Here is a 115,343-nt window from a genome sequence, read left to right on the forward strand (position 1 = left end):
GGATCACGATTGTCCCAGTTGCTGGTTTCAAGCGACGGGAGTTCCGCCATCGCTTCAGGCGTCTGATCCTCATCCTGATCCTGATCCTGATCCTGATCCTGATCCTCAATATGCTCGACAAGGTCGGGCTCTGCAGCCGCAGCCGCAGCCGCTGCGCTAGCGTCTTCTATAGTTTCAGGCTCGAGGATGAACGCGTCATCGGCTGAGACTGCGATCTCAGCTTGATCGATGTCCGCACTTGGTAACGCCTCTGCCTGGTCAGGCTCCGACTGGCCATCGCTGTAAGCTTCGTCCCTGTGCTCTGTTGGTGCGGACAAGAGTGTTTCATCGTCGGCCGCCATCGAGCCATGTTCATCATCGCCCGAGCCCATCGCGTGGTCGAACGTTAGGGCATGGCTTTGAAAAGTTGGAGTGACACCCTGTCGATAAGCTCGAATAAGCTCAATGAGGCCCGGCGCGGCATCCATTGGCTTGTGCGCCTGGAGCTGCTCCAGCTGAACGGCGAGTTGATCATGGCTACGCAACAGCAGTGCGGCAAGATCATCAGTGTGCACGTAGCGGCCGTCGGAAAGCCCTTCGTAAAGAGTCTCGAGCTCGTGTGCTAGATCGCCGATCGGCCGAACTTCGGCCATTCGCGCGCCACCCTTGAGGGTGTGCAAGTCACGCAGCAGGGCTGAGAGCGCCAATTGGTTGGAGGGGTCGCCAAGCCAGCGGTCGAGTGCGCCACCGGCACTTTCAAGCAGGTCGACAGCCTCGTCGAGAAATATCTCGACCATTTCTTCATCCAGATCGTCCGAGACTGAGTGAGCCTCAGCGGGCCAGGCTTCTGCGTCGGGTATCTCATGGGCGCGACTGTCAGCCACCGGAGCGTCCGCAACCGTTTCTGCTGGTCCTTCCTCAGCAGGCAGCTCATAAGCGTGTGGGTCAATTGCCTCCGCTAATAAGTCTTCGAGGCGCGCAACCAACTCTGGCTGTCCGGTGACCTGCAGACCGGCTGCGACCTGATCCATCATGCCGACCAGGGCCTCGTGACCTTGCTCCACGTCGTCGAAGAACCGCGCACTTACTGCGAGGCGGCCGTCTTGTACAACCGCGTACAAATCAAGCAGTACCTGGCAAAGCGCGTCGATCTGAGGAAGCTCTGCCATTTGTGCACCAAGGCCCAGCGTCGTCAGCTCTTCAAGCAGTGCCGTCAGCTCTTGGCGTTCTGCAGGATGCTCGCGCCAGCTCTGCAACAGGTCCTCGGCGTCGAGCAGAATGTTCATGCCCTCGGAGAGAAAGAGCGCAATCATCCCTGGATCGCGAGGCTCACCCTTTTCGTTTTCGCCTCGCTCGCCAGCATCGGTCAGTCGCTTCTGATGCAACGCCTGAACCTGTACGACGAACTCGTCCGCGCCTTCGATGGGCGCCAGTGGATCATGCTCGAGATTTTCCAGCCCGCGACGCAGCAGCTGCTCCGCTGTATGCAGAAGCTCCGCCTCTGCCAGAGCCATTGGGATGAGGTTAGCCTTGAACTCCTTGACCATTTTTTCCAGCGGGGTAGCAATTTCCGCCACCGGGAGGATCCCCGCCATGTGAGCGCTGCCCTTGAGCGTGTGCAATGCTCGCTGCAGGGCGTCGGTCACCGGTTGCGGAAGGCGCTGCGCGCAATCGGCTAGAAAGTCCACCAGCGTACTGATGTGCGACTCTGCCTCATTGCGGAAAATCTCAAGCAGTTGGGGGTCTAGCGCATCTTCAACAATCAGCTCCTGAGCCGGCTTATCGAGAGAGGCACCACCTTGGGGACCAGGATCGGTCGGCTGCCCTTTGGCAAGGGCATGGGCATAGGCGGCCAGACGATCGACGTCGTCGCGTTGGCGCTGCGCTTTTGCAGCAAACTCATCGACCAGGGCAGGCATCAGCGCAACGACGTCGCCCACTATGCTTTTTACCGAGCCGCTTGCCTCCACGCTCCGGTCGAGGACGCGGTTGAGCAAGTTTTCCACAGACCAGGCCAATTCACCGATCACCAGTGCGCGCACCATACGCCCACTACCCTTGAGCGTATGAAAGGCCCGCCGCACCTCGCCGAGCGCATTCTTGTCCGCTGTGTCGGCGCACCATCGTGGTAAGTATTCGCCGATGGCTTCGAGCACCTCAGCGGCCTCCTCGACAAACACCTCAAGCAGGTCCTCATCGACAGGCTCCTCCCCTTCAGGCGGGGGCAGCAAGCTCGGAGGCACATGCTGGGCTGGCGGGTTGATCGAAACAACCGGCGCAGCCATGACATCTTCCAGACTCATCGCTGGCTCTGCAGGGGGTGCTTGCTCCATCAACTCCGGAAGCACGACCTCAGGCATATTGAGCTCAGCCATTTCGGCTTCGCTCCACTCCAACGTGTATTCAACTGAATCGTCTGCGGTCAGCTCATCCGGGCCCTCCAATAGGCCCTCGCCTTCCGTGACGATCATCTGCTCAGGTTCAGGCTCGGTAAGTTCGACATGCTCAGTCGACCAAGTATCGAACTCGAATTCCCCAGCATCGTCCACGTCAACGGTTTCGTGGCCTGCGCTCCCCTCGATGATCTGCTCTGAATCAACCAGCATCGAGACTTCAGCAGGCGTATCGAGGAACGGCACCTCGGCGTGATCCTGCTGCTCCGTATCCAAGGCATCGACACTTGGCTCCGGCAACAGCACCTCGATCTCGTCCAACGGGTCGGTCCCAGCAAACTCTATCTCCGAACTGACCTGCTCGTGCTCTATCGCTGGCGGTTGTTCGCGCAAGGAATAGCCAAGCGCCTGCAAACTTTCTTCAGCGACATCGAGGATCAAATCGCCCTGGGAGCCACAGTCTTCGCTAAGGCGCTCAAGGTAGTACTCAACGCTGGTTATCGCATCAGCGAGGGTGTCCAGACTTTGCCAGTCTGGGATTGCTTGTGGCTCGAGCAGCTGCTCCTGGATATAGCGGTTGCATGCATCCAGAAGGGCGGCAGCTCGCGTGAGCGGGACCATGGCCAGCCCACCGCGCGACTGAGTGAGCAGCTCCGGCACGCGAGCCAGATGCTGATGGTTCCACTGAGAAGCAATGAACTCGATGATCGCGTCTTTGGCCTGCTCGAGCCCCGTACGTGCTTCTCGGATCACCAGTTGATGTATCTGGGCGACATCGGTGGTCGGCAGGTGACTTTCTTCGCTTCGCTCGTCAGAGGTGCCGCCGACCATACCGGCCAGCGTCGCCTCGACATACAGCAGCGCACCTGCGACATCCATCAATGCAGCATCGTCGGGCTGCTGATGCCCTTGCGCCAACGCATCGACCAGCCCGATCTGATCGAGAATGATCCGGCGTGGCTGCCCAAAACCCAGCACTGCGAGCGTGTCTGCTATTTGCTTGAGGGGTGGCTGCAGCGCACCGAGCTCAGCGAGCCCCATGCGGTCGCTGCGTACGAAGAGATCCAAGCTGTCCTTGACCCTGACCAGCTCTTCGCAAAGGGCGGACACAACCGAGCGCATAGCACCGCGATCCGGACCGGACAGCTGGGCACGCTCTTCGTCGACCACAGCGCTATCTGGCAGCGCATCATCCAGGCTGTACTCAACCTTCAGGGCCTGAATACGCGGCGAGAGGGTAGGCGCCTTAGCCACATAGAAGAGCAGATTTTTCGTCAGCTCATCAGGTGCGGCCTGATTGATTCCGTCAGCACCCTGGGCGACTAAACGCTTTAGCTCCTTATCGACCTGGCGAAGCAGATTCCGAATAGTGGTGCCATTGTCGACTGCGCCGCTGGCCATTCCTTCGACCACACCCGATGCGATCTGCCACAGCGCTCCCAGCGGCGCGTCCTTGCAAAGCATTTCCAGCCGCGCGAAAACACGCGCCATGTAACCCAGATTGGTCGGTAGATCTTGATTACGAATCACGCCAACGAGCGCAACCTGCAACATCTGCCGAAGTTTACGAAGCAAGCCAGGAAGATCCGACGTTTGTCGCTGAGCGAGGAATTCGCCCGATAGCGCTGGCGTTCGGGCAGACATATTCGGCGAAAACAGGCTGGTTTCAGATAGCAGCTTTTCGCCACGCGCGGCACGTAAATCGTTGAGCAAAGGCAAGACGACCATTGGCAGGTCGCGACGGGCACTCTGTATGCGGTCCAGATAAACCGGCATTTGCAGAATGGCCTGCATTAACACTTCAAGCGCTTCGTTCTGGTTGGCAACGCGTTCGTCCAGCAACGCGCGGGCAAGCTGCTCCATCTCCTCAGCAAGCAGTGCAGCGCCGTAGAACTCAACCATCTGCAACGTTCCATGCACCTGATGTACATAGGTCATGCAGAAGCGCATCCGCGTCGAGTCTTGCGGGTTTTCGACGAACGCTTCCAAGGCCTGCCGCGCCTGCTTCAGCGTTTCGGCAATCTCGCCTTTCACCCACTCCAGGGCGACATAATCGTGCCGATCACCCATAGCGACTCCGCTCATAAACATTTCCGGGTAAAGGCCAGAACCTGGCTGTCGGCAACCGGAACGAGCTCCGGATGCTGCCAGCCAACCACCTCGCCAACGCCTATAACCAACAATCCTCCCGGCGCCAGGCGTTCAGCCAGACGATTGAGGATTTCGCGGCGGCGCCAGCGGCGGAAGTAAATCAACAGGTTCTGACAAAAAATGACGTCCATATCGGACATTGGCGCACCGGCAAGCTCCAGCACGTTAAGCCGGGCAAAGCACACACGCGCCGCCAGGCTGGGAATCACTTGAAATCGGTCATCCGGGATCGCTTGGAAATACCGCTCGCGTAATCCGGGGTCGAGTTGGTCTAGCCGGCGGCTACTGTAGAGGCCATCTCGCGACCGGCTCAGCGCGCTGAGGCTGATATCGGTCCCGATCACACCGAACTGTGCGCCCTCACCGTCATGCTTCAACGCCTCGGAGGCACAGATCGCCAATGAGTATGTTTCCTCACCACTTGCGCAACCCACACTCCACAACGACCACGGCTGGGCGGTGCTACGTGATCCTCGTTGCTGCATGTAGTCAGTTAGCAACGTAAACGACGGTAGGTGGCGAAAGAATCGGGTTTCCTGAACGGTTAACCGATCCATCAGCGTCGACCATTCCACCGCTCCTTTTGGACCGTTAGTCACCTGACGGTAATAGGTAGCGTAATCTGACACGCCGACCTCACGCATTCGGCTGGTCAGGTTGGTTTGAAGAAACGTTCGACGTTGCTCGGTGACGACCATGCCGGAGCGTTCTTCGAGCAAGGCGCGCCAAGCGTTAAACTCGCCTGATGACATATCAGCCAAGGGTCTCAATGACCAGTCAACGCTTGGCTGCATGCCCTGCCCCTTGCTCATGAACTCTCTCGGCAGCCATCTCTGGCTACCGTACTCTCAATCAGACTTGGTCCTGCGTTTCCGGCAAGGTAAAGCCGGATACCGAGTGGCGCATCTCACTGGCCATCTTCGCGAGATTACCAATGCTCTTCGCTGTAGCAGTGGTACCGGAAGATGTCTGCGAGGTGATTTCCTGGATAACGTTCATGGTGTTAGAGATATGGCCGGCCGAGGAAGCCTGCTGACGCGCCGCGTTAGAAATGTTCTGAATCAACGCTGCAAGGCTCTTCGATACCTTCTCAATCTCCTCCAGCGCAACCCCTGCGTCTTGGGCAAGGCGAGCGCCTCGCACCACTTCGGAGGTGGTCTGCTCCATGGAGATAACCGCTTCGTTGGTGTCCGTCTGGATCGTCTTGACCAGCGCCTCGATCTGCTTGGTCGCTGCAGACGAACGCTCCGCAAGACGCTGTACCTCGTCCGCTACCACGGCGAATCCGCGGCCCGCGTCTCCGGCCATGGAGGCCTGGATGGCTGCGTTCAATGCGAGGATGTTCGTCTGGTCTGCGATGTCGTTGATCAGGCTAACAATGTCACCAATCTCTTGAGACGATTCGCCGAGTCGCTTGATTCGCTTCGACGTGTCCTGGATCTGCTCACGGATGTTATCCATGCCGGTGATGGTGTTATGCACCACCTCGTTACCTTTGTTCGCAATTGCTACAGAACGCTCAGCTACCGCCGAGGATTCAGCGGCGTTAGCCGATACCTGGTCGATCGATACAGCCATTTCGTTGATCGCGGCCGAAGCGCCAGCAATCTCTTGGGCCTGATGTTCGGAAGCCTCTGCCAGATGCATGGCGGTCGCCTGGGTTTCCTGAGCCGCACCCGACACCTGAACAGCCGTCTGGTTGATCGTTTCGACCAAGTCTCGAAGCTGGTCAATGGAGTAGTTGATCGAGTCAGCAATCGCGCCAGTGAAGTCCTCGGTAACCGTGGCGGCTACGGTTAAGTCACCGTCAGCCAGGTCACCGATCTCGTCGAGCAATCGCAGAATTGCCGTCTGGTTGCGCTCGTTCTTTTCCGCAGTCTCGCTCAGACGCCGGCGCGTTTCTTGAACCATAACCAAACCGATCAGCAAGATCGAAGCAAGCGCCAACGCACCGAGAACATAGCCAGCGAGGGTGTTGATATAACGGGCATCAGCACGACCTTGAAGCCCTTGGGTCAGAACAGAGGTCTTGTCGAGAAGGGTTTGCGACACCTCGAAAATGCTGTTGGATGATTCCCGCACCTGGAACAGTTCAGGTGACGTTTCAAGAATCTCGTCCACCGAGCCGGACACGAATTGGAACAGCTCTGAAATTGCGGCAAGGCGATCCAGAGCCTCGACATCGCTTACTCGGCTGATGCCCATGGCCTCGTTGCCTTCGAGCATCGCGTTAAGAACGCGGCCGAACAGACTTGCATCGCGACCAAACATGTCCGCCGCTTGGACCGAGTCCTGATCACCCGAAAGCACCTTGTTCACCGAGCCGAGAATACGCTCGGCGAGCAACGATTGGCGCTGTGCAACTGAAACCTGAGCGGCAGGTGCTCCACTTTCCAGAAGAATGTCTACGACTTCTTCGTACTCTACCTGCAACTGCGGAATGGTTTCGGCGAGGGTTGCAGCTACCTGATGCAAGGACAGCACGGTCTGTTCGCTGGCAAGAATCGCGTCAGTGTTCTGCCGCAACGTATCCCAGTCCTGCTGCACTGCGGCAACCTCAGCGTGTAGTGACTGCGGCACCGCAGGCAAACCAATGCGATCATCGCCTACGGACAGATAGCCCCAGCGTTCACTGAAGTCGTTTCGCGCGTCTTTCAGCGAGTCGAAAGCTTCAGGCGTGCCGGCGGCAGCTTCTACCGCGTTCTTCGCGATACGCTGAGACAGAACTCTCAGCTCGCCTGCGTGTCCTATGTACTCGTTGTCATAGTCGGCTTGAGTATTGATGTACGCGAAGTTCACGAACAACAGCACCATCGAGACGATGAGAAGGATAAACAGCCCGGCGATCAACGTATTGCTACGTATTCCTGCCAGCAATGCATTCGCGTTCAATTTTTTCATTTTTTCCGGCCCCCGCCTGGACCACCCGTACGTTTCCTTCCAAGAACCAAAAGGCCGGCATCAGCCGACCTCACCTAAATCAATACGCCACATCCAAGAATGTCTGGTGGGCGGCAAGCGCGTGCGGGCTAAAAACCAGCCACGGCTGCTCACGCTGAAAAACCCCATGGATAAATGGTTGAATCGATGCCTCAACCGGCGGCAGCTGTTCGGAGAAAGCATCGACAGCAAAGTGCTGCATGCCAAACACCTCATCGACCGTCAGCCCTGCGAACACCTCTTGGTGATCGACTACCAGCACCCGTCGCTGCTTGCGCAACGGCGACAGTTCGAGGCCGAAGTAGCCACATAGGTCCATGACCGGCAACAGCCTGCCGCGAACATTGGCAACGCCCTTTACCCAGGCTTTCACTCCCGGCAGCAGCGTGTAGCGCGGCTCGTGGAGGATCTCTCCAACCTCCCCCATTGGGGCCACGAACAAACGCCCCCCCATTCTGAAACCGATGCCAGCCCAAGTCTGAATAGCTTCTTGCTGCGAAGGCAGGCCAGCAGCCAGCGCCCTGCAACGGGCATCGATCTCAAGGAGACGCTGAAACGGCGTAGGCATATCCGACATGCTGACAACATCCCTTGTCTGAACTACGAAACCACCCTTAACCGGCAAGCACGGCGTTCAGAGTTTTTAGCAGTGTCGCTTCGTCTACTGGCTTAGTCAGGTAATCCTTCGCGCCCTGGCGCTTGCCCCAGACCTTATCGGTTTCCTGATCCTTGGTCGTCACAATGATTACCGGAATGTGACTGGTTTCAGCATCTTTGGTCAGTTGACGGGTGGCCTGAAAACCATTGAGCCCAGGCATAACGATATCCATCAGGACAGCATCAGGTTTTTCCTGGCGCGCGAGCGCCACACCATCAGCACCGTTTTCAGCTTTAAGAACGACGTGACCATGCTTTTCAAGCATGGCCGTCAACTTGTACATCTCGGTCGGCGAGTCATCAACAATCAGAACGCGAGCCATGGTTTCTCCGTAGGGAAGGCTTCAGCGGCACACAGGGCCGAACTTCAGGATACTTGCTCTACAGGTGCGAAGTCAGGCACATGCGCCTTGATTGCACCGAGCAACTCTTCTTTGCTGAATGGCTTGGTGAGGTATTGGTCCGACCCCACGATCCGCCCCTTGGCTTTATCAAACAAGCCATCCTTGGACGACAGCATGATTACCGGGGTGGATTTGAAAGAACTGTTGTTCTTGATCAGCGCGCAGGTCTGATACCCATCAAGCCGGGGCATCATGATATCGACGAAAATGATACGCGGGTGACTATCTGCGATCTTGGCGAGCGCGTCGAAGCCATCCACCGCCGTAATCACATCACAACCTACTTTTTTCAGCAGCGTTTCGGCGGTGCGACGAATCGTTTTCGAATCGTCGATCACCATGACCTTCAAGCCCTCGGAGTGCTGTTCCATTTCGCCCTACCATCGCCTCGGTGAGTCGTAGTTTATCGTTATGTCAGTGCGCCAGAGGCCCTGTCATCGATGGGCTGCACCCAATCGCGGGACCTTTTTAGCACACTCCTCAAGTGCAAGCTATCTGCCGCCAGGGCAGCGGGATTTTCCTTGACCCAGCGCACAACCACCGCCAATCTGCGTCGAAATTTCAGACCCTCAGGCAGCGCCGCCCTGCCCTTTCGCTGGAGAACACCACATGACTGTTCGCATCGGGATAATCATGGATCCAATCGCGCAGATTGCCTTCAAAAAGGACAGCTCTCTTGCCATGCTGCTGGCAGCCCAGGCGCGCGGCTGGACGCTCTACTACATGGAACAGCGGGACCTTTATCAGCTTGAAGGCGAAGCGCGCGCCCGCATGCGTCCTCTCCGCGTTTTCAACGACGCTCAGCGCTGGTACGAGACAGAGGACGAGGTCGATAGCGCACTGGCGGAACTCGACGTCATCCTGATGCGCAAGGACCCACCCTTCAACAGCGAGTATGTGTACGCCACCTATCTTCTCGAACTGGCTGAGCAAGCCGGCACGCTTGTGGTCAATCGCCCACAAAGCCTGCGTGATTGCAACGAAAAATTCTTCGCGACCCGTTTCCCGCAGTGCACGCCACCAACGCTTGTCAGTCGACGGTCCGACATTCTGCGGGACTTTGCGCGCTCGCAGCGTGACATCATTCTCAAACCCCTCGATGAAATGGGCGGCGCTTCGATATTTCGCCATCGGGAAGGCGACCCGAACCTGTCGGTGATATTGGAAATACTGACCGATCATGGCAGCCGCCAGATCATGGCGCAGCGCTACATTCCGGCTATCGCCGAAGGGGATAAACGAATTCTCATGATTGACGGTGAGCCGGTACCCTACTGTTTGGCCCGAATCCCTGCAGCTGGCGAAACCCGAGGCAATCTCGCCGCTGGTGGACGCGGTGTCGCCCAACCGCTTTCTGACCGTGACAGGGAGATCGCCGCCATCGTCGGTCCGGAGCTGCGCAGACGCGGACTGCTGTTCGTCGGACTGGACGTCATTGGCGATTTTCTTACCGAAATCAACATCACCAGTCCGACGTGCATCCGTGAAATCGACAATGCGTTTGACACTCGCATCGGCGAGCGGCTGATGGATGCTATCGCCGAGAAGCTCCGAGACCGATCCGTCGCCTGAAAACGGGCGTGCGGCTTTCCCGGTTCATCTTTTTAAGATGCGCACGAACCCGGCCGCGCCGCAGCGACCCAACCGCACTATTTTAGTGAGGCGGCAACACGTGCACCGCCTCGTCTCGACGACTCACTAAAGCTGCCGCCTGGTTCATAGACTTTTATAGTCACGCTGGGCAGACTGCGCGCACTTCGAGCCGACTGTGATGCGATGAACGCTGTTACACGACAACCCACTTCTGTTACAGATGTCCGCCCAGCGGATCGTCTCGGCTTTACGATATTTCTCGCGGCCGCGCTGCACGGCGCCTTGATCCTCGGGCTCGGCTTCTCGTTGTCGGAGCCAAAGCAGATTAGCAAAACCCTGGAAATCACCCTGTCTACCTTCAAGAGCGAAGACAAACCGAAGGACGCCGACTTCCTGGCCCAGGACAACCAGCAGGGCAGCGGCACGCTGGAACACAAAGCATCGCCGAAAACCACCGAGCAAGCGCCGTTTCAGGACACTCAGGTGCGCAAGGTCACGCCCGCTTCGTCGCCTCCGCCTAGCGCTCGAAGCGAGGCGCCAAAGACAGCCGTTGCAACCCGTGCGCCGCAGCGGGAAAAGACGCCGGAAAAGTCCCAGAAGAACAAGCCTCAGCCACAGGCGCAGCCCGCACCCGTCTATGACAGCTCGCAGCTCAGCGCCGAAATTGCCAGCCTCGAGGCCGAACTTGCCCAGCAAGTTGAGCAATACGCCAAGCGACCTCGTGTCAGCCGGCAGAACAGTGCGGCGACCATGCGAGACATCAGCGCCTGGTATCGCGATGAGTGGCGAAAGAAGGTCGAACGCATCGGCAACCTTAATTACCCCGACGAGGCGCGTCGCCAACGGATCTACGGAAGCCTGCGTATGCTCGTGATCATTGATCGCAACGGTACCGTCCAAGAGCTGCGCGTGCTCGAATCCTCCGGACAGGCTGTGCTCGACGAAGCAGCCATGCGTATCGTCAGGCTAGCGGCACCGTTCGCTCCGTTTTCCGGCGAGCTGGCGCAAAAGTTCGACCAAGTTGAGATCATCAGAACCTGGCGCTTTGAGCGCGGTGACCGATTGTCGAGTCGCTAAACAGCGGATCTGAAGAGTCCGCAGCCCGGACCAGCCCGGAAAGCCTGCCCGTGCGGCTTCACGCCCTCGCCCGCAACGCTTAAGCTAGCGCCCATGAACGCGACCTCGCCCAGCTACCTTAAACATCATTTCCTGATCGCCATGCCGCACATGGCGGATCCCAATTTTGCCCACACGTTGATCTACCTGGTGGAGCACAACCGGGACGGCGCCATGGGACTGATCATCAATCGTCCCAGCGGGCTCAGCCTCGCGGATGTGCTGGAGCAACTGCGCCCGGATGGAGCTATCGCCCCGGCCAATCATGGGGTGCCGATCTTTTCAGGCGGCCCAGTGCAGACCGATAGGGGGTTCGTGCTGCATCCGGCCGAGAGCCAGTTTCAAGCAACGCTGGGGCTTGGTGAACTCGGCGTGACCACCTCCCAAGACGTACTTTTCGCGATCGCCGACGGTCATGGGCCACGGCAACATTTCATTGCGCTCGGTTACGCGGGCTGGGAGCCAGGCCAACTTGAGACAGAGCTGATCGACAACGCCTGGCTGAGCTGCCCGATGCAGCCGCAGATTCTCTTCGATTTACCCCACGATCAGCGCTTGGCCGCTGCGGCGGCTTCGCTAGGCGTTGACCTCAGGTTGCTTAGCACCCAGGTCGGTCACGCATGACCGCACTGCGCCTGCTGCTTGGCTTCGATTACGGCACTAAACAAATCGGCGTCGCAGTCGGTCAGGTGATTACCGGCCAGGCGCGCGAGTTATGCGTGCTGAAAGCGCAAAACGGCGTTCCGAACTGGACGCAGATCGAGGCGCTGCTGCGTGAGTGGCAGCCAGATGCGCTGGTGGTCGGTCTTCCGCTGAACATGGATGGCACCCCTAGCGAGATGAGCGCCCGGGCGGAAAAATTTGCCCGACGCCTTCACGGCCGCTTCAACGTGCCGGTGCATACCCACGACGAGCGGCTGACCACCTACGAAGCCAAGGGCGAGCGCCTTCGCGGAGGGCAGCAAGGCGGCTATCGTGAGCGGCCTGTCGATGCCCTCGCTGCGGCACTTCTGCTCGAAGGCTGGCTGCTCGCGCAGAATGGCTGACGCGCACCAAGGAGAAAGAAATGACCCTGCCGAACCCCGACCAGTTGTTGCCCGAAATGGCTGCTGCGCTGGATCAGCATCTCAGCAGCCGTGGCATATCAGAGCCTCGCTTCATTGGCATCCACACCGGCGGTGTCTGGGTCGCGCAAGCATTGCTGCTTCTGCGCGACAAGCAGGAGGCTCTCGGTGTTTTGGACGTCTCGTTCTACCGTGATGACTTCACCCAGAACGGTCTGCATCCGCAGGTGAGACCCTCAGCGTTGCCATTCGAGATCGACGGTCAACATCTCGTACTGATAGACGACGTGCTGATGAGTGGGCGAACTGTACGCGCCGCGCTCAACGAGCTATTCGATTACGGCCGCCCCGCCAGCGTTACGTTGCTTTGCCTGCTCGACCTCAACGCTCGAGAGCTGCCAATCCGACCGGACGTAGTTGGCGCTGCGCTATCGCTGCCATCAGACCAACGGGTCAAGCTGCTTGGCCCCGCACCGCTCACGCTCGAGTACCAGACTCTCGCCTCCGCCAACTGAGACCTTTTGTGATGACGCCTACCGACGCCAAGCGCCCGCTACAGCTGAATGACAACGGTCAGCTGCGCCACTTTCTGTCCCTGGATGGCCTGCCGCGCGAACTGCTTACCGAGATACTCGATACCGCCGACTCTTTTCTTGAAGTGGGTGCCAGAGCCGTGAAGAAGGTCCCGCTGCTGCGGGGCAAGACGGTGTGCAACGTATTCTTTGAAAACTCCACGCGCACCCGAACCACATTCGAGTTGGCGGCTCAGCGGTTATCGGCAGACGTGATTACGCTCAATGTCTCAACCTCGTCCACCAGCAAGGGCGAAACACTCACCGACACGCTGCGGAACCTTGAGGCGATGGCCGCCGACATGTTCGTCGTCCGTCACGCAGACTCCGGCGCCGCTCACTTCATCGCCGAACACGTCTGTCCCGACGTCGCCGTCATCAATGGCGGCGACGGGCGCCATGCGCATCCCACCCAGGGCATGCTCGACATGCTCACCATCCGACGACACAAAGGTGATTTTGAGAAACTCTCGGTGGCCATCGTCGGCGATATCCTGCACTCGCGGGTCGCTCGTTCCAACATGCTCGCGCTGAAAACCCTCGGCTGTCCGGACATCCGCGTAATCGGTCCGAAAACGCTTCTGCCAATCGGGGTCGAGCAGTACGGCGTTAGCGTTTACCACGACATGAACGAAGGGCTTCGCGACGTCGATGTCGTGATCATGCTGCGCCTGCAGCGTGAGCGGATGCAAGGCGGCCTGCTACCCAGTGAGGGCGAGTTTTATCGCCTCTATGGCCTTACGACCCAGCGCATGAGCCTGGCTAAACCGGATGCGATTGTCATGCACCCGGGGCCAATCAACCGCGGTGTCGAGATCGAGTCGGCAGTGGCGGACGGCAGCCAGTCGGTCATTCTCAATCAGGTCACTTACGGCATCGCCATTCGCATGGCCGTGCTTTCGATGGCCATGAGCGGGCAGACCGCGCAGCGGCAACTTGAAAATGAATACACAGCCGAGGAGCAGAACTGATGCCAACCGAGATCCTCGGTGCGCGCTTGGTCGACCCCGCAAGCGGGCGCGATGAAATCACAGATATCTACTGCCAAGACGGCAAGATCGTCGCCATCGGCCAGGCGCCTGTCGGCTTTAGCGCAGCGCACTCAATCGATGCCAGAGGACTGGTAGCTGCTCCGGGCCTGGTCGATCTCTCGGTCGCCTTGCGCGAGCCAGGCTACAGCCGCAAGGGCAATATCGCCAGCGAGACCCTGGCCGCCACGGCTGGCGGCATCACCAGTCTGTGCTGCCCGCCTGGAACAAAGCCTGTCCTTGATACCGCCGCGGTCGCCGAGTTGATTCTCGATCGGGCCCGTGAATCGGGTCATGCCAAGGTGTTTCCGATCGGCGCGCTCACCCGCAACCTGGAGGGCGAACAGCTCTCAGAATTAGTGGCGCTGCGCGAAGCTGGCTGTGTCGCGTTCGGCAACGGCCTGTCCAACTTCACCAGCAATCGCAACTTGAGCCGAGCGTTGGAATACGCAGCGACGTTCGACCTTACTGTGATCATCCACTCCCAAGACGCCGACCTGGCGGCCGGTGGCCTGGCCCATGAAGGCCCTTCAGCAGCGTTTCTCGGATTGGCCGGTATTCCGGAAACAGCCGAAACCGTTGCGCTGGCGCGCAACTTGCTGCTGGTGGAACAGACAGGCGTCCGAGCCCATTTCAGCCAGCTCACTACCGCCCGAGGCGCCCAGATGATCGCTGACGCCCAAGCGCGGGGACTGCCCGTGACGGCCGATGTGGCGATGTATCAGCTGATTCTTACCGACGACGCACTACACGGCTTTTCCAGCCTGTACCACGTGCAGCCTCCGCTGCGCAGTGCAGCCGATCGCGATGGTTTGCGCGAAGCCGTCAGATCCGGCGTCATCTCTGCGATATCGAGCCACCATCAGCCCCATGAAGCGGATGCCAAGCAGGCGCCTTTCGGCGAGACCGAGCCCGGGATCAGCAGTGCGGAGATCCTCCTACCGCTGGCATTGACGCTGGTGGATGACGGCCTGCTGGACCTTCCAACGCTACTGGCTCGTCTGAGCAACGGCCCGGCCGCTGCCTTGCGTCTTCCGGTCGGGCGTTTGGCCGTCGGCGAGGCTGCGGACATGGTCCTGTTCGACTTACGCCGCTCGACCGTCGCAGGCGAAACCTGGCACTCGAAAGGCCGCAACTGCCCCTTTCTGGGCCATTGCCTGCCGGGTGCGGTGCGCCAGACAATCGTGGATGGCAGAGTCGCCTTCCAGCGTTAACTCACGGGAAAGTGAGCGGCCGGCGCTGAACGGCCGCTTTTGGACATCCCGTTATTGGCGCTTTTCGATGTTGCGCATAGAGACCTGATCGTTCAGCGTCCAGAAATCATAAAGCACGCCCAAGAAAAACAGCCCGCCGGTACACAAATAAATCAGACCCGTGATCCATTTGCCCTGATACATCCGGTGCACGCCAAACACGCCGAGAAACGTCAGCAGGATCCAAGCCACGGTGTAGTCGATCGGTCCCGGCTGGAAACGCATGTCAGCCTCTCGGTCCATCGACGGAATCAGGAACAGGTCGATGATCCACCCGACGAAAAACAAGCCAAGGGTGAAGAACCAGATGGTCCCGGTAATCGGCTTGCCGTAATAGAAGCGATGAGAGCCGAGGAAGCCGAAGATCCACAAGAGATAGCCGATCAAGGTGCTATGGGTGTTCTGCCGCATCTGAGCCTCGCTGTCTGGTTGGAGTTACTTGTCGCCGAGCTTATCCGATTCACAAGCCGATGAAGCGTCTGCCGAGCGGACATTGCCCGTCCAGCCCGCCGTGATACTGTATATACCAACAGTATTAGGCGGATCACCATGCAGTTAATCGAGAAGCTCAGCGTCCTGGCTGACGCCGCAAAGTACGACGTGTCATGCGCCAGCAGCGGTGCGCCAAAACGCAGCTCGAGAGGCAAGAGTGGGTTGGGCGCTACCGATGGAATGGGCATCTGCCATAGTTTTACGCCGGATGGCCGTTGCGTGGCGCTGCTGAAGATTCTGCTGACTAACTTTTGCCTGTATGACTGCCAGTACTGTGTGAACCGCCGCTCCAGCGATGTGCCGCGTGCCCGCTTCACGCCGGAAGAAGTGGTGACGCTGACGCTAGATTTCTACCGCCGCAATTGCATCAGCGGTTTATTTCTCAGTTCCGGAATCATTCGCTCGGCGGATTACACGATGGAGCAGCTCAACCGGGTGGCCAAACTGCTACGCGAAGAGCACGAATTCCGCGGCTACATCCATCTCAAGACCATTCCGGATGCAGACCCACAGCTCATCGCCGAGGCCGGCCGTTACGCCGATAGACTAAGCGTCAACATTGAACTGCCCACCGAGTCCAGCCTTGTCCGCCTTGCTCCCGAAAAACAGGTCGTGACGATCAAGCAGGCGATGCATGCGATCCATGAGGGTGAAACCGAAGCGCAGGCGGAGAAGAGCAAGAACGCACCGCGCTTTGCGCCAGCCGGCCAGAGCACCCAAATGATTGTTGGTGCCGACACCACGGACGACAGCACTATTCTCCACACTGCTCAATCACTGTATGGCGATTACCGCTTACGCCGCGTGTACTACTCGGCGTTCAGCCCCATTCCGCACAGCCCTAAAACCGTGCCCTTCGAAGCGCCACCCCTGCTACGCGAACACCGCCTGTATCAGGCAGACTTTTTAATGCGCGGTTACGGCTTCAAGGCGCATGAACTACTCGCTGGCCCTGGAAACCTGCCGCTGGATATTGATCCCAAGCTTGCCTGGGCACTGTCCAACCGTGAGCATTTTCCAGTCGACCTGAATCGCGCCGAGCCATCCCTCATCGCGCGCATCCCAGGCATCGGCATACTCAGCGCCAAGCGCCTGGTCGCCCTTCGCCGGCAGAAACGCATTCGCTTCGAAGACCTGACCCGCCTTCGCTGCTCACTGGAAAAAGCCAAGCCGTTCGTCATCACCCAGGACTACCGGCCCAGTCTGGCCTACCGCGACTCTGGCACCTTACGCCAGCAGCACAGCGAAGGCCCCGCTCAGCTGGCGTTGTGGTGATGCGTCAGGTGCGCATCGATGGCACTTTCGATGGATGGCGCGATGCCGCCCGCGATCTGCTACTCGGCGGAAGCGCGCCGCATCAGGTGGAGTGGTTAACCGGCGATGCGCAAGGCTCCCTATTCGATGAAGCAGAGGTATATGCGCCGAATTACCCTAACGCGCACCGGCCACCTTTACGGATCCCGCGGCAATTGCTGACGGAGCTGGAGACCGCTGCACGCTTTCGAACGCAGGATCGCTGGAGCCTGCTGTACCGCATTCTCTGGCGGGTCGCTGAAGGTGATCAAACGGCGCGACTGGTGGGTGACCTCGATGGCAGCGAGTTGCATGCGCGGATCAAAGCAGTACGCCGCGAAGCCCATCACCTGCATGCATTTCTACGGTTCAGCCCTGCTAGCGCACAAAACGCGCCGGACTATGTGGCCTGGTTCGAGCCCGCGCACGACATCCTGCCCAGCGCGGCGCCGCACTTCGCTGAACGCATGGGACTGCACTCCTGGCTGATCGCGACACCGGGTGATGCGGCGCTATGGGATGGTCAGGTTATGCACTACATCAAGCCCTGCCCACCCGAGTGGCAACAGCTGGCGCAAACCGCGCGGGATCCCGGCGCGGAGCTATGGAAAACCTATTACGAAAGTACCTTTAATCCTGCGCGACTGAATCGCGAGATCATGCAGAACAATCTGCCGGTGCGCTTTTGGAAGAATTTGCCGGAAGGGCCGTTGATCCCGCAGCTAATGAGCCGCGCCCGAGCCGGCGCCCAGCGTGATGGTCAGGCCGAGCGCGTGGCCAGTCGTCCAGGCAAACGCATCGGTCTGCCCGGACAGCCCTGATCAGCGGAAGCTGCGGCCCGGATCATCGTCGCTGACTTCCAGCGTCAGACCCTGGGAGACGCTCGTCAGGTGCTCGCCATCGGTTTCCGACCCCAACTTGATCATCAGTCGCAGGTCGTTGGACGAATCGGCATGTAGTAGCGCGTCTTCGTAAGTGATTTCGCCTTGCACATAGAGGTTGTAAAGCGCCTGGTCGAAGGTCTGCATACCCAGATCAGTCGAGCGCTTCATCAGCGACTTCAGCTCGTGCACTTCGCCCTTGCGAATAAGGTCTGCCGCGAGCGGCGTGTTGATCAGCACCTCGATGACGGCGCGACGGCCTTTACCGTCGGGCGTCGGAATCAGCTGCTGAGCGACAATCGCCTTGAGGTTGAGCGACAAGTCCATCCACACCTGCTGCTGTCGGTCGGCCGGGAAGAAGTTGATGATCCGGTCCAGCGCCTGGTTGGCGTTGTTGGCGTGCAAAGTTGCCAGGCAAAGATGGCCGGTTTCAGCGAACGCGACCGCGTAATCCATGGTTTCACGAGTCCGAACTTCGCCGATGAGAATCACGTCGGGTGCCTGACGAAGCGTGTTTTTCAGGGCGACATCGAAGGAATCGGTGTCGATGCCGACCTCACGCTGGGTCACGATGCAGCTCTGATGCTGATGGATGAACTCGATCGGGTCTTCGATGGAAATGATATGGCCGCTGGAGTTCTTGTTGCGATAACCGATCATTGCCGCCAGCGAGGTGGACTTGCCGGTACCGGTGGCACCGACGAACAGCACCAGGCCGCGCTTGGTCATCGCCAGCTTTTTCAGAACATCGGGCAGTTTCAGGTCTTCGAGCGTTGGTATGTTGGTTTCGATCCGGCGCAGTACCATGCCGGCAAGATTGCGCTGGTAGAAGGCGCTGACACGAAAGCGGCCTATACCGCGTGCGCTAATGGCGAAGTTACATTCGTGATTTTCAGCGAACTCACGGCGCTGTTGCTCGTTCATCACCGCATGCACGGTCTCACGAGTCATCTCCGGCGACATTGGCGTCTTGTTCACCGGGAGGATTTTGCCGTTAACCTTCATCGAAGGCGGCACACCCGCGGTAATGAACAGATCGGAGCCGCCCTTTTCCACCATCAGGCGCAACAGTTTCTCGAATTCCATTGTCGTTCTCGTAGTCCCGCGTAGCCGCGTCGTAGCGAAGCGGAAGACTCGGCAACAGCGCCAAGCCTTCCTTAAGATTTAGAAGTTTTCTGGCTGTTTGGCTTTTTCTTTTGCGCTATCGCGTGAAATCAGGCCCTTGGCAAGCAGGCCTTTCAGGCAGGAATCGAGCGTTTGCATGCCTAACGAACCACCGGTCTGGATCGACGAGTACATCTGCGCGACTTTGTCTTCACGAATCAGGTTCCGGATCGCCGGCGTGCCAATCATGATCTCGTGTGCCGCAACGCGGCCACCGCCGACCTTCTTGAGCAACGTCTGGGAAATCACCGCCTGCAGCGACTCGGAAAGCATCGAGCGGACCATGGATTTTTCTTCCGCCGGGAATACGTCAACCACGCGGTCGATGGTCTTGGCCGCCGAGGTGGTGTGCAGGGTGCCAAACACCAGATGGCCTGTTTCTGCAGCAGTCAGCGCCAAACGGATGGTCTCCAGGTCACGCATTTCGCCGACGAGGATGATGTCCGGGTCTTCCCGCAGAGCCGAGCGCAAGGCCTCAGAGAAGCCGAGCGTGTCACGGTGCACTTCGCGTTGGTTGACCAGACACTTTTTCGATTCATGGACGAATTCGATCGGGTCTTCGATGGTGAGAATGTGGTGATACTTGGTGCTGTTGAGGTAGTCGAGCATGGCCGCCAGGGTAGTCGACTTGCCCGAGCCGGTTGGACCGGTCACCAGCACCAGGCCGCGCGGCACATCGGTGATCTTGCGGAAGACCTCCCCCATCCCGAGGTCTTCCATGGTCAGGACCTTCGACGGAATGGTCCGGAACACCGCGCCAGCGCCGCGGTTCTGGTTGAACGCGTTGACCCGGAAACGCGCGACACCGGGAACTTCGAACGAGAAGTCGGTCTCGAGAAATTCCTCGAAATCCTTACGCTGCTTGTCGTTCATGATGTCGTAGATCAGCGCGTGCACCTGCTTGTGGTCCATCGCGGGGAGGTTGATCCGGCGTACATCGCCATCGACGCGGATCATCGGCGGCAAGCCGGAAGACAGGTGCAAATCCGATGCACCCTGCTTGGCACTGAAGGCCAGCAGCTCTGTGATATCCATGGGACTCCCCAATTACAAGCAAGCAGGTAGAATGCCGCGCAGACCCTAAGGTGGCAGGCGCAGGTAATGTCCACGATAGCGACGAATATTGCAAAGGTCGGAGCGCGCATCCGTGAGGCGGCGCAAGCTGTAACGCGCGATCCCGATGAGGTGCGCCTACTGGCGGTAAGCAAGACGCAGCCAGCCGACGCCATTCGGCAGGCCAGCAGTGCTGGACTGCGCGATTTCGGTGAGAACTATCTTCAAGAGGCGCTGGAGAAACAGAGCGAACTCGCCGACCTTCCGCTAACGTGGCATTTCATCGGCCCCATCCAGTCGAACAAGACCAAAGCGATCGCCGAACACTTTGACTGGGTCCACTCCGTCGATCGTCTGAAGATTGCTCAGCGCTTGTCGGATCAGCGCCCCGCGTCCTCGGCGCCTCTGAATATCTGCCTGCAGGTCAATGTCAGTGGCGAAGCCAGCAAATCCGGCTGCAGCCCACACGACGTACCGGAACTGGCGCGTGCGATGGCTGCGCTCCCTCGCCTACGTCTGCGGGGACTGATGACAATTCCAGAGCCGACCGACGACCCCGCAGAACAACGCGCTGCGTTTGCCCGTCTGCGGTCGTTGCAAGACGAGCTCGACCTCCATCTCGACACGCTTTCCATGGGCATGAGCCAGGACCTGGAAGCCGCCATCGCTGAAGGCGCCACCTGGGTCCGCATCGGCACCGCTTTGTTCGGCGCCCGCGCTTATCCGTCCCAGGTAGCTACAGTCGACCCTTCGCATGAATAAAGGAACGCTCGCATGACCTCACCCCGTATCGCCTTCATCGGCGGCGGCAACATGGCCGCCAGCCTGATCGGCGGTCTTCGTGCCCAAGGCCTTCCCGCCACGTTCATCTGCGCCAGCGACCCGGGCGCCGACAAACGCGCAGCGCTCAAGGGCACGCACGGCATCGAGACCTATGCTGACAATGGTCAGGCACTGGCCGGCGCCGATGTCGTCGTATTGGCCGTAAAGCCTCAAGTCATGCAGGCGGTCTGCCGTGACCTGGCGGGACACCTGCAACCAAACCAGCTAGTTGTGTCCATTGCCGCCGGTATCAATTGTGCGAGCTTGCAACACTGGCTAGGCGCAGAGACGCCACGGTCGATCGTGCGCTGCATGCCGAACACACCGTCGCTATTGCGTCAGGGTGTCAGCGGGCTGTTTGCCAACGCCCAGGTCAGCGAGGGGCAAAAACAACAGGCCGAACAATTACTCTCCGCGGTCGGCCTGGCGCTCTGGCTGGAAAACGAAGCCCTGATTGACGCCGTGACCGCGGTATCGGGTAGCGGCCCGGCGTATTTCTTCCTCATGATCGAAGCCATGACGGCAGCCGGGGAGCAACTCGGCCTGCCGCGCGACACTGCATCGCAGCTGACATTACACACCGCACTGGGCGCCGCACGCATGGTCTGTGAAAGCGATGTCGAGGCCGCCGAACTGCGCCGCCGGGTCACCTCGCCGAACGGAACCACCGAAGCGGCGATCAAAGCCTTCCAGGCGGGCGGCTTCGAAAACCTGGTACGCCAGGCGATGAACGCAGCCGCACAACGGTCGGCTGAACTCGCCGAACAACTGGGCAAGTAGGGTCTGTTGACGTTTCGTTCACGGCCGCGCCGGAGCCTGTTTTTTGCGCGGAGCAAGGCATGAGGAGAGAAGTTTGGTCATTCCAAATGAACGACGAATAACGCCGCACCGCGCAAAAACAGGCCCGGCCCTTCGGGTTGCGCGGCAAATGACGCCAGGCGGCGTTGCGGGACTTGGCAAGGGAACAACCATTACCTGCGTCCCGCGCCTTGCCTGGCGTCATTTGACGCAGCAACGCGGCTCGCGACGAAACATCAATAGACCCTAAGGAGCCTTCATGTCGCAACTCTCGCAAGCCCTGATCCTGATCATCCAGACGCTCGGCAGCCTCTATCTGCTGATCGTTCTGTTGCGCTTTATCCTGCAGTTGGTCCGGGCCGATTTCTACAACCCGCTGAGCCAATTCATCGTACGCGCCACGCATCCCTTATTGCGGCCACTGCGGCGAGTGATACCAAGCATCGGCGGGCTGGACTTGTCATCGCTGGTCTTGGCGATCATCGTTCAGATATTGCTGATGGCGGCTATTCTGATGATCGCCTACGGCACGATCGGCAACCCGCTGCAGCTGTTGGTCTGGGCGATGATCGGCGTGACCGGGCTGTTCCTGAATATCTTTTTCTATGCGCTGATCATCAGTGTGATCCTCTCGTGGGTCGCACCCGGCAGTCACAACCCCGGCGCTCAGCTGGTCAGTCAGATCTGCGAGCCGGCGCTTGCGCCCTTTCGCCGCCTGCTGCCCAACCTGGGGGGGCTGGATATCTCGCCGATATTCGCGTTCCTTGCCATCAAGCTGCTGGATATGTTGGTGATCAACAATTTGGCGATGATGACGCACATGCCCAACATTCTCCGCTCGCTGATCTGACCGCTTGTGACCGCCCACTCGCCTGATACGGCCTTTGGGCGGCAGTTCACAATCGCTCGATTGACCCGCACCGGGCGACGGGGATAATCGCCCGATTCGCCTTTCAGGAAGCACGACGATCATGGAACGACTCGACCGGCAGGTGGATGCCTACGTCACCTGGAAGCGCGACCTGGTTCGCGAGATCACGCGTTATCGCAGCTGGCTGGCCCACAACCGTCTCAACTCGGACGCGGTCGAGGCGAGACTGGATCGCGCGTTGAAGTTGCTGCGCACCGATCACATCACCTTGGCGTTCGTCGGTGAGTTTTCACGTGGCAAGACGGAACTGATCAACAGCCTGTTTTTTTCAGACTATGGGCAACGCATCCTGCCCTCGCGAGCCGGCCGCACCACCATGTGCCCGACTGAACTCTTCTTTGATCCGCGCGCTGAGCGTTCCTATATCCGTCTGCTGCCTATCGAGTCACGCCTGGAAGAGACAAGCATCGCCCAGCTCAAGCGCACCCCGCATGTCTGGACGAATATCGCTCTGGACGCGACCAACCCGGACGCCATGGTCGAGGCGTTCACCCAGGTTGCGTCCACCAAGTCGGTAGCGCTGGAGCATGCTATTCAGCTTGGCTTCCACCCCGGCGCCCTGGAACGGTCCGAAACAGACGGTGAGGTCATGGTGCCGGCCTGGCGTCATGCCATGGTGAATTTTGACCACCCTCTTTTGCGCCAAGGCTTACGGATTCTCGACACGCCAGGCCTCAATGCCCTAGGCAGTGAGCCGGAACTGACCTTGTCGATGCTGCCCAGTGCCCAAGCAGTGATTTTCCTGTTGTCGGCCGATGCCGGCGTGACTGCCAGCGACATGGGTATCTGGCAGCAGCATATCCGTCAGCTGGACGACGGCAACCGTAACCGCTTATTCGCCGTATTGAACAAAATCGATGTTCTCTGGGACGACGTCTCTGGCGAGGCTTTCGTCAATGAAGCCATTCAACGGATGCAGGCCGGCACGGCACAGCAACTGGGCATTGCGGTAGATGACGTGTTGCCGCTTTCCGCCAAACAGGCTCTGCTGGCCAAGATCCGCGGCGACCAGTCGCTGCTGGAGCGCAGCCGGTTGTTGGCGTTGGAGCATCTGCTTTGCGAACGTATCCTTGCCCAGAAGGAGCGCCTTCTCGAAGAACAAGTGGTGCGTCAAGTGCTCGCGCTGCTACAGAACAGCCAGCACATACTCACCCAGCGCCTGGTGAAAGTACGCGAACAGAGCGAGCTGCTCGATAGCCATCGTCAGGACAGTGGACAGTTGCTATTAGAGCTGACGGCTCGTACCCGCCACGATCACAACCAGCACCACAAACGCCTTTTGCAGCTGAAAACCAACCAACGCTTACTGCAACGCCAAGGCGAACTGTTACGCAACATGATCCGCCCCGAACGCCTGGAAGAACATCTGGCACGCCTGCGGCGGAGCCTGACGGGCAGTTTGACTACGCTCGGCATCAACCTCAGCATTCTGCACTTCTTCCGCTCGGTCGAGCAGGACCTTGGCGCACTGGAACACGAAGCGGCCTTGGCGAACAAGATGGTCTCGGCGATCTACCGCCGCCACAACGAGGCTAACCCTCTGCATGGCGTCGATGCCCCGCTGTATCTCATCGCACCCTACCAGCGTGAGCTCAAAGGCCTGCAGAACGAGGCGGACCAGTTCCGCCTGCAACTCAAGACATTGCTCACCGAGCAGCGCACCCTGACCCGCCGCTTCTTCGCCACCCTGGTGCAGGAAGTTATCGGACTGCATCAGCGCTTGCGCCAGGAAGCCGAACAGTGGGCCAGCGAAGCGCTGATGCCACTGATGCAGCACTCACTCGAGCACAAGCAGCAGCTCGAAGCACATATGCTTCAGCTCAAGAGCCTGGCGCAGGACAGCCAGCAGAGCAGCCAACGAGGCCGACTACTGGCACGCTACAGCGTCGAGCTGGAACACCAGCTGACCCAGGCAGGGGAAATGCTGCGGCTGCTACGTCGCCCCGCGCCGATTCGTCGTCAAGGCAAGGTGGTCAGCTTGACGGGCGCCGTGGTCGGCTGATGGAGGCGTTGCGATTGAGGATGAATTGAGGCGCGCTAACCTTTAGACTTTGCCGCCTTCTTCCAGCACGAGCCAGGGTCGATGCCCACAGCTATTCCAGCCGATTCCGTTGGTCTGGTGAGTCCGAAGGTCGAGCATTTTGCCGAGCCGCTGGCACTTGCCTGCGGCCGCACCCTTGACGCCTACCAGCTGATCTATGAGACCTACGGTGAACTGAACGCCGCGCGTAGCAATGCTGTGCTGATTTGCCATGCCCTGTCGGGCCACCACCATGCCGCGGGTTTTCATGGGATGGACGAACGCAAGCCGGGCTGGTGGGACAGTTGCATCGGACCGGGCAAGGCCATCGATACCAATCGTTTTTTCGTAGTCAGCCTGAACAACCTCGGTGGCTGCAACGGCTCGACCGGCCCCAGCAGCGTCAACCCGCTGACAGGCAAGCCTTACGGGGCAGATTTTCCAGTAGTGACGGTGGAGGATTGGGTCAACAGCCAGGCGCGTCTAGCCGATGTGCTGGGAATTGAACAATGGGCTGCAGTGGTCGGCGGCAGCCTTGGCGGCATGCAGGCCCTGCAATGGACCATGAGCTATCCCGAGCGCGTCCGCCACTGCGTGGCGATTGCCTCGGCGCCCAAGCTATCGGCACAGAACATTGCCTTCAACGAGGTAGCACGCCAAGCAATCCTGTCCGATCCTGAATTCCACGGTGGCCATTTCCAGGAACAGAACGTCATCCCCAAGCGCGGCCTCATGCTGGCGCGCATGGTCGGGCACATAACCTATCTGTCTGATGACGCCATGGGCACCAAGTTTGGCCGTGGCCTGAAGAGCGAGAAACTCAACTATGACTTCAACAGCGTCGAGTTTCAGGTGGAAAGTTACCTTCGCTACCAGGGCGAGGAGTTTTCCAGCCGCTTCGATGCCAATACCTATTTGCTGATGACCAAAGCACTGGATTACTTCGATCCGGCCGCGGTCCATGGCGACGATCTGGCCAAGGCACTGTCGACCGCCAAGGCTGATTTCTGCGTAATCTCCTTCACGACCGACTGGCGCTTCTCACCTGAGCGCTCGCATGAAATCGTCGATGCACTGATGGCGGCACGCAAGAATGTCTGCTACCTGGAGATCGACGCGCCGCAGGGTCACGATGCCTTCCTGATACCCATCCCCCGTTATTTGCAGGCGTTTCGCGGCTACATGAACCGCATCGCCCTATAAGGAACTCACATGCGCGCCGACCTGGACATTATCCAAGACTGGATCCCGGCGGGCAGCCGAGTGCTCGACCTCGGTTGCGGCAACGGCGAGCTGCTGGCCTGGCTGCAAGACAACAAGCAGGTCAGCGGTTACGGCTTGGAGATCGACCCGGACAACATCGCCGCCTGCATCGAGAAAGGTGTCAATGTCATTGAACAGGACCTCGACAAGGGGCTGGGCAACTTCGCCAGCGACAGCTTCGACATGGTCGTCATGACCCAGGCGTTGCAGGCGGTCCATTACCCCGACAAGCTGCTCAAAGAAATGCTGCGAGTCGGCCGCGAGTGCATCATCACCTTTCCTAACTTCGGCCACTGGCGCTGCCGCTGGTACCTGGCCAGCAAGGGCCGCATGCCGGTCTCGGAGTTCCTGCCGTACACGTGGTACAACACGCCGAACATCCATTTCTGCACCTTCGAAGATTTCGAAAGGCTAAGCCACGAGCTGGGCGCACGGGTGCTTGAACGCCTGGCCGTGGATCGCCATCACAAACACGGGATGGCGAGCCGCCTGTGGCCCAACCTGATCGGGGAAATCGGCATCTATCGCGTCACCGGCTCAGCCCGTTAACCGTTCATCGCTGGAGGAAAACCATGAGATCTAGCCTGATATGCCTGCTTGCCCTAGTGCTTTCATTGCCTGTGATGGCTGAGCGCAAACACAGCGTCGGTGAGCTCGACGTGCATTACATCGCCTTCAACTCCGGCTTTCTGCAGCCTGACATCGCCGCTGCCGCGGGCCTCGTACGCAGCAAGACCCAAGGCGTCGTCAACGTCTCGGTGCTCAAAACCGGCAAGCCGGTGGCGGCGCAGGTCAGCGGAGCGGTGAAAAACCTTCTCGGCCAGGATTACCCGCTGACCTTCAAGCAGCTTAAAGAAGGTGACGATGCGATCTACTATCTCGCTCAGTTTCCCTTCGAGTCGCGTGAAACGCTGCGTTTCAATCTGAACGTGCAACCCACCGGCACCGCACCGATCACCTTCGACTTCACGCAAGAATTCTTCCCGGACGAATGATGCCTATCAATGAACTGGTGCTGGCCAGCCATAACGCCGGCAAGCTCAAGGAACTTCAGGCCATGCTGGGCGACGCGGTGCGTGTGCGCTCAGTGGGCGAATTCAGCGACGTGGAACCTGAGGAAACGGGGCTGTCATTCATCGAGAATGCGATCCTCAAGGCCCGCAACGCAGCCAGGGTTTCCGGCCTGCCGGCGCTGGCAGACGATTCGGGACTGGCAGTGGACCATCTCGGCGGCGCCCCAGGCATCTACTCGGCACGGTACGCTGACGGTCAGGGCGATGCGGCGAACAACATCAAGCTGCTGGAGGCGCTGCAAGACGTTCCCGATACCGACCGTGGCGCCCAGTTTGTCTGCGCGTTGGCGTTGGTACGGCACGCCAACGATCCGCTGCCAATCATCTGCGAGGGGCTATGGCACGGGCGCATCCTGCACGCCCCGCAGGGCGCACATGGTTTCGGTTATGACCCGTTGTTCTGGGTCCCGGAGCGAAACTGCTCGAGTGCCGAGATGGCTCCGGCAGATAAGAATCAGCTCAGCCACCGCGCGCGCGCCATGGCCCTGCTCAAGCAGCGGCTAGGAATCACATGAGCGAAACGGGAAGCCGCACGCTAGACATTGGCGGCGAAAGCGGCACTGCGGCGTTTCAACTGCCCCCACTGGCAGCCTACGTTCATATCCCATGGTGCGTGCGCAAATGCCCCTATTGTGATTTCAACTCCCACGCCGCCGGTCCGACGCTGCCTGAAGACGTCTATGTGGCGGCGTTGCTCTCGGACCTGAATGGCGACCTGGATCAGGTACAAGGCCGACCACTGACCTCTATTTTCTTCGGAGGCGGTACGCCTAGTCTGTTTTCTGCGCGCGCACTCGAAGCCATTCTTGTCGGCCTGGAGCAGCGGATCGGCTTCTCTGATGCCATCGAAATTACCCTTGAAGCCAACCCCGGCACCTTCGAACAGGCCAAGTTCAGCGACTACCGGCGCCTTGGAATCAATCGCCTGTCAATTGGCGTACAGAGTTTTCAACCCGACAAGCTGAAAGCTCTGGGGCGCATCCACAACGGCGACGAAGCGATTCGCGCCGCGGATATGGCGCGCGCGGCCGGCTTCGACAATTTCAACCTGGACTTGATGCATGGGCTCCCTGACCAAAGCCTGGACGACGCATTGAGCGACCTGCGCGTTGCGATTGCTCAGCAACCGACGCACCTGTCCTGGTACCAGCTCACCGTCGAACCCAACACCGAGTTCTGGAGCAGGCCGCCTCAGTTACCCGAGGACGAGACGCTGTGGGATATCCAGGAGGCTGGCCAGGCGCTGCTCGCCGAACACGGCTACGGCCAGTACGAAACATCGGCCTATGCCCAGCCGGGACGTCAGGCGCAGCACAACCTCAATTACTGGACGTTCGGAGACTTCCTGGGGCTTGGCGCTGGCGCCCATGGCAAAGTCACCAGCCGGGATGGGGGCATTCGTCGAACCTGGAAAACCCGCCTGCCGAAAGACTATATGGATCCTGAAAAGCGCTTTCGCGCGGGTGAGAAACAGCTTCAGCCAGAGGAACTGCCGTTCGAATTCCTGATGAACGTGCTGCGCCTCACCGACGGCGTGCCCTCGATGCTGTTCACTCAGCGCACCGGACTTTCAACGCAGGCATTGGCTGATAGCCGCCGCGAAGCCGAAACGCGCGGCTTGCTCGAACGCGATCCAAACCGATTGGTCGCCACAGCCAAAGGCCAGCTGTTTCTCAACGACCTGCTGCAGCTTTTCCTGCCCTAAGGACACCGCATGGATCTCGTACTCGACCTCATCGCCACACTGTCGCGTTGGAGCCGTCACCATCTGTTTGATATTTCGCTGGCTATCATGGCCACCTTGTTCGTACTGTTCGGCCCCGCGCTCAACGCCTGGGTACAAAAGAACATCGGCGGGCTGAACTTCGTCTTGCGTACGCTCGCTTTCGTCGTGTTCTGCGCGCTGGTTTACGGCCTCGGCATCATCTACCTTAGCCCGTGGTTGGCGAAGGGGCTGGCTCAGTTCAACAACTACACCCTGGCGCCCGTCTTGTTGTTGGTCCTGTTTATCATTGGCGTCGTCGCCGACCGCAACTGAGCGGCTCGTATCACTCACTCGTCGCCGCCAGAAGCCCGGTTAACCCAGCACCAGTGCATCGCCCCGGCACGGAGCTTCCCCATCGCGGCACTCTGGTCTGCCGGTCATGCGGCGAGGGCGCATGGGCCGCCCTTAAGGGTCGTATCCAGGCCAGGGCCCGCACGAATGACACCTATCTAAAAACACGAAACCCGCCACAGGGGCGGGTTTCGTTGTATCCAGACCGATCAGTTCCCGCCGCGGCGAAGCGCAGCCGGTGAGAAATCTCGCGGTCCCATCTGGGCATTGAAATCGTACATCGGCTCGTTGTTGTCGAGCCCATCGACGAAGTAGTTGCCTTCTTTGAGGTGGTACAGCGTCTCCAGCGTGCTACCGAACATCGGGACCTCGTAATAGCTGATCGGATGGCTTTCCTGCAGGCCAATCAGCTCGGCATCTTCATCGAACAAGTCGACTGCAAGTATCTGCCAGCTGTCTTCGTCAATGTAGAACCGGCGCATGTCGTATGGATGGCTGAAGCCTTTGCGCAGCTGGGCCTCGACGATCCAAACCCGATGCTGCTCGTAGCGCAGCAGTTCGGGATTCAACGTGCGTGCGCCGATGATGGTGTCGTAGGGTATGCCCTTCTGGTGCACGGCGTAGCTGTTATAGGGCACCAGCATTTCCCGCTTGCCGATCAGCTTCCATTCATAACGATCCGGGGCGCCGTTGAACGAGTCGACCACGTCTGCCGTGGCCAGTCCGCTGGTGTCCGGCTGTAGCGAATCATAGGCTAGCGAAGGCAGGCGGCGAACGCGACGGTCGCTCGGGGTGTACCGCCAGGCCTTACGGATCGCTAGAACCTGGTCAATCGGATCCTGCAGCAACAGCGCTGTACCGGACAACTTCGCCGGCGCGGTTACACGGTACTTGTAATACAGCAGCGTGTTGTCCAGCGTCGCCTTGTCCATGCCCTCACGGTTGTAAACGTAATAAATGTGCCGATCACGCTTGATCAAGTTCGCCCTGCCGTTGATGACAACGGCCTGGTTATTGATCATGTGGGTCTGCTCACCCTTGTAGTGCAGCACGTGGTTCCAGATGGCTTCCATGCCGTCCTGCGGCAGTGGGAACGGGATGCCCGCAACAGCGCCTTTGATGCCGTTACCGTTGGCAATCAGCTCAGCGGATACGGCGTTGGCGCGCGTCTCGTCATAGATACGTTGCGGAGCGGCGGCGCTGCGGCGCGTCGGAAACACGCGCATATAAAAGTCCGGATAGCGCTCGACCAATGCTCGCAGTCCCTCGGGCAGAAGGCCGGCGTATTGCGCAACATTGCTGCGGTCGACCCGGTAGAGCACGGGATCGGCCGCGTAAGGGTCGGGGTGGTGCATGCCGACGGAATAGTTGGCCGGCGGCTGAACACCGCCGGTCCATGCCGGGATGCTGCCACTGGCATTGGCGGCACGCTCGGCGCCGAGCGGAGTCAGGTCCTGCCCCAGTCGCGCGGCCTGCGCGTTGTCCACCTTGGCCTGGGCATGACTGGCGCAAACCGCCAGTAGCAGAATTCCAAATTTTCTGTACATCTCGTTGCTCCTTGCTGCGCAAACGGCGCGCGGCAGATGACGGCCGCTACCGACAGGCAGGGCGCTAATTAGGCGTTGGGGATCGTGCCGTCCTGGCATTGCGTTCTCTCTTCAGATCTTCCTTGGGCCGCTGGTACGGCTCTAATGGGCGCAGCACACGCTCTTTCGTTTCAGTCGATACGCTCGAACTTGAGGTCCCAGACCCCGTGCCCCAAGCGCTCGCCACGGCGTTCGAACTTGGTCGTAGGACGCTCTTGGGGGCGATCAACGTATTGCCCATTTATCGCCTGGTTGCGAAAGCCAGGCGCGACGCTCATGACGTCGAGCATATGTTCCGCGTAAGCTTCCCAGTCGGTCGCCATGTGCAATACACCGCCGACCCTGAGTTTCTGTCGCACCAGTTCGGCAAATCCCGGCTGGACGATGCGCCGCTTGTGGTGGCGACTTTTGTGCCACGGATCGGGGAAATACAGCAGAACCCGGTCCAGGCTGGCATCGGGGACGCATTCACGCAGCACTTCAAGCGCATCGCAACTGTAGATCCGGACATTTTTCAGGTTTTGTGACAAAAGCCCGTTTAACAGTGCGCCAACACCAGGCGAGTGCACTTCTACTGCGATGAAATCCTGATCCGGTGCCGCCGCAGCCATTTCGAGCGTGGAGTGGCCCATGCCAAAGCCGATTTCAAAGGTTCGCGGTGCTTGACGGCCGAAGACCTGATCAAAATCACGCACGCCGTCGGCCAGCTCAAGCCCGAACCGCGGCCAGCCCTGGTCGAGGCCCCGCTGTTGACCTTCGGTCATCCGGCCAGCACGCATCACGAAGCTTTTGATGGTGCGCATGCGCCGTTGACCCTCGGGCGGGGGGGTAGTGTCACTCATGAACGAAACCTGCAGATAAACAAGACCCGGCCGCGAACTCGCAGCCGGAGACGGGCGGAAAATTCAGCGAATCAGGCCTTCCAGAGGCGACGAGGCGCTGGCGTATAGCTTCTTCGGCATGCGCCCGGCCAAGTAGGCCAAGCGACCCGCTTCAATTGCGTATTTCATCGCTTCGGCCATTAACACGGGGTTTTGGGCGTGGGCAATAGCGCTGTTCATCAGCACCGCCTCACAGCCTAGCTCCATGGCGATGGTGGCGTCCGATGCGGTACCCACGCCCGCATCGACCAGCACCGGGACCTTTGCTTCTTCAAGAATGATGCGCAGGTTGTACGGGTTGCAGATGCCCAGGCCGGTACCGATCAGGCCGGCCAGCGGCATGACGGCGATGCAACCCATGTCGGCCAGCTGTCGAGCAATGATCGGATCATCGCTGGTGTACACCATCACGTCGAAGCCATCCTTGATCAGCACGTCGGCTGCCTTGAGGGTTTCAATGACGTTGGGGAACAGCGTTTTCTGGTCGGCCAGCACTTCAAGCTTGACCAGCTTATGGCCGTCAAGCAGCTCGCGGGCCAGACGGCAGGTCCGCACCGCCTCGTCGGCGTCGAAGCAACCGGCTGTATTGGGCAGGATGGTGTAGCGGTCCGGCGAGATCACGTCGAGCAGATTCGGCTCTCCCGGGTTCTGGCCGATGTTGGTGCGACGCACCGCAACCGTGACGATTTCCGCGCCTGATGCTTCGATCGCAGCGCGGGTCTCGTCGAGATCCTTGTACTTGCCGGTGCCCACCAACAGGCGCGACTGATAGGTCCGGCCAGCAAGCGTGAAGGGTTTGTCGTGCGGAACTGGGCTCATGGAACCATCCTGTTCAGACGTAATGAAACGAGAAATTCGCCGCGACAGAGAGGCGACGTCCAGAAAACAAGGGCGGCCGAAACGTCAGCCTCCGCCAATCGCGTGCACGACTTCCACCTGATCGCCTTCAACCAACACCGTTGCCGCATGCTGGCTACGCGGCACGATGTCGCGATTGAGCTCGACCGCCAGGCGACGCCCGGTCAGCTCCAGGCGCTGCAGCAAGTCGGCGACCGACTGACCGTCTGGTAGCTCGTAGCGCTCGCCGTTCAGCTGAATGTGCATAGGGGTCGCCACCATTGCCAAGGGGCCCGCATTCTAGCCCGATCGGGTCGGACGACCAAGGCGCCGAGCATCGCCGCTCATCCTCTCGGGGGCGTACTCCCAGTCAGCTGCGAAGATTCCATGCTGCAACCATCAAACACATCCAGCCAGCCAGAAATGCGGTACCGCCGATGGGCGTTATGATCCCAAGCTTAGTGATGCCCGTAAGGCTGAGCAGGTAAAGACTGCCGGAAAACAACAGCACACCTAGCGCGAAGAGCCACCCTGCAGCCGTTAACGCGCGGCCTGGCGCATGCACGGCCAGCAAAGCGACCCCGAACAGCGCCAGTGCGTGGATCAGCTGATAATGCACCCCAGTCTGGAACACAGCCAGATAATCGGCGCTGAGGCGGCTTCTCAGCCCATGCGCGGCGAAGGCGCCCAACGCCACGCCAGTCAGTCCGAAGAATCCAGCAAGCATAAGAAAAGTACGAATCATCGGGCGCTTCCAGTCAGGGGGTATCGACGCCGTTATAATGCCCGTTCCCCCTGGTCGCGACCACGCTCATGCTCCGAACGCTGCTGCGCCGCTTAATCAAATTGCTGTTCTGGCTCACCGCATTGTCCGTACTGCTGGTTGCGGTGTTTCGCTGGGTCCCGCCACCAATCACCGGACTTATGGTTGAACGCAAGGTCGAATCCTGGGCCAGCGGTGAACCGATCGATCTGCAACGCAGCTGGCGTCCGTGGCAAACGCTGCCGGATGACTTGAAGATGGCAGTGATCGCAGCGGAGGACCAGAAATTCGCCGATCACTGGGGCTTCGATATCGCCGCCATCCGCGCCGCGTTCGCGCACAACGAGCGGGGCGGTTCACTACGCGGCGCAAGCACACTGAGCCAACAAGTCGCTAAAAACTTGTTTCTCTGGTCTGGACGCAGCTGGATACGCAAGGGCCTGGAAGTCTGGTTCACCGGTTGGATCGAGCTGCTGTGGCCGAAACAGCGCATTCTCGAGGTGTATCTGAACAGCGTTGAATGGGGGGACGGGATATTCGGCGCGCAAGCTGCTGCTCAGCACCATTTCGGCATCGGTGCCTCTTATCTTTCGACGACTCAGGCCAGCCAGCTTGCGGCCGTGCTGCCTAATCCACGCGAGTGGAATGCAGGGCGGCCCGGCCCGCATGTTCGGCAACGCGCCAGCTGGATTCGTCAGCAGATGCGTCAACTTGGCGGCAGCCACTACTTGAATCAGCTGCGAATCGCCGAGAAGCGCTGATAGCCGCGGCTAGGGTTTGCGGTGTAGCCCAGCATCAGTTCAGCAACGCCTCGTACCATCGAGCCGCATTCCACAAGACAAAGCGCATACGCTCATAACAGCCGAGCACGGCCAGACGGACCGTTATGGCAGTGCGCCATCGCAACGAGTAAGCTGCAGTTGAGCTGTTGCGAGATGCCGGGCCGAGCCCCGGATGCAGGACGGTACGTCAACAGACCAGACCTGCGACCACCTTCTCGCTCACTCGCCACTGAACGCATGGCATCGATAGCATGAGCGAAACTGCAATCCACTCACCTCTAAACAAGGTGCAGCAATCCTTCCACTGGCGTAGCAGCATTGCGTGGCTCGTCTTGGTATTCACCCTGCTCGTTCAATTGGCGATCCTGCAGCACCTGAAGCTGAAAGAAGATCGCGCGGCCCGTCAACAGTTCGACTTTCTCGTTGAGACCACGGTTGAAGCCATCGGCAAACGCATGGTTGACCATGAGCAGATCTTGCTCGGCGCGGCCGGTCTGTTCGATGTCAGCGGTGAGGTCTCGCGTGCTCAATGGCGGTCTTATAACGAACGCCTACAGCTGGCCGAGCGCTACCCCGGCATACAAGGCGTGGGATTCGCCAAGGCAGTGCGGCCAGAGGCGCTGGAGGCGCATATACAGAGCATTCGTAATGAAGGTTTCGCCAACTACGAGGTGTATCCCCCAGCTGGCAACTCATCTCTACGCACCCCCATCGTTTACCTTGAGCCTTTCAACGACCGCAACCTTGCGGCGTTCGGCTATGACATGTTCGCCGAACCGGTGCGCCAACAGGCCATGCAGCAGGCGGCCGAAACCGGACAACCACACATCACCGGTAGAGTCCGGTTACGCCAGGAAACCCACGGCAAGATCCAGGCTGGCGTTCTGATGTACGTACCGCTGTACGAGCCAGGCAGACCGGTCGCCTCCATTGAAGAGCGTATGCAGGCGCTTCAGGGGTTTGTCTACAGCCCGTATCGGATGGATGACCTGATGCGCGGCATCCTGGGCGCAGCCGATCCGAACCTCAGCCTGCATATCTATGCCGGCGATACCGAGGACCCGGACAGCCTGATCTTCGCCAGCCGAGACGTGCCCCACGCCGAACCTAGCCAATACCGTGAAGTCATCCGACTCGACCTTTATGGCCAAACCTGGACGCTGCGGTTGGAAAGCCTGCCGGCATTCGATGCTTTTTTTCATACCAATAACGAGCTGGTAATCGGTCTGGGAATCGGCCTGAGCCTGCTGCTTTTCTTCCTGACGTCGTCACTCTCGCTCAGACGCAGCCGTGCCGAGGCGCTAGCGGAGGAGATGACGGAGCACATCCGGGAGAACAAGCGTGCCCTCCAGCTCAGCGAAGAGCGACTCAGCCTCGCACTAAAGGGCAGCAACGATGGGCTCTGGGACATGAATCTTGACGCCGGAACGTTCTACGCATCGCCGCGCGCTTGGCACATGCTCGGCTATCGCCCCGGCGAACTGCAATCAGATCTGACGCTATGGGAGCGGCTAATGCCGCCTGCGGACGTGCGCCAGGCGAAGGCACAGCTGGCACAGACCATGCTCTCAGCTGTCGATCACTTCACCACCGAGCTGCGTTTTCAGCACAAAAGCGGCACGGTGGTCCCGGTGTTGATCCGCGGCTATATCCAGCGAGACCGGAACGGTCAGCCGCTACGCATCAGCGGGACCAGCATGGACCTGACCGAGCACAAGCGCATTGAACAGATGAAGGATCAATTCGTCTCGACCGTCAGCCACGAACTGCGCACACCCTTGACCTCCATCAGCGGCGCGCTCGGCCTGGTGAACGGCGGCGCATTGGGCGAGGTGCCGGGCTCCATGCGGGAGATGCTCGAAATCGCCCATCGCAACAGCCTGCGCCTGGGCTACCTCATCGACGACTTGCTGGATATGGAAAAGATTGCGGCCGGCAAGATGGCGTTCGACATGCGCGAGCACTCGCTTGGCCGGTTGTTGGAAGAAGCACTTGCCAGCAACCAGGCTTTCGCCGCGCATTACGGTGTGAACTGCGTGTTGCGCAACCCGGCGCCGGTGAACGTCTGGATCGATGGCCTGCGCCTGCAGCAAGTGCTGGCCAACTTCTTATCGAATGCCATCAAATACACGCCCGAAGGCGGCGAAGTGACCCTGCACTGCACCCTCACCGACGCCGGCCATGTACGCATCAACGTCACCGATCAAGGCCCGGGCATCGCGCCAAGCTTTCAAACCCGAGTATTTGAGAAATTCGCCCAAGCCGACGGCTCCGACAGCCGTCAAAAAGGTGGTACCGGACTGGGCCTCGCCATCACCAAGGAATTTATCGAGCGCATGGGCGGCCGGGTCGGTTTCGACACTTCAGAAGGCCACGGTACAACCTTCTGGTGCGAGCTGCCGGTGCTTGAAGCCAGCACCTCGTCCGCCGATCAGGGTCAGCCGCGCCTGCTGGTCATCGAAGACGAACCGGACACGGGACGCCTGTTGCACCTGATGCTGCGTGATGCCGGTTACGCCGTTGATCGCGTGCAGAGCCTGCATGCTGCACGTAGCAAGCTCGCCACTACACGCTATGAGGCGTTGACGCTCGACCTGCATCTACCCGATGGCAGCGGACGCGAATTGATCGACGAGGTACGCAGCAACCCAGTGACGCGGGACGTGCCAATCATCGTGATCTCGGCGGCGAGCCAGTTCGACCAGCATGATGGGGATACCGGCATCATCTGGTTGCACAAACCCATCAGCGCGGCGCAACTATTAATCGCCCTCACCGACTCGCTGGAACACGCCAGGCCATTCCCCTGACCTAAGCGCTAACTCAGGGCCACCAATCGACAGGCATAAAAAAAGGCGCTGCAATCGCAGCGCCTCGGCACGTCTGAACCACTCGAATCAGGCCTGAATCGACCCCTTGAGCTTGTTCATCGCGTTCTTTTCGAGCTGTCGAATCCGCTCTGCAGATACTCCGTATTTCGCGGCGAGATCATGCAGGGTCGCCTTGTTATCGCTCAACCACCGTTGCTGGAGAATATCCCGACTACGCTCGTCCAGCGTCTCCAGCGCCTCGTGAAGGCTGGAGTTGGAGCTATCACTCCAATCGGCGTCCTCAAGTTGCCGCGCCGGATCGTAACGATGGTCTTCCAGGTAATGCGCCGGTGACTGGTAAGCGCTGTCGTCATCCGCATCGGCCGACGGATCGAACGCCATGTCGTGCCCCGTCAAACGGCTTTCCATCTCGCGGACTTCGCGGGCCTCGACGCCGAGGCTGTCGGCAACGCGTTCGACCTCTTCGTTATTCAACCAGGCCAAGCGCTTTTTCTGGCTGCGCAGATTAAAGAACAGCTTGCGCTGCGCCTTGGTGGTAGCGACTTTGACGATGCGCCAGTTGCGCAGAATGAATTCGTGTATTTCCGCCTTGATCCAATGCACGGCAAAGGACACCAGACGTACACCCATTTCAGGGTTGAAACGCTTGACCGCCTTCATCAGGCCGACGTTGCCTTCCTGGATCAGGTCGGCCTGAGCCAGCCCATAACCCGAATAACTGCGAGCGATGTGCACGACGAAGCGCAGGTGGGCAAGCACCATCTGGCGAGCGGCCTCGAGGTCCTGATGATAAAACAGACGCCCGGCCAGATCGCGTTCCTGCTCGACCGTAAGCAGCGGAATGCTGTTGACCGTCTGCACGTAGGCCTCGAGATTCGCTCCCGGGACTAGGGCTTGAACAGGTTGCAGATTTGTAGTCATGCAGATCCTCCAATAATGAAGCTGCAGCAGTTTAGCACTGCCGCGTGAGACCGCAAGCCTGTGGAAAAGTTTCCTTACAGCCTCATAAAAGCGATTTAAATCAGCGGGTTATCAGCGCGGTGCAAGTTCGTTTAGATGCCTTGCGACAGCCAACCATGCGCCGATATAACCCAGCAACACGGCGCCAAGCACCAAAGACACGGCATCATCGGCCGGCACACCGGCCAAACTAAAGTCGCTGCCATACAGTCCGGCCAACCCGACAACCGCCTCGTTCAGCCAGCCCAAGCCATAAGCCAGCAGCAACCAGGCAATCAACCCGGCACCCAATCCATACAAAGCGCCCATGTACAGAAAGGGACGCCGAACGTAACCATCGGTTCCGCCGACCAGCTTGACCACCTCGATCTCGGTGCGTCGGTTTTCGATGTGCAGACGAATGGTGTTTCCGATCACCAGCAGCAGCGTCGCGATGAGCAACAGGCTGAGGCCGAAGACAAACCGATCGCCCAGCTTCAGGATTGCCGTGAGCCGCTCAACCCAGAGCAGATCCAGCTGAGCCTGCTCGACACCTGGCAGCTCCGCCAGACGCTGACGCAACGTTTCAAGATTGTCGCGATCGATCTCGCTGGGCGTCACCACGATCACACCAGGCAACGGATTGTCGGGCAATTCGCGCAATGCTTCACCGAGCCCGGACAGTTGCTGAAACTCCTCAAGTGCCTGTTCGCGACTGATCCAGTTGGCCTCGGATACATCCGGCATCTGGATAATCTGTTCGCGAAGCGCCTGGCCCTGCTGCGCATTCACCTCCAACTGCATGTACAGCGAAATCTGCGCCGCACGCTGCCAGGACCCACCGAGGCGCTCGACATTATCGAGCAACAGCGCCAACCCCATGGGCAGGCTCAACGCAACCGCCATGACCAGACAGGTAAAGAAGCTGCCGATGGGTTGCTTGATCAACCGGCCGACACTGTCGACGACGCTGGCGCGATGACTTTCCACCCAGGCATGGAACAGTGTCTTGAAATCCGGCTCGTCGCTTCTAGGCTGTTCCGGCTTGTTACGCACACCACCGGCACGTTCGGCTGGATTGGGGTTCTGTTCGGACGAGCTCATCGTGCGGCCTCCCCGTCACCGATTAGACGCCCACGCTGCAGGGTCAGCATGCGATGGCGCATGCGAGCAATCAGCGCCAGATCGTGGCTGGCGATCAGCACGGTGGTGCCGAGGCGATTGATGTCTTCGAATACACCCATGATTTCTGCTGCCAGACGCGGGTCAAGGTTGCCGGTCGGTTCATCGGCGAGCAGCAGCGCCGGACGGTGGACCACGGCGCGGGCGATGCCTACACGCTGCTGTTGCCCAGTCGAAAGGTCCGATGGGTATTGCAACGCCTTGTCTTTGAGACTGACGCGCTCCAGCGCGGTCATGACGCGCTGGCCGATTTCGCGCTTGTTCAAACCAAGGATCTGCAGCGGCAGCGCCGCGTTATCAAAAACGGTGCGATCGAACAGCAGCTGGTGATTCTGGAACACCACGCCGATCTGCCGGCGGAGGAAGGGAATCTGAGCGTTGCTGATTCGCGACAGGTCCTGGCCCGCCAGCAGCAGCTTGCCGCTGGTGGGCCGCTCCATCGCTAGCAGCAGACGCAACAAGGTGCTCTTGCCGGCGCCAGAGTGGCCCGTGACGAACAGGAACTCACCGCGCTGCACATGGAATGACAGCTCATGTAGCCCGGTATGGCCGTTGGGATAGCGCTTGCCGACCTGCTCGAATCGGATCATGACGAGGCTCCGCCAGCCCCTTTCTCGGCGAACAACGCGTCAACGAAAGCATCGGCTTCAAAGGTGCGGAGGTCGTCGATGCCTTCACCCACGCCAATGTAGCGAATCGGTGTGCCGAACTGCTTGGCCAGCGCGAAGATCACGCCCCCTTTGGCGGTACCGTCGAGCTTGGTCAGCGCCAGACCTGTCAGTTCTACCGACTGGTTGAATTGTTTGGTCTGGTTGATGGCGTTCTGGCCGGTGCCGGCGTCGAGCACCAGCAACACCTCATGCGGGGCGCTTTCGTCGAGCTTGCCCATCACCCGACGGACCTTTTTCAGCTCTTCCATCAAGTTGTCCTTGGTGTGCAGACGTCCCGCCGTATCAGCGATCAGCACATCGATCCCGCGGGCTTTGGCGGCCTGCACGGCGTCGAAAATCACCGAAGCGGAATCGGCACCGGTGTGCTGGGCGATCACGGCGATCTTGTTGCGCTCACCCCAGATCTGCAACTGCTCAACGGCCGCCGCACGGAAGGTGTCGCCAGCCGCGAGCATGACCTTCTTGCCTTCAAGCTGTAGCTTCTTCGCCAACTTGCCGATCGTGGTGGTTTTGCCGACACCATTAACCCCGACCACCAAGATCACAAACGGCTGTTTGCTGCTATCGATCACCAATGGCTGCTCGACGGGCTTGAGCAGGCTGGCCAGCTCCTCCTGCAACGCCTTGTACAAGGCGCCGCTGTCAGCGAGCTCCTTGCGTGACACCCGTCGCGCGAGGTTCTGCATGATTGCCGTCGTGGCTTCAACGCCAACATCCGCTGTCAACAAGCGGGTTTCCAGCTCGTCCAGCAGGTCATCATCGATGGCCTTTTTGCCCAGGAACAAACTGGCCATGCCCTCGCCGATGCTGGCGCTGGTCTTCGACAGGCCCTGTTTGAGGCGAGCAAAAAATCCAAGCTTGGCCGGCGGCTCTGTCGTTGCGGGGACTGGCGCCGGTTCGACCGCGATCTCGGCCAGGGTCGGCGCTTCAGGCTCTTCATCGGGCTGAACGAGCTCCGGGATCGGCTCAGGCTCAGGCTCGGCATGCAGGACGGCTTCCGGCTTGATCTCTGGCGCAACCGGCTCGGGCTGCGCGATCGCAGCTTCGTCGCCGGCAGGATCAGCGGTCGGCTGCTGTTCGGTTAAAGCGGTATCGGGCTCGTCAGCGAACGGCTGGCTGTCTTCCAGCGGCTCGGCAGGCGGCGGCTCGGCGGCCGGCGTTTGCGGCTTCTTGCGCAACCAGCCAAACAAGCCTTTCTTCTCGCCAGCCGCGGCCGGCGCCTTCTTATCGTCGTTGGAACCAAACATGGAGAAGATTTTCTCAAGAGGGCGATACGCCGGCGGCCACGCCACCGGCCAGACGGAGGCTATCCTAGCACTGCGCAACCGCCGGCGCTAAGCACGGCCATCCAGCCACCACACGGCGCGATACACATAGGGCGCTGCGCCGCTTTGCCCTGGCCCCGACGCCCCAGTACCATGCCCTGCGTGTTTCCGCCTGCCGGCGCCGTCGCGGCGGGATTCATCATTAAACGAGCCCTGAATATGTCACTGACGCTACGCCGCGCCGCAGCTTTATTACTCGGCGCCCTGTACCTGCCATGGGTCATCGCGGCCGAGAGCCAACCCACCCATGAATTCGTTCTGAACAACGGCCTCAAGGTCATCGTACGTGAGGATCACCGGGCCCCGGTCGTGGTGTCTCAGCTCTGGTACAAGGTCGGCTCCAGCTACGAATCACCGGGGCAGACAGGGCTCTCCCATGCCCTTGAGCACATGATGTTCAAGGGCAGCCGCAAGCTCGAGGCGGGGGAAGCCTCGCGCATCCTTCGAGAGCTTGGCGCGGAAGAGAATGCTTTCACCAGCGACGATTACACAGCTTATTACCAGGTTCTGGCGCGTGACCGTCTGGCCGTCGCTTTCGAGCTGGAAGCGGACCGCCTCGCCAGCTTGCAAATACCGAAAGATGAGTTCGCGCGGGAAATCGAGGTCATCAAGGAGGAACGCCGTCTTCGCACCGACGACAAGCCGAGCGCTCTCGCCTTCGAGCGTTTCAAAGCCATGGCCTACCCGGCCAGCGGCTACCACGTCCCGACCATCGGCTGGATGGCCGATCTTCAGCGCATGACCGTGGCAGACCTGCGCGCCTGGTACTTGGCGTGGTATGCGCCCAACAACGCTACGCTGGTAGTCGTGGGCGACGTCACGCCAGCGGAAGTGCGCACCCTGGCGGAGCGCTATTTCGGCCCTATCGAGAGTCGGCCGATCCCCAGCGCCAAGCGCCCCCTGGAGCTGGACGAGCCAGGCGAACGTCGCCTGACCTTGCATGTGAAAACCCAGGTGCCCAGCCTGATCATGGCGTTCAACACACCCGGACTAGCCACCGCAGAGGACTCTCGTCAGATCCATGCGTTGCGACTGATCAGCGCGCTGCTCGATGGCGGCTATAGCGCACGCCTGCCGCAGCAGCTCGAACGCGGCGAGGAACTAGTGACCAGCGCCTCTGCCTGGTACAACGCCTACGCCCGCGGCGACAGCCTGTTCGCACTCAGCGCCGCACCGAACATGCAGAAGGGACGGACGCTTGAAGAGGTCGAAGCCGGTCTTTGGCAGCAACTCGAACGGCTGAAGGAAACCGCGCCCTCGGAGGACGAGCTGGAGCGCGTGCGTGCCCAGGTTATTGCCGGGCTGGTGTACGAGCGCGACTCCATTACCCAGCAGGCCACCACCATCGGCCAACTGGAAACTGTTGGATTGTCCTGGCGCCTGATGGACGAAGAACTCAGCGCGCTTGAGGCGGTAACGCCTGCCGATATCCAGCAGGCTGCCCGCACCTACTTCACCCGCTCACGCCTGAGCGTTGCCTACGTCCTGCCAGAGGAGTCCAGCGATGAGTGATCGCAATCTATTGCGTCGCGGCCTGCTCGGGCTGGCACTGGCGTCTTGCCTTGCTTTGACCGCCTGCGAGGGCGACGCGGGCGACACCACAACGCCATTGCCCACCCCGCCAGCCGGGACGGTCGCCACACCGGCTGAATCCGGGCAAGCCATCGCCAATGCCAACGCCAAAAAACCGCGCGTGGAATCGCTCGACGAGCTCGGCGATCAGCCGCTGGCGCGACGCGAGCTGGAGATCCAGAGCTGGCAGACCGAAGGCGGCGCCAGGGTGTTGTTCGTCGAGGCCCACCAATTACCGATGTTCGACCTGCGTCTGACGTTTGCCGCCGGCAGCAGCCAGGACGACGGTATTCCGGGACTGGCCATGCTGACCAACGCCATGCTCAATGAAGGCATCGAGGGCATGGATGTCACGGCCATCGCTGAAGGTTTCGAGGGACTCGGCGCGGAGTTTGGCAACGGCTCGTACCGCGACATGGCGGTCGCCAGCCTGCGTAGCCTGAGCGAGCAGGACAAACGCGACCCTGCGCTGCAACTGTTCAGCCAGGTGATTGGGCAGCCGACCTTCCCCGAGGACTCCCTGCAGCGAATCAAGAATCAGGTGCTCGCCAGCTTCGAATTCCAGAAGCAGAACCCCGGCAAGCTGGCCAGCCTCGCGCTGTTCGAGCAGCTTTACCAGGACCATCCTTACGCACACCCGAGCGAGGGCACACCCGAGTCGATCCCTGGCATCACAGCGGCGCAGCTACGCGCCTTCCATGCCAAGGGTTATGCCGCCGGGAATGCCGTGATTGCCCTGGTTGGTGATCTCGACCGGAGCCAAGCCGAGGCGATTGCCGAGCAGGTGTCCAGCGCGTTGCCCCAGGGCGACGCACTGCCCGCGCCGCAACCTCCAAGCGAGCCCACGGCAGTCCAGCAGCACATCGACTTCCCTTCCAACCAGACGCATCTGATGCTGTCACAGCTCGGTATTCCGCGAGGGCACCCCGATTACGCCGCGCTGTATCTGGGTAATCAAATCCTTGGCGGGGGTGGCTTCGGCACGCGCTTGATGGAGGAAGTTCGAGAAAAACGTGGGCTGACCTATGGCGTTTATTCCGGCTTCAGCCCGATGCAGGTCGCCGGACCCTTCATGATCAACCTGCAAACCCGAGCCGAACTGGCCGATGGCACCCTGGAACTGGTGCAACGGCTGGTCGCGGAATTCCTTCAGAATGGCCCAACCCAAGCCGAACTCGAGCGCAGCAAACGCGAGGTCGCCGGAAGCTTTCCGCTGTCCACCGCCAGCAACGCGGACATCGTCGGTCAGCTGGGCAGCATTGGGTTTTACAACCTGCCGCTGACGTACCTGGAAGATTTCATGCAACAGGTTCAGGCCCTGTCGGTCGAAGAGGTCAAGCGGGCGATGAACGAACATCTCAGCGTTGATGGCTTCGTCATCGTCACGGCCGGCCCGGACGTCGAGCAAAAACCATTACCGGCCCCGAGCGACAAGCCCGTCGAGCAACCCAGCAGCGTTCCGGAGCATTAATGGCCAACCCACCCCTTCGCCCTTCTGCCCAGCGTGGCCAGGGCCAGCTGCGCATCATTGGCGGTGAATGGCGCAGCCGGCGCTTCAGCTTTCCCGATGCCGAAGGTTTGCGACCGACACCCGATCGTGTGCGCGAAACACTGTTCAACTGGATCGCGCCCTATATGTCCGGCGCCCGCGTGCTCGACCCCTTTACCGGAAGTGGCGCCCTCTATCTCGAGGCGCTGTCACGTGGCGCCAGCATGGCATTGGCGCTGGACGTCAACGCCAATGCCATTGCCAGTCTGCGCAAGCATCTGGACACGCTGAGCTGCGGCCAGGGCCAGTTGTTGCAGAGCGACGCGTTGCGGTATCTGGAAACCCAAACACCCACACCGTTCGACTTGGTATTTCTCGACCCGCCGTTCAATAAGAACCTGCTGCAGCCTGCTTGCGCACTGCTGGAAAGTAAGGGCTGGCTGGCCAAGCATGCCTGGGTGTACACCGAGAGCGAGGCCGTGCCGTCGAGCCTCGGCCTGCCAGGCAACTGGCGCCTGCACCGTGAAAAACAAGCGGGCAAAGTGCATTACGCATTGTGGGAGCGCAGCGGCGAGGCCTGAACACGGCGGCAACCAGCCCACCTGCCCGTGAAACGAACAGCGACACCGTAACCAGCAACAGGACCCGCCCGTGTCCGTAACCTTCCCTGACGCCACTGAACCCGCCCCAAGCGCGACCTTCGCGCCCGCTTGGTGGCTCCCGGGCGGCCATCTGCAAACCCTGTGGAATCCATTCTGCAGGCGTGCGTCCTCACTCCAGCGGCGCCGCGAACGGCTGTGGCTAGCAGACGGAGACTTCATCGACCTGGATTGGCACGGCCCGCATGACCCTGCGACGCCATTGGTGGTGGTGTTGCACGGACTCACCGGCTCTTCCAGCTCACATTACGTACTGGGGCTGCAACAACAACTGGCCGACAGAGACTGGGCCAGCGTCGCCATCAATTGGCGGGGCTGCTCCGGCGAGCCGAATCTGCTGCCGCGCGCCTACCATTCCGGTGCCAGTGATGACCTGGCCGAAGTCATCGCCCATCTGCAGGCCGCACGCCCGTTGGCGCCGCTCTACGCGGTGGGATACTCGCTGGGCGGCAACGTCCTGCTGAAGTATCTCGGCGAATGTGGCGCGACGGCACCGCTGCAGCGAGCCGTGGCGGTCTCGGTGCCGTTTCGACTGGATCAGTGCGCCGATCGCATCGGCCTAGGCTTTTCGCGGGTTTATCAGGCGCACTTCATGCGCGAGATGGTGGCCTATGTGAAAGACAAGCAGCGGCTGTTCGCTGACCAAGGCAACACCGAGCACCTGTCGGCCCTCCAACGCCTCGGTTCGCTGAAAGGTATGCGCACCTTTTGGGATTTCGATGGCCGCTTCACTGCCCCGCTACACGGTTATGCGGATGCCAACGATTACTACCGTCGCGCTTCAAGCCGCTATTTTCTGTCAGATATCCGTATCCCGACGCTGTTGATCCAGGCTGAAGACGATCCCTTCGTCTTCCGTCACAGCGTGCCGGAGCCGGACGAGCTCTCGGCATCGACAACCCTGGAGCTGCATCGCCGAGGGGGGCATGTCGGCTTCGTAGAGGGCTCGCCGATCAAGCCGCAGTATTACCTAGAGCGGCGAATTCCGCAGTGGCTGAGGGAGCGTTAGCCTGAGTCTTAGTTTTCTCGGCGGCGAGACACCATGCGCCCTTTCGTACCCCAGCTCTGCTCGACAATGGCTCAACCTGCAGTAAACGGACCATGGAGCTGCGCCAGTAACCCGGACACGGCAGAACGTGCCGCTTCTGTCACGAACCCCTCCTCGAGTGCCACCAGCTGGTAAATGCCTCGGCGCAGCGTGTCCCGGTCCAATGCCTCATCCGGCGCGCCGTTCAGCGTACAGAGGAATCGGATCCATGACGTCATGATGATCCACGCGTTGAGCGCCAGTGCCTCCACCTGCGGCGTCGTCATCTGGAGAATGCCGGCATCTACGAAGCCCTGATAGATGCGTTGCGCGCTCAGCAGATGGCGTTTGGCGAAGCTCCGATAGCGCTCGGCCAGGCCTTCGTCACTGGCCAGGAGATGCTCGAGATCCTGATGCAGAAACCGGTAGTCCCACATCGCCGAGAGCAGCGCTTCAAGGTAGTGCGTCTTGTCGTCGATGGTCAGCGAGCGGCCTTCCGGCAACTGCATAAAAGCGTCCACCTCTGCCTCATAGCGGCCAAAAAGCTCGGCAATGATCATCTGCTTATTGCGGAAGTGGTAATACAGGTTGCCCGGCGAGATACCCAAGTGCGCAGCAACGTGGTTGGTCGTGACGCTTCGCTCACCCTGCGCGTTGAACAACTGCAGGCTGGCTTGAAGGATACGGTCACGGGTTTTCGATCTCGAAGACATTGCGGGGAGGTTCATCCGTCTCACTAAACCGGGAGGCAAAGGTAACCCGGCAGCCGTAGCCGTGCACCCGATTGACAGACTAGAGCATTTACTCTAGAAACACAGCACCTGCCCGCCGCTCCGGAGCATCGCCCGTGCTTGCCGATGTTACTTACATGAATCAATCCGCCCTTGAGATTGAACGTCTGCAGTCGCTGTTCGAGCGCCAACGCAGTGCTTTCCAGGCCCATCCGAGCCCAACAGTCGAGGATCGCCTGCAAGCGTTGGAGGCGCTGCATGATCTGCTTGCCAGCCATCAGCAGCCGCTGATCGAGGTTATTAGTGAGGACTTCGGCAATCGCTCGGCAGACGAAACGCGCCTGGCCGAGATCATGCCCAGCCTGCATGGCATCCAGCACGCCAAGCGTCATCTGCGCCAATGGATGAAGCCATCCCGGAGACGCGTCGGCATGGCGTTTCAGCCGGCCAGCGCAAAAGTGGTGTACCAGCCGCTCGGCGTTGTCGGCATCATCGTCCCGTGGAACTATCCGCTGTACCTGGCCATCGGGCCGTTGATCGGCGCGCTCGCGGCGGGCAATCGGGTATTGCTGAAAATGAGCGAATCCACTCCGGCCACCGGGCGGCTGCTGAAGGAACTGCTCGTGCAGATCTTTCCCGAGGATCAGGTGGCAGTGGTACTCGGCGAAGCCGATGTGGGCATCGCCTTCTCGCGCTTGCCGCTCGATCATCTCCTGTTTACCGGCAGCACCAGTATCGGCCGGCAGGTCATGCGCGCCGCGGCGGAGAGCCTGACCCCGGTGACGCTGGAACTGGGCGGCAAGTCGCCAGCCATTGTCTCGGCTGACGTGCCGCTCGCAGACGCGGCAGAGCGCATCGCCTTCGGCAAAACGCTGAATGCGGGCCAGACCTGTGTTGCCCCCGATTACGTACTGGTCCCGAGGCAGCGCGTGGATGGCTTCGTCGAGGCGTATCGTCAGGTGGTGCGACGTTTCTACCCACAGCTGACAGACAACCCGGACTACACCGCGATCGTCAATGGGCGTCAGCACACCCGACTGCAAGGCTACCTCGACGACGCCCAGAGCAAAGGCGCCCGAATCCTGCCGCTGTTCGAACAGGGCCAGGGGCGACGTATGCCGCACCATCTGTTACTGGACGTCACGGACGATATGCAGGTGATGCAGGACGAGATCTTCGGCCCGCTGCTACCCATCGTGCCCTACGAGGGTCTCGACCAGGCGCTCGCGTACGTCAACGCCCGCCCGCGCCCGCTGGCGCTCTATTACTTTGGCTACGACAAGGCGGAGCAGGCCCGTGTACTGCGCGACACCCATTCCGGTGGCGTCTGTCTCAACGACACCCTGCTGCACGTCGCACAGGATGACCTGCCCTTCGGTGGCATCGGACCCTCTGGGATGGGCCATTACCACGGGCACGAAGGATTCCTGACCTTCAGCAAGGCCAAGGGCGTGTTCATTAAACAGCGCTTCAATGCCGCGCGAATGATCTACCCCCCATATGGCAAGGCGCTGCAGCGGCTGGTCTACAAGCTGTTCGTACGCTGAGCCGCCACCGGTGACAATAACAATGACACGCACCGATCACCTCCTCAGCCGACGCCGCCTGCTCCGGGTTGGCGTGTTTGGCAGCGCGGCCCTGGCGGGCGCCGGCCTGCTGGGTAGCCTTTCCGGCTGCAGCGCCGAGCAATCTGCCGCTGGCTTCCTGCACCTGCGCAACAGCGACCTTCCCACGCTTCGTCGGTTGGCGCCGGTACTCCTGGAAGGCGCGCTACCTTCGACGAGCATGCCGCGCGCGGTTCGAGGCACGCTGGAGAACCTCGACCTGGGTCTCGCTCATCTGCCGCCCGCCGTCTCTAAACAGATCCAGCAGCTGTTCGACCTCCTCAGCCTCCCGCTGACCCGTGGCCCTGTCACCGGCATCTGGGGCAGCTGGGAGCAGGCGCAGGACGCCGACATACAAGCGTTTCTACAGCGCTGGGAGAACAGCTCGATCGCGCTGCTGCGACAGGGCAATGTCGCGCTTCAACAGATGATTCTGATGGCCTGGTACGGCCGCCAGGAATCCTGGGCGCATTGCGGATACCCGGGGCCGCCGGTGATCTAGCGGTGCCCACGACACGACGAGGGAACACGATGCCCGTTTCAGACCCGATAGCCGATGGCCTGGCCCGCGGCTGGAAAACCTATGATGGGTCGCGCCTCGAGCTCGACATGACCCTGGACGCTGACATTGCCATCGTCGGCAGTGGTGCGGGCGGTGCCACCAGTGCGGAAATTCTCAGCGCAGCCGGATTCAAGGTGCTCTTGATCGAGGAAGGGCCGCTGCGCAGCAGCCGAGATTTCGACATGCAGGAGCCTGCTGCCTACGCCTCGCTCTATCAGGAAGCGCTCGGCCGGACTAGCCAAGACGGCGCCATCACGATCTTGCAAGGGCGCGCCGTTGGTGGCTCGACATTGGTCAATTGGACATCAAGCTTTCGCACCCCAGCCCCGACACTTGAACATTGGGCCCAAGAGCACGCCGTGAAAGGGTTGACCCCTGACACCCTGACGCCCTGGTTCGAGCGTATGGAAGATCGTTTGGGGATCGAGCCCTGGCATCTTCCACCCAACGCCAACAATCAAGTGATCCGTAACGGCTGCAAGGCCCTGGGCTACAGCTGGGCAGTGATTCCACGAAACGTGAAAAATTGCTGGAACCTCGGCTACTGCGGCATGGGTTGCCCGACCAACGCCAAGCAATCAATGCTGGTGACAACGATTCCCGCCACCTTGGACAAAGGTGGTGAACTGCTCTATCTCGCCCGCGCTGAGCGCCTCCTCATCAAAGACGACCGCATCATGGCGCTGGAGTGTTCCGCCATGGACTCGCGCGCTGTCGCACCGACGGGCCGCAAGATTCGCGTCCAAGCACGTCACTACCTACTCGCAGGTGGCGGCATCAACACTCCGGCGATCTTGCTGCGCTCGGGTGCACCGGATCCGCACCAGCGCTTAGGCAAACGTACCTTCCTGCATCTTGTGAATTTCTCCGCCGCGCAGTTCGATGCGGTTATCAACCCCTTCTATGGCGCGCCGCAGTCAGTCTATTCCGATCAATTCCAATGGGACGACGGCACGCGCGGGCGCATGTCTTACAAACTGGAGGTGCCGCCCGTTCATCCCGCCCTGGCCGCCACGCTGCTGGGCCGCTTCGGTACCGAAAACGCGCTGCGCATGGAACAACTGCCGCACACCAACGCGATGATTGCGCTGATGCGCGACGGGTTTCATCCGGACAGCGCCGAAGGCCAGGTGCAGTTGCGCAGTGACGGCTCACCCACACTCGATTATCAGATGACGGGCTATACCTGGGACGGCATCCGACGCGCCTACCACAGCATGGCGGAGATTCAGTTCGCGGCGGGCGCCAAGGCCGTGTTGCCGCTGCACAGCGATGCGACCTATGCCACCAACCTGAAACAGGCCCGGGAAATGATCGATGAACTGAACCTCGAGCTGTATCGCACGCGCCTCGGCAGCGCCCATGTCATGGGCGGCTGCGCCATGGGTGAGGACCCGCGCCAGGCGGTCACCGACAGCCTAGGCCGGCACCATCAGCTGGAGAACCTGTCTATCCACGACGGCTCACTTTTCCCGACGAGCATTGGCGCCAATCCGCAATTATCGATTTATGCGCTGGCCGCAAAGCTGTCCAGCCACCTCGCCGAACGATTGAACCGGGCCTGACCACGACAAAGGTGCCTTCAGCCTTGATGCTTTACGCTGCCGTTACCGAGCCGCTACCATCCACCCCCCACGCATGCGTCAGGACGCCGCGATGAATCGAGTGTTGTATCCGGGAACCTTCGACCCGATCACCATGGGCCACACCGACCTGGTCGAACGCGCCTCCCGTCTGTTCGACGAGGTGATCATTGCGGTCGCTGCCAGCCCGAACAAGAATCCGTTGTTTCCGCTGGAACAACGCGTAGCGCTGGCTCAGGAAGTCACCGCGCATCTGCCCAACGTCAAAGTGCTGGGTTTCTCGACGCTGCTGGCGCACTTCGTCACGGAGCAGAAGGCCAACGTCCTGCTACGTGGTCTGCGAGCCGTATCCGATTTCGAGTACGAGTTCCAGCTGGCCAATATGAATCGGCAACTCGTTCCGGACGTGGAAAGCCTGTTTCTGACCCCCTCGGAAAAGTTTTCCTACATCTCCTCGACCCTGGTTCGCGAAATTGCGCGACTGGGTGGTGATGTCACAAAGTTCGTTCACCCATCCGTCATGAAGGCGCTGACCGAGCGCTACGCCTCGCGCTAGAGCGTCGCAGCTCCAGACTCGGTGAATAATGCCGACACATGGGGCATCGCCGCACGTGCACAGGGCGAGCCGATGCGGCAAAATTGCCGCGTCGTTTTTACTGCGCTGCGGTGCTTACCGCAGCTGGAGTTAGCTGGATGTCCCTGATAATCACCGATGACTGCATCAACTGCGACGTGTGCGAGCCCGAGTGCCCGAACAGCGCGATTTCTCAAGGCGAGGAAATCTACGTCATCGACCCCAACCTCTGCACCGAGTGCGTCGGCCACTATGACGAACCGCAGTGTCAGCAGGTCTGCCCGGTAGACTGCATCCCGCTCGACGAAAGCAACGTCGAGAGCAAGGACGAGTTGATGCAGAAGTACATGATCATCACCGGCAAGGCCTGATATCCCGACCTCGGCTCGAAACCGAGGTCAGCTTCACCCGCCCGAGGGCGGAGCCGTCTTTTCTTCCACGTCTCAACACACATCTACTGCGGCCGCGCAGCCGTGGCCCGCGCGTGCGTGAACGAAACGTGGAGCCTAGACCGAAAACGACACGGCCCCGCACGCGATGAAGCGGCGAGGCCGTGAGGGTGGACCGCTTGACTACCCGATCCAGCGAAGTTGAACCGCTGTATCAGTCCTGGCGGTTGTAACCGACGCGGGTGCAACCCAGGCAACGGGCAAAAGCGGCGGCGCCCGGCTCGACGACCAGCGCACGGCCGGTTTCCTTGATGCCGCCACCCATGGCGCTGAAGGGCAGGCTGACGACGAACAGCCCAGCACCGACGACAGTGGCTGCGATCAGCAGCGGACGGGCGATCAGCAGGTCGCCAACTATGGAAAAGGCTTTGGGGGCTTCAACGGTGTACATCGGATCGCCACTGGCGTTCTGCTGTACCGATTGCGCCTGCGCAGGCATCGTCAGCAGACCGGTGGTCAGGGCCAAGACAACAGCAGTGGAGCGAAACAGATTCATGGTGTGGTCCTTCAGCTGGGCGAAACGAGGCAGATGATTGTAGTGAGCGTCACTATAGCAGTGGCCGCCGGTTGTTGATCGTGAACACCGTCAATGCCTGCGCAGTGCATGGCAGATCGGTTTTTCATCGCTGACAGCGTCCGCAATAGACGCTGGCCCGCTGGCCGAGACGAATTTCGCGCAGGGTTGAACCGCAGGTTTTGCAAAAATCCCCGCCTCGGCCGTAGACGAAAAGCTCTTGCTGGAAATAGCCCGGCTTGCCGTCGCCACCCACGAAATCGCGCAGCGTGGTGCCGCCGCGCTCGATGGCATAGGCCAGTATTCGTTTAATCTCCTCGGCCAGCCTCATATAGCGCGCCCGTGACACCGCTCCGGCGGCACGCCGTGGATCGATCCCGGCGGCAAACAACGCCTCGCTCGCATAGATGTTGCCGACGCCCACCACCACCGCGTTATCCATGATGAAGGGCTTGATCGCCATGCTGCGACCGCGCGACATCTGGTACAGCCGCTCACCGTCGAACGCATCGCTGAGCGGCTCCGGCCCAAGGCTGGCAAGCAGCACGTGGCTCAACGGATCATCGCTCCACAGCAGCGCGCCGAAGCGACGCGGGTCCGTGTAGCGCAGCGCCATGCCGGACTCGAGCACGATGTCGACGTGCTCGTGCTTGCCCACCGGCAGATCCGCCGGCACCAGCCGCAGGCTACCTGACATGCCCAAGTGTGCAATCAGGGTGCCGACTTCAGCCTTGATCAGCAGGTATTTGGCGCGCCGCTCCACCGCCTCGATCCGCTGGCCTGACAGCCGCACGTCGAGGTCATCTGGAATGAGCCAGCGCAGCCGACGCTCGCGCACGACGACCTGACTGACACGTTGACCGACAAGATGCGGAGCGATGCCGCGGCGGGTGGTTTCGACTTCTGGAAGTTCGGGCATACAGGCAAATCGAGAAGGGAACGGCAGGCGACCTTAGCAGCTAACGCACGGCCCGGTCAGCCGACACCCAGCTCGCGGATGATGTCGCGCTGGCATTCGAAATCGTATTCCGAGAGGCCGACATATTCGAGCACCAGCTGGGCCACCGCATCCCATTCATGGTCCTCCGGCTGGTCGCCGAGCACGCGATGGCAGGCGCAGATGTGCTCGGCCATCTTCAGAATCGCCAGCAGCGTCTTGACCTGCGGATCGCTCCACTCATCGTTGAACAGGGCCAGCGCGTTGTGGTGATTGGCGATGGCCTCGCACAAGTGCTGCGGCAGCTTCCACGAGCGTGCCACGAAATACCCGACCACCGCATGATTGGTGTTCAGCACCCGGTTCTCAATGTCGGTAATGCGCGTCGCGGCATCGACGCTGGCGTAGGCCTCCTCCAGCACCGTCATATAGCCAGGGAAGCGCGTCAGCATCAGCGGGATGCCGCAGTTGTGAAACAGACCAAGCGTGTAGGCCTCGTCCGGGGCTGGGTGTCCGATGCGCTTGGCCAGCGCCAGGCAGGTGCTGGCCACGTCCTGCGCCGAATCCCAGAAGCGGTTGAGCGTAACGATGGCCGCATCGGTCAGCTCGCCGCGGATCGATTGCGCGTTGATTAGGTTGATCACCGAACGGCAGCCCAGCAAATTGACGGCCTGCTGGATCGACGCGATGCGGTTGGCGAGGCCGAAAAATGGCGAGTTGACTGTTTTCAACAAAGCGCCGGACAGCCCTGGATCCTGACTGATCAGCCGTGCGATGGCACGCAGGTCAGGATCAGGCATGACCTGCTCCATCTGCAGGTCAACCATGATCTGCGGCTGCGGAGGAACGCTGATCCCCTGCAGCACGCTGCGGATCTGCTCGTCGGTGAGTTCGATGGACATTGGACTGGCCTGACCTGGCGACTGGCACAAGGCCATCAAAGGGAGAATGCGAACTTTGGCCGAGTTCATGGTCGGATTTCAAGTAGACCATCTGCAAACCGACGAGGAGGACAACGAAATGGCCGAATCCCTGAAAGGCAAACGTGTAGCGATCTTGGTAACCGACGGTTTCGAGCAGGTCGAGCTGACCGGCCCGAAGGAAGCGCTGGAAAAAGCCGGCGCGTTCGCCGAGATCATCTCATCCTCGAACGGTGAAGTGACCGGCTGGAACCACATCACTCCGGACACCAAGTTCCATGTCGACAACACCTTCGAAGGCATCAAAATGAGTGACTACGATGCCGTGGTGCTGCCAGGCGGCGTGGTGAACTCCGACACCATTCGTACCGATGAAAAAGCGCAGCAGCTGGTGCGCGAAGCAGCCCAGGCAAACAAGCCGATAGCGGTCATTTGCCATGGTGGGTGGCTATTGATTTCAGCCAAACTCGTGCAAGGGAAGCGGATGACAAGCTACCCATCGCTCACCGACGACCTGAAAAACGCGGGCGCCAATTGGGTCGACGAACAGGTGGTGGTCGATGGAAATCTGATCAGCAGCCGCAACCCTGACGATATCCCGGCCTTTAGCCAGGCCCTGGTCAAAGCCCTCGCGGCTTGACGGAAAGCTGGTGGCCGAACGTAGGGTGGATCCCGCTTCATCGATCCACTGAAACACGGATTCGGAGCTCGTTGAAGCCGAGGGTGCAACGAATCGCCAGCGACCCTCTGCACAGGTACCCGTTCCAACGCCCTTCCGTCCAGCCTCGGCCGTCGCCCAGCGCTCAACCAGCCAGCGCTTTTGTCCGCCCGCTCCCCTATAATCCCGCCCTTTTCCCGGAGCCCTCCCGATGAGCCTGCCCAGCCTGCGCCTCAAAGCCAACGCCGATCGCCGCCTGCGCGCCGGCCATCTGTGGGTCTACAGCAACGAAGTGGATACCGCCGCCACGCCGCTGAGCGGCTTTGCTGCCGGTGATCAGGCGATCCTCGAAGCGGCTGGCGGCAAACCGCTGGGCATCGTCGGCGTCTCGCCGAACAACCTGATCTGCGCGCGCCTGCTGTCTCGCGACCTCAAGCACAGCCTGGACAAGTCGCTGCTGGTGCATCGCATCCAGGTCGCCCTGTCGCTGCGCGATCGCCTGTTCGATCAACCCTGCTACCGCCTGATCTATGGCGACGCGGATCTGCTGCCGGGCCTGGTGGTGGACCGCTTCCATGACCATCTGGTGGTTCAGCTGGCGTCGGCGACCATGGAGCGCAACAAGGATGCCGTGCTCGAAGCGCTGGTGCAGGTGCTCAAGCCGCGCGGCGTGCTATGGAAAAACGACTCCAGCGCCCGCGATGCTGAGGGTCTGGAGCGTTACGTCGATACCGCGTTCGGCGTAGTGCCGGAGTGGGTCGCGCTGGAAGAGAACGGCGTGAAGTTTGAAGCGCCCGTGTTGCAGGGCCAGAAGACTGGCTGGTTCTACGATCACCGCATGAACCGCGCGCGCCTGGCACCCTACGTCAAGGGCAAGCGCGTGCTGGACCTGTTCAGCTACATTGGCGGCTGGGGCGTGCAGGCGGCGGCCTTCGGTGCCAGCGAAGTGTTCTGCGTCGATGCGTCGGCGTTCGCGCTGGATGGTGTCGAGCGTAACGCCGCGCTCAATGGCGTGGCCGAGAAGATGACCTGCGTCGAGGGTGATGCCTTCGAGGCGATGAAGGAACTGAAGAACGCCGAAGAGCGTTTCGACGTGGTCATCACCGACCCGCCCGCCTTCATCAAGCGCAAGAAGGACATCAAGAACGGCGAGGCCGCCTACCGCCGCCTCAACGAGGCCGCGATGCGCCTGCTGAACAAGGACGGCATCCTGGTCAGCGCCAGCTGCTCGATGCACCTGGAAGAAGACAACTTGCAGAACATCCTGCTCGGCAGCGCGCGTCATCTGGACCGCAACATCCAGCTGCTCGAGCGTGGATCACAGGGCCCGGATCACCCGGTACATCCGGCGATCCCCGAGACCCGCTATATCAAGAGCATCACCTGTCGCATCCTGCCTAACAGCTGATAGCTGCCGCCAGACGAACGAAGCCCCACACCAAGACGCGCGTGGGGCTCGTTAACCGCCTTACTCGATACCCTTGCGCTCCTCGGTCCAAAGATAGCTGGTGCACAACCCGCAGAAGCGACCATAGAAGGTGCTGCGCGCCGTTTCATCCTCCATCAGGTGATAGCGGAACCACGCCGTTGAGGGCCCGCGGTAGGCGCCACCGTCGCCGACCGGCTCGAAGTGACTGACATAGCGCCGCTCACCCCAGAACACCGGCACGTTGGCGCGTGTATAGACCGGCTGCGCGTTGAGATACGGAAACGCAATGGTGTCGCCGCCGCCGGACATCAGAAACATCGGCCCCTTCTGATTTCGCTGGGACGCCGAATTGTGGCCCAGCCCGATGGTGTAGGGCTGGATCGGCGCGGTCACGCTCACCCGATCATCCTGCCCAGCCATAATCGACCCACCGCCGCCCTGGGAATGTCCGGATGTGCCGACCCGGCCAGTGTTGAGCACACCCACATAGGTGCCGAAGGTGCGGTTGCTCTCTTGTACCAGGTAGTCCAGGCAGGCCAGCATGTCCTGTCCGGTGCCGGCGTTGGACGTCTCTGCCGCCGCAACGACAAACCCATGACTGGCCCAGTGCGACAACAGACCCGAATACGTGGAGGGCCCTGCCCCGGTCCCGTTACCCCAGAGAATGACCGGATGCCGGACACCATTCTGGCCCAAGTTACTCGGTCGATAAACGCGGCAGTTCGGGCCTTCGCTGCGACTGGTCGTGGCGTAGGGACCGGAGCGTTCGAAGTTGGACACGCCTGGAAATGGCGTGCCGGGTGTATCCGGCAGTGGTGCAGCCATGGCAGATCCGCAAATCGCCAAGCTCAGCGCAGCGGCAATGCCGCCAAGTTTGATGTCCAGCATGTGCATTCCTCTTGTTGTTCTATTTATGTGTATGGACGTTCGCGCCAGCCCGCCATGCGAGTCGAGCGCACTGCACCTCCTATATCGCCCGCCCGTCAGTAACGCGGGTGGCCAGTCGGCCCGAATCAACCCTAGCCAGCGAAAATCGCCGCGCCACTTGAAGCGCCCGTGCAGCGGACGAACAGCCGCGCTTCGCCCCGGCTGAATAATTCATCATTAGCTTCAGTGTTGATGCGCTTGGCTCAACGTAGGATGAGCGCCGGTAATCGTGCCGTTTGGCTCGCCAGAGGGAACGGGCGTAGAATCGGCGCATTCCTCGCCACCATCCCCCGGCGGGCCATGAGCCCAGGCCGCCCGAGCGATACCCCGCCTCGAGCCGGCCCCACCGCACGCACGGTCACCTGCCGTTGCATGCGGCACAGGTGGCGCTCACCATTAAGCACTCTTCGAACCGCTGATTAGCCGCAGGAACCGTCATGCCCGATTACCGCTCGAAAACCTCCACGCACGGCCGCAACATGGCTGGTGCCCGCGCGCTGTGGCGCGCCACCGGCATGAAGGACGAAGACTTCAAGAAGCCGATCATCGCCGTTTCCAACTCCTTCACCCAGTTCGTACCCGGCCACGTCCACCTGAAGGACATGGGCCAGCTGGTCGCCCGTGAAATCGAAAAGCACGGCGGCGTGGCCAAGGAATTCAACACCATCGCGGTCGACGACGGCATCGCCATGGGCCACGACGGCATGCTCTATTCGCTGCCTTCGCGCGAGATCATCGCCGACTCCGTGGAATACATGGTCAACGCGCATTGCGCCGACGCCATTGTCTGCATCTCCAACTGCGACAAGATCACCCCCGGCATGCTGATGGCCGCCCTGCGCCTGAATATCCCGGTGGTGTTCGTTTCCGGCGGGCCGATGGAAGCCGGCAAGACCAAGCTGGCCAGCCACGGCCTGGACCTGGTCGACGCCATGGTCATCGCGGCCGATGAAAGCGCCTCCGATGAGAAGGTCGCCGAATACGAGCGCAGCGCCTGCCCGACCTGCGGCAGCTGCTCCGGCATGTTCACCGCCAACTCGATGAACTGCCTGGCCGAAGCCTTAGGGTTAGCCCTGCCCGGCAACGGTTCGACCCTGGCCACCCACAGCGACCGCGAGCAGCTGTTCCTGCGCGCCGGCCGCACCATTGTCGAGCTGTGCCAGCGCTACTACGGCGAAGGCGACGAATCGGTACTGCCGCGCAACATCGCCAGCCGCCGCGCCTTCGAAAATGCCATGACCCTGGATATCGCCATGGGCGGCTCGACCAACACCATCCTGCACCTGCTGGCCGCCGCCCAGGAAGCCGAGGTCGACTTCGACCTGCGCGCCATTGATGCCCTGTCACGCAAGGTGCCGCAGCTGTGCAAGGTCGCGCCGAACATTCAGAAGTACCACATGGAAGACGTGCACCGCGCCGGCGGCATTTTCTCCATTCTGGGTGAGCTGGCCCGTGGCGGCCTGCTGCACACCGACGTACCCACCGTGCACAGCCGAACGCTGGCTGAAGGCATCGCCCAGTGGGACATCACCCAGACCCAGGACGAAGCGGTACACACCTTCTTCAAGGCCGGCCCGGCCGGTATCCCTACGCAGACTGCGTTCAGCCAGTCGACCCGTTGGGACACCCTCGACCTGGACCGCGCCGAAGGCTGCATCCGCAGCGTCGAGCATGCCTACTCACAGGAAGGCGGCCTGGCCGTGCTCTACGGCAACATCGCGCTCGATGGCTGCGTTGTGAAAACCGCAGGCGTGGACGAATCCATCCATGTCTTCGAGGGCACCGCGAAGATCTTCGAAAGCCAGGACAGCGCTGTTAAGGGCATCCTCAATGACGAAGTGAAAGCCGGCGACATCGTCATCATCCGCTACGAAGGCCCGAAAGGCGGCCCGGGCATGCAGGAAATGCTCTACCCGACGTCATATTTGAAGTCCAAGGGACTGGGCAAGGATTGCGCCCTGCTCACCGACGGTCGATTCTCCGGCGGCACTTCGGGCCTTTCCATCGGCCATGCCTCGCCAGAAGCGGCCGCGGGCGGTGCCATTGGCCTGGTGCAGGACGGCGACAAGGTGCTGATCGACATCCCCAACCGCAGCATTCAGCTGCAGGTCAGCGATGAAGAGTTGTCCCACCGGCGCATCGAGCAGGACAAGAAAGGCTGGAAGCCGGCCGCCCCGCGCGCGCGCAAGGTGACCACCGCGCTCAAGGCCTACGCCCTGCTCGCCACCAGCGCCGACAAGGGCGCGGTGCGCAACAAGGCGATGCTGGACGGCTGATCGTTCCGGCTAATAGCTGCACACGGAAGCCCGACCATCGTGTCGGGCTTTTTCATGGTTCGCCGATGGCGGGTTCCAGCCGAACTCCGCCAATCTCAATCGCCTTGAAGCGGGGCGCGACCAGCTCAAATTCACCCCGTTCCAGAAGCTCGCCAAGCGCAGCGCCGTCCGGAAGCGCGCCTCCAGTGACGCGCAGCTGGCCAAGCCATCGCCAGCCTCCTGCCGCAACACGTCCCATCACCGGCACCACCTTGGGCTCGCCGCGGAGCAGCAAGACTTCGGATTGGCCGTCCCGATCCAGATCCGCCGCAAACAACCGGCACTCATCCACGCACCCCTGATTGCTGACGGTACGCGCCAGCGAGCCATCCTCATCCACTATAGCCTCCCCAATCCAGAGCACTGGCGGCGCGGCTGCAACCTCCTGCTCCCGCTTCCAGGCCCAGTAGTGGTCCGCGCGATCCAGTCGCTGCAGATCGCCCTTCAGCCGCGTGCGCAGCGCTTCGTCCTCCCAAGGCTCGTCCAGCGCATCACGCAGTGCTTGCAAATATCGACGCCCAGGTTCGCCCAGCTGAAAGCGCAGCGCACCGAGATCGGTTTGCTCGGTTGGCAATTTGGCATCTAGCAGCCGCTGATACTGATTGGCCGCGCTCAGTTGCAGCGGGCTCAGTGCCGGCACATGCACCAACACCAGCAGGCAGGCCGCTAGCAGCGCCAGAGGCGGGTTGCTTTGCCGGAGCCCGCTTAGCCAGGCGGGACCACGTCGGATCACTGCTCTCACCAGTGCCAGGCCATGCACCATCGCGACCAGCGCCAGGAGCGCAGCCAATACACGATCCGGCGTCAGCCCGTACTGATCGATACGCAACCACAGCGCATGTATCGCGAGCCCGGCCAGCAGTGGCAGGCACAGCGAACTGGCATCGGCCAGCAGCCGCAAGGGCCGGGGATAATGCGCGGTCTGCAAGCCGTCCTGCACGACCCCGTTGAGCAAAGCGATATGCGCGAACACCAGCGTCAGCAGGATCGGCGTTGCATGGCGTGTCGCCCACAGCGGAGCCAGGCCGGTGAACGGCAGGAACACCACGAACAGCAGCAGGATCACCACCGTCAGTGGCAACAGAAACCGGCACATCGCCTGCAGCACGTTGCGCAGCGCATCGATGACCTGACCGCGCTCGCGCCCAATGTGCAACCCGACGGCGACAACCGTAGCGCTGGCAACCCAGATGAAGCCGGACGAATCGAAGAACCGTTTGAACTGATCGACCCCGAGCATGCTGAACAGGCCCGACCAGAGCCAGATCAGCAGCCAGAAAACCCCGAGCATGACCAGCGCCATGAACAACAGCAGCCCGTTGTTCCAAGCGTTCCGATAAAGCGCGCTGTAGTCGAAGCGCCAGCGATGCGCAGCGTCCCGCGCCTGGATAAACGGCGCGAGGATGTAGGCTAATGCCAGCTGGCTCCACAGCAACAGCGTGCCGGTCGTTTCATCGAAGTAATACCAGCGGGGCTGATCGAACTGAGCCCCAAGCCACGCCGCCAACACGGCGGGCAACAGAACAGCCGGCAGCAGCAGCTTCCAGCGCTCAGCCTCGCGCAGTTGGCCCCAGAGCATCTGCAGCTGCCAGCCACCCACCACGACGAGGACGATCAGCGCGGAAAACAGAGTGCGCCAGAGCGCCCCGTGCGGCCAGCTTTCACTGGCCAGCCATAGCGTCAGTCCTTGCAGGAGCCCCAACGACATGAAGACCGCCAGGGTTCGCTGTTCAATTACTTTTTGCATGATGTCCTTCAGTTGTCGTTGCCAGCCGTTTGGTAGCAAGGCGGCGTCCATTGAATCGCAAGGCAGACGAGTATGTGAGCCGCCCCAGGGCACCGCAACGCAAGGCCCGCCGGGCTGTGACTGGATCGGTGGTTGCGTTCAGATGTGCCGGCACCGTCTCGCCGCCTACGCTTACTGCCAATCGTTGATCATTGAATGGGTGGCCGCCTCGCCAGCCGACCGGTTCAGCTGTGCGTTATCGTCGACGCGACGTAGAATCGCGCTCTTTTTTCTGGAGCCTGCCATGAGCGCGGTGAAGTCTTCCCCTGACGAGTTGCGTAACGATCTGGTCTACGGCCTCGACGACCGGCCCCGCCCCTGGATCGCCTTTCTTGCTGCCCTGCAGCATCTGCTGGCGATCATCGTGCCGATCGTCACGCCCGGGTTGCTGATTTGCCAGGCAATCGGCGTCTCGCCACGCGACACCAACATCATTGTCTCGATGTCCCTCGTGATTTCCGGCATCGCCACCTTCGTTCAGTGCAAGCGCTTCGGCCCATTCGGCGCCGGGTTGCTGATCGTGCAGGGCACCAGCTTCAACTTCGTCGGCCCGCTGATCGCCGGCGGCGTGTTGATGGTCAAGCAGGGCACGCCGGTCGAGGGCGTGATGGCGGCCATCTTCGGCGTGGTGATTGCCGGGTCCTTTATCGAGATGGGCGTCTCACGTGTGCTGCCGTTTATCAAGCAGCTAATCACCCCGCTGGTGACCGGCATCGTGGTGCTGATGATTGGCCTGACGCTGATCAAGGTCGGCCTGATCAGCATGGGCGGCGGCTACGCAGCCATGGGCGACGGGACCTTTGCCAGCCGCGAAAACCTGCTGCTGTCGGGTGTGGTGCTGGGCGCCATCGTCGTACTGAACCGCCTGCCGATGCAGTGGATGCGCAGCTGCGCCATCATCATTGCGCTGGCCATCGGTTATGCGCTGTCCGCCTATCTGGGCCGACTGGATTTCACCGGCATGCGCGAAGCCGAACTGTTCGAAGTGCCGATGCCGCTGCATTTTGGCCTCGGCTTTTCCTGGAGTCTGTTCATTCCGATGGTGGTGATCTACCTGGTCACCTCGCTCGAAGCCATCGGCGACATCACCGCCACCAGCAAGCTCTCACGCCAACCTGTGGAAGGCCCGCTGTGGATGCAGCGGATCAAGGGCGGCGTGCTGGTCAATGGCGCCAACTCGCTGCTGGCGGGCTTCTTCAATACCTTCCCCAGCTCGGTGTTCGCGCAGAACAACGGCATCATTCAGCTCACCGGGATCGCCAGCCGCTACGTCGGCATGTGGATCGCGGTGATGCTGGTGATTCTCGGGCTGTTCCCGGCGGTTGCCGGCGTGCTTCAGGCGGTGCCCGAGCCGGTGCTGGGCGGTGCTGCAATTGTGATGTTCGGTGCGGTGGCGGCCGCGGGCATCAACATTCTCGCGGGCATCAAGCTGGACCGCCGCGCGCTCCTGATCATCTCGGTCTCGCTGGCGCTGGGCCTGGGCTTTTCTCAGGTGCCGGAGTTTCTTGCCAATCTGCCGGTAGCGCTGCGCAACGTGCTGGAGTCGGGCGTAGCCACCGGCGGTATCTGCGCATTGGTAATGAACTGGTTCCTGCCCGAGTCGCCCGCAGGCTCGAAGCAGGATCCAGCCTGATTAGCCGATTCGAGCGCCCTGGGCGAGCCGCCGGCAGACCTCATCGGCAATCGCCAGGGCCGCGGTCAGCCCGGGCGACTCGATGCCGAACAGATTCACCAACCCGGCGATACCGTGCTCGGCAGGCCCGTCGATGCGAAAGTCCGCTGCCGGTTCGCCGGGCCCGCTGATTTTAGGGCGAATGCCGGTGTAGGCCGGTTGCAGCGCACCATCCGGCAACGCCGGCCAGTAACGGCGAATCGCCGCGTAGAACCCATTCGCGCGGCGTTCATCCATCGTGTAATCCAGGCTGTCGACCCACTCCACGTCCGGGCCGAACCGCGCCTGACCGCCCAGGTCCAGCGTCAGGTGCACGCCCAGCCCGCCGGGTTCCGGGAGGGGATAAACCAGATGCTGGAATGGCGTCGGGGTCGCCAGGCTGAAATAGCTGCCCTTGGCGAAATAGCGTGGTGGCACCGACTCAGCGGATAGCCCCGCCGTGCGCGCGGCGATTTCTGGTGCCGCGTGTCCCGCACAGTTGATGACGCTAGTGGCCAGCAGCGTCATCGGCGTTTCACCGCCCACCTCGACACACAACCCCGCGTCGGTCACCTCAATGGACGCTACCGGCGCATGCAACGCCAGCAGCGCACCCGCGGCCTCGGCATCCCCTTGCAGCGCCAGCATCAAGGCATGACTGTCGACGATTCCAGTGCTCGGTGAGAGCAATCCAGCCACGGCATTGAGCTGCGGCTCCAGCGTCTTCACCTCATCCGCGTCGAATCTGCGCAAATCGTCGACGCCGTTGGCCAGGGCATGAGTCTGTAGCGCATCGAGCCCCGCCAATTGGGATTCATCGGTGGCGACGATCAGCTTGCCGCAACGCCGGTAAGGCACGCCGTGACTGTCGCAGAACGCATAGAGCGCATCGCGCCCGGCCACGCACAGCCGCGCCTTCAACGAGCCTTGCGGATAATAGATGCCGGCATGAATGACCTCACTGTTGCGCGAGCTGGTGCCCGTGCCAATGGCCGCTTCGGCTTCCAGTATCACCACCTCGCGTCCGGCCCGAGCCAGTGCCCGCGCGACCGCGAGCCCCACCACACCGGCGCCGATGACCACGCAATCGACCTGCTCCATTCCCGTTCCCCTGCAATTAGGCGAGCGCCAGACTGCCGCAAGATCGAACCGCGGCCAAGCCTCGCTTGCCCAACATCCATACACTCATGAAAAAGGGAGCCACCATGCGCATCGGCGTCATATCCGACACCCACGGCCTGCTGCGCCCTGAAGCCATCGCTGCGCTGCAGGGTTGCGAGCGCATCATCCACGCTGGCGACATCGGTAAACCACAGGTACTGGACGCGTTAAGAGCACTGGCGCCGCTCGAGGTGATATGTGGAAATGTCGACAGCGGCGACTGGGCTGCTGCGATTCCGGAGCATCTCGACCTGCATATCGACGGGCTGCGCATCCACGTCACCCATGACGTCAAGACGATGGTGATCGACCCGGTTGCCGAGCAGGTCGACGTGGTGATCGCCGGCCATTCGCATCAGCCAAAGATCGAAGAGGTCGAGGGCGTGCTCTACATCAACCCCGGCAGTGCCGGCCGTCGACGCTTCAAGTTGCCGATCAGCTTGGCTTTACTGGACATTGAAGACGGGCAGCCGCGGGCGCAACTGGTCACGCTGGGTTAAGCGCTCAGCTCACGCCCATATAGCGATCGCTGCGGTGATTGATCGCCAGTACCAGATTTAGCGCGACAGCACCGAGCACGGAGAGGGCGACTTTTTCCGGCGGCACAATGAACACCGCCGCCAGCACAATCAGCGCATCGATGCCCATCTGAAAGGTTCCGGCGCGCAGGCCGATGCGCTCCTGCAGGAACAGCGCAAGGATGTTCACACCCCCGAGGCTGGCACGGTGCCGGAACAGCATCAACAGCCCGACGCCCATGGCGAAGCCGCCGAAGAGCGCGGCGTAATAGATGTTCAGCTCGGCGAAGCGAATCCAGTTCGGTGTCAGTTCGGCCAGCAGCGACACCAGACCGACGGCGATGATCGTGCGCAGCGTAAAGCTCCAGCCCATGCGCCAGATGGCCAACAGGTAGAACGGAATATTCAGGGTGAAGAACACCAGACCGAAAGGCCAGCCGGCGAAATACTTGAGCAGAAACGCGAGGCCCACGGTGCCGCCGGTCAGCAGTCCCGCGTGGCTGTAGAAGGCGATCCCCAGCGCCACCATGGCGGTGCCCAGCAGCAGCGCCAGCGCATCCTCCCAGAGTGGATGGCGGACGAAGATCGCGGCGATGGTTTCGGGCTGCTCGGCGTCCGAACGTTCAGCGTCATGCTGCATGGCGTCTGTTTGATCTGCGCCACGTTGCACTACGCCACGTTGCACTGCGCTCGGCTTGTCATTCGACATGAGAGGTGTCTCGTGGGAAGCGGAGTGAAAGCATAGGAGCTGGCGCCAGGTGAGAACTTGGCGCCGGTCAAGGAAAGCCGAGGGACGGGAGTCAGCGGCGCTGCCAGGTCTCGAAACGGTATGCCGGCGCTTCACGCTCAGCTGGATGGGCCTGGCTGTCTACAAGCGCCCATTCAGCTTCATCAAAGGCAGGGAAGAAGGCGTCCCCTTCAGGGGCCGCATCGATTCGGGTGAGATACAGGCGCTGCGTCTGCGGCAATGCCTGGGCGTAGAGCTGCGCGCCGCCGATCAGCATCAACTCCTCGACGCCCTGCTCTCGGGCCCACTGCTCAGCGCGAACCAGCGCAGCGTCGAGCGTTGTAAAGGTTTCGCCACCGTCGAGCTGGAGCTCCTGCTGACGGCTGACCACCAGATTCAGCCGGCCCGGCAGCGGGCGGCCCAGCGAATCCCAGGTCTTGCGACCCATGATGATCGGCTTGCCCAGGGTCATCGCCTTGAAGTGTTTGAGGTCAGCTGGCAGGTGCCAGGGCATCGTGTTATCGAGTCCGATCACGCGGTTATCGGCGAGCGCCGCGATCATGGCGAGGGGAAGGGTGGTCTGATTCATGGCGGCGAGAATAACAGAGCGCCCGCGGGGGAGTCAGCGCCGCCAGAGACACGTCAGCATCATCAAACGGTCATCGTTGCTTTACTAAAGCGTCAAGCTGACGTCATTGATAGGCTTCAGGCTAACTGCTCCCCTTCCATGGAGACGCCCGCAATGGCCCGCCACAGCCGCCCTACCCTGCGCCACCTGTTGACCGCCTGCAGCTTGCTGCTGCCAATCGCTGCGTTTGCCGCCACGCCCGACGCCTCGGTCGCCGCCAAGAACGGCCGTGAAGAGCCTCATCCGCTGGTCATCGCCCACCGCGGCGCCAGTGGCTACGTGCCAGAGCACACCCTTGCCTCTTACGCGCTGGCCATTCTGCAGGGCGCCGACTATGTCGAGCCGGATCTCGTCATGACCCGTGACGGCGAGCTGGTTGCCCGTCACGACAACGAGCTGGGGCTGACCACCGATGTGTCGCAGCACCCCGAGTTCGCCGACCGCAAGCGCACGCAGATGGTCGACGGTGTAGAGCTCACCGGCTGGTTCAGCGAGGACTTCACGCTGGCCGAACTGAAAACGCTGCGTGCCATCGAGCGCATCCCAACGATCCGTCCCGGTAACGCGCGGCTCGACGGCAGCCTGGAAATCCCGACGCTGCAGGAGATCATCGATCTGGTGAAAACCATGCAGCTGAGCGAGCGCCGCCGCATCGGGCTGTACCCCGAAACCAAGCATCCGACGCACTTCCAGCAGCTCGGCCTGGCCATGGAAAAGCCTCTAGTGCGCGTCCTTCACCGCAACGGCTACGCCGGTCGTAACGCGCCGGTGTACATCCAGTCGTTCGAAGTCGAGAACCTGAAAACCCTGAGCCGCATGACGCAGCTGCGCCTGGTGCAGTTGTTCAGCAGCGGTCAGCCATACGATCAACAGGTACGCGGCGGCAAACTGACCTACGCACAGATGGCGACCGCCGAAGGCCTAAAGGCGATCTCGCGCTACGCCGCGGGTGTCGGTCCGGAAAAGAGCTACATCATTCCGCGTGACGCCAACGGCAATCTCGGCCAGCCCACCGACTTTGTGCCGAACGCTCACGCCGCGGGCCTGAAAGTGCATCCGTACACCTTCCGCGCCGAAAACGCCTTTCTGCCGACCAACCTGCGCAAGGGTGATTCGCCGGCCGATCGCGGCGACATCGAAGCCGACATCCGCGCCTATCTCAACGCGGGCATCGACGGGCTCTTCATCGACCAGCCCGACATCGCCGTGCGCGTGCGCGCCGAGTAAGGCTCGAGGCCGCCGGGCCTCGTATTGAAACATCGTTCGGGCGGTTGGGGTTCCGCTGGCGAAAACTGCCTACACTTCAGGGGCACGCCGTGCGGCCCGACCGCAACCGATCGTCGTCGAACACGGTGATTCCTAGAACAACCATAAAAAGGAATACCCCATGAAACCCCCTCCTCGAACGCCTTCTTCCGCTCCTGTTGGGCACCACACTCCCGCTTGCAGCGGCGTCCAGCCAAGCCGCTGAGTGGCCGACCGATACCGTTCGCCTGGTGGTGCCCTACGCACCGGGCGGCACAACCGACGTGCTTTCGCGCAAGGTTGCCGATCTGCTGCAAAAGGAGATCGGTACCGTGGTGGTGGAAAATCGCCCAGGCGCCGGCTCGACCATGGCCACCGGGCAGCTGGCCCGTGGCGGCCGCGGCGCCGACCACACCATCGCCATGGCGTCGCCGGGCCATACCATCGGTCCGGTGATCTACAAGAACCTGCCGTACGACCCGGTCGAAGATTTCAGATTTATCCGCAACGTCATCGAAATACCCAACGTCATGGTGGTTCCTGCAAACAGCCCCTACAGCAACGTCAGAGAATTCATTGAGGCGGCCAAGAACAAGGAGATGACCTTCAGCTCCGCCGGCGTCGGCAGCTCCATTCATATGTCCGGCGAGCTGTTCAAAGCCATGACCGGCGCCAACATGACCCACGTGCCCTTCCGCGGCAGCGGTGAGGCCTTGCCCGCACTGCTGAGCGGCGATGTCGACGTGTCGTTCGAGAACATGCCGGCGGTGCTCTCGCACATCAAATCCGGAAAGCTCAGGGCGCTGGCAGTGACCTCCGCCAAGCCCTCACCTTACCTGCCGGGCGTCGAGCCGCTGTCCAAGCTTGGCCCTGACATGGGCCTCGCCGACTTCGTGACCACCGCGTGGTTCGGCCTGGTTGCCGATGACAGCATGCCCGACGAGGCCGTGCAGGTGCTGCAAGACGCGCTCAACAAGCAGCTGGACAGCGAAGGCTTCAAGAGCTTTGTCGCCCAGCTCGGTGGCGAGCTGGCGACTGAAGAAGGCGATGCCTTCCGGGATTACGTCGCGCAAGACATCGAATGTTGGCAGCGCGTCGCCGGCCAGGCGGAGCTCGGCCAGTAACACACGCCGGTCTCGGCCAAGGTGGTGGGCTAGAGCCCACCCTACGGCTTTCCGTTAGCCTGTTGGACGCGGTCCGCGTGCAACGTCGCGCGAATCTTTCCTCCCGCACGACCTGAACTCGTGGCTGTAAATCGCACAAGCGGGCGATTATCGAACACTTTCCATTTATCCACGGCCTCGCCAGGGCGCCATCCTTTATGGTGACGACGTCTGATTTCCAGCGTTGACGTTGACCGATAACGTCGCATGCGCTTTCGTTCGTTGATCGGGCACCACAACAATTAGAAAAGGGGAAGCACCTATGTCACCGACCCTCATGCGCGCCCTACGCCTGCTTCTGCTGAGCAGCGCGCTGCCGCTCGCCACCACCCACGCCGCCGAGTGGCCGACCGACACCGTTCGCCTGGTGGTGCCCTACGCACCGGGCGGCACCACTGACGTGCTATCGCGCAAGGTTGCCGACCTGCTACAGAAGGAAATCGGCACCGTGGTGGTGGAAAACCGCCCAGGCGCCGGCTCGACCATGGCCACCGGGCAGCTGGCGCGAGGTGGGCGCGGCAGTGATCACACCATCCTCATGGCCTCGCCCGGCCATACCATCGGTCCGGTGATCTACAACAAACTGCCGTACGACCCGGTAACGGATTTCCGCTTCATTCGTAACGTGATCGAGATTCCCAACGTGATGGTGGTCCCGGCGAACAGCCCCTACAACAGCGTCGAAGACTTCATCGCGACCGCCAAGAACAAGGAGATGACCTTCAGCTCTTCGGGCGTAGGCAGCTCCATCCACATGTCCGGCGAACTGTTCAAGACCATGACCGGCACCCAGATGACTCACGTTCCGTTCCGCGGCAGCGGCGAAGCCCTGCCCGCCCTCCTCAGTGGCGACGTCGATGTGTCGTTCGAGAACATGCCAACCGTCCTTTCGCACATCCAGTCCGGCAAGCTCCGGGCGCTGGCAGTGACCTCCGCCGAGCCTTCTCCCTACCTGCCCGGCGTCGAGCCGCTGTCCACGCTCGGTGCCGGTTTGGGCCTCGGTGACTTCGTCACCACCGCCTGGTTCGGCCTGATTGCCGATGACGGCATGCCGGACGGCGCCGTGCAGACGCTCCAGAGCGCCTTGGACAAGGTCATGCAGGACCCGAGCTTCAAGGACTTCGTCGCGCAGATCGGTGGCGAAGCCGCAAGCCAGAAGGGTGACGCCTTCCAGGCGTATGTCGCCGACGACGTCCAGCGCTGGCAGAAGGTTGCCGGCCAGGCCGAGCTCCAGTAGGAGGCCCACGATGACGCGTGCCGACGGCCTTCCGCGCTGGGCGAACATCAATACGCTGCTGGGTGCGATATGGCTGGTCGCCGCGTTGGTGTTTCTGTTCTTCCTGGTGCCGAACTACATCGAAGAGGCGCCGATGGTTCAGAACCCGATGCAATCGCCGCGCTGGCTGCCCAGCGCCACCGGCTGGCTGGTGGCGCTGCTGTCGCTGGCGCTGATCATCGAAGGCTGCCTGCGACCGCCAGCTCAACCGTCGAAATCCGAGGCCGGTGCGCCGCCGTGGCGCTGGCTGCTGATGCTTGCCGGGCTGGCCGCGTACTGGCTCCTGTTCGAGCCGCTGAGCGCCATCGCTGCCGGCATCCTCGGTACGCTGCTGCTCTTCGCCGCCCACCCGGTACGCACGCCGTGGCTGTATCTGCTGGCTATCGCCTTGCCATGGCTGGTGAGCCTGCTGTTCATCCAGGTTCTAAACGTCCCGCTGCCTTCGGGCACGCTCTGGGAATGACCACCGCCCGCTGCCACGAGTGACCGAATGGAAGGTATTTCTGAAGTCCTGAGCCTGTTCCTGAGCGTCGACAACTTCGTGGCGATCGGCATCGGCGTGCTGATTGGCGTGGTCATCGGCGCGATACCTGGGCTGACGGCGACCATGGCCGTGGCACTGGCGCTGCCCTTCACCTTCAGCCTCGAGCCGGTAACCGCCATCCTGTTGCTGGTGGGGATCTACAAAGGGGGCATGTACGGCGGCTCGATCACGGCCATTCTGATCCACACACCCGGGTCACCCGCTGCGGCATGCACGCTGCTCGATGGCTATCCGCTGACGCAGCAGGGCAAGGCCAAGAAAGCACTGCAGATGGCGCTGTATTCGTCCTGCATCGCTGATGTGCTGTCGAATCTGGCGCTGATCCTGTTCGCCTCCTACCTGGCCAAGATCGCGCTGAATTTCGGGCCGCCGGAGTTCTTCTGGCTGATCTGTTTCTCGCTGACCATCATCATCTCGATCGCCGGCGAATCACCGGTTAAGGGGCTGATCGCCGCCTGCCTTGGCGTGATCGTTTCGTCGATCGGTATGGACATGGTCTATGGCAGCCAGCGCCTGACCTTTGACAACTACAACCTGATGGACCGGGTCTCGTTCGTGCCGTTGCTGATCGGGTTGTTCGCCGTGCCCGAGGTCATCGACTTCTATCTGAAGAAGGCGGGGCCGCATATCCGCGCCGCCACCAGCGGTGCCGGCCTGACGATGAAGGAGCTGAAGGGCAGTTTGAAGACCATCGTCCGCGGCTCGGCAATCGGCGTGATCATCGGCGCCATTCCGGGCGCCGGCGCGACTGCTGCCTCCTTTATTTCCTACAGCGAAGCCAAGCGCCGCTCCAAGAATTCATCGAATTTCGGCAAAGGTGAGCTGGAAGGGGTGGCTGCCGCTGAGTCGGGAAACAACGGGGTGGCGGGCGCGACGCTGATCCCACTCCTGTCTCTCGGCATTCCGGGCGACGTAATCACCGCGATTATCCTCGGGGCTTTCATGATCCACGGGCTGACCCCCGGGCCATTGCTGTTCCAGGAAAACCTCACGCTGATCTACGCGCTGTTCTGCGGGATCATGCTGAGCTCGGCGGTACTGCTGTTCGTCGGCCAGGGTGTGATCAAGTACTTTTCGCTGGTCGCCGACATTCCCAAGGCGATCCTGCTGCCCATCGTGCTGATGTTCTGTGTGTATGGCTCTTTTGCGGTGAACAACAGCGTGTTCGATATCGGCCTGATGTTGCTGTTCGGGGTGGTCGGCTACGTGTTCAACCGCACCGGATTCGCCACCGCGCCTTTTTTGCTCGGATTCATTCTCGGGCCCATGTTCGAGGACAACCTGCGGCGCACGCTGCTGATCGGCCGGGGCGATCCGATGATCTTCTTCCGTGGCCCGATCACCTGGATCTTCATCGTACTCACCGCGCTGTCGCTGTTCTTTGCCGTACGGCGGTATTGGCAGGAGCGGATAAAGGTGGGCTGAGTGTGGCGCTTAGACAAAGGGCGGGACGGGGGACGTGACAGGTGTCGGGCTGAATAGCCTAGGCGGGAACAGGGGCGACTGTGACGCCACCCCTGGCGAGTCACTGCCGAGCGGCGACAGTCTTCAGATTTTCGTTGATCTTGAACATGACGATCAGCAGTTCGCACCAGAGGCGGATACCGATCGAGCCGCCGATCAGGATAGCGAGGCCAGACCAAAAGCCCATACCGAATACACCGAACATGGCGGCGACTCCATATACGATCACGCCGATCAGACCCGCCCAGTAAAGCAGCGTGATGATCTTGGGCGTCAGCATGGCGTCGAAGAAAAAGATGTCTTTCATAACAAAGTCCTTTTGTACAAGCGGGCATGCAAGCAGTGCTTTGCGAACCGGCCTATCCGTGGCGGTTGATGCGGCGAAGCCGCAGGGCGATCGGCGGCGGATCGTACAGGACGCCCAGGCCGCAGGGCATGACCGATTTCACCCTTTCAACTAGCAACGGGTATTCTCAGGACCGAACCCTATTACGAGAAACCGCGTGCCCCAACCTCCCCTGCCGCAGACGAACCCTCTCGACCGCCTCTGGCTGACCGAAGCCGTGCGCCTGCGCGAAGAACATGCCGGCCCACTCGAAGATGCCGAAGCCAATCGCCAAGCCCGCGCTCAAGGCGGGCCGCTCACGGAGCTGATCGAGCATCGTGCATTGTGGCTGGCACGCCGTGATGGGCTGATCGAGGCGCTGAGGCACTGGCGCCAGGGGGCACGTCTGGCCGGGTTCATGCTCATTCTGGTCGCGTTGCTGACCGGTGCGGGGTTGGCAATGGCAGCGCTGGGCGACGGCGTGCGCCCCGTGAATGTTTTCTGGGCACTGGGCAGCCTGCTCGGGTTGAACCTGCTGACGCTGCTGGGCTGGCTGCTGGGCTTTCTTTTCGCGGGCGATGCCGGCGGCGCGCTGGGTCGGCTGTGGCTCTGGCTCAGCGAAAAACTTGCCCGTGATGCGCGCGCCGTGCAGTTGGCGCCTGCACTGTTGGCGGTGCTGGAGCAACGCCGCCTCGGTCGCTGGCTGCTGGGCCTTGGCGTGCACGGCTTATGGCTGGTGGCGATGAGCAGCGCGCTGTTGACCCTGTTGGCGCTGCTCGCCACACGGCGTTACGGCTTCGTCTGGGAAACCACCATTCTTGGTGAAAGCACCTTCATCAGCCTGACCCAGGCGCTTGGCGTACTGCCGTCGCTGCTGGGCTTCAGCGTGCCGGCCATCGAGCAGATCCGCGCCAGCGGCGATCTGGCAAACGGCGTAGAAAGCGCACGGCAAAGCTGGGCTGGCTGGTTGGTTGGCGTGGTGCTGATCTACGGTCTGCTGCCGCGCCTGTTGCTGGCGTTGTTCTGCCTGTGGCGCTGGCGGCGCGGACGGGCACAGCTACGGCTCGATCTGCAATGGCCTGCCTACCGCCTATTACGCGAACGTCTGCAACCATCGAGCGAGCGCCTCGGTGTCAGCGACGCAGCGCCGGCCCAACTGCATGCGCCAAGCGCCGGCGCCCAACTGGACGGCAGCGAGGGCGCCGTGCTGGTCGCCATCGAACTGGACCAGAGCCAATCCTGGCCGCCACCACTGCCAACGTCCGCCGCCGATGCGGGCGTGCTGGATGATCGCGAACAGCGCCGCCGTTTGCTGGAACAGCTGACCCGCTTCCCACCGCAACGTCTGGCCATCGCCTGCGACCCGCGTCGTTCGCCAGACCGCGGGACCCTGGCGCTGATCGGCGAGCTGAGCCGTTGCGCCACCGCAACACGCGTCTGGCTACTGCAACCACCGGCCGGCGAAGCGCTGGACAGCGACCGATTGCAGGACTGGAAGCAGGCGCTGGACAGCCTCGGCCTGCCCCATTCCACCAGCGCACCCATGACTTGGCTGGAGACTGGCCATGATTGAGTACGCGAGCAACACGCTCCAGACCGTGAGCTGCATGGGAATTATCCGTAGGGTGGATGACGCTCTTTTCATCCACCGAAATAGCGGCCTGCCCGAAGGTGGATGGGTAAAGCGCCATCCACCCTACGCGACCGGAGCGACCCCTGCGGAGCAAATCCGCTCACCCATCGCAGGGCGGGTGAAATTCGCTGATTGGGAGCTTTCGCTAGACAATCCTGGCGAGGAGCACTCGCTCCACTGCCGTGCAAACCATTACGCAGGTTGCAACCGCAGGGTGGCGGAAAGCCAGACGAGACTCATCAAAACACCCGGAAGACCACGCCCATGAGCGCACCTCTAAAACTCGCGCTGGTCGGCCACACCAACGTCGGCAAAACGTCGCTGCTGCGCACCCTGACCCGTGATGTCAGCTTTGGCGAGGTCTCGCATCGGCCGAGCACCACCCGCCACGTCGAGGGCGCGCGGCTTTCGGTGGACGGCGAGCCGCTACTGGAACTCTACGACACGCCCGGACTGGAAGACGCCATCGCCCTGCTCGACCATCTTGAGCGGATCGAACGGCCCGGCGAGCGTCTCGACGGCCCAGCCCGCACCGCCCGCTTTCTCGATGGCAGCGAGGCGCGACAGCGCTTTGAGCAGGAGGCCAAAGCATTGCGTCAGCTGCTCGCCAGCGACGCCGGGCTTTATGTAATCGACGCCCGCGAACCGGTGCTGGCGAAGTACAAGGACGAGCTGGCGGTGCTGGCCGGCTGTGGCAAACCGCTGCTGCCGGTACTCAACTTTGTTGCCCAGACCGGCCACCGTGAAGAGCAATGGCGTGAAGCGCTGGCGCGCCTGGGCCTTCACGCACTGGTACGTTTTGACAGCGTGGCCCCGCCGATCGATGGCGAGCGTCGCCTGTATGAAAGCCTCGCGCTGTTGCTGGAGCAGTCGCGCCCCAAACTGCAACGCCTGATCGACGATCATGAAGCCCAGGCCCTGGCCCGGCTGAGCGAGGGTCATCGGCTGATCGCCGAATTGCTGGTGGATGTGGCGGCCTGTCGGCGCAGCGTCGCCGCCCAACCGGAGCTGGAACGCGGCGCCATCCGTGAGCTGCACGATGCCGTGCGCGCCCGCGAACAGCGCTGCGTCGAATCCCTGCTTCGCCTCTACGGCTTCCGCTTGCAGGATGCGGCAGCGGCCGACTTGCCGCTGCTCGGCGGTCGTTGGGGCGATGACCTGTTCAATCCGGAAACCCTGAAGCAGCTCGGCGTGAAAATTGGTAGCGGGATGGCAGCGGGCGCAGCAGCTGGTGCTGGGGTGGACCTGATGGTCGGCGGCATCACGCTCGGCGCAGCGGCGTTACTCGGCGCTATCGCCGGTGGCGGAACGCAGACCGCTCGCCACTACGGCAACCGCCTGCTGGGCAAGCTCAAGGGTCAGCGCGAACTCACGGTCGATGATGCCGTACTGCGCCTGCTCGCCGTGCGCCAACGGCAGTTATTGGCGGCCCTTGCCGCTCGCGGTCACGCAGCGATGGAGGCCATCCGCCTCGATACCCCGGACGACAAGGCCTGGCGTGAGGGCAAACTGCCCGAGGCCTTGCACCGTTGCCGCGCGCATCCACGATGGTCGTCGCTGAATCCCGATGCCCGACCGCAGGACAACGAGCGCCAAGCCGCGCTCGATGCGCTACAAGCCGACCTGCGTAAGGGCTGATCCATTTCGCCTGACCATTGGAGCGCCTCGACCCACCGACGACAAACTGGCTGACCGGCGGGGTTTCTGATGGATTTTGGTGGGCTGAAGCCCACCCTACATGGATGGTCCATTTCGCCTGACCATTGGTGCGCTGCGGTTCGCCGACGACAAACTGGCTGACCGACGCGCGGCTTCTGTTGGGTTCTGGTGGGCTGAAGCCCACCCTACAAGGCTGATCCGTTTCGCCGGACCATGGGTGCGCTGCGGTTCGCCCAACGAATGAACTGGCTGATCGGCGCGGCTTCTGTTGGGTTCTGGTGGGCTGAAGCCCACCCTACGAGGCTGATCCATTTCGCCTGACTATCGGTGCGCTTCGGTCCACCGACGACGAACCGGCTGACCGACGCGGTTTCCGATGGGCTCTGGTGGGCTGAAGCCCACCCTACAGGGCTGGTCCATTTGGCCTGTTCATTGGTGGGCTGCGGTTCGCCGACGACGAACTGGCTGACCGGCGGAGTTTCTGGTGGGTTCTGGTGGGCTGAAGCCACCCTACATGCACCACCTTACGCTCGGCCGTAGGGTGGGCTTCAGCCCACCGTAGTGCTACCGCGCAATGGCCAATCTCCCCTAAAGCACGGGCGCGCCTGGACAGGCGGCCGGCACCCTGCCCTCGCCCTCGACGAGTGCCTCCGCGCGACCACGACGCAAGGTGCCCAGCGTCGCCACCACGATCAGCAATCCACCGATCCAACCCTGCAGACCCAGCCGCTCACCGAGCCAGAGCCCGGCGATAAGCGCACCGAACAGCGGCTCGGAGCCCATCAGCACCGACACCCGCGTCGCGCTGGTTCGGCCCAGCGCCAGGTTCTGCACGTATAGCGCGAACAGCGTGGCGAAGCCCACCAAATACAGGGTCGCCGCCCAGAATGCCGGGCTCTGCGGCAAGACCGGCAAGCCACCCGGCAGCGACAAGCCGAGCACCAGGCAACCCGCCGCCACGACCCCGCTTTGCACCGCTGTCAACGCCAGCGGCGGCACCTGCAGATCGGCCGTCAGCCGCCGTGTCCAACAGACCAGCACGGCGCGCAGTACCGCGGCTGCAAGCATCAACCCGTCACCCAGATTGAGCGATATCGCCGTGCCTCCCGTCAGCAACCAAACGCCGGCGAGCGAGAGCGCACAGGCAGCAAAGAGTTGGTTATTCGGACGTTGGCGCAACATCGCCCACTCCACGAAGGGTGTGAACACCACGCAGAGGCTGATCAGAAAGGCGGCGTTGCTGGCCGTCGTGAGCTTCACGCCCCAGGTCTCACAGAGAAAGATGCCCAACATCACCAGGCCCAGCGGCAAACCCGGACGAATCGCGCGCCGCCCTTCGCCGCGCAGCTGCGGTATGAGAACAACGAAGGTCAGCCCGAAGCGAATCGCCAGAAAGCGGCTCCTACCAGGGCGCTGCTTGGTTGCTGTGGCGGCAGAACCTGCATCTGCCGCCAAAGCAGCGGGCGCTGATCGATTACCTGAGTGAGACAGTGACGCCGCGCTGAGCACACGACAGCGGGCATGCCCTCGGTGGGCTGAAGCCCACCCTACCGCCGGGGCGGGCGGACTAACGGATAGGATGAAGCCGAGCGCCGCGCCCCACCTTTCTTACTGCAGTCGATACACAACCAGCCACTGGCTCGAACTCCATGTAGGGTGGGCTTCAGCCCACCAGCCAGAGCCGTCGAGCAATCGAATCAGCTGCGCTTGTTAGCGACCTCTTCGGCCATGCGCTTCAGGCCCAAGTGACGGACGTCAGTGCCTAGGGTGGGCTGAAAGCCAACCCTAGGCGGGACGATGTGCACAGCGAGTGGGATGACGCAGAGCGCGGCCTTCACCCATTCAAACGCAGCCAGCCACTGGCTCGAACTCCATGTAGGGTGGGCTTCAGCCCACCAGCCAGGGCCATCGAGCAATCAATTCAGCTGCGCTTGTTAGCAACCTCTTCAGCCATGCGCTTGAGGCCCAGGTGGCGCACGTCGGTGCCGCGCACCAGGTAGATCACCATTTCGGCGATGTTGCGTGCGTGGTCGCCGATACGCTCCAGTGAACGCAGCACCCAGATTACGCTCAGCACGCGGGAGATTGAGCGTGGATCTTCCATCATGTAGGTGACCAGTTCACGCAGCGCGGTCTTGTACTCGCGGTCGACGGTCTTGTCGTACTGCGCGACAGACAACGCCAGGTCGGCGTCGAAGCGGGCAAAAGCATCAAGCGCTTCCTGCACCATCCGGCGCACCTGATCGCCGATATGGCGCACCTCGACATAGCCACGCGGCGACTCGCCGTCTTCGCACAGCTCGATGGCGCGGCGGGCGATCTTGGTTGCTTCGTCACCGATGCGCTCCAGGTCGATGACCGACTTGGAGATGCTGATGATCAAGCGCAGGTCGGAGGCGGCCGGTTGGCGGCGAGCGAGAATGCGGATGCACTCTTCGTCGATGTCGCGCTCCATGTGATTGATCTGGTCATCGACGTCACGCACCTGCTGCGCCAGCCCGGAATCGGCCTCGATCAGCGCGGTGACCGCGTCATTGACCTGCTTCTCCACCAGCCCGCCCATGGCCAGGAGGTGACTGCGCACCTCTTCCAGCTCGGCGTTGAACTGTTGGGAGATGTGTTGCGTGTGGCTGTCTTTGCTGATCATGTGCGAACCCTTCCGAAACGGTTGTTCTCTCGCCGGACGGTCCGGCCTTTGGCAAATCGTGCTGCGCTAGAAGGCGGCGCGCAGACACTGAGTTCGGTGGGCTGAAGCCCACCCTACGCCGCTGATCATTGCTCTCGCTCCGAGGAGGCTGCCGCTAGGCGGCGGCTCTGATGCGCAGCGCACCTGGAAATAGTCGAGCTAACGTTGAGGCCCTTGGGAAATCTTCACTGGCGCAGAGGGCGTGCGCTGACAGTACGAGTAGTACGGCAAGCGCGCCCGACAAAGCCAGAGGAGATTTCCCATGGCATCAACCGTAGCGGCCGGTGATGTAGTCTTCGGTCTGCTTCTTTTCGGGATTGGTGAACAACGTATCGGTGTCGCCGTATTCGATCAGCTTGCCCATGTACATGAAGGCGGTGTAATCCGACACCCGCGCGGCCTGCTGCATGTTGTGGGTGACGATGACGATGGTGTACTTGGCCTTCAGCTCGTAGATCAGCTCTTCGACCTTCAGCGAGGAAATCGGGTCGAGGGCCGAGCTTGGCTCGTCGAGCAGCAAGACTTCGGGCTGCACGGCGATGGTCCGGGCGATGACCAGTCGCTGTTGCTGACCACCTGAGAGGCCGAGGGCCGATTCGTGCAGGCGATCCTTCACTTCCTCCCACAGCGCCGCGCCCTTGAGGGCCCACTCGACGGTCTCGTCAAGCACGCGCTTCTGCTTGATGCCCTGAATGCGCAGGCCGTAGACGACGTTCTCGTAGATGCTCTTGGGGAACGGGTTGGGCTTCTGGAACACCATGCCGACGCGGCGGCGCAGGTCGGCGACGTCCTCACCCTTGCGGTAGATGTTGTGGCCATCGAGGTTGATGGCGCCGTCGATGCGGCAGCCATCGACCAGATCGTTCATGCGATTGAAGCAGCGCAGCAGCGTCGACTTGCCGCAGCCGGACGGGCCGATGAAGGCGGTCACGCGCTGGCGCGGGATGTTCATGCTGACGTTGAACAGCGCCTGTTTCTCGCCGTAGTACAGGCTCAGGTCCGGCACTTCGATGGCGACGGGTTCGTTGGCCAGGCTCAGCGCGCGCTTATCGCGACCCAGCGCCGAAATGTCGATGGTGTGCGTCTTTGCTTGTGACATGGATGTCTCCGTATCGCTGGAGGCTAGAAGCGCGGGCTGCTGATGTCTGCAGCGCCGGGCCTCCAGCGGGTCTGTCGGCTATTAGTGGTCGAGCGCTTTGTATTTTTCGCGCAGGTGGTTACGAATCACGACGGCGCTGAGGTTCAGCGTCGCGATCACCAGCACCAGCAACAGCGCGGTGGCGTAAACCAGCGGCCGTGCCGCTTCGACGTTGGGGCTCTGGAAGCCGACGTCGTAGATGTGAAAGCCCAGGTGCATGATCTTCTGATCGAGATGCAGGTAGGGGTAATTGCCGTTGAGCGGCAGGCTCGGCGCCAGCTTGACCACACCAACCAGCATCAGCGGCGCCACTTCACCGGCGGCACGGGCCACGGCGAGAATCAGGCCGGTCATCATCGCCGGGCTGGCCATGGGCAGCACCACTTTCCATAGCGTTTCTGACTTGGTCGCACCCAGTGCCAGTGAGCCTTCGCGCAGGATTCGCGGAATACGCGCCAGGCCTTCCTCGGTGGCGACGATCACCACCGGCAGGGTCAGAATTGCCAGGGTCAGCGAGGCCCACATCAGGCCGGGCGTACCGAATACCGGCGCCGGTGCCGCTTCGGGGTAGAAGATGCGATCGAGCGAACCGCCCAGAACATACACAAAGAATCCCAGACCAAACACGCCGTAGACGATCGAGGGCACGCCAGCGAGGTTGTTGACCGCGATGCGGATGATGCGGGTCAGCAGGCCCTGCTTGGCGTATTCGCGCAGGTAGACCGCGGCGATCACGCCGAACGGGGTGACGATCACCGCCATGATGATGGTCATCAGCACGGTGCCGAAGATCGCCGGGAAGATGCCGCCTTCGGTATTCGCTTCGCGGGGTTCATCGCTGACGAATTCCCAGACCTTGGCGAAATAGAAGCCGAGCTTCTCGGGCGTCGACATGGCGTTGGGGCGATAGGCGCGGACGATCTTGCCGAGGGTGATTTCCTTTTCCTGGCCGTCCATGGTGCGCATGGTGATGCTGTCGCGGTTGAAGCCCTGATAGAGCGCCGTCAGCTCGCCCTCGAGTGACTGGTATTCGGCGTCCCACTCTGCGCGCTCGGCGTCCAGTTCAGCCTGAGCCGCGGCGTCGAGCTGGTCGTCCAGCTCGAGCTTGCGGGTCTTCAAGCGAAGGCGTTCGAGGCCATGGTTGATGCGCCCGATATCGACTTTTTCCAGCTGGGCGATCTGCGCATGCAGCTCGTCGATGCGCTCGATTCGTTGCAGCAGCTCGCGCCAGGCCGCATCGCCCTCGGCGACGAGCTGCCCGTTCTCCTTGACGTTCAGCAGTTCGCCATAGAAGTTGCCCCACTCGCGGCGCTCCAGCGCAACCAGATCGTCCGGTGTGCGCGGGTTACTCAGCCACTCGCCGACGATCCAGGAGAAGTCAGCACCGTAGACCTCGCGGTTACCGACCTTGAGCAATTCGCGGGTCATGAACTCGCCGCCCTCGACATCAACCGGCAACCCACTGGCCGCCAGGCGCGCGCGTGGCACTTCTTCCGCCTGCACCACTTCCCCGGCCATCACCCGCGGCTGCTCACCGGGGATGTGGTAGTCGGCGACGATCACGTCAGCGGGCCAGAAGTGCTCCAGGCCGCGCACGGCGATCACTGCCAGCAGACCGAGGGTCATGATGACGGCGATGGACACGGCGCCGGCGTTCATCCAGACCCAGGGGGTGCCGCTCTTGATCCAGGTTTTCAGCGAATCCTTTTTCACGGATCGATACCTTTAGCGAAATCGTGTCGTAGCCACAGCGGGCTGCGTCGGTGCCCGAAGGCGTGGTTCTTGTTACAGGCTGGCGTACTTGCTGCGCAGACGCTGGCGGATCAGTTCGGCCAGGGTGTTCATCACGAAGGTGAACATCAGCAGCACCATGGCGGCGAGGAACAGCACGCGGTAGTGCGTACTGCCCACTTCCGACTCGGGCATTTCCACCGCCACGTTGGCCGCCAGCGTGCGCATGCCTTCGAAGATATTGGCTTCCATGATCGGCGTGTTACCCGTGGCCATCAGCACGATCATGGTTTCACCCACGGCGCGGCCCATGCCGATCATCAACGCGGAGAAGATGCCCGGGCTGGCCGTCAACAGCACCACGCGGGTCAGTGTCTGCCAGGGGGTTGCGCCGAGGGCCAGCGACCCCAGGGTCAGGCTGCGCGGCACGCTGAATACGGCGTCTTCGGCAATCGAGTAGATGGTCGGGATTACCGCAAAGCCCATGGCCAGGCCGATCACCAAGGCGTTGCGCTGATCGAAGGGAATGCCCATTTCATTGGACAGCCACAGGCGCATGTCACCACCGAAGAACCAGTTCTCCAGATAGCCGCTGACCGCCAACGAGCCCCAGCCCACGAACAGGATCACCGGGATCAGCAGCACGGCTTCCCAGCCATCCGGAACGCTCAGGCGGACGTTCTCCGGCAACCGGCTCCAGAGCCAGCTGGCCAACAGGATGCCCACGGGCATCAGCAGCAGCAGGCTGAAGATGCCGGGCAGGTGATTTTCCAGATAGGGCGCGAGGAACAGGCCGGCGAAGAAGCCCAGAATTACCGTCGGCAGCGCCTCCATCAGCTCGATCACTGGCTTGACCTTGCGGCGCAACGCCGGGGCCATGAAGTACGCGGTGTAGAACGCCGCGCAGATAGCCAGCGGTGCAGCCAGCAGCATCGCGTAGAACGCCGCCTTGAGGGTGCCGAACGCCAGCGGAGAGAGGCTCAGCTTGGGCTCGAAGTCGCCGGTAGCGGAAGTCGACTGCCAGACGTAATCGGGCTCCGGATAGCTTTCGTACCAGACCTTGCCCCACAGCGCGCTCCAGGATATTTCCGGATGCGGATTGTCGATCACGAAGCGCTGCAGCTGATCACCCGACTCCACCAGCAACCGCGTGGCGCGCGGTGACATGGCGGCAACCGCGGCGCCGTCAGCCACCTGATCGGTCAGCAGCGTGCGATGGGCCGTGCTGTGGAAAATGCCCAAGGTGCCGTCGCTGTCGAGGGCGAGGAAGCCCTTGCGACGCTCTTCCGGCAGAATCTGAGTGATGGGCTGGCCGTCCAGCTGAAAATTGCGCACGTTCTTCAATTCGGATTGGCCGTCGTCACCGCGCACCATGAACCACTGGCCAATGCCGCCCGTAGAGTCACCCACCATCAGGGAGATGCCGCCCAGCAGCGACGCGACCGTGGTGATCTCGCCTTTGCCACCGATCAGCTTGTAGCGGCCGTTGAGTTGCTTGCGGCGCAGATCGAAGACATCGACGTTCGAGCGACCGCTCACGGCGAACAACCACATGTGCCGCGGATCGACGCGCAAGGCTTTGATCGGATCGGCGAGCTGGGGAAGCGCCATGCGCTCCTCTTCCAGGCTGACTTCGCCCGTCATCAGGTTTTCGGTGGAAGCGATTTTCAGCGCATGCAGTGCGCCATCGGTTGCACCCGCCACCATGAGGGTCGAACCGTTGAGGCTGATCGCCGCGTGCTCGATCGGTCGGCCCTGCGGGTCCAGGTTCAGCGGCGCTTCGCCGAAGGGATAGTCCAGCTGCGGCGTGATGGTTTTCTGGCCGTCCGGATAAGTGACGTTGTAATTGTGCTCGGCCACCAACACCTTACCGTCGCTCAACCCCAGCACGATGCGACGGTTGCCCGGCGTATCCTGGCCCACCGAGACGATCCGGCTCTCGGCGGGCAATGGCAGCTCGACCGTGCGCAGCAATTCGCCGGTAGGAACGCTGAAGAAACGCACGGCGCCATCATTGCCCAAGCGCATCGCGACCTGGTTCTGCTCTTCCATCGCCAGCAGCAAGGGCTCGCCGGCGTCAGCCAACCAGGCCGGCTGCTGCGCGTCGCGTGCTTCGAGTTCGGCACCCTGGAACATGGGTGCAACGACTTGGGCGAGATAGAAGAAGATCAGGCAGATGGCGCCAAGTACGGCGAGGCCACCAATGGAGACGTACCAGCGCGCCAGATTGTCTTTCAGCGCACGGATGCGGCGCTTGCGTTGCAGAGCCGGGGTGTTGAAGTCCAGCCGTTGCACATCGGAATTCGCGCTCATGGTCTCGATATCGTTCATGCGAAGGTCCTGGCCGCTCAGGCCGCTAAAACTGCTGCGCCGCCTGGCGCGAGTCGTTTCCTGGCTTGGTGGGCCGGTCGGGCGCCTAATTTAATGCAGCCGTGTGACAGAAAAATTACAGCGCGATGACGCGACGACGCCCACCAGCGCGCAAAGGCGTGGCGGGCGTCTGCTCAGCTCGCGGCAAGCGCCGCGAGGCCAGCTTCAGGTCTTAGTTCAGACCCAGTTCGTTGAGCGTCTTGTCGACGACTTTCTTAGGCAGCGGGATGTAGCCGTCCTTGACCACGACTTCCTGGCCCTGCTTGGAAAGCACCAGCTTGAGGAATTCAGCGTCGATTGGGCTCAGCGGCTTGTTCGGCGCCTTGTTGACGTAGACGTAGAAGAAGCGAGCCAGCGGGAACTTGCCAGCCAGAGCGTTCTCTTCGTTGGCTTCGAAAGCCTCGCCACCCTTGGACAGGGGAACGGCGCGGACGCTGGAAGTCTTGTAGCCGATGCCCGAGTAACCGATGGCGTTCAGGGTGCTGGAGATCGACTGCACCACCGAAGCGGAACCCGGCTGCTCGTTCACGTTGGGCTTGAAGTCACCCTTACACAGGGCTTCTTCCTTGAAGTAACCGTAGGTGCCGGATACCGAGTTACGACCGAACAGCTGGATGGGCTTGCTCGCCCACTCGCCGGTCAGGCCGACGTCGCCCCAGGTCTTGATGTCCTGCTCGCCACCGCACAGGCGGGTGCTGGAGAAGATCGCATCGACCTGCTCGATGTCGAGGCTCTTGATCGGGTTGTCCTTGTGAACGAATACCGCCAGGGCGTCGATAGCAACCGGTACGGCGGTCGGCTTGTAGCCGTACTTCTCTTCGAAGGCCTGAATTTCGTTGTCCTTCATCGGGCGGCTCATCGGGCCGAGGTTGGCAGTGCCCTCGGTCAGCGCGGGCGGTGCGGTCGAGGAGCCGGCCGCCTGAATCTGGATGTTGACGTTCGGGTAGCTGCGCTTGAAGTCTTCGGCCCAGAGGGTCATCAGGTTGGCCAGCGAGTCGGAACCGACGCTGGACAGGTTGCCCGAGACACCAGAGGTCTTCTCATAGGCCGGCAGCGCCGGATCAACAGCGGCAACTGCGTTGGCAGCGCCTACACCAGCGGCAACAAAGGTCAGGGCCGCCATCAAACGATTCAGTGTCATACCTTGCTCCTAGCAGGGGTGTGCTCGAGTGTGTTGGAACGGGGGCCATTGTCTGCAGGCCGTGTGAACACTCTATGAAGGGAATATGACAATCTGGTGACGACCGGGAAGTTCATCGGTCTCGGTCGCTGCCGCAGCACTCAGCCGCTATACTCGGCCGCGCTCGCACTGATGCGGGCTTCCGCGCCAGAACAACAAACGCGCCGCGAGTCCTACCGATGAAAGACTACGAACAGGAAGATCCCATTCCACAGGGCGATCTCGCTCTTCAACTGACTGCCCTGCCACGGGAAACCAACGGTTTTGGGGACATTTACGGCGGTTGGCTGGTTTCCCAGATGGATCTGGCTGGAACGGCAATGGCCAGCCGGGCGGCGGGCGGGCGTGTCGCGACCGTCTCAATCGATCGCATGGCCTTCATGGTGCCCGTGGCCGTGGGCGCGCAGCTGTCCTTCTATACGCAGACGCTAGAAGTTGGCCGCAGCTCGATCCGCATGCTGGTCGAAGTCTGGAGCGACGATCCGCTGTCCAGTGAATGGCGTAAGGTCACCGAAGCGGTATTTGTCTTTGTCGCCATTGACGGCAGCGGCCGCACCCGGCCGGTCACGCCACGCCGTTAAGCGTAAAACTGCCGGTCGTGTCGGCAGCCGAACTGCCTGCCGCGTAGCAGTTTTTTCCCGCCTGCTTGGCCCGGTACAGTGCAGCATCAGCGGCCTGATACAACTGTTCCGGCGTCTGTCCTGGCTGCAACATCGCAACCCCGATGCTCGAGGTGACGACACCGTCGCCCCGCACCGAAGACGGGTGCGGGAGAGCCCGCTCGGCAAGCCGCGCCAGGATCTGACTGGCGATCGTCTTTGCCGCCGCACCATCACAGTGATAGAGCAGCAGCGCAAATTCTTCCCCGCCAACCCTCGCCGCAAGGTCAAGCGGCCGGCGCGCGAACTGGCCCAGAAGGGTCGCGAATTCCTTGATCAACGCATCGCCCGCCGGATGGCCCAGGCTGTCGTTATAGCTTTTGAAATCGTCTAGATCGAGCAGCAGCAACGCCAGGGGCTGACGCTCGCGCCGTGCCTGCAAAAGCGCTTGCTGCAGCGCGGCATCGAAGCTGCGTCGGTTGGCCAGCCCGGTCAGTGCGTCGTGCTGTGCAACCCAGCCCAGCAGCTTGCGCACCAGAAACTGCTCGCGCTGGGAGTACTCGTGTACGTAGCGACCTATCGCGCCGAGCACCAGCAAAATCAGGTAGTAGCTGACCGATATCCAATGCACTCGCATCTCGCTGGAAGGCAGAATCACTGCCGCAGCCAGCACGTCGAACAGAACGATCACCGCAGCACAGCTCAATGCGCGCCAGAACGTGATACCGAGAAAGAAGAACGAGCACACGATCAGCAGACCGGCGCCATAGCGGAGCGCCAGTTCAGGCTGCATCAGCTCGTATTGAATATCGATGCGCGCCGCAACCAAGCCAATCAGCACGATAAACATCGGAAAGAGCCGGTTGGCGAGAACCCGCACGCGCCTGTAAAACAGGCTCATCACCAAAACTGCCATCCCTGGCACCATCTGCAACAGGCGTAGCAACGTCAGTTCGCGCAACCAGGCCGGGTCCGAACCCATGAAAATCTGCCGCTCGGCATAGAGATAGCCTCCCACGACCAACAGCAACAGACAGGCACCGAGCTGCTGAGCCAAGCGCGCCTGATGATTCAGATACCGCCGGAAGTCCTGCTCCAGGTCGGGCGCGAACGAGAGATGGCGAAACCCTTTGAGCAGTTGCCTGCCATAGGGCGTATCCCGAAAATCTTCAGCGGATGGATGTTCCAGGGTTCGCATGGGCGTCGCTCGTGTGCAGGCCGCGCCATGATATCACTTAGACATCATCGCGCCGGTTTTCCCGATGAACGCGCAGCGAAGCGGCCTGCCGGTGGCCCTAGGCCGCGTTCAGCGCTTGCCGAGGCCGGCGCGACGCTCCACTATCGAGTCACCTGCACTGTTGGATGTATACGCGTGACTGCCCTTCTGCTCGCCCTCTGGCCTTTGTTCGCCCTGATCGTCGCCGGCTATTTCCTGCGCCTGCGTGCCTTTCCCAGCGAGGAGTTCTGGCCGGGTGCTGAACGCATCAACTATTTCGTGCTCTTCCCCGCCCTGCTGTTCAGCAGTTTGGCCACCGCCCCCCTGGATAATTCTGCACTGCCGCGCCTGGCCGCTGCCGTGATGCTGGGCCTGGGTGCTGCGTGGCTTGTATTGCTGATCATGAGAAGGGTCCGCGGCTGGCCCGCGGCGCGCTTTGGCGCGTTTGCGCAGGGAGGGCTGCGTTTCAACACCTACCTTGGTCTCGCGGCCGTGGGCAGTCTGTTTGGCAAGGAAGGCTTAGCACTGGCAGCGCTGATGCTGGCGCTGATGGTTCCCACGGTAAATGTCATGTCGGTGTGGGCGCTGACAGCCGAGCGCGGCGTCAGTGTCCGCTCGTTGCTGCTGCCGATCGCAAAGAACCCGTTGATCCTCGCTTGCGTCGCCGGCGCCCTGATCAACTTCTCGGGCCTGGGCTTGCCCGGCGGAACCGATCGGCTGCTGAGCCTTCTCGCGGCGGCCAGCCTGCCCCTGGGTCTGTTGTGTGTGGGTGCTGCGCTGAAACCGAGGGAGCTTGGCGGCGAAATCCCCGCGCTTGGCTGGAACAGCGTCCTGCGCCTGTTGGCTGTCCCATTGCTGGCATACGCGGTAGCCCGGCTGCTCAACCTGCCAGCAATGGAGACGACCATCATCGTCTTGTTCTTCGCGCTGCCTACTGCACCCACTGCCTATGTGCTGACGCGTCAGCTTGGCGGCGACAGCCATCTCATGGCTGGCATCATTACCCTGCAGACACTTCTGGCGGCGGCCAGTCTGCCGCTCGTGCTGACGCTGCTCAATGGCTGATTAGCGCACGACCTGTCCACGGAGCAGGTGCAGCAGCATCAGCGCCGCGCCGAGCCCCAGCGCACAGAGTGCAAGCAGCGGACCGAGATAACCCAATGCGTCTTGCAACCAGCCGAGCAACTGGTGGACCCACACCCGCCGTGACGCCTCGGCCGCTACGTAGCCCCCCTGCTGCCAGACCTTAAAGGCAGCATGCAGCGGGATCAGCGCCAGCGGCAGCAGAATCAGACACAGCCAATAGCCGCTCCGTCGATACGCACCCAGCAAACCCCAGGGCAGGAAGGCGGCACGGATGAGGCAAAAAAAGCAGACGATGTAATAACCAACCAGCAGCAGAAAAAAGCCATTGGCCACTGACGGATCGAGCCAGAGCTCGCGCAGCGCGGCCGCCGTAAGCGACACGCTGAGCAGGGCCCAAATCACAAGGAATAATTTTTTCATCACGCGTTCCGTTGATCGGCTTTCGACGAACTGGCATCGGAACAGAATTCTGCGGCCCAAACGCACAACCGTTTCACGAAACTGGCGGGGATGCGCAGCGATCATGCTGGCTTCGAGCAGCTGCGCACGCCGTCAGAACAAGCTGAGTTGGTCGCCTTCAGGCTCGACAGGCGACGGACGAGCTCGCTGCTCGGCGATTGCGGTCGGCCTCGCTTGCAGTGCTAGCCGCTCGGCTAGCCCCGCGGCCCGTTCGGCACGGGTGTTTACCGCCTCAGCGAGGCGTGCCGGCAAAGCCCAGATCTCCACCTTGCGTTTGGCCCGAGTGATGCCGGTATAGAACAGCGAGCGCGTCAGCAGCGGGCTGGGCTGTTCCGGCAACGCCAGCAGCACTTCGGCGAACTCCGAGCCCTGACTTTTGTGCACAGTCATGGCGAAGGCGCTGTCGTGGCTCGGCAACCGTGCCGGGGCGAAGCCGCGATAGCCCTCGTCGCCCTCGAAGAACACCCGCAGGCCCTGCTCGGTTTTCAGGCACAGGCCGATATCGCCGTTGAACAGGCCCAGGGCGTAGTCGTTCTGCCGGACCATCACTGCGCGGCCGGGATACCAGCGTTCGCGTGCCGGGACGCCGAGGCGGCGTTTGAAACGCGCCTCCAACGCCTCGTTGATGCCGGTAACGCCGAAAGCGCCTTCGCGCTGGGCTGTCAGTGCACGGAAGCCATTGAAGGCATCGAATGCCCCGCTCGGATCAGCGTGGCGTGCGGCCTGTAGATACGGCGTGTAGCCCTGCTCCAGGCGCTCAATCAACGTATTAGGGCTCGGCATCGCATTCCACGCCAAATCCGCGCGCCCCTCTTGCAGCAACGCGATGGTGCCTTTGCCATCCCCGGCATTGATTCGCCGCGCCAGCTCGCCGATCCCGCTGTCGCCGGCGAAGCGGTGGCTGTGGGTGAGCAGCACCACCGCATCGCCGAGGCGCGAGCGCGGCGTCTCGACCGGTACGGCCTGCCCGGTAATGCGTTGCAGATCAGCCGCGGCCTGGCTATCGAAACCGCGCCCTTCACAGAGTTCGGCGAACACCGCGCCTGCCTCTACGGCGGCCAGCTGATCCTTGTCGCCGAGCAGGATCAACCTTGCCTTCGGCGGCAGCGCAGCGACCAGCTTGGCCATCAACGCCAGATCGACCATCGATGCCTCGTCCACCACCAGCACGTCCAGCGCCAGTGGATGGGCCGCGTCATGCCGCACCTTCGGGCTGTCACCGCGGCTGCCGAGCAGGCGATGCAGCGTGCGCGCCTCGTCCGGCAGCGCCTCCTTCACCGCGTCACTGACCGGCAGCTCGGCCTTGGCGTTGCGGATCGCTTCGGCCATGCGCGCCGCCGCTTTGCCGGTGGGCGCCGCGAGGCCGATGGCCAGGCGTTCGCCGCCGGGTTGTTCCAGCAACGCCGCCAGCAGGCGCACCACGGTGGTGGTTTTGCCGGTACCGGGACCACCGGAGATCACAGCCAGTCGCCGGCGTACCGCCTGTGCTGCCGCGAGGCGCTGCCAATCGGGGCTTTGCTGGTTGAAAGCGAACAACCGCGCCAGGCTGTCGCTCAGCTGAATTTCATCGACATCTGGTGCGTCCACTGCGCGAGTCAGCAGCTGTTCGGCCAACTGCTGTTCATAAGCCTGGTACCGGGCCAGGTAAAGCCGGTTGCCGACCAGGGTAAGCGGCGCGTAATCGTCAGGCGCACCAATCAGCGAGGAGGCTTCGAGCTGTGCGCGCCAAACGGCTAGCGAGGGCATGCTGAGATCGACATCGGGCCAGGGCCGCCTGCCGGCCAGGCGCTGGAGCGGCAGACAGACATCCCCAGATGCCAGCGCTTCACAGCAGAGCGCGGCGGCGAGCAGCACCGGCTCGGAAGCCTCCGGCTCCAGGCGTTGCAAACTGGCGACGAAGGCGCGCTCCAGGGGGCCGAGGGGTAACTCTGAACGAAGCGTCATCGGGTAGGCCTCGATACAGAAGGTGCCAGACCCAGACGGCGGTCCCAACGGTGGGCTGAAGCGGAACGCCGCCCGGCCCACCCTACGGAGATATCCGGGCGCACCGCTCGTAGGGTGGGCTTCAGCCCACCGATATGCCCGGCAGGATAAGCGTAATGAACTGGCGCAAACTGCAATCCGACGGTTTCTACAAACCCCACGCGCACCACCGCCCCTCCTCGAACAGCGCATCGGGCAGATCGTAGGGCGGGTGCAACCCGCCAAGCGTGCGGGAAGGCAACGCCAGGTATTGGCATAGCCGCAAACATCACTTGCCCTCCTCGAACAATCGATCCAGCGCATCGAGCAGCGCATCGTCCGGCCGCGCGAAGTAGACGCCGGCATCGGGCATGCCACGCAGGAACAGGTAGAAGGCGCCGCCCAGCTGTTCGTCGCGAAAATCCGCAAGGCGCTGGCGCAGGAAGCGGCGCAGCGCTACCAGATAGATCAGGTATTGCAAGTAGTAATGCTCGCCGGCCAGCGCCTGCAGCAGCCGTTCGCCGCCGTAGTAATTGGCGTCCGGGCCGAGCCAGTTGGATTTGTAGTCGGCGATGTACCAGCGGCCGTCGTGCTCGAAGGTCAGGTCGATGAAGCCCTTGAGAAACCCCTTGAGACTGTCGAACTCCAGCCGCGCCGCCGCTTCGCGCAAGGGTTCGGCGAGGCCGTTGGCCGGATCGACCAATAGGCTGCGCAGCCGCGTCACGTCGAGGTCCCGTACCGGAAAAGTGAAGCCGAGTTCGGGCAGGCGTCTGGCCGACTGCAACGCGGCGAGGGTCAGGCCGCCGCCATCCATATCGGTGTCGAGCACCTTTTGCAGATGGCTGATGGCGATTTCCTTCCACTCCAGCGGCAGACCGTAGGCCTGCAAAGCGGGTTCGACCAGCGCGTCCAGCTCGCCTTTGCCTCGCGCCCAGTCTTCGAGGATCGCGTGCAGGCAGGTACCGGCACGGGCTCCGCGGGGAAAGGCGAAGAAGCCACTGCCCGGCTCGCCGGCATCGGGGATGGCCAAGGCGTCGCGGTCGGGCGCTTCCATATGCATGCCGGCCGCAAGGCCGGAAAAGCTGCCGATCCGCCAGGCGCTGTGCAGGCTGCGATTGAGCTGCGACAACTGCTGAGGCGGCGCCGCACGGCCGGGCCCTTCGGCACTGGCTTCACGCAGCTCCAGCGGCACGCAGGCCATATGGCCTTCGCTTCCCTGCACCAGTCGCTCGATGGCCAGGCGCAGGCTTCCACCGTTGAGATCGGCCAGATGATTGCCCAGCTCGGTCAACGGTTGCTCGCCAGGCAGTTCGCGGCCGTGTAGCAGCCAGGCCAGGGCGCTGCTGTGCAGACCTTCGTCGGCCAGGCTGCCGTCCTTCTTCGGCTTGCACAGGTTGACCGGTCCCCAATGCAGCCAGAGCCGATCACGGGCGCGAGTCAGTGCGACGTAGGCCAGCCGTAGCTGCTCGGCGAAGACTTCCTGGCGGGCGCGTTCGAGGTTGTCCTCCAGCTCGTCGCTGCCCAAGTCCAGCAGCGGCTGGCCGCTGGCATCGTGGCAACGGGCGCTGTCGCGGTTCTTGCCGAGCAGCTTGCCGTCCCACAGGAAGGGGCAGAACACCAGCGGATATTCCAGGCCCTTGCTGGTGTGGATGGTGACGATCTGCACCCGCTCGGCATCGCTTTCCAGGCGCAGCAGGGCTTCTTCGCCGGCGCCTTCGCTGCCGCGCTGCAGGTTGAACCAGGCGAGCAGCGGCTCAAGACCCGGGCGCAGCAGGCTTTCGGCTTGCAACAGTTCGCCCAGATGCAGGAGGTTGGTCAGCCGACGTTCGCCATCGACACGCGCCAGCAGCCGTTCGGCCACCGCCTGCTCGTCGAGCCAGGCACGGAACACGCGCATAAAGCCCTGCTGCTGCCAGAGCTGGTGATATCGCTCGGCGGCTTCGCGCTCGGCGTCCCACTGCTGCTGATCGTCCTGGCAGCGGGCAAGGTCGGCGGCGCTGCGACCCAGCAGGCGCGTGGCCAGCGCATAGCGCAGCAGCCCTTCGCGACCGGGCTCGGCGTAGGCGGCGAGCACCGCGGCAAGCTCAGCCGCCTCCTCGCTGCGCCAGACGCTGTCACGCCCGCGGCGCACGCTGGGCACACCGCGGGCCGCCAGCTCGTCGGCAATCAACCCTGCCTGGCGGTGGTTGGCCACCAGCACGGCGATGTCGCCACCTTTCAGCGAAGTAAACACACCTTCCTTGTCGAAGCCGGCGCGCCCTTCCGCGGCGCCCGCCAGTTGCAGGGCGATACGCCGAGCCGTGTCGCTTGCGGCCAGCTGCGCGGCCTCGCCCTTGCCCAGCGGATCGTCGCCCAGCCAGACCAACGCCAGCGGCGCGGCTTCGCCCTCGCCTACCAAATGCAGGCTGGCCCGCGGCTTGTCGGCCGCGCCTACCGCTGGATAGCGCAGATCAGGCTGGGCGAACGGCTGCGGATGGTCGAACAGCTGGTTCAACGCGGCGATCAAATCGGGCGTCGAGCGGTAATTGGTCGGCAGGTTGAAGGGCTCGCGATCGGCCTGCTGCTTGGCCGTCATATAGGTTGCAAGGTCCGCCCCGCGGAAGGCGTAGATCGCCTGTTTGGGATCGCCGACAAAACACAGCGACGCCTCGCCCGCCTTGGCATAGATGCGGTTGAAGATGGCGTACTGGATCGGGTCGGTGTCCTGGAATTCGTCGATCAGCGCCAGCGGATAGGTGGCGCGCAGCGAGGCCGCCAGGTCTTCGCCGACCGGCCCTTGCAGCGCCTCGTCAAGACGATTCAGCAGGTCGTCAAAGGCCAACAGCCGCTGCGCCGCCTTGCGCTCCGGCAGCTCGCGGTTGAGCCTTTCCAGCAGCGCGACCTGCAGGGCGATCAGCCGTTGCTTGCCCGCTGGCAATGCCTCGGCCACCTGATCGGCCAGCTCGTCCAGCGCATGGGCCAACTCGCACACCGGCGCGTCGAAGCCCTTCTTGCAGGCCTTGCTCAAGGCGCGCACGCCGAACTTGGCCGCGCCATCGGGTAGATCGAACATCACGGCCGGGTCGGCAAAATAGGCGTCAAGCTCGCTCCGCCAGGGCTCGAACTTGATGCCTTTGTGTGTACTTTGGCTAAGCCCACCGTGTGCCCGGAGCTCAGCGATCCAGGCAGTGCCCGCTTCTATCCACAGATCGGCGGCGCGTTGCCAAGCGGCCTCGACCGGACGCAGGTCGGCGGCGACCGGCGCACCCTGCGGTTCCACGCGCAAGTAAGGCTTGCCCAGGTGACTGCGCAACCGTTGGCGCAGCCACTGCGGGGCGATCCGGCTCTTGGCCAGGAAGCGCGCCCAGGCCGGATCGGCATCGGCCAGCTCGCTGCGCCAGGCATCGGCGAGCAGGGCATCGATGATCTCGCGGTCGTCGGCGGTCAGCTCGCTGTCGAAATCTCCACCGGCCTCGAACGCGGCATCCTGCAGCGCGCGCTGGCAAAAGCCGTGAATGGTGAAGATCGCCGCTTCGTCGAAGCCATGCACGGCCAGCAACAGGCGGCGGCGCGAGGCTTCATCCGGGTAGCGCGCGTGCAAGCGGTTGAGGAAATCGTCGCTGCTCGGCGTGCCTTCATACACGGCAAGCAGATCGGCCAGCCGCGCACGGATGCGTTCGCGCAGCTCGGCGGTGGCGGCGGTGGTGTAGGTGACCACCAGGATCTGCCCCACCGACAGCTGCCGCTCCAGCAACAGGCGCGCATAGAGCGCGGTCAGCGTCCAGGTCTTGCCGGTGCCGGCGCTGGCCTCGATCAGCGAGCGGCCATCGAAGGGCGAATCGAGCAGGTCGAGTTTCATGCTTCATCTTCCTCGTCGGCCAGGGCATCCAGAGCCGGACCAATCAACTGTTCGGCCAGGTTCTCGAAACGCTCATCCAGCGGATCGCGGTCACGGAAGGCCAGCGCGTTCCAGGGGTCTTCGGCCTCGGCGGCGATGGGGCTGAACTCGGCACCCAGCCAGGCTTCACGGGCGCGCTTGCGGGCGCAGTCGAGTGGTTCGCTGCCACGGGTCGGCTTGCGGTAGCCCTTGGCAAAGGCGTGACTGCTGCGCGGCAACAACGGCAACGGCTCACGAATCGCACAGCGATAGGCGGCCAGCCAGGGTTCGAGCAGCTCGGCGGCATTGGCCAGCGGTCCCAGTTGCCAGTCACCAGCAGGCGACAGCATCAGGCTGTGACGTTCGATACCCGGCGTGGCGGACAGGTTGAGCAGCAGATGGCGCAGCCAGAACGGCGGCAAGTCCCATTCGCCCAACTTGCCCAGCTTCCAACCGAACAGTCCGGCCGGGGTCACGCCATCGAGCCAGCCATGGATACGCACGCCGGCCAGGGTGATGTCCACCGGCAGCGGCTCGGGCACCGCTTCCGGGCGCAGTTCGAACAGGCGCGGCGCAAAGGCACGCACCGGCCCGCGCAGCTTGCCCCACAGCGCCTGGCCCAACTCGCCCGTCGGCAGCCAGCCGGCCGCACAAGCCATGCGCCGTTCGTCTTCGTCACTCCAGCCGTGTTCCATCGCCTGCAGCGACAGCCGACGCAGGCCGTTCCAGGCTGGCATCTCCAAATCGAACGGCTCGTCGCTGGCGAGCGATTCCTGGTCATCGGCCAGACGCAGACCAAGGCGTTGCTCGAGCAGGAAGCGCGCCGGGTGGCGGAAGCACTGCAGCAGCTGGGAGGGTTCGATGGTCAGCCAGGCCTCGTCGGGCTCTGCGAGCAGGCTGGCGAACGGCTGCGGCTGGGTTTGAGGTGGCTCGGCCAAGCGCTGGGCGGCGCGGAACCAGGGCAGCGAGAAACCGGCGCAGGGCACTTGGCCGAAGTTGCGTGGTGAGAACGGCTGCAGCGGATGCGCGATAAGGATCTTTTCGCTGGCTTTGGGTGGTGTCGACTGCGCGGCAGTGGTGCTGGCCGGTTCGCGAGCAAGCTCGCTCCTACAAACGGCGGTCATGTCGACCGCTTCCAGCACTTCGCTGAGCAGCACCGACGGTGGCAGTACGGCATTGTCCCGCGGGTCGCGGCCGACATAGGACAGGTACAGCGCCTCTCGCGCCGAGAGCAGGGTTTCCAGCAGCAGATAGCGGTCATCGAGACGTCGTGCACGATCCCCGCGCCGTGGATGGCGGCCGATCAAATCGAAGCCCGACGGCGGTGTGCGCCGCGGGAAGGCGCCGTCGTCCAGGCCGAGCAGGCAGACCACGCGGAACGGCAAGCTGCGCATCGGCACCATCGTGCAGAAGGTCACCGCACCGGTAAGAAAGCCCGAGGCGCCGCCGCCCTGCTGCAAGGCAGCGCTGAGCTGCTGGTGCACCAGTTCCAGTTCGATGGGTCGGGTGAGATCAGCGGCCTGGGCCTGATCGCGCAACGCCGCGCAGGCCTGGGATAGCAAGAGCAACGTGTCGCCGGCTTCACGCTCGTCAAACAGGGTGTCGATCAGGACTTGCAAGTCATCCGCCCACTCGGCCAACGGACGAGGCCGCGCCAGCTGGTCGGCCAGCGTGCCGAGCCGATCGACGAATTCCACCAGCCGCCCCAGCAACTGCCCGCGGGCGCCTTCCAGCGCATCCAGCGGCCAGTGCTCGCCGAGCAGCGGCGCGTGGTCGCCAGCCAGTTGCGGCGGCGCGGCGAAGCCCAGCAGCAGTCGGTCCAGCCCCTGGCGCCAGGTAAAGGCTGATTCGTCGGGCAAGCCCAGGCGAACACGCTGGCTGCCGTCACGCCCCCAGCGCACACCGGCTTCCCGCAACCAGTCGCGCAACAGCGGCAGGTCTTCGCTTTCGATTCCGGCGCGACGGGCGATGGCGGGCTGCTCCAGCCAGGCGAGGATTTCCTCGGCGGCAAAACGACTCTGCGCCAGCATCAGCAATTCAAGGAAGGCCTCGATCAGCGGCATTTCGGCGCGCAGGCTGCGGTCGGCGAGGCTGTAGGGAATCCGCGGGCTGCCCTCGCGTGGGGCGAATACGGCTTCGATAAAGGGTGCGTAGCGCTCGATATCCGGGGTCAGCACCACCACCTGATCGGGCGTCAGCGCCGGGTTGGCGGCGAAGCGCGCCAGCAGCTGGTCATGCAGGATTTCCACCTCGCGCAGCGGCGAGTGGGCGATATGCACTTCCAGCGAGCGGTCGTCCTCGGCCAGGGTGATGCGCTCATCGGGCAAGCGGGTGCGCAGGCGAAGGATGTCGTTCTGCAAGGCGTGCAGCAGGCTGTCATCGCGCAGGTCTTCGTCTTCGGAATACAGGCCGAACTCCTGGCTGCCCTCGCTGGCGGTCAGGCTGAACAGGGAATCGAAGAAGTCCCGGCCCTGCTTGCCGAGACTGGCCAGCAGCGGATGGCCGACATCGAGATACCAATCATCAGCGCCGCTCTCGGGCTGGCGTGCCAACTCGCGGATATCACGGATCTCGCCCCAGGCTTCGCGGCTCGGGTTAAGCGCGCAGACCACCACGTCGATATGCCGCGCCAGACCATCGAGCACGCGCAGGTGGTGCGGCGGCAGGCTGCTGATGCCGAACACCAGCAGGCGCTCGGGCAAGCCGGGCAAGGGTTCGTCCCTGTAGAGCCGCTGCAGCAGATCATCGAGCAGCCGCGCACGGTGCGGATGCCCGTCCTTGGTCAGCTCGCGCCAGAGCAGCGCCTGCCAGCCTTCGTCCGGGCCGAGATCGAAGGTATCGCCACGCTCCCAGGCGGCCAGCCAGTCGTCGCGATAAAGCAGGTATTGGTCGAAGACGTCGGCGATCTTGGCCGCCAGCGACAACCGCCGGCGCTCATCGCCGCCGTCGAGGTACTGCGCCAGGCGCGGCGCCAGCTCGAGATTGGCCGCCTCGCAGAGCCAGCCGTAGAGGCGCCAGGTCAGGGTCGTCGGAGAGAACGCCGATTGTTCGGGCAGGCTGCCAAGCACCGTGCGGCTCAGGTCCCAGACGAACTTGGCCGGCAACTGCATCTCCAGCTGCATGGCGATTCCCTGCTTGCGCGCCAGTTCCAGCGTCAGCCAGCGGCCCATACCCTGGCTCGGTACCACCACCAGCGCCGGGGCGAAGGGATCGGCGAGCGGCTGGGCGAGCAGGCGCGTGGCCAGTTCGCCGAGGGTTTCGAGGTCAGGGGCGTGGTAGAGGCTGAGCATTGGGGGCGGCTTCGACTGGATCAGCGGGCAAGGGTAGCAAGTTCCGGTTGCGCAGCGGTGCCGCAACGGCATACGCAGATGGCCGGTGCGACGTTCTTGACGAGCTTTCGCAGCAACCCAACGAACCCTGTGATCAGAACGCCTCAATAGCCATACGCCCAGCGGGAAATTCCATGTACGTCGGCAGCCTGTCGCCTGCCTCAGACTAGGCGCCAACCGGAGCGTGCTGATGCTCTTGGGTGTTGCGCTCGGCATAGGCGCCCTCGCCCATGCTGCGACTGACAAAACGTCTGCGAAAGCATTCCGATGCCCCGGCACGCCCTGTTCAAAACAGTTGATCGCGATGGCCAAGGACATTGGAGCTGACGACGAGGTCTGGCGAAACTCGCCGACCAACGCAGTCGAAAAGAAGCATTTATTAATTCGTTGGGTCGAGGATGTGCCGCTCGGTGTGGGCTGCCACACGCCGAACTGAAACAGGCGCAGCGGTTCATGACGATTTTATGAACGGCCGGGCTACGGCAATGGTCAACCGGGTATACCCACCGTTATCCCGTGTCGTTTCCGACGCGGGGTCACCGTGCCCGTTGTTCATACCGCCGACGGAGGCCGTGCCTGATGTTGACGCTGTTGCACCTGCTGTCCTCCATCGCCCTGCTGGTTTGGGGTGCGCACATCGTGCGCACCGGGATCATGCGGGTGTATGGCTCGCATTTGCGGCGGTTACTCGGGCACAGCATGGCCAATGCGCCGGCGGCTTTTGGCGCTGGCATCGGCGTCACCGCGCTGGTGCAGAGCAGCAACGCCACCGCCCTGCTGGCGATATCCTTCGTCGCGCAGGGGCTGATGGCGCTGCCGACAGCGCTGGCGATCATGCTCGGCGCCGATGTCGGTACGGCTCTGATGGCGCGCGTTCTAACGCTTGATCTCTCGTGGCTTTCGCCATTGTTCACCCTGATCGGTGTCTGTCTGTTTCTGTCACGCAAGCAAACCCGCGCCGGTCAGCTGGGTCGCGTCATGATCGGGCTTGGCCTGATCATTCTGGCGCTGCAACTGATCGTGTCCGCCGCCGAGCCCATCACCGAAGCGCGTGGCATGCGCGTGCTGTTTTCGTCACTGGCTGGCGATACGCTGCTGGCGGTGGTTGTGGGTGCGCTGTTTGCCGTGCTGTCGTACTCGAGCCTTGCCGCGGTGCTGCTCACCGCGACGCTGGCCAGTGCTGGGTTGATCAGCTTGCCGGTGGCGCTTGGCGTGATCATCGGTGCGAACGTTGGCAGCGGCGTGCTGGCGTGGTTCAACGCGGCGCCGCAACCGGTGCCCGCCCGCCGGGTGGCGCTGGGCAATTTGTTGTACAAGCTCGCCGGTCTGGTTGTGCTGCCTTTTATGCCGGTGCTCGTCGAGTGGATGGCGACATGGGGGTTCAGCGCACAAACGCAGGTCATCGCCTTTCACTTGGCTTACAACTCGTTGCGCTGCCTGCTGTTGCTGCCCACCGTGAATGTGATGGCCAAGCTCTGTGAGCGCCTGCTGCCGGAACGCGCACTGGACAACGGCATCGCGCAGCCGCGCCATCTCGACCCGGCCGCTCTCGATACCCCGACCCTCGCACTGGCCAATGCCACACGCGAAACCCTGCGCATCGGTGATCTGGTCGAAACCATGCTTGCGCGGCTGCTGGAAGTGTTGCGCGAAGACCGGCCGGAGCCAGGCGAGGAGATCCGACGGCTGGACGATGACGTCGATGCGCTCTACAGCGGGGTCAAGCTTTACCTCGCGCGCATGCCACGTGAAGACCTGGCCGAGCAGGAGAGCCGGCGCTGGGCAGAGATCATCGAACTGGCGATCAACCTGGAGCAGGCCGGCGACATCATCGAGCACATGCTGGGCAAAGTGCAGAACATCAAGACGTCCAAGCGTCGCTCGTTCTCTGATACTGGGCTGGATGAGCTCAGCCAGCTGCACGGGCTGCTCAGCGCTAATCTCAGCCTTGGCCTATCGGTGTTCCTGTCCGGTGATTCGCACAGCGCCCGCCAGCTGCTGCAGCAGAAGCGACAGTTTCGCAAGCGCGAGCGCGAGCTGGCACATGCCCACGTTCACCGATTGCATCAGCAAGTGGTGGAGAGCATCGAGACCAGCGCGGCCCATCTCGAGCTGATCGCCGACATGAAGCGCCTGAATTCGTTGTTCTGCAGCGCAGCCTATCCGGCACTGGAAGGTCCTGGCACGGGGAAACCACGTGGCGCCGGTGAAAGCCAGGCGATGCGCGACGCACGAATCAAACAGCCGATGCCGACCGGCAAACCGGCCTGATCGCCTGACCGGTGCATGGGCATTGCCGACCCAATGCGCGCCGATCACCGACCATAAAAAACCCCGGCGATGCATGACATGGCCGGGGTTGCGTCAACGAAACGGAGCGATCAGTGCCGCTGACGTCGGCGCTGCATCCAGACCACCAAACCGAACAAGAGCAAGGCCGGTAGCCACATCCATTCCTTGGCCCAGCGGTCGGTCGGCGCACGCACCGCAAGGATCTCCTGATCGAACTGCAGGCCGAGCTCGGCGGCAGGGCTGCCGAAGGTCACGCTGTCGATCAGCACCTTGTCGCCTTCCTCGTAGGTCATCAGGCCAAGCTTCTCCAGCTTCTCCTCACCGGTTTCGCCATCGGGGATCGCGACCAGCAGGCTGAACTCACGCACATCACCCACTGCATCCTCACCACGAATTCGCAGGCGTAGCTGGCTGTCTTCATCGACCGCCTCCAGCGCTTGCACCAACTGCGTCGGGGGAATGTCACGGTAGGGGTCGTGCACGATGTCCATCCAGAAGCCCGGCCGGAACAGCGTGAAGGCAACCAGCAGCAGCAGGATGTTTTCGTACCAGCGGCTCCGTACGAGGAAGTAACCCTGGGTCCCTGCCGCAAAGATCAGCATCGCCAGCGTCGCGATGATGAAGATCACCACGCCGTGCCAGAAGTCCACGTCGATCAGCAACAAGTCAGTGTTGAAGATGAACAGGAACGGCAACGCGGCGGTACGCAGGCTGTAATAAAAGGCCACGACGCCGGTCTTGATCGGATCGCCCTTGGATACCGCGGCCGCGGCGAACGAAGCCAGGCCAACCGGGGGCGTAACGTCGGCCATGATGCCGAAGTAGAAGACGAACAGATGCACCGCAATCAGCGGCACGATCAATCCGCTCTGCTGACCCAGCGCCACGACCACCGGCGCCAGCAAGCTGGACACCACGATGTAGTTGGCAGTGGTGGGCAAGCCCATGCCGAGGATCAGGCTGAGGAACGCGGTGAGCAGCAACATCAGCATCAGGTTGCCCATGGACAGCAGCTCGACCAGATCAGCCAGAACCAGGCCGACGCCCGTTTGCGACACGGCGCCCACGATGATTCCGGCCGCCGCGGTGGCGATGCCGATACCGATCATGTTGCGCGCACCGGCAATCAGGCCTTCGCGCAGATCGACCATGCCATCCATGAACGTCCCGTGCTGATGGGCCCCGTCACGGCGCATCCAGCTGAGTAACGGGCGCTGGGTCAGCAGAATGATGATGAGTATCACCGAGCCCCAGAACGCGGAAAGGCCCGGAGACAGACGTTCAACCATCAGGCACCAGACCAGCACCACGACCGGGAGCAGAAAATGCAGGCCGGACAGCAATACCGGACGCGTTTCCGGCAACTTCTCAAGCGGCGCGTCGGGGTCCTCGGCGGGCAGCGGCGGATTGCTTGCCGCGACCTTCAACAGCACCAGATAAACCGCCGCGACCAACGCACCAATCACCCAGATCGCCGCATCGCCCAGGGCAGGCTTGAGCCAGCCGAGGCCGTAGTACACGCCCAGCGACACACCGGAAATCAACGCAACACCAAAGGCAAAGCCGATCAGCCGCTGCATCCACGGTTTGGCCACGTTGGCCCGCGGCAGCGCGGTGAGGCCGAGCTTCAGTGATTCAAGGTGAACGATGTACACCAGCGCGATATAGGAGATCAGCGCTGGCAAAAACGCGTGCTTGATGACCTCGACGTAAGGGATGCCGACGTACTCGACCATCAGGAACGCCGCAGCGCCCATGACCGGCGGCATGATCTGGCCGTTCACCGACGACGCCACTTCCACCGCGCCGGCTTTCTCGGCCGAGAAGCCGGTGCGCTTCATCATCGGTATGGTGAAGGTGCCGGTAGTCACCACGTTGGCGATGGACGAACCGGAGATCAGGCCGGTCATTCCTGACGCCACAACCGCCGCCTTGGCCGGGCCGCCGCGGAAATGGCCAAGCATGCTGAACGCCAGCTGAATGAAATAGTGCCCCGCACCGGCGCGCTCGAGCAGCGCTCCGAAGAGAACGAAAAGAAAAACGAAACTGGTCGAAACGCCGAGCGCGATGCCGAACACACCCTCGGTAGTGATCCACTGGTGGTTGGCCAGGGCCGTGAAACTGACGCCACGGTGCGCCAGCAAACCAGGCATATAAGGACCAGCGAGGCTGTAGCCGAGGAACACCAGCGCGATCACGGCCAGTGCCGGACCCAACGCGCGGCGCGTGGCTTCCAGCAGCAGCGGAATGCCGATGCAGGCGGTCACCAGGTCCATCGTGGTGAGGTTGCCAGGGCGCTGAGCCAGCTGTTCATACGCGATGAACAGGTAACCGGCACTGGCGGCGGCGATCAAACCGAGCGCGATATCAATCAGTGGCACCCGGTCACGCGGCGAACGCTTGAAGGCCGGGTAGGCGAGAAATGCGAGCAGCAACGCGAACGCCAGGTGAATTGATCGCGCCTCTGTGTTGTTGAACACGCCAATGCGCAGCATGAAGGGCAACGGCGAGGCGATCCACAGCTGGAAAAGCGACCAGAGCAGCGCGAGGCCAGCGATGAGCTTGGCCATCGCGCCGGGCGGCATACGGGCGCCCACATCCTTGGCGATCAGCTCTTCAGTGGAAAGATGGTTGTCTTGCATGAAATGTGGCCTGTTTTTCAGGGAACGGAACCGCGAAAACCCGCGGCACAAGCACGCGGGTTTTCAGGCGACAGCCGCGGACGGGTGACCGCCCACGACGATGCAGCGAGCCGTAAGGCCGTTACATCCAGCCCCGTTCCTTGTAGTAGCGCACGGCGCCGTCATGCAGCGGAGCGGACAGGCCAACCTTGATCATGTCTTCCGGCTTCAGGTCTTTGAACGCAGGGTGCAGACGCTGGAAGCGCTCGATGTTCTCGAACACCGACTTGACCAGCTTGTAGACCACCTCTTCGTCAACCTTGGACGTGGTGGAAAGCACCGCTTTGCCACCGATCGACTGCGTGGCGCTGTCGTTGCCCTTGTACATGCCACCTGGGATTTCAGCCTTGGTGTAGTAGCTCTTCTCAGACAGCAGCTTGTCAATTTCCGGGCCGGTAATCGGTACCAGAACGGCGTCGACAGTGGTGGTGGCTTCCTGAATCGCGCCATTCGGGTGACCGACGAAGTAGGTCATGGCATCGATGTTGTTGTCGCCCAGTGCGCTCGCCTGCTCGGCGGGCTTCAGCTCGGCGGCCAGTGAGAAGGCCGACTTGTCCCAGCCCTTCTGGTTCATGATTTCTTCAAGGGTGTCGCGCTGACCGGAACCGGGGTTACCGATGTTGACGCGCTTGCCTTTCAGATCATCGAGACTCTTGATGTTGGCATCGCGGCGTGCCAGCACGGTGAAGACTTCGCTTTGCAGCGAGAAGACCGCACGGATGTCATCCATCGCACCTTCGTTCTTGAACGGCTCGAGGCCTTCCATCGCCTTGTACTGATGGTCGGACTGCATGATGCCGAAGTTGAACTCGCCGCTGCGCAGACCGTTGACGTTGGCTACGCCGCCACCGCTGGCGGGGGCGTTGCACTTCAGATCTTCGGCGTTACGGTTGACGAAGCGGCAGATCGACTGCCCCGCCACGTAATAGACGCCTGTCTGACCACCGGTGCCGATGGTCACGAATTGCTCTTGCGCCTGAGCAACACTGCTCAAACCAGTCCCCGCCAATGCGGCGGAAAATATCCATGCCAAGGATTTGCCTTTCATGGATCCACTCCTTTATTGGTTGTTTTGGAATTGCCCCGCTGGCCTCGTGAGCCACGCGAGAAGTCTGGAGTCTAGCAGGCCAGCCGTTTCAGCGAGTAATGCGTGTCGTGAGCACGCGCTGTACCGACGCTATGCAGCCGTACCGAGCGTTTGGACTCAACCCGGCTATGGGCGTTCCGCCGTGCACCGGGGCGGTTAGGTTGTGAATTTTTGACGAACTAAAGAATGAGCCTAGTACAGCCGATGAATGTGTCCTGGGTTCCGATAGATGGAGCAGCCGTTGAGGCGCTCGCCAGTAGTATCAAATCGACATTACCCGTATCGTTCCTATGTCTATTTTCGCCACCTTCGACTGCCCGCAGCCCTTAGAGCAGCGGTCAACGGGACCGTCATCCATGCGCCTCTGTCTGTTCCTGCTTTGCTGCTTTCTTGCCGTCTTCGTGGGCGTTTTGCCGGGCCAGGGCAACGCCGCCGTAGCACCAGGCATGGTCAGCAAAGGCGGCATCGCGCCGCATGTCGATGCCATCGAGTGGGTCGCCGGGCATCCGGACGCTGACTTCGAGGCGGCCCATAGTGCCGAGTGGTCATGGCAGCCGCTGGAAAAACCCAACCTGGGCAAGCAAGCGGACGGCACGTGGCTGCGCTTCATGATCGACAGCGAGGCGCTACACACCCGCACGTGGTACCTGAGCCTGAAATGGCCGGTGCTCGACGAAGTGCGCGTGCGCCTGTTCTTTCCCAACGAGAACAGGTGGGGACCGCTGATGCGGGCCGGCGATCACGTTCCGATGCGTGACCAGCCGATCACCGACCAGAACCTGGTCTTTCCCTTCGAGCTGAGCGCTAACGATCGCGCGGTGGTGTATATGCAGGTGCGTGCGCGCGAGCTCATCGCGCTGCCGCTGGTCATATCGGATGACGCGGGATTCGCTGCCAGCAAAATCGTCGATGTTGCGATGATCAGCCTGTTCTTCGGCGGCATGCTGGTGATTCTGCTCTACAACAGCAGCCTGTTCTTCTTCACCCGAGACATGAGCTATCTGCTGTATGTCATCTACCTGCTCAGCGCGCTGTTCTATGTGCTGGCCCTGACCGGTTTCGGACGGTTGTTTCTGTGGCCGGAAACGCCGCCCATTGCCCATCGCTTCTATGGCCTGTCCGCGGCGCTGTGCTTCTTCACGCCGCTACTGTTCGCTGCACGCTTCCTCAACGTTCGACGCTACGGCGGCTGGGTCTGGCTGGTGACCTGGCTGCTGATGGCGTACTGGGGCATGGTGATACTCGTAACCCTGCTTGCCCCAGGGTTTGCAAGCTATCTGGCCATCGAGCCGATGGCGCTGGTTCACTGCATCCTGACGATGGCCGCCGTGATCAGCCTGTGGGTCCGGGGTAATCCGTCGGCGCGATTGTTCACGATTGCCTGGTCGACCTTGCTGGTTGCCACCATCGCTCACCTGCTGGCACTCGAAGGCCTGCTGCCGCTGAATGCGCTGACCCTTCATGGCCAACTGATTGGCATGTTCTCGGAATTCGTTCTGCTGTCGATGGCGCTGGCCCAGCGCATCAACCACGAGCGTGACCGCCGCATTCTCGCGCAGCAAAGCGCTTTGCACGCCTCCGAGGCGCTGGCCCATGAGCGTGAGTCGCGCCTGCTCGCACAACAGCAGACGCTGGAGGTGCAGATGCGCACCAACGAAGTCCTCGAAGCCCGTGTGTGGGAGCGTACCCGCGCGCTTGAGGAGGCCAAGCGCGGGCTGGAACTGGTCAATGAGCAGCTCACCCGCATGAGCATCACCGATGCGCTGACTCAGCTGTCAAACCGGGGGCATTTCGACCTGATGATCGATGAGGAAATCCGTCGCGCACAGCGCATCAAGCAGCCACTGTCGGTACTGCTGCTGGACATCGACCATTTCAAGCGGGTCAACGATACCTATGGCCATCCGTTCGGTGATACCTGCTTACGCCTCGTCGCCGACGTCCTCAAACAGCACGGGCAGCGCGCTGGCGACGTGGTCGCGCGTTATGGCGGTGAGGAGTTCGTCATTGCGTTGCCGGGCATCGACAGCCACCAGGCCATCGAGCAGGCAGAGCGGATTCGTGCCGCCGTGGCAGCGCTGCACCCGGCTTGTGTTGGCACACGACTCGATCTGACCGTCAGCATCGGCGTTGCCACGCTGCAACCGCCCACGCCCTGCTCACCCAGCCAGTTGCTCGCCGCCGCCGATGCCGCGCTGTATCGAGCCAAGCGCAACGGCCGCAATCAGGTGGTGGTCGCCGATCCGGTCGAAACGCCTTAACTCAGCCGATACCGGGTGGAAAACGCACCCTGACACGCAGTCCGCCCAGCGCGCCCTGCCCCAATTCGATGCTGGCGCGATGGGCGCGGCTGATTTCACCGACGATTGCCAGGCCGAGCCCTGCACCCTGCCCTTGCTGCTGCACACGGTAGAACCGGGCGAACACCTTTTCGCGCTCCTCCGGTGCGATGCCCGGCCCGTCATCCTCGACTTCCAGAACGCCCCCATGCTTCACGCGCAGCACCACGTTGCCGCCATTCGGTGTGTGCGCCAGGGCGTTGTCGATAAGGTTGCTCAACAGCTCGCTAAGCAGCGTCGGTTCGCCGTCGATCCACACCGCCTCGTCCGCTTCCAGCGCCAGCGCCACGCCCCGCTTGTGCGCCAGCGCTGCCATCGCCAGCCCAAGCTCCCGCGCCAGCTGGCTGAGATCGAGACGCTGTGCGCCGCCTTCGGCGATCGATTGGGCGCCACTTTCGATACGCGCCAGCGACAGCAGCTGGTTGGCGAGGTGGATGACACGGTCGGTGTGCGCCTCTGCTTCCTCAAGGGTTGCCTGCCACCGCTGCGGTTGCTGCTCTCGCAAGCCCAGCTCGATCCGCGCCTTGAGCGCCGCCAGCGGCGTGCGCAACTCGTGGGCGGCATCGGCGATGAATTGCGCCTGCCGTTCGAACTGCCCGCGCAAGCGCTCGGTGAAGTGATTGAGCGCGGCCACTAGTGGCTTGAGCTCGCGCTGCACGGTGACCAGCGGTAGCGGCCGTAGATCGTCCGGCTGGCGCAACTCGACCGCCTCGCTGAGCTTGCCCAGCGGGCGCAGGGCCGCGCTCACCGCAAGCCAGACAAGCAGCAACGCGGTAACCGCCAGCGCACCGACTCGCCATAAGGTGTCCGTCAACAGGCTGCGCGCCATCCGTTCACGCGCGCCGAGTGTTTCAGCGACACGGATTTCAGCGATACCGTTGAGCTCCGGTTCGCTGACGGGCTGCAGCAGGCTGACCAGCCGCACGCCCTCACCTTTGAACTCGCCATCGTAAAAGCGCGCCAGCGCGGGGTAGTCATCGGTGCGTCGGATATCAGCGCCCGGCGCCGGCAGGTCCTCATAACCGCTGACCAGCCGTCCTTCTATATCGAGCACCTGATAGTAGATCCGCCCAGCGCTGTCGTAGGCGAAGGTATCCAGCGCCACGTAGGGCACGTTGGCGCGCAGCTGCCCGTCATTGGCAACCAGGCCGTCCGCGATGGCCCGGGCAGACGCCAATAATGTGCGGTCATACGCCGAGTCGGCCGCTGCGCGCCCGTTCCAGTAAGCACTCCATCCGCTGAACAGCAACAGCAGCGCCAACAGCACCGCCAGCCGGCGCAACAGGCCGCCGCGCAGGCTCCCGGCACGTGGCGCCACCGTTTCAGGCATCCAGGCTCTCCAATAGATAGCCCAGCCCTCGGAACGTCACGATACGCACGGCACTGCCTTCGAGTTTTTTGCGCAGACGATGAATGTAGATCTCGATGGCGTCAGCGCTGGCATCCTCATCCAGGCCAAATACCTGAGCGGCCAGCTGGTCTTTGCTCATCACCCGCCCGGGCCGCGTGATCAGCGCTTCGAGCACAGCCTGCTCGCGTGAAGTCAGAGTGAGCGCCTGCTGATTGAGGGTAAAGCGCCGCGCATCGAGGTCATAGACCAGCGGGCCGCAGCTCTGTTGGCGCTCGCCGGCCGCCACGCTGCGCCGCAACAGCGCCTTGACCCGCGCCTCCAGCTCGGAGAGTTCGAACGGCTTGGCCAGGTAATCATCGGCGCCCAGATTGAGCCCGTGTACCCGATCAGTGACTTCTCCACGCGCGGTCAACATCAATACCGGCAGGGTTTTGCCGCGCTCACGCAGGCGCGAGAGCACCTGAAAGCCGTCAAGCCTGGGCAGCCCGACATCGAGGATTGCCAGTGCGTAGTCCTCGGTCGACAACGCCAAATCAGCCGCGACGCCGTCGATGAGCAGGTCCACTGTCCAGCCCGCCGCACGCAATGCCTGCGCCACGCTTTCAGCCAGCTGGGGATGGTCCTCGACCAGAAGTATCCGCATCGCCTGTCCTCTGCCACACACGGAACGGGGCGCCAGTGTAGCGATACGGCAGGCCGCCCGCTGCTTTCACCCTTGAAAGCCTGGCGAAAGTTTCGCCGCCTAGGATCGGGATCAGGTGGCTCGATCCACCTGACGCGGCTCAACGCCGCCACAACAAAAACAATAGTGGAGAATCAAGGATGCTGACTGCCGTCAGAACCAACCCCGCCCCTGCTCGTCTTGCCCTCGCCGTCGCGGCCGCCTCCCTGGCGCCAGTGGCTCAGGCTGCCTTCATCGAAGACAGCAGCGCGACCCTGCAAACCCAGAACATTTACCTCAATCGCGATTTCCGCGAAGGCAGCGGCCAGTCCAAGCGCGAGGAATGGTCACAGGGCTTTCTGCTCGACATCGAATCGGGCTTCACCGAAGGCACCGTCGGCTTCGGCCTCGATGCCATGGGCATGCTTGGCATCAAGCTCGACTCCGGCGGCGGCCGCACCGGTACCGACCTGCTCCCAGTGCGCGACGATGGCAGCACGCCGGACGAGTTCAGTCGCCTTGGGTTGACCGCCAAGGCCAAATTCGCTGAAACCGAGCTGCGTTACGGCAGCCACATTCCAGAAACACCGGTGGTGAAAGCCAGCGACAGCCGTACGCTGCCGCAGGTCTTCGAAGGTGCCATGTTGATCTCTCAGGACGTGACGGGGCTGACCCTGACCGGTGGCCGCCTGGACAAGGTCATCGACCGTGCCTCGACCAACTCGCAGGAACTGCAGATCAATAACAAGAACGGTCGTTTCGACAGCGCCGCCGAAGCCGACCATCTGACCTTCGCCGGTGCCCGGTACGACTTCACGGAGCGCTTTACCGGCACCTATTACGCCGCCGAACTCGACGACATCTACCGTCAGCACTTCTTCAACCTGCAGGCCGTGCAGCCGCTGGGTGAGAACTCCTCACTGACCGCCGACCTGCGCCTGATGATCAGTGACGACACCGGCGCGGCCAACGCCGGCAAGATCGACAACCAGGCCTGGAACGGCATGGTCGGTTACAGCCTCGGCGGCCATAAGCTCAGCCTCGCCTATCAGCAGATGAACGGCGACACCGGCTACGCCTACATCGATGGCGGCGATCCTTACCTCGTCAACTTCGTCCAGATCAACGACTTCGCCAACGCCGACGAGCGCTCCTGGCAGGCCCGTTACGACTACAACTTCGCCTCGATTGGCGTCCCTGGGCTGACTTTCCTGACCCGCTACGTCTCCGGCGATAACGCTGAGTACAACGGCGGCAACAGCGGCAGCGAGTGGGAGCGCGACATCGAGCTCAAATACGTCGTGCAAACAGGCCCGTTGAAGAACGTGGCCGTGCGTATGCGCAACGCCATGTTCCGTTCCGATTTCGCCCGCGACGCCGACGAAAACCGCCTGATCGTCAGCTACAGCCTGCCGATCTGGTAAACGTCCACAATAAGAATCACAGGAGACACCCATGAAAACAGCAATCCGTCGTATCGCCCTGCTCTCGTCCTGCCTGGTCCTGTCCAGCCAGCTGTTCGCCGAGCCGAAGCGGCCTGAATGCATCGCCCCGGCCAAGCCCGGCGGCGGCTTCGACCTCACCTGCAAGCTGGCCCAGAGCGGCCTGAAAGACGAAGGGCTGATGGAGGCGCCGATGCGCGTCACCTACATGCCCGGAGGGGTTGGCGCGGTGGCGTATAACGCCGTGATTGCTCAGCGCGCCGCGGACCCGGCCACCATTACTGCGTTCTCCAGCGGCTCGCTGCTGAACCTCGCGCAAGGCAAGTTCGGGCGTTATGACGAGACTGACGTGCGCTGGCTGGCCGGCATAGGCACCGACTATGGCGCCATTTCGGTCCGCGCGGATGCGCCCTACCAGGACCTCGACGACCTGATCGCCGCCGTCAAGAAAGACCCCAGCAGCGTGGTGTTCGGTGCCGGCGCGACCATCGGCGGCCAGGACTGGATGCAAACCGCGCTGATTGCCCGCGCCGCGGGTGTCGATCCGAAGAAGCTGCGCTACGTCGCGTTCGAAGGCGGCGGCGAAACCCTCACCGCCATGCTCGGCGGCCATGTCCAGGTCACCAGCAGCGGACTGGGTGAAGTCGCGCCGCAGCTTGAGGCCGGCAAGATTCGCGTGCTCGCGGTGCTGTCCGATGATCGCCTGCCGGGCAAACTCTCGGAGCTGCCGACTGCCAAGGAACAGGGCTACGACATCAGCTGGCCGGTGATCCGCGGCTTCTACATGGGCCCGGAAGTCAGCGATGAAGACTTCAACTGGTGGAAAACGCAGTTCGATGCGCTGTTGGCTGACGAGGATTTCGCCACGCTTCGCGAACAACGTGACCTGTTCCCGCTGTCGATGACTGGCGATGAGCTCACCGCTTTCGTCAACAAGCAGGTCGCCGACTACAAAGAACTCGCCGGCGAGTTCGGTCTGGTCAAGTAACACCCGCTGCCCGCGGCGGCCGGTCCAGCGGACCGGAGGCCGCGGTTGGCTTCTCCCGAGGTCACCACCATGTACGTTCGTGTCTTTGCCGCGGCCTGGCTACTTGCCTGCGCCGGTCTCGCGCTGCTTGCCTGGGGTTTCGAGGCACCCTTCGCCTACGACCCGGTCGGTCCGCGCGCCTACCCGCTACTGCTGCTGTTCCTGATGGCTTGCGGCTCGCTCTGGCTGCTCTGCAAACCACACGGCGAGCCGACGCCACCGTTCAATTGGGCGATGGCCCGCCGGGCCGCCCTCTGCGTGTTGGTCCTGCTGGCGTACGCCCTGCTGTTCGAGAAGCTTGGCTTCGTCATCACCACGGCGCTGGCCACCTTCGCGTTGGGCCTGCTGTTCAACGGACGCCTGTGGCCCTGCCTGATCAGTGGTGTGCTGATGGGCGTGCTGCTCTACGGCTTGTTCGACCTGTCGCTTGACGTGCCGCTGCCGCTCGGTGTGCTGCGCTTGCTGGAGAGCTGAAAATGGAAACCTTGAATTTCTTGTGGCAGGGCTTCGATGTCGCGACGCGACCGACCAACCTGCTGGTGGCGCTATTCGGCGCATTCGTCGGCACCATTGTCGGCCTGCTGCCGGGTCTCGGCCCGATCAACGGCGTGGCTCTGCTGCTGCCGCTGGCGTTTGCCCTGGGCTTACCGCCGGAGACCGCGCTGATCCTCCTGGCGGCGGTCTATCTGGGCTGCGAATACGGCGGCCGTATCTCGGCGATCCTGCTCAACGTGCCCGGCGACGCCGCTGCAGTCATGACCACGATTGACGGCTACCCACTGGCACGCCAGGGCAAGGCGGGCATCGCGCTGTCGCTCTCGGCAGTCAGCTCTTTCATGGGCAGCATCATCGCTACCTGTGGGGTCGTGCTGTTTGCCCCGCTGCTGGCGAAGTGGGCAGTGGCCTTCGGCCCGGCGGAATACTTCGTGCTGATGATTTTCGCCATCGCCTGTCTGGGCGGCATGGTGGGCGACAAGCCGGTGAAAACCCTGATGGCGGCATTGATCGGCCTGGGTCTGGCGACGGTTGGCGTGGACTCCACCACCGGCGTCTACCGCTTCACCTTTGGCAGCGTGAGCCTGTCGGACGGCATCCAGTTCGTGATCGTGGTGATCGGCTTCTTCAGCGTCAGCGAAGTTTTGCTGATGCTCGAAAAGACCCATAGCGGTCAGAAGGCGGTCAAGGCCAGCGGACGTCTGCTGTTCAACTTCAAGGAGTTCTGCTTCACCTTCTGGACCATGGTGCGCAGCGCTCTGGCCGGCTTCGTCATCGGCACCCTGCCCGGCGCCGGCGCGACCATTGCCAGCGCCATGACTTATATGAGCGAAAAGCGCATGGCTGGCGACAACGGCAAGTTTGGCGAAGGCGACCTGCGGGGCCTGGCCGCGCCGGAAGCTGCCAACAACGCCTCGGCTTGCGGCTCGCTGATCCCGATGCTGACCCTCGGCGTACCGGGATCAGGCACCACGGCGGTGATGATCGGCGCACTGACCTTGTACAACATCACGCCCGGTCCGCTGCTGTTCGAGCAACAGCCTGACGTGGTCTGGGGCCTGATCGCCTCGCTGTTCATCGGCAACGTCATCCTGTTGGTGATGAACATCCCGCTGGTCGGCCTGTTCTCCAAGATGCTCAGCGTGCCCAACTGGGTGCTGGTTCCGGCGATCACCGCGATCAGCGTGGTCGGTGTCTACTCCGTGCACAGCACCACTTTCGACCTGGTGCTGATGGTTGGCCTGGGCGTGTTCGGCTACCTGCTGCGTAAGCTGGAGTTTCCGCTGTCGTCGCTGATTCTCGGCTTCGTGCTTGGCGAGATGATGGAAGACAACCTGCGTCGCGCGCTGTCGATTTCCGCAGGCGATCTGGGCATTCTCTGGGGCAGCCCAATCACCCTGGTGCTCTGGGCCATGGCAGCACTGATGCTGGCGATGCCCGGCCTGCGCTGGTGGCGCCAGCGTCGCCGCGCCAAGCTGAACGAGGCGCATGCCTGAGATGCTGCACCGACTTCCGGGATGGTGGGCGACGCCCATTGTCGGCGCCTTCGGTGGCTGGCTGGCCAGCCTGGCCGACTGGCCGCTGCCCTGGATGGTAGGTTCGCTGCTGGCGGTCATTGCAGTGCGCTGCAGTGGCTGGTTGGTAAACGAAGTCCCTCATGGCCGGCAGGTCGGGCAATGGTTGATCGCCAGCGCCATCGGTCTGCACTTCACCAGTGAAGTCTTGCAGCACGTGCTTGAGCATTTCGGCGTGATTCTCGCCGGCGCGCTCGGCACGCTGCTGCTGAGCCTGATCGGCATCTTCATTCTCCTGCGCAGCGGCACGGACCGGGCTACAGCGTTCTTTTCCAGCATGCCGGGCGGCGCCAGCGAGATGGTCAACCTGGCCGGTCGCCACGACGCACAGCCGGCGATGGTGGCAGCCGCCCACAGCATGCGTTTGCTGCTGGTGGTGCTGATCATCCCCGCACTGTTTACTTGGAGCCTCCCGCCGGTGGATGCCCCGCCACCGGCGCCGGTCAGCTGGCCCTGGCTGGCTGTGCTGTTGCCGGCGGGCGGTCTGCTGGCGCTGCTGTGGAAGAAGTGTAATCAGCCCAACCCCTGGATGCTGGGGCCGCTTACGGTGTGTGCCGTTGCCAGCGCTGCCTTCGATCTGCATCTGGGCATGCCCGAAGGAATCGGCCAGTTTGGCCAGTGGCTGATCGGCTGCTCGCTGGGCTGTCACTTCGATCGGCCGTTCTTTCGCAGCGCCCCGAGGTTCATGCTGCGCATCCTGCTGTTCACGCTGCTGGCTATGCTTGCCGCGGCAGGCTTGGCCGAAATGCTGGGCTGGGCCGCCACGCTGAACCAGACGTCGCTGATGTTGGGAATGATGCCGGGCGGCATAACAGAACTGTGCCTGACGGCCGAAGCATTGCAGCTGTCCGTCGCGCTGGTCACGGCGCTGCAGGTGTTGCGATTGTTCCTGGTGATGTTTCTCGCCGAACCGCTGTTCCGGTTCTGGCAACGAGCCACGCTTTAACCCGCCGCTTGGCGGGTTCTTTTTATCGGACAACGGCACAGGTGGAGCGGCTTCGCGTCAACCGAAGAACCAGTAGCAGACCAGAATGGCCGCTACGATACCGGCGAAGTCTGCGGCCAACGCGCATCCCACTGCGTGCCGCGCCCGCTGAATGCCCACCGCACCGAAATAAACCGCGAGCACATAGAAAGTCGTCTCGGTGCTGCCCTGCACCGTAGCGGCGACCAACGCAGGGAAACTGTCGACCCCCTGGCTCTGCATGGTTTCAATCAACATCGCGCGGGCGGCGCTTCCGGAGAACGGCTTGACCAGTGCGGTTGGCAGGGCGTCTACAAACCGGGTATCCCAGCCCAGCGCTTCGACCAGCCAGCGAATGCCATCCAGGCCGAAATCCAGCGCACCGGATGCGCGAAAGACGCCTATCGCGCAGAGCATGGCGATCAGATAAGGCAGCAGGCTTTTGGCGACATCGAACCCTTCCTGCGCACCTTCGACGAAGCTTTCATAGACCGGTACCTTGCGCAGCGCACCGACAACGAGGAACGCGATGATCAGGCCGAACAGTGTCAGGTTACCGAGCAACGAGGACAGCGATGACAAGGCGGTGGCCGAAAGCCCCGCCAACAGTGCCATGAAGCCACCTAGCATGAGCGCGCCGGGAATGAGATAGGCCAGCACCACCGGATCCCAGATGCGCAGCCGTTGCACCAGCGCAACCGCCAGCAGCCCTGCCAGGGACGATGCAGTGGTTGCCAGCAGAATTGGTAGAAACACGAGCGTCGGATCTTCAGCGCCCTGCTGCACGCGGTACATGAAGATCGACACGGGCAATAAGGTGAGCGACGAGGTGTTGAGCACCAGAAACAGGATCTGCGCGTTGCTGGCGACGGTCTTGCTGGGATTAAGCTCTTGCAGCGCTCGCATGGCCCGTAGCCCGATGGGCGTGGCGGCATTGTCGAGACCCAATCCGTTGGCGGCAAAGTTGAGTGTGATCAGCCCCAGCGCGGGGTGCCCGGCCGGTACTTCCGGCATCAGTCGGCTGAATAAAGGCCCCAACACGCGCGCCAGCAGTTGGATCAAACCGGCCTTCTCGGCAATGCGCAGAAAGCCGAGCCAGAGCGTCAGCGTGCCGAATAACACAATCATGATCTCGACGGCCAACTTGGCCATGGCGAACAGGCTTTCCACCAGCGCGGCAAAGACGGCCGGATCGCCGCCCAGCAGCCAGCGCCCAAGCGCGGCAACCGCAGCGATCAGAAAAAATCCGAGCCAGAGGCCGTTGAGCATGGGGTTCTCCACCGAGTGACTGCGCGCGATGATAGCGGTGCAGCAGGAGAACGGCCACGCACAGGACGGGTCATCGCATCGGAAAAGTGCGGGGCGTGTTCCGGCTATCAATAGACAAATGGTTGAAGGCGTTGGCCGGAGCCGGCCTTGCTCAACGCGGCCCGAGAACCCAGGACGGGATCAGACGGCGTTGAAGAGATCGCAAGCCGAAGGTGGATGCCCACCTTCGGTTGCCGTTTGCAGAACCCAGTCCATATATGGAGGTACCCCCTGTACCCCTAGGTCGCTCCAAGGAACAGAACGTCCCGACCCCCTGGTTCCCCCGCTATGCGGGCTGTCGGTGGCCGACTAACCGGCACACCCAGTCTGCTTGCTCTCGCAGTGTGCTGCGAAAGCGATAAATAACGGCATCCCGCCAGTGCTGCCTCCAGGGTATTGCAGCCGCCCTTGCGGGCGGCGTTACTGCGTTAAACGCGCGGTCCACGACCTCGACCGAAAATCAGCGAAGCGACAAACAGGACCAGGAAGACCACAAACAGGATCTTGGCGATACCTGTTGCAGTGCCGGCGATACCACCGAAGCCCAGTACCGCAGCGATGATGGCGATGATCAGGAATGTAATAGCCCAACTCAGCATGGTGTAACTCCTCTTCGGTTCAAGACATCTTCTGCGGGACCGATAAATGCATCAGCTCGCGGACCTACAACTTAGAAAACCCAGCGCTGTTCCGACCGCACCTGCTTGTAATCAATCGTCTTCGGCGCAGGACCGGCTTGCACAATCCCTACTGGTTGAGCGTCATACATACGGATTCGTTCCGCTGACTCGTGTTGCTCCTGGCTGAGCGGTTGCGACATCGGTTGCTCGGCGCCAACGATCAGGGTTACCACTGCAGCGGTAAGGAAACCTTTGCTAACCAGTGAGAAGCGTGCTTGACGATTCATCCTCAACTCCTTCTAAGCATGCGGTGCATGTCTATCTTTGCGAGTTATATTGCAGACCTCATGCCAGGCTTCGTTAACTAGTTTTATTCATAACTTTCAACGACTTACATAATCCAAACTGTAGCCCGTCAACTTATATTGCACGATGCCCGCAGTCGGCGCCGGGCGAATTGCACGACGGACTAATCCTTCTTGTGATTAAGGGTGTGAATTCGCTCGTGGCAGGCACGAATTTTCGGCAGTTCGATAGCCAGCAGCGCCTTGACGTCCGGTTCCGCCGTCTTCAGCGCATCCTCAAAGGCCGCGAGAATGCGTTCTTCGGTCTGGTCCAGTTGATCGACATACACCGCATCGCTATCGCCGAGCTTGGCTTTGGCGTCCGCGTATCTTTCACGTAGTTTGCCGGCGGTGGTGCCACCCTGAGCCGGTTGCTCCTGGTTGGATGCCACCTTGACCGACAACGCCTGGATGATGTGCGTCTTGGCCTGCGCCATATCGCGGAAAAGATGCTGCAGCTCGACGTCCTTCACCGCCTCGACCGCATGCTGGTAAAAGTGCTGCCCGTCGCGGGTGATCTCGATCAGCTCGTTGAGTTGGGTCATGTTCTGGTTCATGTGTCCTCCGGATACGGATGCCGTGTGATGCGGCCCCGGCGAAGCCGGTTGAGCGCGCTCCGTCGAAGACCGCAAGCCCCGTGCCAGCGATTAAAAACGCGGCAGACCTTTATAATCAGGGACTTGTATTGCCGTTTCGCCTGAGCATTGATTGCAGCCTGCAGTAAACGGCTTCGGACACCGTGCAACTTGCAAGACTTTCCGTAGACTAATGCAGGCGCCAACACCTAGCCGGCATATTCGAGCCTCTTATTCCTACGTCTACGGTTCGAACAGCCAGACAAACACAGCCTTTGCCTGATGGAGCATTCATGGACCAAACGACCGACGCCGGTGGCCGCATCCTCCTCGTGGATGATGAGGCCGCGATCCTGCGCACCTTCCGCTATTGCCTCGAGGATCGGGGCTACACGGTCGTAACGGCGGCCAGTGCGTCGCAGGCTGAAGCGATTCTTCAGCGCCAGGT

Annotated in this window: 100 protein-coding genes (2 of these 100 running past the window's edge); 53 read left to right on the plus strand and 47 right to left on the minus strand. The window is 62.0% G+C overall.

Going from position 1 to position 115,343, the window contains the following annotated elements; genetic code table 11:
* The 6 genes from K4O48_RS18285 to pilG all read right to left on the minus strand — a co-directional run.
* Positions 1-4,442, minus strand: the 5' portion of a protein-coding gene (locus tag K4O48_RS18285; RefSeq protein WP_222912155.1) for an Hpt domain-containing protein. The gene continues 2,788 nt to the left of window position 1, outside the view; 4,442 of the gene's 7,230 nt are visible here — the first part of the coding sequence; it begins with the start codon at positions 4,440-4,442; its stop codon lies beyond the left edge, outside the window.
* 11 nt (positions 4,443-4,453) lie between these two features.
* Positions 4,454-5,317 carry a protein-glutamate O-methyltransferase CheR gene (locus tag K4O48_RS18290; protein ID WP_222912156.1) on the minus strand — a complete coding sequence of 288 codons (864 nt, stop codon included), beginning with the start codon at positions 5,315-5,317 and terminating at the stop codon, positions 4,454-4,456.
* Between the two features lie 58 nt (positions 5,318-5,375).
* Positions 5,376-7,424 carry a methyl-accepting chemotaxis protein gene (locus K4O48_RS18295; RefSeq protein ID WP_222909768.1) on the minus strand — a complete coding sequence of 683 codons (2,049 nt, stop codon included), beginning with the start codon at positions 7,422-7,424 and terminating at the stop codon, positions 5,376-5,378.
* A 79-nt stretch (positions 7,425-7,503) separates the two neighbouring features.
* Complete coding sequence (locus K4O48_RS18300) at positions 7,504-8,040, minus strand: chemotaxis protein CheW (RefSeq protein WP_222912157.1); 537 nt, start codon at positions 8,038-8,040, stop codon at positions 7,504-7,506.
* Between the two features lie 37 nt (positions 8,041-8,077).
* Positions 8,078-8,443: a twitching motility response regulator PilH gene (gene pilH / locus K4O48_RS18305; protein ID WP_021206021.1), complete on the minus strand. Its 366-nt coding sequence runs from the start codon at positions 8,441-8,443 to the stop codon at positions 8,078-8,080.
* Between the two features lie 44 nt (positions 8,444-8,487).
* Positions 8,488-8,895 carry a twitching motility response regulator PilG gene (pilG, locus tag K4O48_RS18310; protein ID WP_019339789.1) on the minus strand — a complete coding sequence of 136 codons (408 nt, stop codon included), beginning with the start codon at positions 8,893-8,895 and terminating at the stop codon, positions 8,488-8,490.
* A 238-nt stretch (positions 8,896-9,133) separates the two neighbouring features.
* On the opposite strand from pilG, the gene gshB reads away from it, so the two are divergent.
* From gshB to K4O48_RS18345, 7 genes are all read left to right on the plus strand, one after another.
* The gene (gshB, locus tag K4O48_RS18315; RefSeq protein ID WP_222909769.1) at positions 9,134-10,096 is read left to right on the plus strand and encodes a glutathione synthase; all 963 of its coding nucleotides are present in this window, start codon (positions 9,134-9,136) and stop codon (positions 10,094-10,096) included.
* 204 nt (positions 10,097-10,300) lie between these two features.
* A complete protein-coding gene (locus K4O48_RS18320) occupies positions 10,301-11,194 on the plus strand; it encodes an energy transducer TonB (protein ID WP_222909770.1) in 894 nt (297 codons plus the stop codon).
* 93 nt (positions 11,195-11,287) lie between these two features.
* Entirely contained in the window at positions 11,288-11,857 is a 570-nt protein-coding gene (locus K4O48_RS18325) for a YqgE/AlgH family protein (protein ID WP_222909771.1), read from the plus strand.
* Complete coding sequence (ruvX, locus tag K4O48_RS18330) at positions 11,854-12,279, plus strand: Holliday junction resolvase RuvX (protein WP_222909772.1); 426 nt, start codon at positions 11,854-11,856, stop codon at positions 12,277-12,279. Before K4O48_RS18325 ends, ruvX begins: the two co-directional genes overlap by 4 nt.
* A gap of 20 nt (positions 12,280-12,299) precedes the next feature.
* Positions 12,300-12,812 (plus strand): bifunctional pyr operon transcriptional regulator/uracil phosphoribosyltransferase PyrR, encoded by a 513-nt coding sequence (gene pyrR, locus K4O48_RS18335; RefSeq protein ID WP_222909773.1) that lies wholly within the window; start codon positions 12,300-12,302, stop codon positions 12,810-12,812.
* An 11-nt stretch (positions 12,813-12,823) separates the two neighbouring features.
* Positions 12,824-13,840: an aspartate carbamoyltransferase catalytic subunit gene (locus K4O48_RS18340; protein WP_222909774.1), complete on the plus strand. Its 1,017-nt coding sequence runs from the start codon at positions 12,824-12,826 to the stop codon at positions 13,838-13,840.
* Complete coding sequence (locus tag K4O48_RS18345; RefSeq protein ID WP_222909775.1) at positions 13,840-15,111, plus strand: dihydroorotase; 1,272 nt, start codon at positions 13,840-13,842, stop codon at positions 15,109-15,111. Before K4O48_RS18340 ends, K4O48_RS18345 begins: the two co-directional genes overlap by 1 nt.
* Before the next feature lie 51 nt (positions 15,112-15,162).
* On the opposite strand, the gene K4O48_RS18350 is transcribed toward K4O48_RS18345, so the two are convergent.
* Positions 15,163-15,561 (minus strand): NINE protein, encoded by a 399-nt coding sequence (locus K4O48_RS18350; RefSeq protein WP_222909776.1) that lies wholly within the window; start codon positions 15,559-15,561, stop codon positions 15,163-15,165.
* Between the two features lie 138 nt (positions 15,562-15,699).
* Here K4O48_RS18350 and K4O48_RS18355 point away from each other — a divergent pair, with 138 nt between their 5' ends.
* Together K4O48_RS18355 and K4O48_RS18360 are read left to right on the plus strand one after the other, a co-directional pair.
* A complete protein-coding gene (locus K4O48_RS18355; RefSeq protein ID WP_222909777.1) occupies positions 15,700-16,917 on the plus strand; it encodes a putative DNA modification/repair radical SAM protein in 1,218 nt (405 codons plus the stop codon).
* On the plus strand, positions 16,917-17,756 hold the full coding sequence (locus K4O48_RS18360; RefSeq protein ID WP_222909778.1) for a TIGR03915 family putative DNA repair protein: 840 nt from the start codon (positions 16,917-16,919) through the stop codon (positions 17,754-17,756). Before K4O48_RS18355 ends, K4O48_RS18360 begins: the two co-directional genes overlap by 1 nt.
* Here K4O48_RS18360 and K4O48_RS18365 read toward each other — a convergent pair whose 3' ends face one another.
* Positions 17,757-18,902, minus strand: coding sequence for a PilT/PilU family type 4a pilus ATPase (locus K4O48_RS18365; RefSeq protein ID WP_045164002.1), 1,146 nt, complete (start codon positions 18,900-18,902; stop codon positions 17,757-17,759).
* Positions 18,903-18,980: 78 nt separating this feature from the next.
* Complete coding sequence (locus K4O48_RS18370; RefSeq protein WP_222909779.1) at positions 18,981-20,015, minus strand: type IV pilus twitching motility protein PilT; 1,035 nt, start codon at positions 20,013-20,015, stop codon at positions 18,981-18,983.
* Between the two features lie 66 nt (positions 20,016-20,081).
* Between K4O48_RS18370 and K4O48_RS18375 the strand changes: the two genes are divergently transcribed.
* The 10 genes from K4O48_RS18375 (at position 20,082) to K4O48_RS18420 (ending at position 28,978) form a co-directional block, all read left to right on the plus strand.
* Positions 20,082-20,795: a YggS family pyridoxal phosphate-dependent enzyme gene (locus K4O48_RS18375; protein WP_222909780.1), complete on the plus strand. Its 714-nt coding sequence runs from the start codon at positions 20,082-20,084 to the stop codon at positions 20,793-20,795.
* A gap of 12 nt (positions 20,796-20,807) precedes the next feature.
* Positions 20,808-21,635, plus strand: coding sequence for a pyrroline-5-carboxylate reductase (proC, locus tag K4O48_RS18380; RefSeq protein WP_222909781.1), 828 nt, complete (start codon positions 20,808-20,810; stop codon positions 21,633-21,635).
* Between the two features lie 277 nt (positions 21,636-21,912).
* Positions 21,913-22,503: a YggT family protein gene (locus tag K4O48_RS18385; RefSeq protein WP_222909782.1), complete on the plus strand. Its 591-nt coding sequence runs from the start codon at positions 21,913-21,915 to the stop codon at positions 22,501-22,503.
* 121 nt (positions 22,504-22,624) lie between these two features.
* Positions 22,625-24,586 carry a dynamin-like GTPase family protein gene (locus tag K4O48_RS18390; protein ID WP_222909783.1) on the plus strand — a complete coding sequence of 654 codons (1,962 nt, stop codon included), beginning with the start codon at positions 22,625-22,627 and terminating at the stop codon, positions 24,584-24,586.
* A gap of 81 nt (positions 24,587-24,667) precedes the next feature.
* The gene (locus K4O48_RS18395; protein WP_222909784.1) at positions 24,668-25,807 is read left to right on the plus strand and encodes a homoserine O-acetyltransferase; all 1,140 of its coding nucleotides are present in this window, start codon (positions 24,668-24,670) and stop codon (positions 25,805-25,807) included.
* A gap of 9 nt (positions 25,808-25,816) precedes the next feature.
* Positions 25,817-26,416: a methionine biosynthesis protein MetW gene (gene metW, locus K4O48_RS18400; RefSeq protein WP_222909785.1), complete on the plus strand. Its 600-nt coding sequence runs from the start codon at positions 25,817-25,819 to the stop codon at positions 26,414-26,416.
* 23 nt (positions 26,417-26,439) lie between these two features.
* The gene (locus K4O48_RS18405) at positions 26,440-26,862 is read left to right on the plus strand and encodes a DUF4426 domain-containing protein (protein ID WP_222909786.1); all 423 of its coding nucleotides are present in this window, start codon (positions 26,440-26,442) and stop codon (positions 26,860-26,862) included.
* Positions 26,859-27,455: an RdgB/HAM1 family non-canonical purine NTP pyrophosphatase gene (rdgB, locus tag K4O48_RS18410; protein ID WP_222909787.1), complete on the plus strand. Its 597-nt coding sequence runs from the start codon at positions 26,859-26,861 to the stop codon at positions 27,453-27,455. Before K4O48_RS18405 ends, rdgB begins: the two co-directional genes overlap by 4 nt.
* The gene (gene hemW, locus K4O48_RS18415) at positions 27,452-28,645 is read left to right on the plus strand and encodes a radical SAM family heme chaperone HemW (protein ID WP_222909788.1); all 1,194 of its coding nucleotides are present in this window, start codon (positions 27,452-27,454) and stop codon (positions 28,643-28,645) included. Before rdgB ends, hemW begins: the two co-directional genes overlap by 4 nt.
* A 9-nt stretch (positions 28,646-28,654) precedes the next feature.
* Positions 28,655-28,978: a DUF3392 domain-containing protein gene (locus K4O48_RS18420; RefSeq protein ID WP_046161601.1), complete on the plus strand. Its 324-nt coding sequence runs from the start codon at positions 28,655-28,657 to the stop codon at positions 28,976-28,978.
* 227 nt (positions 28,979-29,205) lie between these two features.
* On the opposite strand, the gene K4O48_RS18425 is transcribed toward K4O48_RS18420, so the two are convergent.
* The 5 genes from K4O48_RS18425 to K4O48_RS18445 all read right to left on the minus strand — a co-directional run bounded on the left by K4O48_RS18425 (position 29,206) and on the right by K4O48_RS18445 (position 33,045).
* Positions 29,206-30,543: a DUF1329 domain-containing protein gene (locus K4O48_RS18425; RefSeq protein ID WP_222909789.1), complete on the minus strand. Its 1,338-nt coding sequence runs from the start codon at positions 30,541-30,543 to the stop codon at positions 29,206-29,208.
* Positions 30,544-30,713: 170 nt separating this feature from the next.
* Complete coding sequence (trmB, locus tag K4O48_RS18430; RefSeq protein WP_222912158.1) at positions 30,714-31,385, minus strand: tRNA (guanosine(46)-N7)-methyltransferase TrmB; 672 nt, start codon at positions 31,383-31,385, stop codon at positions 30,714-30,716.
* 102 nt (positions 31,386-31,487) lie between these two features.
* Complete coding sequence (locus K4O48_RS18435) at positions 31,488-32,282, minus strand: thiazole synthase (RefSeq protein WP_222909790.1); 795 nt, start codon at positions 32,280-32,282, stop codon at positions 31,488-31,490.
* An 84-nt stretch (positions 32,283-32,366) separates the two neighbouring features.
* Complete coding sequence (gene thiS, locus K4O48_RS18440) at positions 32,367-32,567, minus strand: sulfur carrier protein ThiS (RefSeq protein ID WP_222909791.1); 201 nt, start codon at positions 32,565-32,567, stop codon at positions 32,367-32,369.
* 103 nt (positions 32,568-32,670) lie between these two features.
* Entirely contained in the window at positions 32,671-33,045 is a 375-nt protein-coding gene (locus K4O48_RS18445; protein WP_222909792.1) for a DUF423 domain-containing protein, read from the minus strand.
* A 68-nt stretch (positions 33,046-33,113) separates the two neighbouring features.
* On the opposite strand from K4O48_RS18445, the gene mtgA reads away from it, so the two are divergent.
* The gene (gene mtgA, locus K4O48_RS18450; protein ID WP_222909793.1) at positions 33,114-33,824 is read left to right on the plus strand and encodes a monofunctional biosynthetic peptidoglycan transglycosylase; all 711 of its coding nucleotides are present in this window, start codon (positions 33,114-33,116) and stop codon (positions 33,822-33,824) included.
* Positions 33,825-34,096: 272 nt separating this feature from the next.
* Positions 34,097-36,655 (plus strand): CHASE domain-containing protein, encoded by a 2,559-nt coding sequence (locus K4O48_RS18455; protein ID WP_222909794.1) that lies wholly within the window; start codon positions 34,097-34,099, stop codon positions 36,653-36,655.
* An 87-nt stretch (positions 36,656-36,742) separates the two neighbouring features.
* Here K4O48_RS18455 and rpoH read toward each other — a convergent pair whose 3' ends face one another.
* From rpoH to ftsY, 4 genes are all read right to left on the minus strand, one after another.
* Entirely contained in the window at positions 36,743-37,597 is an 855-nt protein-coding gene (rpoH, locus tag K4O48_RS18460) for an RNA polymerase sigma factor RpoH (RefSeq protein ID WP_222909795.1), read from the minus strand.
* Positions 37,598-37,708: 111 nt separating this feature from the next.
* The gene (ftsX, locus tag K4O48_RS18465; RefSeq protein WP_222909796.1) at positions 37,709-38,719 is read right to left on the minus strand and encodes a permease-like cell division protein FtsX; all 1,011 of its coding nucleotides are present in this window, start codon (positions 38,717-38,719) and stop codon (positions 37,709-37,711) included.
* Complete coding sequence (ftsE, locus tag K4O48_RS18470; RefSeq protein ID WP_025243434.1) at positions 38,716-39,387, minus strand: cell division ATP-binding protein FtsE; 672 nt, start codon at positions 39,385-39,387, stop codon at positions 38,716-38,718. The genes ftsX and ftsE overlap by 4 nt, the downstream gene beginning before the upstream one ends.
* Positions 39,384-40,715 (minus strand): signal recognition particle-docking protein FtsY, encoded by a 1,332-nt coding sequence (gene ftsY / locus K4O48_RS18475; protein ID WP_222909797.1) that lies wholly within the window; start codon positions 40,713-40,715, stop codon positions 39,384-39,386. The genes ftsE and ftsY overlap by 4 nt, the downstream gene beginning before the upstream one ends.
* 237 nt (positions 40,716-40,952) lie before the next feature.
* On the opposite strand from ftsY, the gene K4O48_RS18480 reads away from it, so the two are divergent.
* The 4 genes from K4O48_RS18480 (at position 40,953) to K4O48_RS18495 (ending at position 45,522) form a co-directional block, all read left to right on the plus strand.
* Positions 40,953-42,305, plus strand: coding sequence for a M16 family metallopeptidase (locus K4O48_RS18480; protein WP_222909798.1), 1,353 nt, complete (start codon positions 40,953-40,955; stop codon positions 42,303-42,305).
* A complete protein-coding gene (locus K4O48_RS18485) occupies positions 42,298-43,836 on the plus strand; it encodes a M16 family metallopeptidase (RefSeq protein ID WP_222909799.1) in 1,539 nt (512 codons plus the stop codon). The genes K4O48_RS18480 and K4O48_RS18485 overlap by 8 nt, the downstream gene beginning before the upstream one ends.
* Positions 43,836-44,435 carry a 16S rRNA (guanine(966)-N(2))-methyltransferase RsmD gene (gene rsmD / locus K4O48_RS18490; RefSeq protein WP_222909800.1) on the plus strand — a complete coding sequence of 200 codons (600 nt, stop codon included), beginning with the start codon at positions 43,836-43,838 and terminating at the stop codon, positions 44,433-44,435. The genes K4O48_RS18485 and rsmD overlap by 1 nt, the downstream gene beginning before the upstream one ends.
* 70 nt (positions 44,436-44,505) lie before the next feature.
* Positions 44,506-45,522, plus strand: a complete 1,017-nt coding sequence (locus K4O48_RS18495) for a hydrolase (RefSeq protein WP_222909801.1) — start codon at positions 44,506-44,508, stop codon at positions 45,520-45,522.
* A gap of 71 nt (positions 45,523-45,593) precedes the next feature.
* Here K4O48_RS18495 and K4O48_RS18500 read toward each other — a convergent pair whose 3' ends face one another.
* Complete coding sequence (locus tag K4O48_RS18500) at positions 45,594-46,253, minus strand: TetR/AcrR family transcriptional regulator (protein ID WP_222909802.1); 660 nt, start codon at positions 46,251-46,253, stop codon at positions 45,594-45,596.
* Between the two features lie 155 nt (positions 46,254-46,408).
* Between K4O48_RS18500 and K4O48_RS18505 the strand changes: the two genes are divergently transcribed.
* The 5 genes from K4O48_RS18505 (at position 46,409) to K4O48_RS18525 (ending at position 50,965) form a co-directional block, all read left to right on the plus strand.
* Positions 46,409-47,818 carry a coniferyl aldehyde dehydrogenase gene (locus K4O48_RS18505; RefSeq protein WP_409518909.1) on the plus strand — a complete coding sequence of 470 codons (1,410 nt, stop codon included), beginning with the start codon at positions 46,409-46,411 and terminating at the stop codon, positions 47,816-47,818.
* A gap of 22 nt (positions 47,819-47,840) precedes the next feature.
* Positions 47,841-48,377 (plus strand): twin-arginine translocation pathway signal protein, encoded by a 537-nt coding sequence (locus K4O48_RS18510; RefSeq protein ID WP_222909804.1) that lies wholly within the window; start codon positions 47,841-47,843, stop codon positions 48,375-48,377.
* Between the two features lie 29 nt (positions 48,378-48,406).
* A complete protein-coding gene (locus K4O48_RS18515) occupies positions 48,407-50,002 on the plus strand; it encodes a GMC family oxidoreductase (RefSeq protein WP_222909805.1) in 1,596 nt (531 codons plus the stop codon).
* Between the two features lie 91 nt (positions 50,003-50,093).
* Positions 50,094-50,576: a pantetheine-phosphate adenylyltransferase gene (gene coaD, locus K4O48_RS18520; RefSeq protein ID WP_222909806.1), complete on the plus strand. Its 483-nt coding sequence runs from the start codon at positions 50,094-50,096 to the stop codon at positions 50,574-50,576.
* Between the two features lie 137 nt (positions 50,577-50,713).
* Positions 50,714-50,965 (plus strand): YfhL family 4Fe-4S dicluster ferredoxin, encoded by a 252-nt coding sequence (locus K4O48_RS18525; RefSeq protein ID WP_045423623.1) that lies wholly within the window; start codon positions 50,714-50,716, stop codon positions 50,963-50,965.
* A 232-nt stretch (positions 50,966-51,197) separates the two neighbouring features.
* Here K4O48_RS18525 and K4O48_RS18530 read toward each other — a convergent pair whose 3' ends face one another.
* The 3 genes from K4O48_RS18530 to K4O48_RS18540 form a co-directional block, all read right to left on the minus strand.
* Positions 51,198-51,539 carry a multidrug transporter gene (locus K4O48_RS18530; RefSeq protein ID WP_222909807.1) on the minus strand — a complete coding sequence of 114 codons (342 nt, stop codon included), beginning with the start codon at positions 51,537-51,539 and terminating at the stop codon, positions 51,198-51,200.
* A 124-nt stretch (positions 51,540-51,663) separates the two neighbouring features.
* On the minus strand, positions 51,664-52,476 hold the full coding sequence (gene mutM / locus K4O48_RS18535) for a bifunctional DNA-formamidopyrimidine glycosylase/DNA-(apurinic or apyrimidinic site) lyase (protein ID WP_222909808.1): 813 nt from the start codon (positions 52,474-52,476) through the stop codon (positions 51,664-51,666).
* Positions 52,477-52,532: 56 nt separating this feature from the next.
* On the minus strand, positions 52,533-53,396 hold the full coding sequence (locus K4O48_RS18540; protein WP_222909809.1) for an HDOD domain-containing protein: 864 nt from the start codon (positions 53,394-53,396) through the stop codon (positions 52,533-52,535).
* Positions 53,397-53,514: 118 nt separating this feature from the next.
* On the opposite strand from K4O48_RS18540, the gene K4O48_RS18545 reads away from it, so the two are divergent.
* Together K4O48_RS18545 and K4O48_RS18550 are read left to right on the plus strand one after the other, a co-directional pair.
* The gene (locus K4O48_RS18545; RefSeq protein ID WP_222912159.1) at positions 53,515-54,054 is read left to right on the plus strand and encodes a type 1 glutamine amidotransferase domain-containing protein; all 540 of its coding nucleotides are present in this window, start codon (positions 53,515-53,517) and stop codon (positions 54,052-54,054) included.
* A 229-nt stretch (positions 54,055-54,283) separates the two neighbouring features.
* Positions 54,284-55,480, plus strand: a complete 1,197-nt coding sequence (locus K4O48_RS18550) for a class I SAM-dependent rRNA methyltransferase (RefSeq protein ID WP_222909810.1) — start codon at positions 54,284-54,286, stop codon at positions 55,478-55,480.
* Positions 55,481-55,540: 60 nt separating this feature from the next.
* On the opposite strand, the gene K4O48_RS18555 is transcribed toward K4O48_RS18550, so the two are convergent.
* On the minus strand, positions 55,541-56,389 hold the full coding sequence (locus tag K4O48_RS18555) for an alpha/beta hydrolase (protein ID WP_222909811.1): 849 nt from the start codon (positions 56,387-56,389) through the stop codon (positions 55,541-55,543).
* 476 nt (positions 56,390-56,865) lie between these two features.
* Between K4O48_RS18555 and ilvD the strand changes: the two genes are divergently transcribed.
* Complete coding sequence (ilvD, locus tag K4O48_RS18560) at positions 56,866-58,704, plus strand: dihydroxy-acid dehydratase (protein ID WP_222909812.1); 1,839 nt, start codon at positions 56,866-56,868, stop codon at positions 58,702-58,704.
* A 52-nt stretch (positions 58,705-58,756) separates the two neighbouring features.
* Here the strand turns inward: ilvD and K4O48_RS18565 are convergent, their stop codons facing one another.
* On the minus strand, positions 58,757-60,490 hold the full coding sequence (locus K4O48_RS18565) for a DUF4153 domain-containing protein (protein ID WP_222909813.1): 1,734 nt from the start codon (positions 60,488-60,490) through the stop codon (positions 58,757-58,759).
* Between the two features lie 283 nt (positions 60,491-60,773).
* Here K4O48_RS18565 and K4O48_RS18570 point away from each other — a divergent pair, with 283 nt between their 5' ends.
* Positions 60,774-62,162, plus strand: a complete 1,389-nt coding sequence (locus K4O48_RS18570) for a uracil-xanthine permease family protein (protein ID WP_222909814.1) — start codon at positions 60,774-60,776, stop codon at positions 62,160-62,162.
* Here K4O48_RS18570 and K4O48_RS18575 read toward each other — a convergent pair whose 3' ends face one another.
* Positions 62,163-63,281, minus strand: a complete 1,119-nt coding sequence (locus K4O48_RS18575) for an NAD(P)/FAD-dependent oxidoreductase (RefSeq protein WP_222909815.1) — start codon at positions 63,279-63,281, stop codon at positions 62,163-62,165.
* 104 nt (positions 63,282-63,385) lie between these two features.
* Between K4O48_RS18575 and K4O48_RS18580 the strand changes: the two genes are divergently transcribed.
* A complete protein-coding gene (locus K4O48_RS18580) occupies positions 63,386-63,841 on the plus strand; it encodes a metallophosphoesterase family protein (RefSeq protein ID WP_222909816.1) in 456 nt (151 codons plus the stop codon).
* Positions 63,842-63,845: 4 nt separating this feature from the next.
* Here K4O48_RS18580 and K4O48_RS18585 read toward each other — a convergent pair whose 3' ends face one another.
* Together K4O48_RS18585 and K4O48_RS18590 are read right to left on the minus strand one after the other, a co-directional pair.
* Positions 63,846-64,499 carry a YitT family protein gene (locus tag K4O48_RS18585; protein ID WP_222912160.1) on the minus strand — a complete coding sequence of 218 codons (654 nt, stop codon included), beginning with the start codon at positions 64,497-64,499 and terminating at the stop codon, positions 63,846-63,848.
* Positions 64,500-64,659: 160 nt separating this feature from the next.
* Positions 64,660-65,175: a dihydrofolate reductase gene (locus K4O48_RS18590; RefSeq protein WP_222909817.1), complete on the minus strand. Its 516-nt coding sequence runs from the start codon at positions 65,173-65,175 to the stop codon at positions 64,660-64,662.
* A gap of 153 nt (positions 65,176-65,328) precedes the next feature.
* Between K4O48_RS18590 and K4O48_RS18595 the strand changes: the two genes are divergently transcribed.
* The 5 genes from K4O48_RS18595 (at position 65,329) to K4O48_RS18615 (ending at position 70,867) form a co-directional block, all read left to right on the plus strand.
* Entirely contained in the window at positions 65,329-66,441 is a 1,113-nt protein-coding gene (locus tag K4O48_RS18595; RefSeq protein WP_222909818.1) for a glycerophosphodiester phosphodiesterase, read from the plus strand.
* Between the two features lie 197 nt (positions 66,442-66,638).
* Positions 66,639-67,583 (plus strand): tripartite tricarboxylate transporter substrate binding protein, encoded by a 945-nt coding sequence (locus tag K4O48_RS18600; protein WP_260523662.1) that lies wholly within the window; start codon positions 66,639-66,641, stop codon positions 67,581-67,583.
* A 301-nt stretch (positions 67,584-67,884) separates the two neighbouring features.
* A complete protein-coding gene (locus K4O48_RS18605; protein WP_222909819.1) occupies positions 67,885-68,859 on the plus strand; it encodes a Bug family tripartite tricarboxylate transporter substrate binding protein in 975 nt (324 codons plus the stop codon).
* Positions 68,860-68,869: 10 nt separating this feature from the next.
* Entirely contained in the window at positions 68,870-69,361 is a 492-nt protein-coding gene (locus K4O48_RS18610; RefSeq protein WP_222909820.1) for a tripartite tricarboxylate transporter TctB family protein, read from the plus strand.
* Between the two features lie 27 nt (positions 69,362-69,388).
* A complete protein-coding gene (locus tag K4O48_RS18615) occupies positions 69,389-70,867 on the plus strand; it encodes a tripartite tricarboxylate transporter permease (RefSeq protein ID WP_222909821.1) in 1,479 nt (492 codons plus the stop codon).
* A 100-nt stretch (positions 70,868-70,967) separates the two neighbouring features.
* On the opposite strand, the gene K4O48_RS18620 is transcribed toward K4O48_RS18615, so the two are convergent.
* The gene (locus K4O48_RS18620) at positions 70,968-71,213 is read right to left on the minus strand and encodes a DUF4282 domain-containing protein (protein WP_222909822.1); all 246 of its coding nucleotides are present in this window, start codon (positions 71,211-71,213) and stop codon (positions 70,968-70,970) included.
* Positions 71,214-71,409: 196 nt separating this feature from the next.
* On the opposite strand from K4O48_RS18620, the gene K4O48_RS18625 reads away from it, so the two are divergent.
* Positions 71,410-72,804: a DUF2868 domain-containing protein gene (locus K4O48_RS18625; RefSeq protein WP_260523663.1), complete on the plus strand. Its 1,395-nt coding sequence runs from the start codon at positions 71,410-71,412 to the stop codon at positions 72,802-72,804.
* A gap of 324 nt (positions 72,805-73,128) precedes the next feature.
* On the plus strand, positions 73,129-74,502 hold the full coding sequence (locus K4O48_RS18630; protein WP_222909823.1) for a GTPase/DUF3482 domain-containing protein: 1,374 nt from the start codon (positions 73,129-73,131) through the stop codon (positions 74,500-74,502).
* 609 nt (positions 74,503-75,111) lie between these two features.
* Here the strand turns inward: K4O48_RS18630 and K4O48_RS18635 are convergent.
* The 6 genes from K4O48_RS18635 to K4O48_RS18660 all read right to left on the minus strand — a co-directional run bounded on the left by K4O48_RS18635 (position 75,112) and on the right by K4O48_RS18660 (position 83,589).
* Positions 75,112-75,978: a DMT family transporter gene (locus tag K4O48_RS18635; RefSeq protein WP_260523664.1), complete on the minus strand. Its 867-nt coding sequence runs from the start codon at positions 75,976-75,978 to the stop codon at positions 75,112-75,114.
* 466 nt (positions 75,979-76,444) lie between these two features.
* On the minus strand, positions 76,445-77,170 hold the full coding sequence (gene phoU, locus K4O48_RS18640; RefSeq protein WP_222909824.1) for a phosphate signaling complex protein PhoU: 726 nt from the start codon (positions 77,168-77,170) through the stop codon (positions 76,445-76,447).
* Between the two features lie 307 nt (positions 77,171-77,477).
* Positions 77,478-78,308: a phosphate ABC transporter ATP-binding protein PstB gene (gene pstB / locus K4O48_RS18645; RefSeq protein ID WP_222909825.1), complete on the minus strand. Its 831-nt coding sequence runs from the start codon at positions 78,306-78,308 to the stop codon at positions 77,478-77,480.
* A gap of 81 nt (positions 78,309-78,389) precedes the next feature.
* The gene (gene pstA, locus K4O48_RS18650; RefSeq protein WP_222912163.1) at positions 78,390-80,006 is read right to left on the minus strand and encodes a phosphate ABC transporter permease PstA; all 1,617 of its coding nucleotides are present in this window, start codon (positions 80,004-80,006) and stop codon (positions 78,390-78,392) included.
* 126 nt (positions 80,007-80,132) lie between these two features.
* Positions 80,133-82,409 carry an ABC transporter permease subunit gene (locus K4O48_RS18655; RefSeq protein ID WP_222909826.1) on the minus strand — a complete coding sequence of 759 codons (2,277 nt, stop codon included), beginning with the start codon at positions 82,407-82,409 and terminating at the stop codon, positions 80,133-80,135.
* 211 nt (positions 82,410-82,620) lie between these two features.
* Positions 82,621-83,589 carry a PstS family phosphate ABC transporter substrate-binding protein gene (locus K4O48_RS18660; RefSeq protein ID WP_222909827.1) on the minus strand — a complete coding sequence of 323 codons (969 nt, stop codon included), beginning with the start codon at positions 83,587-83,589 and terminating at the stop codon, positions 82,621-82,623.
* A 218-nt stretch (positions 83,590-83,807) separates the two neighbouring features.
* Here K4O48_RS18660 and K4O48_RS18665 point away from each other — a divergent pair, with 218 nt between their 5' ends.
* Positions 83,808-84,209 (plus strand): acyl-CoA thioesterase, encoded by a 402-nt coding sequence (locus K4O48_RS18665; RefSeq protein ID WP_222909828.1) that lies wholly within the window; start codon positions 83,808-83,810, stop codon positions 84,207-84,209.
* On the opposite strand, the gene K4O48_RS18670 is transcribed toward K4O48_RS18665, so the two are convergent.
* Positions 84,193-85,425 (minus strand): sensor domain-containing diguanylate cyclase, encoded by a 1,233-nt coding sequence (locus K4O48_RS18670; protein ID WP_222909829.1) that lies wholly within the window; start codon positions 85,423-85,425, stop codon positions 84,193-84,195. The two genes, K4O48_RS18665 and K4O48_RS18670, sit on opposite strands and share 17 nt — an antisense overlap.
* A 168-nt stretch (positions 85,426-85,593) precedes the next feature.
* On the opposite strand from K4O48_RS18670, the gene K4O48_RS18675 reads away from it, so the two are divergent.
* Entirely contained in the window at positions 85,594-86,508 is a 915-nt protein-coding gene (locus K4O48_RS18675) for an AEC family transporter (protein WP_222912164.1), read from the plus strand.
* Here the strand turns inward: K4O48_RS18675 and K4O48_RS18680 are convergent, their stop codons facing one another.
* The 4 genes from K4O48_RS18680 to recC form a co-directional block, all read right to left on the minus strand.
* Positions 86,509-86,949 carry a hypothetical protein gene (locus K4O48_RS18680; protein WP_222909830.1) on the minus strand — a complete coding sequence of 147 codons (441 nt, stop codon included), beginning with the start codon at positions 86,947-86,949 and terminating at the stop codon, positions 86,509-86,511. It lies immediately after the preceding gene.
* 132 nt (positions 86,950-87,081) lie between these two features.
* Positions 87,082-88,932, minus strand: a complete 1,851-nt coding sequence (recD, locus tag K4O48_RS18685) for an exodeoxyribonuclease V subunit alpha (protein ID WP_222909831.1) — start codon at positions 88,930-88,932, stop codon at positions 87,082-87,084.
* A 307-nt stretch (positions 88,933-89,239) separates the two neighbouring features.
* A complete protein-coding gene (gene recB / locus K4O48_RS18690) occupies positions 89,240-92,788 on the minus strand; it encodes an exodeoxyribonuclease V subunit beta (protein ID WP_222909832.1) in 3,549 nt (1,182 codons plus the stop codon).
* Complete coding sequence (gene recC / locus K4O48_RS18695) at positions 92,785-96,096, minus strand: exodeoxyribonuclease V subunit gamma (RefSeq protein WP_222909833.1); 3,312 nt, start codon at positions 96,094-96,096, stop codon at positions 92,785-92,787. The genes recB and recC overlap by 4 nt, the downstream gene beginning before the upstream one ends.
* A gap of 229 nt (positions 96,097-96,325) precedes the next feature.
* Here recC and K4O48_RS18700 point away from each other — a divergent pair, with 229 nt between their 5' ends.
* Both K4O48_RS18700 and K4O48_RS18705 read left to right on the plus strand, forming a co-directional pair.
* On the plus strand, positions 96,326-96,571 hold the full coding sequence (locus K4O48_RS18700; RefSeq protein ID WP_222909834.1) for a hypothetical protein: 246 nt from the start codon (positions 96,326-96,328) through the stop codon (positions 96,569-96,571).
* Between the two features lie 143 nt (positions 96,572-96,714).
* A complete protein-coding gene (locus K4O48_RS18705) occupies positions 96,715-98,406 on the plus strand; it encodes a Na/Pi cotransporter family protein (RefSeq protein WP_222909835.1) in 1,692 nt (563 codons plus the stop codon).
* A gap of 110 nt (positions 98,407-98,516) precedes the next feature.
* On the opposite strand, the gene K4O48_RS18710 is transcribed toward K4O48_RS18705, so the two are convergent.
* On the minus strand, positions 98,517-101,069 hold the full coding sequence (locus tag K4O48_RS18710) for a TRAP transporter permease (protein WP_222909836.1): 2,553 nt from the start codon (positions 101,067-101,069) through the stop codon (positions 98,517-98,519).
* A gap of 121 nt (positions 101,070-101,190) precedes the next feature.
* Positions 101,191-102,156, minus strand: coding sequence for a TAXI family TRAP transporter solute-binding subunit (locus K4O48_RS18715; RefSeq protein WP_222909837.1), 966 nt, complete (start codon positions 102,154-102,156; stop codon positions 101,191-101,193).
* A 395-nt stretch (positions 102,157-102,551) separates the two neighbouring features.
* Here K4O48_RS18715 and K4O48_RS18720 point away from each other — a divergent pair, with 395 nt between their 5' ends.
* Positions 102,552-104,456, plus strand: a complete 1,905-nt coding sequence (locus tag K4O48_RS18720) for a GGDEF domain-containing protein (protein ID WP_260523665.1) — start codon at positions 102,552-102,554, stop codon at positions 104,454-104,456.
* 1 nt (position 104,457) lies between these two features.
* Here the strand turns inward: K4O48_RS18720 and K4O48_RS18725 are convergent, their stop codons facing one another.
* Both K4O48_RS18725 and K4O48_RS18730 read right to left on the minus strand, forming a co-directional pair.
* Entirely contained in the window at positions 104,458-105,864 is a 1,407-nt protein-coding gene (locus tag K4O48_RS18725) for a sensor histidine kinase (protein ID WP_222909838.1), read from the minus strand.
* Positions 105,857-106,528 (minus strand): response regulator, encoded by a 672-nt coding sequence (locus tag K4O48_RS18730; protein ID WP_222909839.1) that lies wholly within the window; start codon positions 106,526-106,528, stop codon positions 105,857-105,859. The genes K4O48_RS18725 and K4O48_RS18730 overlap by 8 nt, the downstream gene beginning before the upstream one ends.
* A gap of 179 nt (positions 106,529-106,707) precedes the next feature.
* On the opposite strand from K4O48_RS18730, the gene K4O48_RS18735 reads away from it, so the two are divergent.
* From K4O48_RS18735 to K4O48_RS18755, 5 genes are all read left to right on the plus strand, one after another.
* Positions 106,708-107,970, plus strand: a complete 1,263-nt coding sequence (locus K4O48_RS18735; RefSeq protein ID WP_222909840.1) for an OprD family porin — start codon at positions 106,708-106,710, stop codon at positions 107,968-107,970.
* 31 nt (positions 107,971-108,001) lie between these two features.
* Positions 108,002-108,976 carry a Bug family tripartite tricarboxylate transporter substrate binding protein gene (locus K4O48_RS18740; protein WP_222909841.1) on the plus strand — a complete coding sequence of 325 codons (975 nt, stop codon included), beginning with the start codon at positions 108,002-108,004 and terminating at the stop codon, positions 108,974-108,976.
* A gap of 69 nt (positions 108,977-109,045) precedes the next feature.
* Positions 109,046-109,489, plus strand: a complete 444-nt coding sequence (locus K4O48_RS18745) for a tripartite tricarboxylate transporter TctB family protein (protein ID WP_222912166.1) — start codon at positions 109,046-109,048, stop codon at positions 109,487-109,489.
* A 2-nt stretch (positions 109,490-109,491) separates the two neighbouring features.
* The gene (locus K4O48_RS18750; RefSeq protein WP_222909842.1) at positions 109,492-111,006 is read left to right on the plus strand and encodes a tripartite tricarboxylate transporter permease; all 1,515 of its coding nucleotides are present in this window, start codon (positions 109,492-109,494) and stop codon (positions 111,004-111,006) included.
* 1 nt (position 111,007) lies between these two features.
* Complete coding sequence (locus K4O48_RS18755; RefSeq protein WP_222912167.1) at positions 111,008-112,030, plus strand: AbrB family transcriptional regulator; 1,023 nt, start codon at positions 111,008-111,010, stop codon at positions 112,028-112,030.
* Positions 112,031-112,087: 57 nt separating this feature from the next.
* On the opposite strand, the gene K4O48_RS18760 is transcribed toward K4O48_RS18755, so the two are convergent.
* From K4O48_RS18760 to K4O48_RS18775, 4 genes are all read right to left on the minus strand, one after another.
* Positions 112,088-113,317, minus strand: coding sequence for a nucleoside recognition domain-containing protein (locus tag K4O48_RS18760; RefSeq protein ID WP_222909843.1), 1,230 nt, complete (start codon positions 113,315-113,317; stop codon positions 112,088-112,090).
* Positions 113,318-113,784: 467 nt separating this feature from the next.
* Positions 113,785-113,955 (minus strand): DUF1328 domain-containing protein, encoded by a 171-nt coding sequence (locus K4O48_RS18765; RefSeq protein WP_003282841.1) that lies wholly within the window; start codon positions 113,953-113,955, stop codon positions 113,785-113,787.
* 71 nt (positions 113,956-114,026) lie between these two features.
* Positions 114,027-114,263: a hypothetical protein gene (locus tag K4O48_RS18770; RefSeq protein ID WP_222909844.1), complete on the minus strand. Its 237-nt coding sequence runs from the start codon at positions 114,261-114,263 to the stop codon at positions 114,027-114,029.
* Between the two features lie 182 nt (positions 114,264-114,445).
* On the minus strand, positions 114,446-114,877 hold the full coding sequence (locus tag K4O48_RS18775; RefSeq protein WP_222909845.1) for a PA2169 family four-helix-bundle protein: 432 nt from the start codon (positions 114,875-114,877) through the stop codon (positions 114,446-114,448).
* A gap of 311 nt (positions 114,878-115,188) precedes the next feature.
* On the opposite strand from K4O48_RS18775, the gene algB reads away from it, so the two are divergent.
* A protein-coding gene (gene algB / locus K4O48_RS18780) for a sigma-54-dependent response regulator transcription factor AlgB (protein WP_222909846.1) crosses the window boundary here: on the plus strand, positions 115,189-115,343 show its start. It continues 1,192 nt past the right edge of the window; only the first 155 of its 1,347 coding nucleotides appear in the window; the start codon lies at positions 115,189-115,191; its stop codon lies off the right edge, out of view.

It is taken from the genome of Pseudomonas sp. DNDY-54 (assembly GCF_019880365.1).
GTDB lineage: Bacteria > Pseudomonadota > Gammaproteobacteria > Pseudomonadales > Pseudomonadaceae > Stutzerimonas > Stutzerimonas stutzeri_P.

Bases quoted from the DNA above. Each gene is read 5' to 3' on its own strand.
- K4O48_RS18290 (WP_222912156.1), bottom strand. From the start codon at position 5,317: ATGCAGCCAAGCGTTGACTGGTCATTGAGACCCTTGGCTGATATGTCA.
- K4O48_RS18295 (WP_222909768.1), bottom strand. From the start codon at position 7,424: ATGAAAAAATTGAACGCGAATGCATTGCTGGCAGGAATACGTAGCAAT.
- K4O48_RS18300 (WP_222912157.1), bottom strand. From the start codon at position 8,040: ATGTCGGATATGCCTACGCCGTTTCAGCGTCTCCTTGAGATCGATGCC.
- pilH (WP_021206021.1), bottom strand. From the start codon at position 8,443: ATGGCTCGCGTTCTGATTGTTGATGACTCGCCGACCGAGATGTACAAG.
- pilG (WP_019339789.1), bottom strand. From the start codon at position 8,895: ATGGAACAGCACTCCGAGGGCTTGAAGGTCATGGTGATCGACGATTCG.
- gshB (WP_222909769.1), top strand. From the start codon at position 9,134: ATGACTGTTCGCATCGGGATAATCATGGATCCAATCGCGCAGATTGCC.
- K4O48_RS18320 (WP_222909770.1), top strand. From the start codon at position 10,301: ATGAACGCTGTTACACGACAACCCACTTCTGTTACAGATGTCCGCCCA.
- K4O48_RS18325 (WP_222909771.1), top strand. From the start codon at position 11,288: ATGAACGCGACCTCGCCCAGCTACCTTAAACATCATTTCCTGATCGCC.
- ruvX (WP_222909772.1), top strand. From the start codon at position 11,854: ATGACCGCACTGCGCCTGCTGCTTGGCTTCGATTACGGCACTAAACAA.
- pyrR (WP_222909773.1), top strand. From the start codon at position 12,300: ATGACCCTGCCGAACCCCGACCAGTTGTTGCCCGAAATGGCTGCTGCG.
- K4O48_RS18340 (WP_222909774.1), top strand. From the start codon at position 12,824: ATGACGCCTACCGACGCCAAGCGCCCGCTACAGCTGAATGACAACGGT.
- K4O48_RS18345 (WP_222909775.1), top strand. From the start codon at position 13,840: ATGCCAACCGAGATCCTCGGTGCGCGCTTGGTCGACCCCGCAAGCGGG.
- K4O48_RS18350 (WP_222909776.1), bottom strand. From the start codon at position 15,561: ATGCGGCAGAACACCCATAGCACCTTGATCGGCTATCTCTTGTGGATC.
- K4O48_RS18355 (WP_222909777.1), top strand. From the start codon at position 15,700: ATGCAGTTAATCGAGAAGCTCAGCGTCCTGGCTGACGCCGCAAAGTAC.
- K4O48_RS18360 (WP_222909778.1), top strand. From the start codon at position 16,917: ATGCGTCAGGTGCGCATCGATGGCACTTTCGATGGATGGCGCGATGCC.
- K4O48_RS18365 (WP_045164002.1), bottom strand. From the start codon at position 18,902: ATGGAATTCGAGAAACTGTTGCGCCTGATGGTGGAAAAGGGCGGCTCC.
- K4O48_RS18370 (WP_222909779.1), bottom strand. From the start codon at position 20,015: ATGGATATCACAGAGCTGCTGGCCTTCAGTGCCAAGCAGGGTGCATCG.
- K4O48_RS18375 (WP_222909780.1), top strand. From the start codon at position 20,082: ATGTCCACGATAGCGACGAATATTGCAAAGGTCGGAGCGCGCATCCGT.
- proC (WP_222909781.1), top strand. From the start codon at position 20,808: ATGACCTCACCCCGTATCGCCTTCATCGGCGGCGGCAACATGGCCGCC.
- K4O48_RS18385 (WP_222909782.1), top strand. From the start codon at position 21,913: ATGTCGCAACTCTCGCAAGCCCTGATCCTGATCATCCAGACGCTCGGC.
- K4O48_RS18390 (WP_222909783.1), top strand. From the start codon at position 22,625: ATGGAACGACTCGACCGGCAGGTGGATGCCTACGTCACCTGGAAGCGC.
- K4O48_RS18395 (WP_222909784.1), top strand. From the start codon at position 24,668: ATGCCCACAGCTATTCCAGCCGATTCCGTTGGTCTGGTGAGTCCGAAG.
- metW (WP_222909785.1), top strand. From the start codon at position 25,817: ATGCGCGCCGACCTGGACATTATCCAAGACTGGATCCCGGCGGGCAGC.
- K4O48_RS18405 (WP_222909786.1), top strand. From the start codon at position 26,440: ATGAGATCTAGCCTGATATGCCTGCTTGCCCTAGTGCTTTCATTGCCT.
- rdgB (WP_222909787.1), top strand. From the start codon at position 26,859: ATGATGCCTATCAATGAACTGGTGCTGGCCAGCCATAACGCCGGCAAG.
- hemW (WP_222909788.1), top strand. From the start codon at position 27,452: ATGAGCGAAACGGGAAGCCGCACGCTAGACATTGGCGGCGAAAGCGGC.
- K4O48_RS18420 (WP_046161601.1), top strand. From the start codon at position 28,655: ATGGATCTCGTACTCGACCTCATCGCCACACTGTCGCGTTGGAGCCGT.
- K4O48_RS18425 (WP_222909789.1), bottom strand. From the start codon at position 30,543: ATGTACAGAAAATTTGGAATTCTGCTACTGGCGGTTTGCGCCAGTCAT.
- trmB (WP_222912158.1), bottom strand. From the start codon at position 31,385: ATGCGCACCATCAAAAGCTTCGTGATGCGTGCTGGCCGGATGACCGAA.
- K4O48_RS18435 (WP_222909790.1), bottom strand. From the start codon at position 32,282: ATGAGCCCAGTTCCGCACGACAAACCCTTCACGCTTGCTGGCCGGACC.
- thiS (WP_222909791.1), bottom strand. From the start codon at position 32,567: ATGCACATTCAGCTGAACGGCGAGCGCTACGAGCTACCAGACGGTCAG.
- K4O48_RS18445 (WP_222909792.1), bottom strand. From the start codon at position 33,045: ATGATTCGTACTTTTCTTATGCTTGCTGGATTCTTCGGACTGACTGGC.
- mtgA (WP_222909793.1), top strand. From the start codon at position 33,114: ATGCTCCGAACGCTGCTGCGCCGCTTAATCAAATTGCTGTTCTGGCTC.
- K4O48_RS18455 (WP_222909794.1), top strand. From the start codon at position 34,097: ATGAGCGAAACTGCAATCCACTCACCTCTAAACAAGGTGCAGCAATCC.
- rpoH (WP_222909795.1), bottom strand. From the start codon at position 37,597: ATGACTACAAATCTGCAACCTGTTCAAGCCCTAGTCCCGGGAGCGAAT.
- ftsX (WP_222909796.1), bottom strand. From the start codon at position 38,719: ATGAGCTCGTCCGAACAGAACCCCAATCCAGCCGAACGTGCCGGTGGT.
- ftsE (WP_025243434.1), bottom strand. From the start codon at position 39,387: ATGATCCGATTCGAGCAGGTCGGCAAGCGCTATCCCAACGGCCATACC.
- ftsY (WP_222909797.1), bottom strand. From the start codon at position 40,715: ATGTTTGGTTCCAACGACGATAAGAAGGCGCCGGCCGCGGCTGGCGAG.
- K4O48_RS18480 (WP_222909798.1), top strand. From the start codon at position 40,953: ATGTCACTGACGCTACGCCGCGCCGCAGCTTTATTACTCGGCGCCCTG.
- K4O48_RS18485 (WP_222909799.1), top strand. From the start codon at position 42,298: ATGAGTGATCGCAATCTATTGCGTCGCGGCCTGCTCGGGCTGGCACTG.
- rsmD (WP_222909800.1), top strand. From the start codon at position 43,836: ATGGCCAACCCACCCCTTCGCCCTTCTGCCCAGCGTGGCCAGGGCCAG.
- K4O48_RS18500 (WP_222909802.1), bottom strand. From the start codon at position 46,253: ATGTCTTCGAGATCGAAAACCCGTGACCGTATCCTTCAAGCCAGCCTG.
- K4O48_RS18505 (WP_409518909.1), top strand. From the start codon at position 46,409: ATGAATCAATCCGCCCTTGAGATTGAACGTCTGCAGTCGCTGTTCGAG.
- K4O48_RS18510 (WP_222909804.1), top strand. From the start codon at position 47,841: ATGACACGCACCGATCACCTCCTCAGCCGACGCCGCCTGCTCCGGGTT.
- K4O48_RS18515 (WP_222909805.1), top strand. From the start codon at position 48,407: ATGCCCGTTTCAGACCCGATAGCCGATGGCCTGGCCCGCGGCTGGAAA.
- coaD (WP_222909806.1), top strand. From the start codon at position 50,094: ATGAATCGAGTGTTGTATCCGGGAACCTTCGACCCGATCACCATGGGC.
- K4O48_RS18525 (WP_045423623.1), top strand. From the start codon at position 50,714: ATGTCCCTGATAATCACCGATGACTGCATCAACTGCGACGTGTGCGAG.
- K4O48_RS18530 (WP_222909807.1), bottom strand. From the start codon at position 51,539: ATGAATCTGTTTCGCTCCACTGCTGTTGTCTTGGCCCTGACCACCGGT.
- mutM (WP_222909808.1), bottom strand. From the start codon at position 52,476: ATGCCCGAACTTCCAGAAGTCGAAACCACCCGCCGCGGCATCGCTCCG.
- K4O48_RS18540 (WP_222909809.1), bottom strand. From the start codon at position 53,396: ATGTCCATCGAACTCACCGACGAGCAGATCCGCAGCGTGCTGCAGGGG.
- K4O48_RS18545 (WP_222912159.1), top strand. From the start codon at position 53,515: ATGGCCGAATCCCTGAAAGGCAAACGTGTAGCGATCTTGGTAACCGAC.
- K4O48_RS18550 (WP_222909810.1), top strand. From the start codon at position 54,284: ATGAGCCTGCCCAGCCTGCGCCTCAAAGCCAACGCCGATCGCCGCCTG.
- K4O48_RS18555 (WP_222909811.1), bottom strand. From the start codon at position 56,389: ATGCTGGACATCAAACTTGGCGGCATTGCCGCTGCGCTGAGCTTGGCG.
- ilvD (WP_222909812.1), top strand. From the start codon at position 56,866: ATGCCCGATTACCGCTCGAAAACCTCCACGCACGGCCGCAACATGGCT.
- K4O48_RS18565 (WP_222909813.1), bottom strand. From the start codon at position 60,490: ATGCAAAAAGTAATTGAACAGCGAACCCTGGCGGTCTTCATGTCGTTG.
- K4O48_RS18570 (WP_222909814.1), top strand. From the start codon at position 60,774: ATGAGCGCGGTGAAGTCTTCCCCTGACGAGTTGCGTAACGATCTGGTC.
- K4O48_RS18575 (WP_222909815.1), bottom strand. From the start codon at position 63,281: ATGGAGCAGGTCGATTGCGTGGTCATCGGCGCCGGTGTGGTGGGGCTC.
- K4O48_RS18580 (WP_222909816.1), top strand. From the start codon at position 63,386: ATGCGCATCGGCGTCATATCCGACACCCACGGCCTGCTGCGCCCTGAA.
- K4O48_RS18585 (WP_222912160.1), bottom strand. From the start codon at position 64,499: ATGCAGCATGACGCTGAACGTTCGGACGCCGAGCAGCCCGAAACCATC.
- K4O48_RS18590 (WP_222909817.1), bottom strand. From the start codon at position 65,175: ATGAATCAGACCACCCTTCCCCTCGCCATGATCGCGGCGCTCGCCGAT.
- K4O48_RS18595 (WP_222909818.1), top strand. From the start codon at position 65,329: ATGGCCCGCCACAGCCGCCCTACCCTGCGCCACCTGTTGACCGCCTGC.
- K4O48_RS18605 (WP_222909819.1), top strand. From the start codon at position 67,885: ATGTCACCGACCCTCATGCGCGCCCTACGCCTGCTTCTGCTGAGCAGC.
- K4O48_RS18610 (WP_222909820.1), top strand. From the start codon at position 68,870: ATGACGCGTGCCGACGGCCTTCCGCGCTGGGCGAACATCAATACGCTG.
- K4O48_RS18615 (WP_222909821.1), top strand. From the start codon at position 69,389: ATGGAAGGTATTTCTGAAGTCCTGAGCCTGTTCCTGAGCGTCGACAAC.
- K4O48_RS18620 (WP_222909822.1), bottom strand. From the start codon at position 71,213: ATGAAAGACATCTTTTTCTTCGACGCCATGCTGACGCCCAAGATCATC.
- K4O48_RS18630 (WP_222909823.1), top strand. From the start codon at position 73,129: ATGAGCGCACCTCTAAAACTCGCGCTGGTCGGCCACACCAACGTCGGC.
- phoU (WP_222909824.1), bottom strand. From the start codon at position 77,170: ATGATCAGCAAAGACAGCCACACGCAACACATCTCCCAACAGTTCAAC.
- pstB (WP_222909825.1), bottom strand. From the start codon at position 78,308: ATGTCACAAGCAAAGACGCACACCATCGACATTTCGGCGCTGGGTCGC.
- pstA (WP_222912163.1), bottom strand. From the start codon at position 80,006: ATGAACGCCGGCGCCGTGTCCATCGCCGTCATCATGACCCTCGGTCTG.
- K4O48_RS18655 (WP_222909826.1), bottom strand. From the start codon at position 82,409: ATGAACGATATCGAGACCATGAGCGCGAATTCCGATGTGCAACGGCTG.
- K4O48_RS18660 (WP_222909827.1), bottom strand. From the start codon at position 83,589: ATGACACTGAATCGTTTGATGGCGGCCCTGACCTTTGTTGCCGCTGGT.
- K4O48_RS18665 (WP_222909828.1), top strand. From the start codon at position 83,808: ATGAAAGACTACGAACAGGAAGATCCCATTCCACAGGGCGATCTCGCT.
- K4O48_RS18670 (WP_222909829.1), bottom strand. From the start codon at position 85,425: ATGCGAACCCTGGAACATCCATCCGCTGAAGATTTTCGGGATACGCCC.
- K4O48_RS18680 (WP_222909830.1), bottom strand. From the start codon at position 86,949: ATGAAAAAATTATTCCTTGTGATTTGGGCCCTGCTCAGCGTGTCGCTT.
- recD (WP_222909831.1), bottom strand. From the start codon at position 88,932: ATGACGCTTCGTTCAGAGTTACCCCTCGGCCCCCTGGAGCGCGCCTTC.
- recB (WP_222909832.1), bottom strand. From the start codon at position 92,788: ATGAAACTCGACCTGCTCGATTCGCCCTTCGATGGCCGCTCGCTGATC.
- recC (WP_222909833.1), bottom strand. From the start codon at position 96,096: ATGCTCAGCCTCTACCACGCCCCTGACCTCGAAACCCTCGGCGAACTG.
- K4O48_RS18700 (WP_222909834.1), top strand. From the start codon at position 96,326: ATGCTCTTGGGTGTTGCGCTCGGCATAGGCGCCCTCGCCCATGCTGCG.
- K4O48_RS18705 (WP_222909835.1), top strand. From the start codon at position 96,715: ATGTTGACGCTGTTGCACCTGCTGTCCTCCATCGCCCTGCTGGTTTGG.
- K4O48_RS18710 (WP_222909836.1), bottom strand. From the start codon at position 101,069: ATGCAAGACAACCATCTTTCCACTGAAGAGCTGATCGCCAAGGATGTG.
- K4O48_RS18715 (WP_222909837.1), bottom strand. From the start codon at position 102,156: ATGAAAGGCAAATCCTTGGCATGGATATTTTCCGCCGCATTGGCGGGG.
- K4O48_RS18720 (WP_260523665.1), top strand. From the start codon at position 102,552: ATGCGCCTCTGTCTGTTCCTGCTTTGCTGCTTTCTTGCCGTCTTCGTG.
- K4O48_RS18725 (WP_222909838.1), bottom strand. From the start codon at position 105,864: ATGCCTGAAACGGTGGCGCCACGTGCCGGGAGCCTGCGCGGCGGCCTG.
- K4O48_RS18730 (WP_222909839.1), bottom strand. From the start codon at position 106,528: ATGCGGATACTTCTGGTCGAGGACCATCCCCAGCTGGCTGAAAGCGTG.
- K4O48_RS18735 (WP_222909840.1), top strand. From the start codon at position 106,708: ATGCTGACTGCCGTCAGAACCAACCCCGCCCCTGCTCGTCTTGCCCTC.
- K4O48_RS18740 (WP_222909841.1), top strand. From the start codon at position 108,002: ATGAAAACAGCAATCCGTCGTATCGCCCTGCTCTCGTCCTGCCTGGTC.
- K4O48_RS18745 (WP_222912166.1), top strand. From the start codon at position 109,046: ATGTACGTTCGTGTCTTTGCCGCGGCCTGGCTACTTGCCTGCGCCGGT.
- K4O48_RS18750 (WP_222909842.1), top strand. From the start codon at position 109,492: ATGGAAACCTTGAATTTCTTGTGGCAGGGCTTCGATGTCGCGACGCGA.
- K4O48_RS18755 (WP_222912167.1), top strand. From the start codon at position 111,008: ATGCTGCACCGACTTCCGGGATGGTGGGCGACGCCCATTGTCGGCGCC.
- K4O48_RS18760 (WP_222909843.1), bottom strand. From the start codon at position 113,317: ATGCTCAACGGCCTCTGGCTCGGATTTTTTCTGATCGCTGCGGTTGCC.
- K4O48_RS18765 (WP_003282841.1), bottom strand. From the start codon at position 113,955: ATGCTGAGTTGGGCTATTACATTCCTGATCATCGCCATCATCGCTGCG.
- K4O48_RS18770 (WP_222909844.1), bottom strand. From the start codon at position 114,263: ATGAATCGTCAAGCACGCTTCTCACTGGTTAGCAAAGGTTTCCTTACC.
- K4O48_RS18775 (WP_222909845.1), bottom strand. From the start codon at position 114,877: ATGAACCAGAACATGACCCAACTCAACGAGCTGATCGAGATCACCCGC.